At 32.6% G+C, this 101813-nt stretch carries 102 protein-coding genes, 3 pseudogenes and 2 other annotated features (1 of these 107 only partly in view); of the genes and pseudogenes, 24 read left to right on the top strand and 81 right to left on the bottom strand.

All coding sequences use genetic code 11. The features are described 5' to 3' along the window. The 19 genes from COJ46_RS03405 to COJ46_RS03495 form a co-directional block, all read right to left on the bottom strand. Positions 1–898 carry the 5' portion of an undecaprenyldiphospho-muramoylpentapeptide beta-N-acetylglucosaminyltransferase gene (locus tag COJ46_RS03405; RefSeq protein WP_097977743.1) on the bottom strand. It extends 167 nt beyond the left edge of the window, so 898 of the gene's 1065 nt are visible here — the first part of the coding sequence; its start codon is at positions 896–898; its stop codon lies beyond the left edge, outside the window. A gap of 367 nt (positions 899–1265) precedes the next feature. Further along, entirely contained in the window at positions 1266–2123 is an 858-nt protein-coding gene (locus COJ46_RS03410) for a hypothetical protein (RefSeq protein ID WP_097977745.1), read from the bottom strand. Positions 2124–2266: 143 nt separating this feature from the next. Further along, the gene (locus COJ46_RS03415) at positions 2267–2671 is read right to left on the bottom strand and encodes a MaoC/PaaZ C-terminal domain-containing protein (RefSeq protein WP_097977747.1); all 405 of its coding nucleotides are present in this window, start codon (positions 2669–2671) and stop codon (positions 2267–2269) included. Next, positions 2668–3117 (bottom strand): MaoC family dehydratase N-terminal domain-containing protein, encoded by a 450-nt coding sequence (locus tag COJ46_RS03420; protein ID WP_097977749.1) that lies wholly within the window; start codon positions 3115–3117, stop codon positions 2668–2670. The genes COJ46_RS03415 and COJ46_RS03420 overlap by 4 nt, the downstream gene beginning before the upstream one ends. Before the next feature lie 18 nt (positions 3118–3135). Next, the gene (gene fabG, locus COJ46_RS03425) at positions 3136–3894 is read right to left on the bottom strand and encodes a 3-oxoacyl-ACP reductase FabG (protein ID WP_097977751.1); all 759 of its coding nucleotides are present in this window, start codon (positions 3892–3894) and stop codon (positions 3136–3138) included. 18 nt (positions 3895–3912) lie between these two features. After that, complete coding sequence (locus COJ46_RS03430; protein ID WP_097977752.1) at positions 3913–5091, bottom strand: acyl-CoA dehydrogenase family protein; 1179 nt, start codon at positions 5089–5091, stop codon at positions 3913–3915. Positions 5092–5141: 50 nt separating this feature from the next. Further along, positions 5142–6122 (bottom strand): quinone oxidoreductase family protein, encoded by a 981-nt coding sequence (locus COJ46_RS03435; RefSeq protein WP_098565696.1) that lies wholly within the window; start codon positions 6120–6122, stop codon positions 5142–5144. Between the two features lie 21 nt (positions 6123–6143). Continuing rightward, a complete protein-coding gene (locus tag COJ46_RS03440) occupies positions 6144–6923 on the bottom strand; it encodes an enoyl-CoA hydratase/isomerase family protein (RefSeq protein ID WP_097977756.1) in 780 nt (259 codons plus the stop codon). Between the two features lie 24 nt (positions 6924–6947). Beyond that, positions 6948–8015, bottom strand: a complete 1068-nt coding sequence (locus tag COJ46_RS03445; RefSeq protein WP_097977758.1) for a phosphotransferase family protein — start codon at positions 8013–8015, stop codon at positions 6948–6950. Positions 8016–8046: 31 nt separating this feature from the next. Then, positions 8047–8448: an acyl-CoA thioesterase gene (locus COJ46_RS03450; RefSeq protein WP_097977759.1), complete on the bottom strand. Its 402-nt coding sequence runs from the start codon at positions 8446–8448 to the stop codon at positions 8047–8049. A gap of 79 nt (positions 8449–8527) precedes the next feature. Further along, positions 8528–9097, bottom strand: coding sequence for a TetR/AcrR family transcriptional regulator (locus tag COJ46_RS03455; RefSeq protein ID WP_097977761.1), 570 nt, complete (start codon positions 9095–9097; stop codon positions 8528–8530). 183 nt (positions 9098–9280) lie between these two features. Next, the gene (locus COJ46_RS03460; protein ID WP_097977763.1) at positions 9281–10903 is read right to left on the bottom strand and encodes a long-chain-fatty-acid--CoA ligase; all 1623 of its coding nucleotides are present in this window, start codon (positions 10901–10903) and stop codon (positions 9281–9283) included. Between the two features lie 60 nt (positions 10904–10963). Then, entirely contained in the window at positions 10964–11716 is a 753-nt protein-coding gene (locus COJ46_RS03465; protein WP_097977765.1) for an SDR family NAD(P)-dependent oxidoreductase, read from the bottom strand. A 35-nt stretch (positions 11717–11751) separates the two neighbouring features. Continuing rightward, positions 11752–12990, bottom strand: a complete 1239-nt coding sequence (locus COJ46_RS03470) for an acyl-CoA dehydrogenase family protein (protein WP_097977766.1) — start codon at positions 12988–12990, stop codon at positions 11752–11754. A gap of 62 nt (positions 12991–13052) precedes the next feature. Further along, a complete protein-coding gene (locus COJ46_RS03475; protein ID WP_097977768.1) occupies positions 13053–13802 on the bottom strand; it encodes a 2-phosphosulfolactate phosphatase in 750 nt (249 codons plus the stop codon). A gap of 36 nt (positions 13803–13838) precedes the next feature. Beyond that, on the bottom strand, positions 13839–14612 hold the full coding sequence (locus COJ46_RS03480) for an SDR family oxidoreductase (protein WP_097977770.1): 774 nt from the start codon (positions 14610–14612) through the stop codon (positions 13839–13841). Positions 14613–15126: 514 nt separating this feature from the next. After that, positions 15127–16392 (bottom strand): S1C family serine protease, encoded by a 1266-nt coding sequence (locus COJ46_RS03485; RefSeq protein WP_176522601.1) that lies wholly within the window; start codon positions 16390–16392, stop codon positions 15127–15129. Between the two features lie 327 nt (positions 16393–16719). Next, positions 16720–16956, bottom strand: coding sequence for a MerR family transcriptional regulator (locus tag COJ46_RS03490; protein WP_141437812.1), 237 nt, complete (start codon positions 16954–16956; stop codon positions 16720–16722). Positions 16957–17135: 179 nt separating this feature from the next. Next, positions 17136–17621 carry an Lrp/AsnC family transcriptional regulator gene (locus COJ46_RS03495; protein WP_097977775.1) on the bottom strand — a complete coding sequence of 162 codons (486 nt, stop codon included), beginning with the start codon at positions 17619–17621 and terminating at the stop codon, positions 17136–17138. Positions 17622–17851: 230 nt separating this feature from the next. On the opposite strand from COJ46_RS03495, the gene COJ46_RS03500 reads away from it, so the two are divergent. Further along, the gene (locus COJ46_RS03500; protein WP_097977777.1) at positions 17852–18775 is read left to right on the top strand and encodes a DMT family transporter; all 924 of its coding nucleotides are present in this window, start codon (positions 17852–17854) and stop codon (positions 18773–18775) included. A 53-nt stretch (positions 18776–18828) separates the two neighbouring features. On the opposite strand, the pseudogene COJ46_RS03505 reads toward COJ46_RS03500, so the two are convergent. Beyond that, positions 18829–19221 (bottom strand): annotated as a pseudogene (locus COJ46_RS03505) (HIT family protein). A 907-nt stretch (positions 19222–20128) separates the two neighbouring features. Between COJ46_RS03505 and COJ46_RS03515 the strand changes: the two are divergent. Next, positions 20129–20296 (top strand): DUF3934 domain-containing protein, encoded by a 168-nt coding sequence (locus tag COJ46_RS03515; protein ID WP_097977780.1) that lies wholly within the window; start codon positions 20129–20131, stop codon positions 20294–20296. A gap of 167 nt (positions 20297–20463) precedes the next feature. Here the strand turns inward: COJ46_RS03515 and COJ46_RS03520 are convergent, their stop codons facing one another. Both COJ46_RS03520 and COJ46_RS24345 read right to left on the bottom strand, forming a co-directional pair. Continuing rightward, positions 20464–20664 (bottom strand): cold-shock protein, encoded by a 201-nt coding sequence (locus COJ46_RS03520; RefSeq protein WP_069032402.1) that lies wholly within the window; start codon positions 20662–20664, stop codon positions 20464–20466. Positions 20665–20833: 169 nt separating this feature from the next. Further along, entirely contained in the window at positions 20834–21010 is a 177-nt protein-coding gene (locus tag COJ46_RS24345) for a hypothetical protein (RefSeq protein ID WP_176522602.1), read from the bottom strand. A 506-nt stretch (positions 21011–21516) separates the two neighbouring features. Between COJ46_RS24345 and COJ46_RS03525 the strand changes: the two genes are divergently transcribed. Further along, the gene (locus COJ46_RS03525) at positions 21517–23031 is read left to right on the top strand and encodes an MDR family MFS transporter (protein WP_097977782.1); all 1515 of its coding nucleotides are present in this window, start codon (positions 21517–21519) and stop codon (positions 23029–23031) included. A gap of 41 nt (positions 23032–23072) precedes the next feature. On the opposite strand, the gene COJ46_RS03530 is transcribed toward COJ46_RS03525, so the two are convergent. Both COJ46_RS03530 and COJ46_RS03535 read right to left on the bottom strand, forming a co-directional pair. Further along, entirely contained in the window at positions 23073–23738 is a 666-nt protein-coding gene (locus COJ46_RS03530; protein WP_097977784.1) for an HAD family hydrolase, read from the bottom strand. Positions 23739–23807: 69 nt separating this feature from the next. Then, complete coding sequence (locus COJ46_RS03535) at positions 23808–24350, bottom strand: GNAT family N-acetyltransferase (protein WP_097977786.1); 543 nt, start codon at positions 24348–24350, stop codon at positions 23808–23810. Between the two features lie 260 nt (positions 24351–24610). Here COJ46_RS03535 and COJ46_RS03540 point away from each other — a divergent pair, with 260 nt between their 5' ends. Next, complete coding sequence (locus COJ46_RS03540) at positions 24611–25816, top strand: cytochrome P450 (RefSeq protein WP_097977787.1); 1206 nt, start codon at positions 24611–24613, stop codon at positions 25814–25816. A 159-nt stretch (positions 25817–25975) separates the two neighbouring features. On the opposite strand, the gene COJ46_RS03545 is transcribed toward COJ46_RS03540, so the two are convergent. Beyond that, on the bottom strand, positions 25976–27397 hold the full coding sequence (locus COJ46_RS03545; protein WP_097977789.1) for an aminotransferase-like domain-containing protein: 1422 nt from the start codon (positions 27395–27397) through the stop codon (positions 25976–25978). 98 nt (positions 27398–27495) lie between these two features. Between COJ46_RS03545 and COJ46_RS03550 the strand changes: the two genes are divergently transcribed. Further along, positions 27496–28098, top strand: coding sequence for a LysE/ArgO family amino acid transporter (locus COJ46_RS03550; RefSeq protein ID WP_097977791.1), 603 nt, complete (start codon positions 27496–27498; stop codon positions 28096–28098). Between the two features lie 86 nt (positions 28099–28184). Here the strand turns inward: COJ46_RS03550 and COJ46_RS03555 are convergent, their stop codons facing one another. Next, the gene (locus tag COJ46_RS03555) at positions 28185–28370 is read right to left on the bottom strand and encodes a hypothetical protein (protein WP_097977793.1); all 186 of its coding nucleotides are present in this window, start codon (positions 28368–28370) and stop codon (positions 28185–28187) included. A gap of 169 nt (positions 28371–28539) precedes the next feature. Next, positions 28540–31620: an isoleucine--tRNA ligase gene (gene ileS, locus COJ46_RS03560; RefSeq protein ID WP_483294978.1), complete on the bottom strand. Its 3081-nt coding sequence runs from the start codon at positions 31618–31620 to the stop codon at positions 28540–28542. Positions 31621–31686: 66 nt separating this feature from the next. Next, positions 31687–31931, bottom strand: a binding site (T-box leader). Positions 31932–32296: 365 nt separating this feature from the next. Here ileS and corA point away from each other — a divergent pair. Next, positions 32297–33238, top strand: coding sequence for a magnesium/cobalt transporter CorA (gene corA, locus COJ46_RS03565; RefSeq protein WP_097977794.1), 942 nt, complete (start codon positions 32297–32299; stop codon positions 33236–33238). 111 nt (positions 33239–33349) lie between these two features. On the opposite strand, the gene COJ46_RS03570 is transcribed toward corA, so the two are convergent. The 4 genes from COJ46_RS03570 to COJ46_RS03585 form a co-directional block, all read right to left on the bottom strand. Continuing rightward, the gene (locus COJ46_RS03570) at positions 33350–33595 is read right to left on the bottom strand and encodes a DNA alkylation repair protein (protein ID WP_097977796.1); all 246 of its coding nucleotides are present in this window, start codon (positions 33593–33595) and stop codon (positions 33350–33352) included. Positions 33596–33657: 62 nt separating this feature from the next. Further along, the gene (locus tag COJ46_RS03575; RefSeq protein ID WP_097977798.1) at positions 33658–33852 is read right to left on the bottom strand and encodes an NETI motif-containing protein; all 195 of its coding nucleotides are present in this window, start codon (positions 33850–33852) and stop codon (positions 33658–33660) included. A 115-nt stretch (positions 33853–33967) separates the two neighbouring features. Continuing rightward, positions 33968–34690: a Bax inhibitor-1/YccA family protein gene (locus tag COJ46_RS03580; RefSeq protein ID WP_069032390.1), complete on the bottom strand. Its 723-nt coding sequence runs from the start codon at positions 34688–34690 to the stop codon at positions 33968–33970. 127 nt (positions 34691–34817) lie between these two features. Continuing rightward, the gene (locus tag COJ46_RS03585) at positions 34818–36203 is read right to left on the bottom strand and encodes a glycine--tRNA ligase (protein ID WP_097977799.1); all 1386 of its coding nucleotides are present in this window, start codon (positions 36201–36203) and stop codon (positions 34818–34820) included. 79 nt (positions 36204–36282) lie between these two features. Continuing rightward, positions 36283–36462 (bottom strand) — a binding site (T-box leader). Positions 36463–36673: 211 nt separating this feature from the next. Between COJ46_RS03585 and COJ46_RS03590 the strand changes: the two genes are divergently transcribed. Further along, positions 36674–37102 carry a hypothetical protein gene (locus COJ46_RS03590; RefSeq protein ID WP_097977801.1) on the top strand — a complete coding sequence of 143 codons (429 nt, stop codon included), beginning with the start codon at positions 36674–36676 and terminating at the stop codon, positions 37100–37102. 530 nt (positions 37103–37632) lie between these two features. Here COJ46_RS03590 and COJ46_RS03595 read toward each other — a convergent pair. From COJ46_RS03595 to COJ46_RS03645, 11 genes are all read right to left on the bottom strand, one after another. After that, positions 37633–38340 (bottom strand): ABC transporter ATP-binding protein, encoded by a 708-nt coding sequence (locus tag COJ46_RS03595; protein WP_069032386.1) that lies wholly within the window; start codon positions 38338–38340, stop codon positions 37633–37635. A gap of 18 nt (positions 38341–38358) precedes the next feature. Further along, positions 38359–39129, bottom strand: coding sequence for an ABC transporter ATP-binding protein (locus COJ46_RS03600; RefSeq protein ID WP_097977803.1), 771 nt, complete (start codon positions 39127–39129; stop codon positions 38359–38361). A 16-nt stretch (positions 39130–39145) separates the two neighbouring features. Then, on the bottom strand, positions 39146–40414 hold the full coding sequence (locus COJ46_RS03605; protein WP_097977804.1) for an ABC transporter permease subunit: 1269 nt from the start codon (positions 40412–40414) through the stop codon (positions 39146–39148). A gap of 9 nt (positions 40415–40423) precedes the next feature. Next, positions 40424–41407 (bottom strand): branched-chain amino acid ABC transporter permease, encoded by a 984-nt coding sequence (locus COJ46_RS03610; protein WP_097977806.1) that lies wholly within the window; start codon positions 41405–41407, stop codon positions 40424–40426. 141 nt (positions 41408–41548) lie between these two features. Beyond that, positions 41549–42730 carry a branched-chain amino acid ABC transporter substrate-binding protein gene (locus COJ46_RS03615; RefSeq protein ID WP_097977807.1) on the bottom strand — a complete coding sequence of 394 codons (1182 nt, stop codon included), beginning with the start codon at positions 42728–42730 and terminating at the stop codon, positions 41549–41551. Positions 42731–43049: 319 nt separating this feature from the next. Next, positions 43050–45482, bottom strand: a complete 2433-nt coding sequence (gene parC / locus COJ46_RS03620; RefSeq protein WP_097977809.1) for a DNA topoisomerase IV subunit A — start codon at positions 45480–45482, stop codon at positions 43050–43052. Then, positions 45482–47455, bottom strand: coding sequence for a DNA topoisomerase IV subunit B (gene parE / locus COJ46_RS03625; RefSeq protein WP_097977810.1), 1974 nt, complete (start codon positions 47453–47455; stop codon positions 45482–45484). Before parE ends, parC begins: the two co-directional genes overlap by 1 nt. Positions 47456–47996: 541 nt before the next feature. Continuing rightward, positions 47997–48407, bottom strand: coding sequence for a CoA-binding protein (locus COJ46_RS03630; protein ID WP_098565697.1), 411 nt, complete (start codon positions 48405–48407; stop codon positions 47997–47999). 245 nt (positions 48408–48652) lie between these two features. Continuing rightward, the gene (locus COJ46_RS03635) at positions 48653–49846 is read right to left on the bottom strand and encodes a S1C family serine protease (protein ID WP_097977814.1); all 1194 of its coding nucleotides are present in this window, start codon (positions 49844–49846) and stop codon (positions 48653–48655) included. Between the two features lie 81 nt (positions 49847–49927). After that, complete coding sequence (locus COJ46_RS03640) at positions 49928–51718, bottom strand: sensor histidine kinase (RefSeq protein WP_098565698.1); 1791 nt, start codon at positions 51716–51718, stop codon at positions 49928–49930. A 3-nt stretch (positions 51719–51721) separates the two neighbouring features. Further along, the gene (locus COJ46_RS03645; RefSeq protein WP_069032377.1) at positions 51722–52396 is read right to left on the bottom strand and encodes a response regulator transcription factor; all 675 of its coding nucleotides are present in this window, start codon (positions 52394–52396) and stop codon (positions 51722–51724) included. Between the two features lie 175 nt (positions 52397–52571). Between COJ46_RS03645 and plsY the strand changes: the two genes are divergently transcribed. Next, a complete protein-coding gene (plsY, locus tag COJ46_RS03650; RefSeq protein ID WP_098565699.1) occupies positions 52572–53174 on the top strand; it encodes a glycerol-3-phosphate 1-O-acyltransferase PlsY in 603 nt (200 codons plus the stop codon). Positions 53175–53267: 93 nt separating this feature from the next. Here the strand turns inward: plsY and COJ46_RS03655 are convergent, their stop codons facing one another. Continuing rightward, complete coding sequence (locus tag COJ46_RS03655) at positions 53268–53690, bottom strand: acyl-CoA thioesterase (protein WP_097977818.1); 423 nt, start codon at positions 53688–53690, stop codon at positions 53268–53270. A gap of 140 nt (positions 53691–53830) precedes the next feature. Between COJ46_RS03655 and COJ46_RS24350 the strand changes: the two genes are divergently transcribed. The 3 genes from COJ46_RS24350 (at position 53831) to COJ46_RS03665 (ending at position 56413) form a co-directional block, all read left to right on the top strand. Beyond that, complete coding sequence (locus COJ46_RS24350; RefSeq protein WP_176522604.1) at positions 53831–53992, top strand: hypothetical protein; 162 nt, start codon at positions 53831–53833, stop codon at positions 53990–53992. After that, positions 53973–54866, top strand: coding sequence for a prohibitin family protein (locus COJ46_RS03660; RefSeq protein WP_098565700.1), 894 nt, complete (start codon positions 53973–53975; stop codon positions 54864–54866). The genes COJ46_RS24350 and COJ46_RS03660 overlap by 20 nt, the downstream gene beginning before the upstream one ends. Before the next feature lie 260 nt (positions 54867–55126). Next, on the top strand, positions 55127–56413 hold the full coding sequence (locus tag COJ46_RS03665) for a glycosyl hydrolase family 18 protein (RefSeq protein ID WP_098565701.1): 1287 nt from the start codon (positions 55127–55129) through the stop codon (positions 56411–56413). A 53-nt stretch (positions 56414–56466) separates the two neighbouring features. Here the strand turns inward: COJ46_RS03665 and tlp are convergent, their stop codons facing one another. The 8 genes and pseudogenes from tlp to COJ46_RS03700 all read right to left on the bottom strand — a co-directional run. Then, entirely contained in the window at positions 56467–56700 is a 234-nt protein-coding gene (tlp, locus tag COJ46_RS03670) for a small acid-soluble spore protein Tlp (protein ID WP_069032372.1), read from the bottom strand. A 43-nt stretch (positions 56701–56743) separates the two neighbouring features. Continuing rightward, entirely contained in the window at positions 56744–56884 is a 141-nt protein-coding gene (locus COJ46_RS03675) for an acid-soluble spore protein N (protein ID WP_056476763.1), read from the bottom strand. 145 nt (positions 56885–57029) lie between these two features. Next, positions 57030–57167 (bottom strand): FbpB family small basic protein, encoded by a 138-nt coding sequence (locus tag COJ46_RS03680; protein WP_082459651.1) that lies wholly within the window; start codon positions 57165–57167, stop codon positions 57030–57032. Positions 57168–57239: 72 nt separating this feature from the next. Then, the gene (locus COJ46_RS03685; RefSeq protein WP_097977824.1) at positions 57240–57791 is read right to left on the bottom strand and encodes a TlpA family protein disulfide reductase; all 552 of its coding nucleotides are present in this window, start codon (positions 57789–57791) and stop codon (positions 57240–57242) included. 620 nt (positions 57792–58411) lie between these two features. After that, a complete protein-coding gene (acnA, locus tag COJ46_RS03690; protein WP_098565702.1) occupies positions 58412–61138 on the bottom strand; it encodes an aconitate hydratase AcnA in 2727 nt (908 codons plus the stop codon). A 433-nt stretch (positions 61139–61571) separates the two neighbouring features. Then, on the bottom strand, positions 61572–62612 hold the full coding sequence (locus COJ46_RS03695; RefSeq protein WP_098565703.1) for an acyltransferase family protein: 1041 nt from the start codon (positions 62610–62612) through the stop codon (positions 61572–61574). Between the two features lie 295 nt (positions 62613–62907). Continuing rightward, on the bottom strand, positions 62908–63120 hold the full coding sequence (locus tag COJ46_RS25325) for a peptidoglycan-binding domain-containing protein (RefSeq protein WP_483295508.1): 213 nt from the start codon (positions 63118–63120) through the stop codon (positions 62908–62910). Positions 63121–63126: 6 nt separating this feature from the next. After that, positions 63127–63516: pseudogene (locus COJ46_RS03700) on the bottom strand (M15 family metallopeptidase); the annotation flags it as partial. 436 nt (positions 63517–63952) lie between these two features. Between COJ46_RS03700 and sspO the strand changes: the two are divergent. From sspO to COJ46_RS03720, 3 genes are all read left to right on the top strand, one after another. Beyond that, positions 63953–64099 (top strand): small acid-soluble spore protein O, encoded by a 147-nt coding sequence (sspO, locus tag COJ46_RS03705; protein ID WP_097977831.1) that lies wholly within the window; start codon positions 63953–63955, stop codon positions 64097–64099. Between the two features lie 680 nt (positions 64100–64779). After that, positions 64780–64914 (top strand): small acid-soluble spore protein P, encoded by a 135-nt coding sequence (locus tag COJ46_RS03715; RefSeq protein ID WP_084006741.1) that lies wholly within the window; start codon positions 64780–64782, stop codon positions 64912–64914. A 34-nt stretch (positions 64915–64948) separates the two neighbouring features. After that, positions 64949–65107, top strand: coding sequence for a YfhD family protein (locus COJ46_RS03720; protein ID WP_286133610.1), 159 nt, complete (start codon positions 64949–64951; stop codon positions 65105–65107). A gap of 162 nt (positions 65108–65269) precedes the next feature. On the opposite strand, the gene COJ46_RS03725 is transcribed toward COJ46_RS03720, so the two are convergent. After that, positions 65270–65974 carry a DsbA family protein gene (locus tag COJ46_RS03725; RefSeq protein WP_097977836.1) on the bottom strand — a complete coding sequence of 235 codons (705 nt, stop codon included), beginning with the start codon at positions 65972–65974 and terminating at the stop codon, positions 65270–65272. Positions 65975–66364: 390 nt separating this feature from the next. Then, positions 66365–66916 (bottom strand): NADPH-dependent FMN reductase, encoded by a 552-nt coding sequence (locus COJ46_RS03730; protein WP_098565705.1) that lies wholly within the window; start codon positions 66914–66916, stop codon positions 66365–66367. Between the two features lie 920 nt (positions 66917–67836). Between COJ46_RS03730 and COJ46_RS03740 the strand changes: the two genes are divergently transcribed. Next, a complete protein-coding gene (locus COJ46_RS03740) occupies positions 67837–68220 on the top strand; it encodes a hypothetical protein (RefSeq protein ID WP_141437813.1) in 384 nt (127 codons plus the stop codon). Between the two features lie 164 nt (positions 68221–68384). On the opposite strand, the gene COJ46_RS24355 is transcribed toward COJ46_RS03740, so the two are convergent. Both COJ46_RS24355 and COJ46_RS03750 read right to left on the bottom strand, forming a co-directional pair. Beyond that, entirely contained in the window at positions 68385–68534 is a 150-nt protein-coding gene (locus COJ46_RS24355) for a hypothetical protein (protein WP_091021567.1), read from the bottom strand. Positions 68535–68761: 227 nt separating this feature from the next. Next, complete coding sequence (locus tag COJ46_RS03750; protein WP_098565707.1) at positions 68762–69232, bottom strand: hypothetical protein; 471 nt, start codon at positions 69230–69232, stop codon at positions 68762–68764. A gap of 186 nt (positions 69233–69418) precedes the next feature. Between COJ46_RS03750 and COJ46_RS03755 the strand changes: the two genes are divergently transcribed. Continuing rightward, a complete protein-coding gene (locus COJ46_RS03755; RefSeq protein ID WP_097977842.1) occupies positions 69419–69850 on the top strand; it encodes a DUF2621 family protein in 432 nt (143 codons plus the stop codon). A 29-nt stretch (positions 69851–69879) separates the two neighbouring features. Here COJ46_RS03755 and COJ46_RS03760 read toward each other — a convergent pair whose 3' ends face one another. Continuing rightward, positions 69880–70359 (bottom strand): CcdC family protein, encoded by a 480-nt coding sequence (locus tag COJ46_RS03760; protein ID WP_097977948.1) that lies wholly within the window; start codon positions 70357–70359, stop codon positions 69880–69882. A gap of 217 nt (positions 70360–70576) precedes the next feature. Continuing rightward, positions 70577–71284, bottom strand: a complete 708-nt coding sequence (locus COJ46_RS03765) for a cytochrome c biogenesis CcdA family protein (RefSeq protein WP_097977844.1) — start codon at positions 71282–71284, stop codon at positions 70577–70579. 613 nt (positions 71285–71897) lie between these two features. On the opposite strand from COJ46_RS03765, the gene COJ46_RS03770 reads away from it, so the two are divergent. Together COJ46_RS03770 and COJ46_RS03775 are read left to right on the top strand one after the other, a co-directional pair. Beyond that, positions 71898–72638, top strand: coding sequence for an AzlC family ABC transporter permease (locus tag COJ46_RS03770; RefSeq protein WP_097977846.1), 741 nt, complete (start codon positions 71898–71900; stop codon positions 72636–72638). After that, on the top strand, positions 72635–72940 hold the full coding sequence (locus COJ46_RS03775; RefSeq protein ID WP_097977847.1) for an AzlD domain-containing protein: 306 nt from the start codon (positions 72635–72637) through the stop codon (positions 72938–72940). The genes COJ46_RS03770 and COJ46_RS03775 overlap by 4 nt, the downstream gene beginning before the upstream one ends. Positions 72941–73026: 86 nt before the next feature. Here the strand turns inward: COJ46_RS03775 and COJ46_RS03780 are convergent, their stop codons facing one another. The 3 genes from COJ46_RS03780 to COJ46_RS03790 all read right to left on the bottom strand — a co-directional run bounded on the left by COJ46_RS03780 (position 73027) and on the right by COJ46_RS03790 (position 79155). Then, a complete protein-coding gene (locus tag COJ46_RS03780; protein ID WP_098565708.1) occupies positions 73027–74916 on the bottom strand; it encodes a S53 family peptidase in 1890 nt (629 codons plus the stop codon). 701 nt (positions 74917–75617) lie between these two features. Then, the gene (locus tag COJ46_RS03785) at positions 75618–77402 is read right to left on the bottom strand and encodes an ABC transporter ATP-binding protein (RefSeq protein WP_098565709.1); all 1785 of its coding nucleotides are present in this window, start codon (positions 77400–77402) and stop codon (positions 75618–75620) included. A 1-nt stretch (position 77403) separates the two neighbouring features. Further along, positions 77404–79155 carry an ABC transporter transmembrane domain-containing protein gene (locus COJ46_RS03790; protein ID WP_098565710.1) on the bottom strand — a complete coding sequence of 584 codons (1752 nt, stop codon included), beginning with the start codon at positions 79153–79155 and terminating at the stop codon, positions 77404–77406. A 245-nt stretch (positions 79156–79400) separates the two neighbouring features. Between COJ46_RS03790 and COJ46_RS24360 the strand changes: the two genes are divergently transcribed. Continuing rightward, on the top strand, positions 79401–79559 hold the full coding sequence (locus COJ46_RS24360; RefSeq protein WP_176522606.1) for a hypothetical protein: 159 nt from the start codon (positions 79401–79403) through the stop codon (positions 79557–79559). 137 nt (positions 79560–79696) lie between these two features. Here COJ46_RS24360 and COJ46_RS03795 read toward each other — a convergent pair whose 3' ends face one another. The 6 genes from COJ46_RS03795 to COJ46_RS03820 form a co-directional block, all read right to left on the bottom strand. After that, complete coding sequence (locus COJ46_RS03795) at positions 79697–81991, bottom strand: FIMAH domain-containing protein (protein ID WP_176522607.1); 2295 nt, start codon at positions 81989–81991, stop codon at positions 79697–79699. A gap of 921 nt (positions 81992–82912) precedes the next feature. After that, on the bottom strand, positions 82913–83125 hold the full coding sequence (locus COJ46_RS03800) for a YneF family protein (RefSeq protein WP_056476721.1): 213 nt from the start codon (positions 83123–83125) through the stop codon (positions 82913–82915). Between the two features lie 85 nt (positions 83126–83210). Then, positions 83211–83648, bottom strand: a complete 438-nt coding sequence (gene sirA, locus COJ46_RS03805) for a sporulation inhibitor of replication protein SirA (RefSeq protein ID WP_056476717.1) — start codon at positions 83646–83648, stop codon at positions 83211–83213. Positions 83649–83830: 182 nt separating this feature from the next. After that, positions 83831–85834: a transketolase gene (tkt, locus tag COJ46_RS03810; protein ID WP_097977896.1), complete on the bottom strand. Its 2004-nt coding sequence runs from the start codon at positions 85832–85834 to the stop codon at positions 83831–83833. A 186-nt stretch (positions 85835–86020) separates the two neighbouring features. Continuing rightward, complete coding sequence (locus tag COJ46_RS03815; protein ID WP_097977898.1) at positions 86021–86260, bottom strand: DUF896 domain-containing protein; 240 nt, start codon at positions 86258–86260, stop codon at positions 86021–86023. A 228-nt stretch (positions 86261–86488) separates the two neighbouring features. Further along, on the bottom strand, positions 86489–87145 hold the full coding sequence (locus COJ46_RS03820) for a YneB family resolvase-like protein (protein WP_097977899.1): 657 nt from the start codon (positions 87143–87145) through the stop codon (positions 86489–86491). A 140-nt stretch (positions 87146–87285) separates the two neighbouring features. Between COJ46_RS03820 and lexA the strand changes: the two genes are divergently transcribed. Both lexA and COJ46_RS03830 read left to right on the top strand, forming a co-directional pair. Beyond that, entirely contained in the window at positions 87286–87933 is a 648-nt protein-coding gene (gene lexA, locus COJ46_RS03825; RefSeq protein WP_097977901.1) for a transcriptional repressor LexA, read from the top strand. A gap of 107 nt (positions 87934–88040) precedes the next feature. Further along, entirely contained in the window at positions 88041–88667 is a 627-nt protein-coding gene (locus COJ46_RS03830; RefSeq protein ID WP_097977903.1) for a GyrI-like domain-containing protein, read from the top strand. A gap of 83 nt (positions 88668–88750) precedes the next feature. Here the strand turns inward: COJ46_RS03830 and COJ46_RS03835 are convergent, their stop codons facing one another. From COJ46_RS03835 to COJ46_RS24910, 3 genes are all read right to left on the bottom strand, one after another. Next, positions 88751–89191 carry a hypothetical protein gene (locus tag COJ46_RS03835; protein WP_097977905.1) on the bottom strand — a complete coding sequence of 147 codons (441 nt, stop codon included), beginning with the start codon at positions 89189–89191 and terminating at the stop codon, positions 88751–88753. 346 nt (positions 89192–89537) lie between these two features. Further along, positions 89538–89954, bottom strand: coding sequence for a GNAT family N-acetyltransferase (locus COJ46_RS03840; protein WP_286133613.1), 417 nt, complete (start codon positions 89952–89954; stop codon positions 89538–89540). A 133-nt stretch (positions 89955–90087) separates the two neighbouring features. Continuing rightward, the gene (locus tag COJ46_RS24910) at positions 90088–90729 is read right to left on the bottom strand and encodes a glucosaminidase domain-containing protein (RefSeq protein ID WP_097977907.1); all 642 of its coding nucleotides are present in this window, start codon (positions 90727–90729) and stop codon (positions 90088–90090) included. Positions 90730–90925: 196 nt separating this feature from the next. Between COJ46_RS24910 and COJ46_RS03850 the strand changes: the two genes are divergently transcribed. Further along, a complete protein-coding gene (locus COJ46_RS03850) occupies positions 90926–91261 on the top strand; it encodes a L,D-transpeptidase (protein ID WP_097977909.1) in 336 nt (111 codons plus the stop codon). A gap of 127 nt (positions 91262–91388) precedes the next feature. Here the strand turns inward: COJ46_RS03850 and COJ46_RS03855 are convergent, their stop codons facing one another. The 3 genes from COJ46_RS03855 to COJ46_RS03865 all read right to left on the bottom strand — a co-directional run bounded on the left by COJ46_RS03855 (position 91389) and on the right by COJ46_RS03865 (position 92625). Beyond that, complete coding sequence (locus COJ46_RS03855; RefSeq protein ID WP_097977910.1) at positions 91389–92000, bottom strand: sensor histidine kinase; 612 nt, start codon at positions 91998–92000, stop codon at positions 91389–91391. Between the two features lie 133 nt (positions 92001–92133). After that, the gene (locus COJ46_RS03860; protein ID WP_097977912.1) at positions 92134–92418 is read right to left on the bottom strand and encodes a PspC domain-containing protein; all 285 of its coding nucleotides are present in this window, start codon (positions 92416–92418) and stop codon (positions 92134–92136) included. Between the two features lie 27 nt (positions 92419–92445). Continuing rightward, positions 92446–92625, bottom strand: coding sequence for a hypothetical protein (locus COJ46_RS03865; RefSeq protein WP_097977914.1), 180 nt, complete (start codon positions 92623–92625; stop codon positions 92446–92448). A 199-nt stretch (positions 92626–92824) separates the two neighbouring features. On the opposite strand from COJ46_RS03865, the gene COJ46_RS03870 reads away from it, so the two are divergent. Continuing rightward, complete coding sequence (locus COJ46_RS03870; RefSeq protein ID WP_097977916.1) at positions 92825–93592, top strand: divergent polysaccharide deacetylase family protein; 768 nt, start codon at positions 92825–92827, stop codon at positions 93590–93592. 34 nt (positions 93593–93626) lie between these two features. Here the strand turns inward: COJ46_RS03870 and COJ46_RS03875 are convergent, their stop codons facing one another. The 8 genes and pseudogenes from COJ46_RS03875 to COJ46_RS03910 all read right to left on the bottom strand — a co-directional run bounded on the left by COJ46_RS03875 (position 93627) and on the right by COJ46_RS03910 (position 99437). Next, the gene (locus tag COJ46_RS03875; RefSeq protein ID WP_097977918.1) at positions 93627–94181 is read right to left on the bottom strand and encodes an AAA family ATPase; all 555 of its coding nucleotides are present in this window, start codon (positions 94179–94181) and stop codon (positions 93627–93629) included. 185 nt (positions 94182–94366) lie between these two features. Then, positions 94367–94738, bottom strand: a complete 372-nt coding sequence (locus COJ46_RS03880; RefSeq protein ID WP_097977920.1) for an iron chaperone — start codon at positions 94736–94738, stop codon at positions 94367–94369. 162 nt (positions 94739–94900) lie between these two features. Continuing rightward, the gene (locus COJ46_RS03885) at positions 94901–95176 is read right to left on the bottom strand and encodes a DUF4190 domain-containing protein (protein ID WP_286133614.1); all 276 of its coding nucleotides are present in this window, start codon (positions 95174–95176) and stop codon (positions 94901–94903) included. 503 nt (positions 95177–95679) lie between these two features. Continuing rightward, complete coding sequence (locus COJ46_RS03890) at positions 95680–95928, bottom strand: DUF5412 family protein (RefSeq protein WP_097977924.1); 249 nt, start codon at positions 95926–95928, stop codon at positions 95680–95682. A gap of 126 nt (positions 95929–96054) precedes the next feature. Next, positions 96055–96741: a Dph6-related ATP pyrophosphatase gene (locus tag COJ46_RS03895; RefSeq protein ID WP_097977926.1), complete on the bottom strand. Its 687-nt coding sequence runs from the start codon at positions 96739–96741 to the stop codon at positions 96055–96057. 183 nt (positions 96742–96924) lie between these two features. After that, a pseudogene (locus COJ46_RS03900) lies at positions 96925–98036 on the bottom strand (RNA-guided endonuclease TnpB family protein). Positions 98037–98065: 29 nt separating this feature from the next. Then, on the bottom strand, positions 98066–98446 hold the full coding sequence (gene tnpA / locus COJ46_RS03905; RefSeq protein ID WP_097977928.1) for an IS200/IS605 family transposase: 381 nt from the start codon (positions 98444–98446) through the stop codon (positions 98066–98068). Positions 98447–98909: 463 nt separating this feature from the next. Further along, the gene (locus tag COJ46_RS03910; protein WP_097977929.1) at positions 98910–99437 is read right to left on the bottom strand and encodes a dihydrofolate reductase family protein; all 528 of its coding nucleotides are present in this window, start codon (positions 99435–99437) and stop codon (positions 98910–98912) included. 270 nt (positions 99438–99707) lie between these two features. On the opposite strand from COJ46_RS03910, the gene COJ46_RS03915 reads away from it, so the two are divergent. Continuing rightward, complete coding sequence (locus tag COJ46_RS03915) at positions 99708–100595, top strand: DMT family transporter (RefSeq protein ID WP_098565711.1); 888 nt, start codon at positions 99708–99710, stop codon at positions 100593–100595. Positions 100596–100652: 57 nt separating this feature from the next. Here COJ46_RS03915 and COJ46_RS03920 read toward each other — a convergent pair whose 3' ends face one another. Continuing rightward, complete coding sequence (locus COJ46_RS03920) at positions 100653–101372, bottom strand: metallophosphoesterase family protein (RefSeq protein ID WP_097977933.1); 720 nt, start codon at positions 101370–101372, stop codon at positions 100653–100655. Positions 101373–101813: the final 441 nt, after the last annotated feature.

Genomic DNA, 101813 nt, shown 5'->3' on the forward strand with positions numbered 1-101813 from the left:
CTTTAAAAGAATTTGCATTTAATATTTGGTCTCCCCTACTTTGATTTTTCGTAAGTGGGATGATTAACATCGGTTTATGTAATGCTAAAAATTCAAATATTGCATTTGAGCCACCTCTAGTGATAATCATTTGAGATGCGGCCAGTACGTCTGCTAGTTCGTCATGAATATATTCAAATTGCTTATATCCTTGAATATTTTTTAAATTTTCATCAATATTTCCTTTACCACATAGATGGACAATCTGATACTTTTCCGTTAGATCCTGTAATGATTCTCTAACAGTTTCATTGATTTTCTTTGCACCTAAACTTCCACCCATAATTGTTAATATTGGTATATAACTTTTAAAATTAAGGAATTCTATGCCCTTTTGTCTTGAGCCATTTAATAATTCCTTTCTTATAGGTGAACCAATTACCGTTGTTTTATTTTTTGGAAAATAATTTTTTGCTTCTTCAAAAGAAGTGAAAATTTTTGTAGCAAATCGCTGGGAAATTTTATTCGCAAGTCCTGGTGTCATATCACTTTCATGTATAAAAATTGGAATTTTCAATGTGCTAGCGGCAATGATTACTGGTACAGAAACAAAGCCACCCTTTGAAAAAACTAAACTCGGCTTAATTTTTTTTAATGCTCTTCTTGCGTCAAGACAGCCTTTTATTACTCGAAACATATCAATAATATTTTCAAAATCTATATATCGTCTTAATTTTCCGCTTGAAATCCCGTAATAAGGTAATTCAATTTTATTTATTAGTTCCTTTTCAATTCCTTTTTTAGATCCAATATAATGGATATCCCAATCATTTTTATTTAATTCATTAATAATGGCGATATTTGGTGTTACATGCCCCGCAGAGCCACCACCTGTAAATACTATTGTTTTCTTAGACATATTAACTCCTATCTATTTTCTTATTCAAATCACAAATTTTCACAAAGCTTATACTGGGACCAAAATAGCCTACTAGAATAACCCACTATATTAACTCTCTATATATTCTCAATTTTATATCTTTATGTACCATCATAGCTCAAAAATACATAATTAGTTGTATTTTCTTGATAAATTCACCAAATCAGAGTGTATTTCCTCTAAAAAGCAAAAATGCATTACTTCACTTTTTAGAAGTAATGCATTTGCCCACTTGCAAATAAGTTTTTCACTAACACCATGTTGTTGAATTTCACTACTGATTTGGCTAAATGTATCGAATGGATAGCGACTTGGCTCCATAATCAATTAAATTGATCAAATGATCCTATCTTTTATCATTAGGATCAACTTCAAACCATTCTGACATCGATAAGTTGGTAGTAGAGTCCTCCCAATCATCAATTGATAAATCAGAAAAATCCGTTTCTAATAATTGTTCAGATGTCTTCTTTTCATTAGAGACGTTACCATGGTTGTTATGTTGGTGTTGTTCTTCATTATGATTTGTGAAATCAGATGTTAATTCCGAATAATTTTTTTCATTAAAACTCGTTAATCCAGTTGCTATGCCGCTCAATAGACTTTCGTCCATTGTACTTGCAGAATACTGGTTTATATTTTCTGTATTTTGATTATTATACTTTTTCCTATTAGCTACTCTAGAGTTATGTTGCTTTTCCTCGAAATGTTCATGTTCTTGTTGCTCTTGTTGTTGTTGATGGTGTTCATACTCATGATGTTCTTTCTGTTCATGATGTTCATGATGCTCTTTATGACCTTCATGCTTTGGTTCAAATATACTTGCTGAAAATTCCTCCACATTATGTATTAAATTTTCAGCCCAATTAGGATGATCAGGATGGTGTTCATGACCTTTGTGATGCTTTTGATGTCTGTTTTGCTCATGATGTTCATGATGCTCGTTTTGCTCGTCATGTCCATTATTATGATCTATATTGTGATGTGAGCTTGATTCAGTTTCACTGCTAATCATTGATAGTGTAGTTTTTAATTCTTTTTCTATATTAACAATTTGATGGTCAAAATTATGTAATTGCTTTTTAATTTCTTCCATATGAGATTCTATTTCATCTATTCTTTTGTTAACCTTATGCAAATTTTTTTGGTGTTCATTTTTTTTCAAATCAAATTGCTCTAATAATTTATCAAATGAAAGATCCATTTTTCTCACCTATTTCGTTTTTTAATATTATGTGTAAATCTACTGTATCCAAATCCTATTTAATGTAAAATTAACATTTATTGAAGTTGAAATTTGTAAAATACAAAAGGGACTCCTTTTAGAAGTCCCAATTAGAATCAGTATCATTCATATAATTTAAATAAAATTTTACCAGTTATAACAGTTACATCGTTCTGGTTCTTTGCGTTTACTTTAAAATGTAGGTTGTTTTCATCAATTTTATCAAGTGTTGAATTTAATGTGATGACATCATTTAGAAATACCATATTTTTAAATCTTATGGAGTAATTTTCAATAAATCCGACTTCTAAATAATCTGAAAAAAGCTTCGCTAAATTCCCCATTGTCCACATGCCATGTGCAATAATCCCAGGTAAACCAGCTTTCTTTGCTTCTTCATCAATTGTATGAATAGGATTGTAATCACCTGATGCTCCCGCGTATTTTATTAAATCAATTCGAGTTACTGGTTCAAGTATGACTGGTTTTAACGAGTCGCCAATATGTAAATCTAATAAAACCGTCATACCGTTAACACCTTCCTAACCTCTTCAGTTATAATAACAACTGATTTAGTAGTAAAAATAATATTGCCTGCTTGATCCTCTCCGTTATCTGACAGTACTAGAAAGCCCATAAATCCATGCCCACCGCGTTTTTCATAATAGTCCTTTATCTCTGTATAACAATTAATGGTTTCTCCAACTAAAAGTGGCCTTTTATATTCAAATGTTTGCTCACCATGAATTAGCCCAACATTAGGTAAGTTAAAATTCTCTATTTTTCCATACTCAAATACTCTAGGAAATGTTGTTGGAGCAATATTTTGTCCATATCTAGTTTGTTTTCCGAATTCTTCATCAACATAAATTGGATGTAAATCCCCAATTGCTTCAGCAAATTTTTTCACAGCACTACGTTCTACAGTATTTTTGACTGATTTAGAGCGTTTACCAATAAACGATTTAAACATTAAATTCACCTCATTTTTTTAAGCTTTAGGTCCACCTGCAACATATAAAACTTGCCCATTTACATAGGAAGACTTTTCATCGGCAAAGAATGCAACTGCATTTGCAATATCCTCTGGTTTACCTGTTCTTCCCGCTGGTATTTGGCTTAAGCTTGCTTCAACAAGTTGTTCAAACGTAATACCGATTCGATTTGCTGTTTCTTTCGTCATTTCAGTTTCAATAAACCCTGGCGCTACAGCATTAGAAGTGATTCCATATTTACCAAGTTCAATTGCAAGGGTTTTCGTTAGACCTTGTAAACCAGCCTTTGCAGTTGCATAGTTAGATTGGCCACGGTTCCCAAGTGCAGATGTTGAAGAAATATTAATGATTCTTCCATATTTTTGATTAACCATATAGGCTTGTGCAGCACGTACAACATTAAAGGAACCTTTCAAGTGAACATCCATAACAGTATCCCAATCTGAGTCTGTCATTTTAAATAATAAATTATCGCGAATAACACCTGCGTTATTGACTACAATATCTATTGAACCAAATGTATCATGTACCTCTTTCATAGCAGTTTCAACTTCATTGGCGTTAGTAACGTTTGCAACTTTAGTGTATATTTCATACTGCTTAAATTCTGAAGCAATTTGTGAAAGTGCTTCTTCATTCACATCAATAATGGCTACTTTTGCTCCTTCATTTGCAAATAATTCGACAATTCCCTTTCCAATTCCTCGACTACCACCTGTTACAAAGGCTACTCTACCTTCAAATCTTCCTGCCATATTCCTCTCTCCCATCTTTTAAACGTATTGTCCTAATTTAACATGTCCTTTTAGTAAATTACGTGAAATGATTAAGCGTTGAATTTCATCAGTACCGTCGTATATTCTCCATAATCTTGCTTCACGGTACCATCTTTCAATCGGAAGTTCTTTCGTATATCCGATTCCACCATGAATTTGAAGTACGCGGTCAACAACTCGATTTCCCATATTCGAACCATATAGTTTCGCCATTGATGCTAAATGTCTATTGTCTTCTCCTTGATCGAGTGTATATGCTGCATTTAACACGAGCCATTTGGCTGCTTCTATTTCAACAGCAGAATCCGCTATTTGCCACTGTATAGCTTGTCGTTCGGCAATTGGTTTTCCAAATGTTTCCCTTTCTTTTGAATAATCAATGGCCATTTGTAATAACCGTTCAGCTGCTCCAACTGCTGTGGCACCTACAATCCATCTTGCAAATCCGATCCATTCAAGACCTAAATTATAGCCACCATTTAATTCACCAAGAATATTTTCTTCAGGCACACGGACATTATCAAATACTAAACTAGCTGGTCCCCATTCGCCCATTGTATGGATAAATTCAGATTTCCAACCCATTTCTCGGTCGACTATAAAACAAGTTACACCATCTCTTCCACCAGTTTTTTGATGTCTTTCTTTATCCGTAATTGCAATGACCATTACAAAATCTGCTTCATTTCCGCCTGTAATAAATGTTTTCTCACCGTTTAATACCCAATCATTCCCATCTTTTACAGCGGTCATTTTAATGTTTTGAGTATCAGAGCCCGCATTAGGCTCCGTCATTGCAAAGCATGATTTTTTGTCACCATTTATTGTCGGAATAAGGTATTTCTTTTTCTGTTCTTCGTTACAATAAAATAAAATATTATCAGCATAACCACCAAATTTAAAAGGAACGAATGTTTTTGAAATTTCCATATAAATAATTGCTAACATCATTTGGCCTAAATCAGCACCGCCATATTCAGTAGGTGTATTAATTCCCCAGAAACCAGCTTTTTTGGCTTTTAATTGAAGTTCCTTTTCAATTTCGGGATCTAAGCTTGGTCTTCCTTCACGCTCATTTCTAAGTACTTCATTTTCTAAAGGGATTAATTCTTTTTCAACAAATTTTCGAATTGTTTTTTGAATCATTTTTTGTTCGTCAGTCAGGCGTAAATGCATTTAAATTTCCCCCGTTTCATCTGATCAAAGTTTTTCATATCAAAAATTCATTATTTTCTCGGCTCTAAAATCACTTTTCCAACAGTTTTTCTTGATTGCAAGATCGTATGGACATTTGATGCTTCACTTAATGGAAATACTTCTCCAATCGTGATCTTTAATTTCCCTTCAGCTAAATAAGTAAATAATTCTTCTAAGCTTTGTTTAATTAATGCCTTTTTTCTCAAAAGAGGTGGTAGGAAAAAACCAATTACTGATTGATTTTTTGCCATTAATGAAGATGGGTAAAATTTACTTTGCTGGCCACTTGCTACACCATAAATAACTAATCTTCCGAAATAAGCTAAACAATCTAACGTTTTATAAAAAACATCGCCACCTGCCATCTCTAAGGCAACATCTACACCATTTCCATTTGTAGCTTCAAGTACTTTTTGTTCCCAGCCTTCTTCTGTATAATTGATTAATACATCTGCGCCCATTTCTTTTGCTAGCTGTAATTTTTCGTCTGTACTTGCTGTTGCGATTACTTTGCCGGCTCCAAAAAGCTTCGCTAATTGTACTGCTAACGTACCTAGACCACCAGCTGCCGCATGAACTAAAACGGTTTCTCCTGGTTCTAACATACCCATCGTTTTTAAGATATGGTAAGCACTTAATCCTTGGACAGGTAATGCAGCGGCTATTTTAAAATCCATCTCGTTCGGTAAAGGTATAATTGACCGCTCATCTGTCAAAGCAAAGTCTGAGTATCCACCACATTCCAACATGGAAACAACTCGATCACCAATTTTTACTGAAGTAACCTCATCACCAATTTCCACTACGACTCCAGCAACTTCTGCACCAGGTACATACGGCAAAGTAGTTTTGACTACATATTGATTTTCCCTTCGCGCAGTATCAGCATAATTGACACCTGCTGCATGCACTTCAATTAATACTTCTTTCCCCTTTGGTACTGGTCTTTCAAGTTCGACCTTTTCTAATACCTCAGGACCACCAAATTGTTTAAATTGAATTGATTGCATTGTAAACTTCCTTTCAGTTTTTTATTTACTAGTAAAAATCGCTTTTCTTTTTTCTTTAAATGCAGCAACACCTTCTTGATGGTCTTCAGTTGCTACCATTAATGGCTGAGTAATTCTTTCAAGTTCTAGCATTTCATCTAAAGTTGATGTAAAAGATTGATTAATTAATTTTTTCATCATCCCATTTGCTTTCCCTGGACCTGCGGCTATAATATTTGCAAATTTTACTGTTTCTTCAACTAAGTTTTCAGGTGGTACGAGTGTGTTAATCATACCTAGTTGATACATTCTTTCAGCAGGAACTGGCTCTGCAGTAAAGAAAAACTGTTTTGCTAAATATGGACCGATTAACCTTGGTAGGAAATAAGAACCGCCTCCATCTGAGATTAATCCCACTTGCGAGAAGCTTAATGCAAATTTACTATCGTCTGTTGCGATGATTAAATCACATGCTAAAGCCAAGTTAAAACCAGCACCAGCTGCAAAACCATGTACTGAAGCAATTACAGGCTTTTCGATTTCACGAATCGTTTTAATAACAGTATTTAGGATTCCTATATGCTCATATACTGCATTTGGCGTGACGTTTCCCATCGTTTTAACATCTCCACCTGCTGAAAATGAACGACCTGCACCATTTAGTACAATTGCTTTTATTTCTGGATTCAGTTTTGCTTCATTAAGCGCTTCAGTAATACCATTTAACATTTCATAACTAAAAGAATTTAGACTTTCTGGTCTATTTAGCGTTAAAGTTAAAATCCGCTCTTTAACTTCTACTAATAAATGTTGATTACTCATTTATTTCACTCCTTTTATATGAATCTATTTAACTGCTAGATCATTAGCAATCCTAATCAGATTTTCTGCGAATTGATCAAACTTTGCAAAACGCTGATCACTTGTTTGACCTGCTTTAAATCGATAGAAAATTTGTTGAACAATTACTGCTAATTTAAAATAAGCGAAAGCCATGTAGTAATGAATGTTTGATAAATCTCTGCCACTTTTTTTTGCATATGCCTCAATAAATTGATTTCTTGTAATAAATCCCTCTTGAATCGTAACAGGTGGTTTACCTAATCCAAATTTTAATAAATCTGGATCATCATTTTGAATCCAATAGCATAAAGCGACACCTAAATCAGCTAATGGATCACCAATTGTTGCCATTTCCCAATCAAACAGTCCGATCATTTCTTTTAAATCGTGACTAAACATGGAATTATTTAATTTAAAATCATAATGAATAATTGATGAGTGATGATTTTTTGGTACATTATTGATTAACCAACTCATTAGTCGATCAACCTCGGCAATTTCACTAGTCTTTGCCCTGTTATAACGTCCAATCCAGCCATTAACCTGTCTTTCCATAAAATTCTCAGGTTTCGTTATTTCTAGGAGTTTTGTTTTTGTATAATCAATGGAGTGTAACTCAACCAACTTATTTACCATTACAGTAGATAATCTTTTACGATCTTCAATTGTTACGTTTAAATGTGGAGGAAATGATGAGTCAAATACTTCACCATTTTTTCTTTCCATAATGAAAAATGGACTACCTACAATTTCTTCATTTTCAGAATATAAAATGGGCTTAGGTGCAGCCGAAAAGTGTGGATGTATTTCTGATAAAATACGAAATTCTCTTTTCATATCGTGTGCTTTTGGAGCAACTGGGCCAAGTGGCGGCCGTCTTAACACAACTTCCCATTCCCCAATTTTTAGTAAATAGGTTAAATTTGAATGCCCTGCTGAGAACTGACGAATCGCTAATTCTCCATCTGGAAGATCATCAATATTTTTTGCTAAAAATTTATGTAAAACTTGAGGATTTAACTCTTCACCTTTGCGAACTTGAATCGTTTCTATTTCTACCTTTTCAGCCATGTTACCCCTCCTTAACTTTAGAAAATTCAGTTTATTTTACAACTAAATGCTTTTCTAGCTGTTCTCTAAATAACTCAGGAAGTACTTCACTACGCTGTTCTTTAAAATTAAAAAATACGATGATCGCATTACCTGTGGCAATCATCTGATTTGTCTCTTCACAACAAATTTCATGTTCTAGATGAAAGCTTTTGTTTCCTATTTTTGAAATATAGGTCGATACTGATAATTTTTGATTAAAGTGACCTTGATTCACAAAATCACATTTTGTAGACGCTAGAATAAATTTCCAATCATCTAGATTCATTGAATAGCCAAGCGATTGGAAGAATTTAATTCGCGCTTCTTCTAAATAAATAAAGTAACTAGTATTGTTAATATGACCTAATGCATCGGTTTCACAAAATCTGGGTGTAACGGTGAATTTTTCCATAAAACAACCTACCTTTATCAATTATTTCGTATTTAACAATACTAACTGGTCGGTATGTAAAGGAGAAGGAGACAATAGATTACTCCCCTACTTTAATCCCTTTTAAGATCAGTTCTTGGAATGACTTCGCTATTTCAAATGCATTTTTTTGTCCTTCTGCGTTATACCATTCATAACTCCAGTTCATAACACCCAAAATACCGAATGAAACAATTGGTACGTCTAAATCTGATCTTAAATCGCCATTTTTAATTCCTTCATTAAGAAGTTTCTCAATATTAAATCTGTATAAATCTCTTTTTGCTTTAATTTCTGTTAAACTTTCAGGATTTAAATGTCTCATTTCACGATAAAATACTTTTGCACTTGGACCTTGCTTTTTAATATCCATTAAGCTTAAATAAATGACTTCAAATAGCTTATCTGAAAAGCTTTTCTTTGTGTCATTAATAACTTCTTCCTGCTCATTTAATACTTCATCAATAAATTGAAGGTGAATTTCCATAAGAAGCTGTTCTTTGCTTGTATAATAGTAATAAAAAGTTCCTTTTGTCACTCCGATCGATTCGACGATATCTTGAATGGATGTACTCGTAAATCCTTTTTTATCAAATAGCTGTATAGAGTGTTCCTTTATTTTTTGTTTCATTAGATGTCCTCGCAATCTTAAAAATTCAATAGAATTATATCATAGTACAAGGAAGGTTTTATCATAATCTAATTTTTATATGTTGATAAATAAGTATGTGTGGTTGATTTCCACTGCAGGATGCTCACTTTTAAGCTTGGGTAGTTGCAGTATTAAAGAATATCAACAATACCCTATCTTCCATTATCCTTGATAGATAGAGCTATCTTCTTCTCTAATAGCTCTTCTTAATATTTTGCCAACATTGGTTTTAGGAAGTTCGTTTCGGAATTCGATTATTCGTGGAACTTTATATGTCGCTAAATGATTTTTGCAGTATTCCTTCATTTCTTCAATGGGAAGATGTTTATCTTTTTTAAGGACAATCACTGCTTTAACTGTTTCACCTCTATAGGAGTCGGGTACACCTATTACAACAGCCTCTTTAACGTAGGGATGCTCATAAATTACTTCTTCGATTTCACGAGGATACACGTTAAAGCCACTTGCTATAATCATATCCTTTTTTCGATCTAAAATTGAGACGTATCCATCTTCATCAACGCTCGCGATATCACCAGTATATAACCAACCATCTCTAATTGTATTTGCCGTTTCTTCTGGCAAATTCCAATAGCCTTTCATCACTTGAGGTCCTTTAATAATTAATTCACCAATTTCACCTACTGGAACTTCGTCTAATCCGCTAGCTATGTCAACGATTTTTGAATCAGTAGATGGATAAGGGATGCCCACGGTGCCAGGCTTTCTTGCTGCAAATGCAGGATTACTATGAGTAGTTGGGGATGCTTCAGATAATCCATAGCCTTCTAAAATAGTAGCACCTGTCTTTTTTTCAAATTGCTTCATGAGTTCTACTGGCATCGGTGCACTACCACTATTGCAAAGCTTAATTGCATCAATCCCATATTTTTCAGACTCAGGATGATTTATTAACGCAATATACATTGTAGGCACACCTGGAAATAGTGTAGGTTGTTCATTTTTTATCGTATTTAAAACTTCTTCAATTTCAAAACGTGGTAGGATGATCATTTCGTTTGCCATAAAAACACTTAAATTAATACAGACTGTCATTCCATAAACATGAAAAAACGGTATGATAGATAAGACCCGCTCACAACCTGGATCAAATGCGCCTTTAAAAAATTCACTTTGCTGCATTATATTTGCGTATAGATTTCGGTGGGTTAGCATTACTCCTTTAGAACGTCCAGTAGTACCACCTGTGTATTGAAGAATTGCAACATCTTCATGAGAATCAATCGAAACAGGTTTCAATTCTTGATTTCCACTTTGCAAAAAACTTCCAAATGATATTGCTTCTTCATCATTCTCTTCTGTACCAGTTAAATTTACTACTATAATTTTCCGTAAGTTCGTTTCTTCAATTAACGGTTTCACTTTTGGGTACAAACTATTTAATACAACAATCGTTTCAGTTCCTGAGTCATTTAAAACTTCCTTTAGTTCCCTTTCAACAGACATTGGATTTATTTGGGTTACAATACCACCTACAGTTAGAATTCCATAATATGAAATAACATATTGTGGACAATTTGGAAGCATGATTGCTATTCGGTCACCTTTTTGAATGCCATCTTTTTGTAAAGCAGAAGCAAATCTCTTTACTGCCGACTGTACTTCTTCATACGTATTTTTTTTACCATAAAATGATAGACAAGAATGATTAGGGTAGTTTTCGGCAACTTCGTTAAACATTTCTGGAATTGACTTTGTCGGAATTGATAGTTCTTTTGCAATATATTCAGGATAGTGAGCTAACCATACTTTATTTGTTGACATACATAACTCTCCATTTCTGATCATGAATATTGTTTTAAACAACTTTTCAAACCTAATAGATTAGAATATTAATCCTCCACCATCAACTGATAACGTTGCTCCAGTTACGAATGAGGCTTCATCAGATGCTAAAAATAGTGCAGCTGATGCGATTTCATCTGGAGTCCCTATTCTACCAAGAGCATTTGCACGGGATAAAATCGGCCACTTTCTTTCATCATTTTTCCATTCCTTTATAATATTTGTATCAATTATTCCTGGAGCAATGGCATTTACTCGAATATTATATTTTCCGTATTCTAATGCTGCATTTTGCGTTAATAAAACCACTCCTCCTTTAGAAGCATTGTAAGCACTTACATATTTCCTTCCTTTTAAGCCTAGTAAACTAGCTGTATTGATAATCACACCATTGCCTGATTTTTTCAACTCAGGAATTGCATATTTAATGCCTAAAAATACACTTTTTAGATTAATATCGATTACTTGGTCCCATTCCTCTTCTGCTAAGTCTACACTTCTTACTTCGGAGTTTCCTATTCCAGCATTGTTAAACAAAATATCAATTCTACCAAAATGTTCAACGGCTCTCTTCATCAAATTTTGAATGCTTTTGCTTTCGGCTACATTCGTTTTAACGAAAATAGCTTCTTGATTTTGTTCTTTTATTTCACCTAGCGTTTCTTCGCCAGTAACTTCATTTATGTCTGCTATAACAATTTTTGCTCCCTCTTTTGCGAAGCGGATAGCAGTAGCACGCCCGATTCCACTACCTCCGCCTGTAATAACTGCGACTTTATCTTTTAATCTCATATTGATCCTCTCTTAATCTTGTAATTTATTTTGAATTAACTTTTTATTGTAGAGAAGTTTTTTTCAGTAGCATGTTTTTTTAATTCTAATCTTGCTAACTGCGCTCGATGTACTTCATCTGGACCATCAGCTAATCTTAACGTTCTCGCATTTGCCCATTGAGCAGCTAACGTATAATCATCAGACACACCTGCAGCTCCAAAGGCTTGAATAGCGCGGTCAATTACTCGTAAAGCCATTGAAGGTGCGACGACTTTTATCATTGCAATTTCTGCTTTCGCCTCTTTATTACCAACAGTGTCCATCATATATGCGGCCTTTAAGGTTAGTAATCTAGCTTGCTCAATTTCGATTCTTGAATTAGCAATCCACTCTTGAATAACGCCTTGATTTGCAATTGGCTTACCAAATGCTGCTCGATTTTGAACACGCTTACACATTTCTTCGAGTGCCCGTTCGGCAGCACCAATTAATCTCATACAATGGTGGATGCGACCTGGACCAAGTCTACCTTGTGCAATCGCAAATCCTTTCCCTTCTCCCCATAAAATATTGCTTTCAGGAACTTTTACATTTGTAAACGTAATTTCTGCATGTCCATGTGGTGCATGATCATAACCGAATACTGGTAATACCCTTTCGATTTTTACACCTGGTGTATTTAACGGGACTAGAATCATAGATTGCTGTTCATACTTAGGTGCATCCGGGTTCGTTTTGCCCATAAATATTGCAATTTTACATCTAGGATCCCCCGCTCCTGATGACCACCATTTTCGACCATTGATAATATAATAATCACCTTCTTTTTTGATACTCGCTTCAATATTTGTGGCATCAGAAGAAGCGACCTCAGGCTCGGTCATTGAAAAGCAAGAGCGAATTTCACCGTTTAAAAGTGGTACTAACCATTTTTCCTTTTGCTCTTTCGTACCATATCTTTCTAAAACTTCCATATTTCCTGTATCTGGTGCACTACAATTAAATACTTCCGGTCCAATCATTGATCGCCCCATAATTTCGCATAATGGAGCGTATTCTAAATTCGTTAATCCCGCTCCTAGGTCACTTTCAGGTAAAAATAAATTCCATAATTCTGCTTGTTTTGCTTTTTGTTTTAATTCTTCCATAATCGGGGGTACATCACTCCACCGAGTTTCTTGAGCATTTAACTGTTGCTCATATATTCGCTCATTTGGATAAACATAAGTTTCCATAAATTTTGTTAATTTTAATTGAAGCTCCTTACTTTTTTGCGAATATAAAAAATCCATTCAATCATCCCTTTCACAACTAGTGTTTGCCTAACATATTACAGCGTTTAATAGAACAATATTTAAATAGTTTCCTTTGAAAAGTTGACATTAATAACGCTTTTACCATCTGCAAATATCGGTACAACATTAAAAATACTTTTACTAGAAACAAATTTTAATTCCTCTTCAAATCCATAGCGAAATAACATTTTACCAACATTCGATTCCGCTAAAATCTCATTACATTTTTCTTTCAAACCTAAGTAAAAATAATGGGCAGACTTAGCTGCATCGGATAAATCGAAAGGACATGATTCATTTACTAAGCAATCAATAAAATAACCTGCCCCATAAAAGTCTTCCATATTAAATTGTCCTGACGACCCCGAACATACTAAAATAACAGACTCATCTTTGTAGGATTGTCTTAAGTGATTTGCAACTGCATTTGCATTCAAAATCGATGCTGCGTACACTCTCTTTGCATTTTGGGAATTTTTTAACGCCACTGTTCCATTCGTTGTTGATAAAACGATTGACTGATCAGCAACAATTTTCTTTAATGTTAATGGATTAGGAGATAGAAAACCTTCAATTGTATTCCCTTCATATTCCCCTATTAATAGATATTCTTTGTCCAAATTTTTATTTGTGAAAAGTACTGCCTCTTGTCCATTCATAACAGGTATGACCTCTTTAGCACCAAAGGCTAATGCCGCTGTAATGGTTGAAGTAGCAAGCAATACATCAAAAACGACTACTATCTTTTCATCGTTTAGTTTTTGATCATCAATTTCTTCTTTTTTCATCAAAAGATGAAGTTTGCCCATTTACAAAACTCCTTTTTGATTATGATGTTTCAAACATTAAACGATCGATGTTCCACCATCAACAACTAGAATAGATCCAGTCACATAATTCGAAGCTGGCGCTGCTAAAAATAAAACCGCACCTTTTAACTCGTCTTCATTTCCAAATTTCTTAAGTGGTATTGATTCTAATATTTCATCTGTTCCGTGGGAAATAACATCTTTAGACATTTTTGTCGGGAAAAATCCAGGAGCTATTGCATTTACATAAATGCCACTTGGACCCCATTTCGCAGCTAAATCTTTTGTAAAACTGATCACTGCACCTTTACTTGCACTATAACCAACAGCATTCATTACGTTTGGATTCGTTCCCACTAAGCCAGCAATCGAAGCAATATTAATAATTTTTCCGGATTTTTGTGCTAACATGATTTTCCCTACTGCTTGAGACATTAAAAACGTCCCGGTTACATTAACATTCATTACTTTATTCCATGCCTCTAATGGCATCTCTTCAGCTGGTGCCCCCCAAGAAGCACCACTATTGTTTACTAAAATATCAATTCGGCCAAATTTTTCTTTCGTTTCGTCAACTACTCTTTGCACATCCTCTTTGTTTGTTACATCACACTTCAATGCGAAAGATTCTACACCTAAACTTTTCAGTTCTTCACTAATTTCCTGGCATGCTTCTACATTTCGAGAGCAAAGTACTACATTCGCACCTGCTTCAGCAAATCCTTTCGCGATTTGTTCACCTAGACCTCGCCCACCACCAGTTACAATTGCTACTTTACCAGTTAAATCAAATAACTCTTTTACGTGCATTTCAAATCCTCCTAAAATTAGTATTTATTTCATAAAGCCCCTATTTTTGCTCTAAACTTTCGCTTCATTTTAAACAAACGTTAGATACTAACCAGTCGGTATGTTTGTTAATTAAATAATACAAGAAAAATTCTGAATATTCAATATTAAATGTTGTTTAAATTTTTTATGTTACTTTTTATCCATATTCATATTTACTAGAATTTATATTTAAGATACATATTTTGAAATGACATTTTTTAAAACTACTATTTCTAGGTAAATCTAACAACAAAAAAACTTTTGAAATGTTTAAACTAATTAATTATTGACCATCCTTCATTTATACGGCTCCTTTTGTTTGTAGCTCTACAATTGGCTTGGGTAGGATTTTTTATCCCACTTATTAGTTCCAATTGCAACCTACGATCAGCAAAATGGAGCCGTTTTGTTCATTATGAAGCACTATTTCTAATAAATTTTTCATTATTTATGATGTTTACTTTGCTGGTTAAGGGCAGAATCATACTAAAGTTTAACCGGATTCATTATCGGTTGATGGTGGATTGGTTGTGGTATTTGATTTTGGATTGCTGTTATACGTGAACGTGTAAAGAAGAAGAATGAGGATTAGTAGACATGCGACAATATCTTGAATGAAAAAACTCGTTTTATGATTTGCCCAAAGTGTTTTGCTTGAACTCATTTTTTGTTTCGATTCATGAATATATCGTTTTACTTCTGGATGGTTCGGATAGATTTGTTGGACTGCTTCAAATTTTGACAGTGCATCTTTGTAATAGCCTGCCCAGTAGAAAGTTAACCCTTCTTTGAACAATTTATCAGTTTGGCTTTTAGTGTCATGTACTTCCGATTTATAGACAACTTTTTTCAATGTGTTTACAGGTACAGCAAAATGAAATCCTTGTACTTCTTGATCATTCACTGTATCTCCTCGGAAGGTGAGTAAGCCAATCAATTGTCCTTTGTTGTTGATGATCGGTCCTCCACTATTCCCATGAGTAGATGCTGCGTTGATTTGAAGGACCGGGCTACCTGCTAATGTAGTTTTTGAGATCGCTGAGATTTGCCCTTTATTCATCGTTGGGATAACATAACTATGCATGGATAGCAATTCTGAATCTGCCGCAGCTGGGTAGCCAATTACCCAAATATTGTCTTGATCTTGAATGGAATCACTGTTTCCAAGGGGGATCGTTGGATAGTTGGAGCCATCGATTTTTAAAAGGGCCACATCTTTTCCATGATCGGTAGGTTGTTGATACTTTTTGACGACTGCGCTAATAGGTTCATCTACAGTCGGTAAGTACACGTCGACGCCTTTTTGGAAGATTTCGTAACTAGTATACTGTTTCAAGTAAGCATCTGTGTATTTGTGCGTCCAATTATTTTCCGTTGCAACATCATCCACAAGAATTGAAAATGCCTCAGAAACTATATCATGATCGGACAATTGATGAGAATAAACGAGAACATGAGCGTTTGTCACAATATAGCCGTCCGAATTAATGATAGCGCCTGATCCAAAACCGTCCAGTTCAGTTTTATAATCCCATTTCTTCAACACACTCGTTACTCGTTTATCATCTAATGTAATCGTCCATTTCACAATCGCATAATCAACAATTCGAACAACCGCTGGCTTTGTCGTTTCAGCTAATTGTTGAGGTTTGAGTATGTAAGGGGCAGATGGTTTCGTTGAAGTGAGCACAAACGATGTAGCGATTAAGATCGCCAATACAATACAAAATGGAATGGTCACGAATGCCTTTTTTTTCATTCCAAACACCCTTTCATTTGTTTTGCTTACGATCATCTCCCATTAGGAGTACATACACTAAAGCAAAAAAATGACAAAACACCCTTACTCATATTTGCAGTATAAAATAAATTATTTATTTCCATTGGATTCATGCTAAAAATAAACTAAATTAGTATCTTTACTTTAATGCAATAGAAAAAGCCGCATTTATGCAGCTTATTCTATTTTACTATTGTATGGTCATTAAATATAAAAAAGATTTAATTATTGAAAATTTCTTCGCTAATCAATCATAACTTCTTCTTTTGTAAAAATACGTTTATTCAAATGTTATTGTTAAAAAAATTAAGGAATTGTTATTAAATCCACATTTATTAACCATTTATCGATTGCTGATTTAGGATCGTAAAACTCAGATCCTATTTTTATATGAGGAAGATCACTAGAATAACTACCGTCTCCATCATCTAACTCTGTTAGTTTTTGAATTTCTTCTTTACTTAAACCTAAATAATTAACTAATTCCGTCTCTTTTAATAGTTGATGCTCTACAGGACGACTCGTTGTAGTTTTTTTTCCCATTCCATTTGAAATCATCCAACTTCCAATTACGATACATACTCCTAAAAGAAAGATTGATATAGCTATAATATAATTTTTAATTTGTTCACCTCAGTTCATTTTATTCAACTTAGGCACACATTAACCTTTTTTATTAAATGATTCCGTATTGTAAACCAAAGGTCTAAGTTTTAAAAATATTATTCTTCTTTTTCACATAAAGGCAAAACAGTAGAATTCTTGATTTCTCTTAAAGCTAAACTTGTTTGAATTCTTGTAATTCCGAGTTGATTTAACTTCCGAATAAAGCTCTCTAATTCTTTTCGTTCTCTGTTCGCAACTTTTAATAGATAGTCATACTCGCCTGTTAATAAGTGACACTCTAAAACTTGAGGCATGGATTTTAATTGTTTCTCTAATACTTCTAATTTATCGGCTTGATGGATATTTGTATTGATAAAAATAAAACAAAGTAAGTCAAATCCTAGCTTTTCTTGATTTAAGATTGCAACTTGCCGATCGATGTATCCTTCATTTTCCAATCGTTTGACTCTCGCATGTGTAGCAGGTGGTGACAAATTCACATGTCGCGCTAGTTCTGTATTGCTTATTTGGCTTTCCTTTTGTAGCTTATCTAAAATTTTAACATCTACTTCATCTAACACTTTATTTCCTTGATATTCCACTAATATCTACTCCCTTTCAATTATTCGGAAAACAGTCTGAATCCAACAAATAAAACGAATTTTATTCTTTAAAACGATATATTTAATTAAGATTATTTCGTATTTATACCATTATACAAAATATTATACGGTAAAATACACAATTATGTTAAACTATTTAAAAAATAGTAAGAAATCACTGTGTAAAGTCTTTTTTAAACCTTAAGAACAGTGAACTAGGGGGTTTACATATGCCAATCTTATATATACTGTTGTTATTATTAACAAGTTTTTTATGGGGAGGAAATTTTGTCGTTGGAAAATCCCTTGTTGGTCATGCTTCTCCAATGACCTTGACGACTCTAAGATGGGGAATAGCAATTATCGTATTATTACCAATAGTATGGTGGAAAGAAAAAAAGATTTTACCACCACGTAAAGCTATTCTTCCATTAATCATGATGGGAGTAACAGGTGTTGTTCTTTTTAATCTTTTTCAATTTATGGCATTAGAAAAGACATCTGCAACGAATGTTGGGTTAATTTCGACCTTAAATACAATTTCCATTGCTTTATTTTCATCTTTATTTTTAAAAGAAAGACTGAACTTTTTACAAATATTTTCGATGATTATATCGTTCTTTGGCGTTATTCTTGTGCTTTCAAAAGGAGATATGAATCTACTATTCTCAATGAAATTAAATTTAGGAGATTTATGGATGGTCATTGCCGTATGCATATGGGGGATCTATTCGGTTTGTAGTAGATGGGCAACAAGGCATATATCACCTATTATGTCTACACTATACTCAGGGATATTGGGACTCGTTGTAATCCTCCCTTTTAATCTGACAGATTTTACGCTTGTAAAAATGAATGGCTCATTTATTTTTTCAATATTATATACTGGGATTATTTCAACAGTTTTATGTATGCTCTTTTGGAATATTGGTGTCCAAAAAATTGGCGCAACTTCAGCAGGTATTTTCCTAAACTTCAATCCAATTTTCACAGCCATTTTAGCGTTTTTCTTATTAAATGAAAAAATGACATGGATTCAAGGACTTGGGAGCATAATCGTTATACTAGGTAGTTTCTTGTTTACTTACTTTAAAACAAATAGAATGTCTAAAAGCAAACGGATTGTAAAGAAAGCAATGAAATCTCCAGCATAAAGTGTGATTAGCTGTAGGTTAGTTGATTTAACAACTATTAAAAAATCCTGTATCTAAGATTNNAATCTTAGATACAGGATTTTGATATTATCCTTTTGTTCCTCATAGTAAAATGGTTCTCCTTCAAACCTCGGTATGACGTGCATATGATAATGCGTCAAGTCGTTGAATTTTCCACCGTTTTGGCAAATAGTAATACCATCAGGTTGAAATAATTTTTTTAGTGCCTTTGAAATGGTCATAGATGCTATCATAATAGCATTTACTGTTTCAACATCTAACTCTTCGGTATCTATATAATGCTTTTTCGGAAGAATTAAAGTATGTCCCTCATTAAAAGGTTCGATATCCAAAATGCAACAAACATACTAATTTTCAAATACAATATTTACTGATTCAAGTTGGTTAGATAGTCTGCAACCTAAACATTCTGAGTTTAAAATCATAAGTATCTCCTTTGGTAATTATTAATAAATATTTTACCAAAAATATCCACTTACTTTATACTCCTTATTCAACTAAACTTCCATTTTATTCAATAAAAAAAGCCGCATATAAGCAGCTCGTGTTCTTCAACTATTGCTAGCATTAGTTGCATACTTGGTATAACTTTGAAAATAAATTCGATTAATGCTGAATTAGTATCAATAACAATTAAGATTGAGGCAACTTACGAATCGAATAATATTATCAATAGTATTACTAATACCATCCCAATAGGTAGCGAAATTAACAATTGCTTCCACTTTTCATAATTAAGAATAAATACTATTATGGATACTAATTCTAATATCCATTTAGAAACTTGTTCACTTATATTTAATGAATCTGGTAAATACATTGCAGTTATTAAAAAAAGGATAGTCCAAAATATTGAATATTTAATAATTCTTAAAACTAATTTATAATGCACGATCATCAATTCCTTATTTACTATTTTAAATGAATAATATCATATATCTTTCTATTAATTTTAATTTTAAAGTACTTTACTCGGAAATACTTTTATAAAAAATTGCAATTAAGCAGTTAGTGTTCATAAACTACTTTACCATATTTTGGAATATTTATATTTATTTTTTTGAATTTCTTATTCCACTAAAGCATGCTACTTAAAAACTATCAAACTAAAAAATTATAAGATTTAAAGAGACCTTATTCACCTCTATCATGGATCGCTAATGCAGATCATTTTATGGAACAGACATATGCTTTAGTTCAATAACAATAAAATTATATATAAATGTGCTCTTTTTTGAATATATTTATAGCTCAATTCTTTTTTAATAAGTTAATTGGAAATTACTAAAAAACTGTAAAGTAATTAGTGTATAATAGGTATGAGGTGTTTATATGAGTAAAGCTAAAGCTAAAGGCGGTACAGGTAGAGGTACAGATAAGAAGGGTTGGAATAGGTGGCAAGCTAGTGCAAAAAAAGCAAAGAATGCGAAGCCCTATGTTAGCAAAGGAACTAAAAATAAGGCCAATTCCAAAACAACTAATAATAATTCAAATGGCTAATTATATTCGATAATTATTAGTAACTTCATTTTATATGGTCTATAATACTTTAAACCATTTTCTTTACTAAGATATTCCCCTTATTCTTTATGGAATAAGGGTTTTTAAATTTAAAAGACATAAAAAGAGTCGGATTCTACTTTATAGATTCCGACTCTTTTTTTCAATTAAGCCTTTTTAACATTAGTTGCTTGTGGTCCGCGTTGACCTTGTTCTACTTCGAACGTAACGGCTTGACCTTCATCTAATGATTTAAATCCATCAGTTTGAATTGCTGAGAAATGTACGAATACATCATCACCATTTTCACGCTCAATAAATCCAAATCCTTTTTCTGCATTAAACCATTTTACTTTACCATGTTCCATTTTTGTAACCTCCCAGTGTGGCTTACACACAATGTAATAGCCTAATTTTAACAATTTAGTTATGAATTATCAAATTTCCATGAAAAAAATAAAATAACTGAGTAATTTGGCTGATTTAAAGTTGATTATTGTATAACTAACTCTTGCTATATTGATTAAGAGAGTATCCTTATTTCTTCTCTAAATTACTTATTCTTTTCTCTAATTCTTCTATTTTTTTATTTGAAATAAACAAATTATTTGCTGCAAATAATCTTACTTTTTTAATAAAAATAATCACGATATATACTACTACAATTAGAATGATCAATTGTAGTAACGTATTGAGTAAACTAAAATTATCCATTTGGCATACTCCTTTTCAACATAAGTACATTAAAATTGCTTGTTCAAAAGTGACATCCTTAAACACTTTTTCAAGTGGTGGAAACCAGTCTTGTGCATCCAAACAACTTGCCCACTGCTGTAACAAAAGTGTGTTAGAGATATTTCAATTTTTTTCCAGCATAACGAAATAAAACTCAGCCTTCACTATTATTTATATATATTTCAAACAACCACAAAGATGAGAGTTACTACCTAAAGGATTTTTAAACGAAGTAAAGAATAAATAAATGTAGAAGTAAATGATAATTGACATTTTTACTTGAAATTTGAATTTCCTCTTTAAATTTAGGTATAAAGAATAAAAGATTTAAAACGTTGACACGTAAATAAAAGATAAAATCATTATGCTTGGATTTTTCTAGAAAAGCTTCATTCCTATTAGTTTTAAACTATTACAAGTTCTTCTTTTTTTAAGTATTCAATGAATCAATTGAATAATATTGAAAGTGCATAAGGAGGAAAAGGATGAAAGAAAATAACAAGACTCTTATTTTAATAGGACTAATGATTGGAGTCATCTTCTCAGAGCTTGATGAGACAGTCGTTTCAACAGCTATGCCAACAATTATTAGGGATTTAGGAGGGTTAGCGCTTTACGGCTGGGTTGGTGGAGTTTACATGCTTTCGATGACCTCCTTTATGGCAATACTCGGTAAACTTGCGGATTTGTATGGTCGAAAAAAAATATATTTATTTAGTATGGCTTTATTTATGGCTGGCTCTATTATTAGTGGTACGGCTCATTCTATGGAAGTCCTTTTAATTGGTCGTGGAATTCAAGGTATTGGTGCTGGTGGGTTAATGCCACTTGCGATGGTCATTTTCGGAGACAGTTTCCCAGTTGAACAACGTGCAAAGCTACAAGGTATTTTCGGAGCTGTCATGTTTATACCTCAACTACTTGGACCGCTCATTGGAGGATATTTTGTACAGCATATATCATGGCACTGGATCTTCTTAGTAAATATTCCAGTAGGAGTTTTAGCTGCAATTTTATTAGCTTTAGGATTAAACGAATCGAAAGTAGACAAAAAAATCAATATCGACTGGTTTGGTGGGATTTTACTAGTTACCACGTTAATCAGTTATCTACTTACTCCTGTACTTCATCAAACAGAAGGATATGCATGGAGTGATCCTAAAATGATCGGTTTACTTTTTTTAGGAACTATTTTACTTGGATTATTTATATTTGTAGAGTCAAAAGCAAAAGAACCAATTATCCCATTGCACTTATTTAAAAATAGAAACTTTGTTGTCATTTCGGCTCTTGTATTTGTATTTGTTCTTGCGATCATGGGGTCACTTTCATCCTTTCCATTCTTCTCGCAAAATGTACTCGGTTTAACTCCTACTGAATCTGGTTATTTAAATTTACCAATTATGGTTGGTGCGATGGGTGCAAGTGTAGTTGCTGGTCGAGTAATGAATAAATTCTCATATCGAAATATTTACGGTGTTTCATTTATTATACCAATGATCGGTTTCTATTTACTTACAGGTATTACGGCTCACACTTCAATTATTACTTTCGTTATTTATTTCATTATTCTTGGACTTGGATTCGGTGCTCTGTTTAACAATGCATTAATTGTTCAAGAATCAGTTGAAAAGGAAAATGTAGGGATTGCACAATCTGCCGTTATGTTATTTCAATCCATTGGTATGACGATTGGCTTTAGTTTATTTGGTTCTCTATTAGCCTCTAAAATTACATCAGGGATGAAATCACTAGCTGGTAGTCTTACTGTGGATCAATTGCTACAATTAAAAAATGTACAAAATGGTATGATTCCCTCTAATCTTGATCAAAACCTACTTGAAAAAGTAAAAACAGTCTTTAGTCATGCATTCCAGGATTTATATTGGGTATCTTTCGTGCTTGCCATTTTAACATTTCTAATTTGTTGGGGTCTGAAAAAGGAAATTTTAATAAAGAAAGATGAAGCAAGTGAAGTAAAAGAAGTGAATTCTATTTAACAAAAAAACCATTCCATTTTTCGGGGAATGGTTTTCTTTTTTTAATCTATTAATTTGTTTGTTAAATGCTTAATTACATCTTCTAAAGATTTTTCTGCCATCGATGATAATCTTAAACTATGGTTCTCAAACTTTAAATGTGAGGTAACTTGATTCGGAACAATTACACAGTGTAACCCTGCTTTCGTTGCAGCAATTAGTCCATTCAACGAATCTTCAAATGCGACAGCCTCTGATGCTTGAACTCCAATTTCCTCAATTGCTTTTAAATATAGCTCCGGATCTGGTTTAACTTTCTTTACATCATCTTTCGTCTTAATTACTGAAAAGTATTCATAAATATTTAATTTTTTTAAGAAGCTTTCTACCCACTCTCTTGAGGAGCTAGAAGCCAAAGCTATTTGTAATCCAGCATTTTTTGCTGAGATTAAATAGTCCTCTACGTTTTCTCTTAGTGCCGGCTCGAGTAGCTTCTCATCAACTAGCCCTTTAGCCATTTGTTCGATCAGCTCTTTTTCAATTGGCTCTTTTAAATTTGAATTAATAAAATTGAATAAAATTTCATCACTTGTTCCGATAACTTCTGAAAACTTTTGAAGAGTTAATTCCACTTCATACCGTTGTAGTACTTCCTTATATGCTTCAAACCATACAGACTCAGTATCGACAATTAGACCATCAAAATCAAATATTACAGCTTTAATCATTCCATTTCTCCTTTTCCTTAATTAGATAATTTTACTATGTTATGGTTATTTCAGTTTAATATTGTTTTTTTATTTTTGCCAATCAGGTTTAATGAGAGAAAATACGTTTAAATCTTGAGACTGATTCCCTTGAACTAAATAGCCTCTCAGTAATCCTTCTTTTTGAAACCCTAACTTCTCAACTAAAGTAGATGAGGCTGTATTATCTGGAAAAATATTAGCTCCAATTCGATAGATTCCTAGTTTATTAAAGCAATAAGATGAGATTTCCTTAATCGCCTCGGACATAAATCCTTTTCTCCAATATTCAGGTAATAAATCATATCCAATTTCAGTTCTACTAGCGTGTAGGACTAAATTATTTAAACCAATTGTCCCGATTAATTTTTTTGATTCTTTTTCAACTATTCCCCACCGCATTCCTTGTTGATTTTTAAATCTAGTTTGAAAGGAATCTATCATTTTAACTGCTTGATCTTTTTCAGTAAAGGGGTCCATACCATAATATTTAATTACCTCTTCATTTGAAAAGATGGAAAAAATCGCATCAACATTTTTTTGTGTAATTTGCACTAAAGATAATCTTTCTGTTTCTAATATTGGAAAATCCATCATGTTACCCCTTTCTTATAGGTCGAATAATCTCTTAAACTCAGTTTGTTTACTTGAAGTACCTTATTTTACCATAAATCATGATTTAATTTTCTTAATTTTTATTTGATTTATTTCTTATTCATTTATACCTATTTCCTCATGAAAATCATTCTGTACAAAAGTATCCTTTTTTTGTGTTATCCAAAATTTGGGAATAATCCATTTTCATAGAAATAGAAATAAATAGACTCATTTCATTCATAAGGGAGAACAGTTGTATGAACAATCAATTAAAAGTGAATCCACTGCAATTTTACAAAGACCCATATTCGTATTTTAGTAACGCTAGACAAATCAGCCCTGTGCTTTATACGGAGCTATTTCAGAGAACTGGATGGCTAGTAACAGGCTATAGAGAAGCAGAAATCATGCTAAAAGACCCCCGTTTTATAAAAGAAGCAAACAAAGTCACTCCAACTGAACAAATACCTGAAAGTGTTATGCCTGCAATTGCAATAAATCGAAAAATGATGTTATTTCGAGATGCTCCTGATCATACAAGATTGAGAAATCTCGTGAACAAAGCCTTTTCTCCAAGAATGGTTGAAAATTTACGAACTTCGGTAAATGAAATTGCTGATTATTTGATAGCAAATATGAAGGGAAAATTTACCTACGAACTAATCCGTGATTTTTCATATTTACTACCTGTATTTGTCATAACTGATCTATTAGGTGTTCCGAAAGAAGATCGAGATTTATTTCGCAATTGGTCTGATGCATTTATTAAATTTATTGATTTTAATACGACTATGGAGGATTTAGAGTTAGTATCAAAGGATATTCTTGATGCTTCTAATTATTTCAGAAATCTTATATCTAAAAGAAGAATTGAACCTAAAGAGGATTTAATTAGTAATTTAATCGTAGCGGAGGAATCTGGTGATAAATTAAGTGAAGATGAAATGATCGCAAGTTGTCTTCTTTTATTAATAGCGGGTCATGAAACTACTGTTAATTTAATCACGAATGGATATTATTTATTATTAAAACATCCTGAGCAATTTGAGCTATTAAAAAATGATTTAACGTTAATTCCTTCAGCTATTGAAGAAATATTAAGATACGAATCACCCGTTATTTTTACATCTAGGTGGGCTAGAGAAGACTTTGAGTTTGCTGGAAATTCGATTAAAAAAGGCGATTACTTTATGGTTTCATTAGGTGGAGCCAATTACGATCCAACAGTCACAACTAATCCTGAAATATTTGATATCACTCGAAAAAATATAAAACATTTATCCTTTTCATCCGGCCCGCATTTCTGCTTAGGTGCCCCACTTGCTAGATTAGAAGGACAAATTGCAATTGAAAAACTGATTAGACATTTAGTGAATCCAGTTCTAATAGAGGAGCCAACTCGCCGTAAAAATGTTGCATTTCGAGGGTTTGAAAGCTTAAAGATTCAGGCAAGTATCCAGTGATGTTTCTAGCAAACTGTGTACTTTTGCAGACAGAAATTAAATTTTAATTTACTATGTTGTAGAACAATATATAACATAAAAAAGAGCATCGAAATCTCGGTGCTCTTTTTTACTGTGCAAAATCTTCATTAAAAGGTACAATTAAGGTTCTAAGTGAAATCACTGTTGGCTTATTTGTAGTAAAATATTTAATCCCTTTTTTAAATCTTCAAATGACGCGTAGGCATAAGAAAGACGAATATGGTGTAAATCTCTTGATTCGTAAATATAACCTGGATTGATTAATATATTTTCTTTAAGTAATTTTAAAAATAAAGTCTTATTTACAATTGGATTATGAAATCTAAGCCATATGTAGAAACCACCTTCAGGCTTTTTCCATGAAGCTATTTTTTTAAAGTCCTTTTCTAAAATTTCTTCTACGTATTTAGCTCTTCTTTGCAATTGTTCACGAAGGTTAACAAGATGCTTTTCGTATAAACCGTTTGCGATCCAGTGTGATACGATTTCTTGCGAAAAGGCACTTGAACCGTAATCTGTTTGCATTTTAATATCAGCTAGTCGTTCAATTACAGGCGAAGGTGCAACAACCCAACCAATTCTTAATCCTGGACTTAGTGTTTTGGATACACTCCCGATATATAGAACTTGTCCTGATGTGTCAAACGATTTTATAGCAGGAGAAGATGATTCAAAAAGTAATTCGTGATACACATCATCTTCAATAATCGGAATTTGTAGCTCTTTGCATGTATCAAATAGATTTTGCTTTTCTTCCAACGACCAATTATAGCCCGTTGGATTGTTTAGTGTTGGAACACAGTAGAATAAAGATTGCCTCTTTCCTTTATGTGCCCGTAAATTATCTTTTAATTGATGTTCTCTTGAAACTGAAGTCATTCGCATACCATTAGATTGAAAGGGATGTACTGAATTTAAATACGAAAATTGTTCTTGAAATAAAATGGATCCCTCTTCCAATAATCCAACTGCAATTAATTGAAGCGCTTGAAGTGCACCCGAAACAATTAAAATGTTCTCTGGTGCTGATTCAATACCGCGTTTTTTTAAATAATTACTTAAAATTCCTCGGAGCTTTTCACTTCCTTGCGGAGATGAATAGCCAATTGCTTTGGAATCAAGTGAAATCTTTCTTAACGAATCTTCTATTTGTTTAGTTGGTAATAATTCAGGTGATAATTCACCTGTTCCAAGACGTATGATATGATCCATTTGCTCATATTCATTTATGAGTTGAATCGTATGGTAGTTTGGTTTATGAATACTTGATTCAATATGTCTCTGCCAATTTGGTTGATTTTTGCTCAAAAGTACGTTCCACGAATTGTTAGCCACATATACCCCTGAACCCATTTTTGATTCAATCAATCCATCTGCCCTTAATTCATCAAGTGCAAGTTGTACGGTACTACGGTTCACATTAAATTGCGTTGCTAGTTGACGCTGTGTTGGAATCTTTGTCCCAACAGACCAATCACCTCGTTCAATTCGAGATTTTATCCAATCTACAATTTGCTCTTGAACAGTCAAATGAGAATCACGATTTGGTTTCCATTTCATCTAACTCCCCCTAAATTGGGTGGATATAATACCATCCAATTGGTTGTTTTCTTTTAGTTTTATCATAGTACGATAGTAATTGAAAGGGAGTTGATTTGATGGAAGCTATTATTCATGGTCTAGTCTTAGCATTCGGACTTATTTTACCTTTAGGGGTACAGAATGTATTTGTATTTTCACAAGGTGCCACACAGCCAAAACTAATTCGAGCGCTTCCTGCGACTTTTACTGCTGCTGTATGCGATACTTTTTTAATTCTATTAGCTGTTTTCGGACTTTCCACTATCGTTCTACAATTTGAATGGCTAAGAATTAGCCTGATGATTGCTGGTATTTTGTTTTTAATATACATGGGGTATGTTATTTGGAGATCTAAACCTGCAGCAAATGAATCAAACAGTGCATTACCTAGCCGACAGCAGATCATTTTTGCTTTATCAGTTTCCTTATTAAACCCTCATGCAATCTTAGATACAGTCGGTGTAATTGGAACAAGTGCATTAAAATATGTCGGAAAGGAACAAGTTTTCTTTACGATTGCATGTATTACAGTATCTTGGATTTGGTTTATTGGTTTAACGGTCGCAGGCTCAGTCATGAAGAAGGTAGACAGTACAGGAGGTTTAATGAACATATTCAACAAATTCTCCGCCTTGTTTATTTGGGGAACTAGCATTTATCTTTTAATTGGATTAACTTAATGTAGACTAGAGGATGATCGAATGTTGATCATCCTTTTTTCTGGTTCAACTTTAGCAAAAAGTAGTTGATAAACCGATTTTTAAGATTATCTTCTTTCAATAGGTTTAGCAAAAATAATTGATATTAAAAATCCAATAAATCCACCGGCAATAGAGCCAGCAAATGCTGAGTTAATTTCGCCATGAAATATGAATACTCTAACTAAAAAATACGATATGGCAAAAGAAACTGCGTAAATCAAATATACATAAATGCTCTTTTTAGAAATCATCTAATCCTCCTTAAATCATCCAGCACTAATTAATTAATTCAACAGCTATTTTAATAAACCTTTAAACTATTGAATTTAAAAAATAAGAGCCCTTGCCCACGTCAATTAAGAAGAAAAATGACAGACTAAAATTTTGTTATTAGTCTGTCATTTCACTTTAACTATTCAATTAATTAGAAGCAACTAATTCTATTTGGGACTGATAATCACCAACTTTAATTTCTTTTCCATTCACTTGATTTTTCACAACTAGTTTTCTCATTAATAAGTTTTCCTCAAGCATTCCTTTAAACTTTTCTATGATTTCAATAAATTCTGGATTAGCTGTTATTCCAATGTCTACGCGCATATTAATTGGTAGATCTAATTCTTTTCGGTATTCTTGAATAGACCTAATTAATTCTCTTACAGTACCTTCTTGGATAAGATCTTCTGTTAGTAATGTGTCGAGGGTCACTGTATATTCGCCATTCGTCGCTGATGCAAAACCTTCTCTTGCGCTTTTTTCAACTAAAATATCTTGTGCATCGACTTTAACAGTTTCTCCTGTTTCAATTAATACATTAACGTACCCACTCTCAATCACTCTTTTTGCTTCTTCATTTGTTAATACTTGAAGTGATTGATTGACTAAATTTGAAAGCTTTCCAAATTTTGCTCCTGATTTTTTAAAATCTAATTTTAATTTTAAGATTGAAAACTCATTTTCGTTGTTTACTTGTTGGAATTTTTTTACGTTTAACTCATCTAAAACAATTTCCTTATATAAATCCCAATTGATCTCTTCATTGTTACTAACTAAAGTTAAACTAGCTAGTGGCTGTTTGATCTTTAATGAATTTGCATTTCGGATGCTTCTTCCAAGTTCCACAACTTTTAGAACTGCATCCATTTCCTTTTCAAGCTGAACGTCGATTAATGTTTCATCGCAAACTGGGAAATCAGATAAATGGACGCTTTGTTTTGTTAAATTAAAATAAACATCTTCCGCTAAGAATGGCGTAAATGGTGCTAACAATTGACTTACTTTTGTTAATACTTCAAACAGTGTATAGTAAGCCGCGGCCTTCTCTTTATTCATTCCATTTGACCAAAATCGTTCTCTTGATCTTCTTACATACCAATTGCTTACTTCATCTACTAATTTAGCGATGTCTCTTGCAGCATTTGTAAATTGATAATCCTCTAAATTTTTGGTTACATTTTTGACTGTACTATGCAAACGTGAAATGATCCATTTATCCAACGTACTTGATTGATACTCATATTGTTCTGTTGTATTAAATCCATCTAAATTTGCATATAAACTGTAAAAACTATGAACATTGTCGATTGTATCGATGAGTTTCGATTTCGCCTCTTGAACGACTCTTTCAGAAAAACGCTTCGGATTCCAAGGCGCACTGTCTACCAATAAAGCCCATCTTAATGAATCAGCACCATATTTTTGAATTAATTCTACTGGATCTAGTGCATTCCCTTTACTTTTAGACATTTTTTGTCCATTTTCATCTAAAACATGGCCTAGAGATAATACTCGTTTATACGGTACTTTCCCGGTAAATAAAGTAGATACTGCAAGTAAACTATAGAACCAGCCTCTTGTTTGATCAATCCCTTCAATGACAACATCAGCCGGGAATTGTTTTGTAAATTTCTCTTTATTTTCAAAAGGATAATGATACTGGGCAAATGGCATCGAACCGCTATCGAACCAGACATCAATTACTTCAGGTGTTCTTTTCATATTCCTTTTACAATTTGGACAATTAAGAGTCACTTCATCAACAAAAGGTTTGTGCAGTTCAATTGAGCTGTCAATTTCTTCAACCGAATGGTTACATAATTCATTTATACTTTTTGGTGCTAATTGATGATTACATGAAACACATTCCCAAACATTTAATGGTGTGCCCCAATATCTTTTTCGGCTAATATTCCAATCTACCATTTGTTCTAAAAAATGACCGAATCGGCCGTATTTTATATGATCTGGATGCCAAGTTACTTCTTCATTATTTTTAATAAACTCATCCTTTAATGCGGTCGTTTTAATAAACCAACTTTCATTCGCATAATAGAGTAAAGGTGAATCACAACGCCAACAATGCGGATAGCTGTGTTCATATTTTTCTTTACTAAATAATAAATCGTTTTCGGCTAAATACCTCACTATATCTACATCACACTCTTTAACAAAACGACCTTGAAAATTAGGTACTTCATCAGTATATTGGCCCTTTTCATTCACTACATTTACAAAAGATAACCCATTTTCTTGCACAACCTTATAGTCATCTTCACCGTATGCAGGTGCGATATGAACAATTCCAGTACCACTACCTTCAGTTACAAAATCTGCTTTCACAACTTTATGTCCAACTTCAACTTTTACGAAATTAAATGGTGGTAAATAACTAATACCGATTAGATCTGCCCCGAGAAATTCAGATAAGATGACATAATCAGCTTTTAGCACTTTATCTACTAATGCCTTAGCAAGAATAAATACTTCCTCACCTTTTTTAGCACGAACATATTCCATAGTTGGATTTACAGCTAACGCTACATTAGCAGGAAGTGTCCACGGAGTTGTCGTCCATCCAAGGAAATAAACATTATCTTCATCTTGCAATTTAAACTTAACGGTTGCAGATAAATCCTTAACGTCTTTATATCCTTGCGCTACTTCATGTGAGCTTAGTGATGTTTGACAGCTAGGGCAATAAGGTGAAACACGGTGACCTTTTACTAGTAAACCTTTTTCATGAATTGTCCCTAGGATATTCCATACACTTTCGATATAAGAATTGTCCAGTGTTACATATGGATCATCCATATCCACCCAATAACCTAACTGCTCAGTAAAGTCTCGCCATTGTTTCTCGTAAGTAAAAACACTTTCTTTACATTTATCAAGAAAAGCTTTTACACCATAACGTTCAATTTCTGCCTTACCTGAAATGCCTAACATCTTTTCAACACCGAGTTCAACTGGTAAACCATGCGTATCCCATCCAGCTTTCCGAACAACTTGGAAACCAGCCATAGTTTTATATCTAGCTACCACATCTTTTATCGTACGACCTAAAGCGTGACCAACGTGTGGTAGTCCATTTGCAGTCGGGGGACCTTCATAAAAAACAAAAGATTGATTATGTTCTCTTTGTTCAACTGATTTAATAAAAGTATTTTCTTTAGACCAAAGTTCACTAATCCTTTTTTCACGATTTTGAACAGATTCTTTCATGTTTTCTTTTTTCATATGATATCGCCTCTCTTCTTTTTTTAAAGCACACAAAAACCCGCCCCTATAATAAGGGACGGGTTTAACCGCGATACCACCCTAATTCTATTGAAAACATTCCGCTCTTCAATAGCACTCAGTCACGTACAATCATACGCGTTCCTTTTAACGGTAGACACCCGTTCAAACCTACTTATGTTTTCAGTTTGACTTCTCGGAGAGGATCTTCATCTAAGTACTATTCACCGGATTTCAGCTTCCCCGGCTCTCTGTAGAACAGTAACGAAAATTACTTTTCTCGTCATTGAATTCATTTGTGTGCTTTAATTGTTATTTATTATATCCATCGACTACTAAAAAGTCAAAGTTTTCTTAAATTTATTTTTTACTTAATTTAAATTCCGTATTCCAATTGCAAAAGAAACTTCTAAATGTCAAAGTTAATGATCCTTTTGATCGTAAAATATCTTTTTATCACTTTTCACTATTTTCCGCCATTAAGGAAAGAAAAGCAGCTATTATTTCTCTACCTTATTCAATTCTAATCTAATTTTACAATTTTAAACGAATCAATCTTTTGTTAATCGTTAATACTTTCTCATAATTTTTTTAAAAACTAATGGAGAATATTGTGTTAAACTGATTTTGGAGAAAATTAAAGAGAAAAAGGGGTGCCGAAATGATCAAAACGATGGCTGTATACAAGGACGGAACCCATGCGTTTGATGTATCAATTGAAGAATTAAATACCGAACAAATTGATTGGGTTTGGGTCGATTTTGGTAAACCTGAAAAAGAAGAAATTGACTTATTGCGAACTCAATTCCAATTCGATGAAATAGCAATTAAGCATTGTGTAAGTTATAAAGAAAGACCGAAAATGGATTATTACGATGGCTATCGTTTTATCATTCTACAATCATTGCAGGAGAACATGGAACAAGCTGAAATCGATCTCTTTTTGTCCCACAAGTACATCGTTTCATTTTGCTGGGAGGAGTCAAATGCGATACAAATTGTGTGGAACAAACTAAAAGGATTAAAGAGTACAAAAGGAATAAAACCAGAACGAATCCTGTATCACATTTCTGATGAAATTGTTGATAAATTCTTTCCAATCGTCCAAAAAATTGAAGATGACATCGAAGAGATTGATGAATTAGGAACAAATTCCGATTTAAGCATGATCGATGGAATTAAAACACAATTAAGCAAATTATCAAAAGTAAGAAAAACAGTTAAACCAACAAAAGATTTAATTTATCGTATATTAAATTCAACCCACGTTGAAATTGACAAAGAAACGACAAAGAAATTGCGAATCGTCTACGATCATTTATTAAAACTATTAGATGACATTGCAGATAACAGGGAAATGGCAAATGACATTAGAGAAAGTTATATTTCAACAAACTCACACAAAATGAATAAAACGATGAAAATGTTAACATCGGTCTCGATTGTGTTCATGCCACTAACATTCATCGTCGGTGTATATGGAATGAATTTTGTTCACATCCCTGAGCTTCAATTAAAATATGGTTATTATTACTGTTGGGTGATCATGCTAATCATCGTGATTGGATTAGTAATGTGGTTCAAGAAAAAAGATTGGTTCTAAAAAATACTCATTATAATACGAAAAACTATCCAACAAAAATAAGATGATCTCTGTAGAGGTCATCTTATTTTTATTCTATTTATACCTTCGCACTTAGTTTTTTTTATTTTATTATTTCAATGAATCTGCTGTTTTTTCAAACATTACACTTTGATCAATTAAACCACAAGTTCCACATTGAACTAAATATTCTGGACCTTTATATGGAACAAAAAATGGATCTAGCCCACTTGAAACGTATTCTTCTGTTTCAACATCTCCGCTTTGAGCATTTAATTTAACTGCTTTTGGGTTTTGTTCGATTAAATAAAATCTACTTTTGTTTGTTTTACAGCGTGGACATGCTAATTTATGCATATTTTCACCTCATTTTATTCATATAAGGTTACTATTCCATTAAATTATTATATTTATTCATATTAATTCGTATTTAATTTGCCTTCAAATACAATCTTTCTTCCAGTCGGTTCAATTTCTACCTTTCCGTTAATCATTTGTTCTGAAAATATTGGTACTTCCATTCTTTTAACTGGTGTATAGCCTTCTCTTTCCATTCTCTCTAAGCAATCATTAATTGTTTCATTTTCAAAGACTTCAAATTTTTTCTTACTCATCTATTTCCCTACTTTCCACTATTGTAATTCTATCTAATCATAATTGAATTCAAATCAAACTATAGTAAAAAACCTTACTTTCATTTGAGAGTAAGGTCTGACTGACTAAAATTATTTAATCGCGAAGCCTCGATAGGAATCGAAGTGCTTCAATATAAACCCAAATGACTGTTACTAATAAACCAAAAGCACAATACCACTCGAACTCTTTTGGTGCACCTTGTCTAACACTTGTCGTAATTAGATCAAAATCCAAGAATAGATTTAATGAAGCAATAACAAGTATCGCTAAACTAACAAATATTCCGATTGGACCAGATTGATGGATATATGGAATTGGAACATGGAATAGTTGAAGGACCATCGTTAGTAAATAAAAGATAAACACTCCGATTGTTAATCCGAAAACAATTGATCTAAAACGGTGCGTTACTTTAACTAGTCCAGTAGCATAACAAATTAATGTTCCTGCTATAATTGCTATTGTTAAAAGAACCGCTTGTAGGACAATCATTCCATATGTTGCTTCGTAAACAGCTGAAATATTACCAATTAGAATCCCTTCAACTGCTGCATAAATTGGTGTAGTAATTGGCGCAATTCTAGGAGAAAAAGATGTTACTAACCCAATTATGAATGCAACGATTAAACATCCAATAAACACTTTAGAATTCAGTGTTCCAGTAGCCGTTAGATAAAATGAGTATCCTGCTGTTGCAATTAGTAAGATTAATGCGATAATTGTTTTACCAATTGTCCCACCGATCGTCATCGCTTTAGCAGCATGTCTTGATTTCGTTAATCGTTCAGAATTTAAGATAGGATTTGAACTCCTCATTTAAACTCCTCCTTTATTTTATACCTTTATTTTACCATTTTTAGTAAATTTCTTAAACTTTAAACAAGCTTTAGTAAAATATATGAAAAAAGATGTCCAAAAGGACACCTTATTTCAAAAAAATAAATTAAAATTTAATTTTATTTGCTAAAAATGATTGTAATTCACTTATTGCAACACGAGTTTGCTCCATAGTGTCACGGTCACGAACTGTTACTTTTCCGTCTTCAATTGATTCGAAGTCGTAAGTAATACAGAAAGGAGTACCGATTTCATCTTGACGTCTGTAACGTTTACCAATTGAACCAGTTTCATCAAAATCAACATTGAAATCTTCTGCTAAAGAAGCAAATACTTCTTGTGCATTTTCTGATAATTTTTTAGATAATGGTAAAATCGCTGCCTTATATGGTGCTAATGCAGGATGTAGACGCATTACTGTACGAGATGTACCATCTTCTAATGCCTCTTCTTCATAAGCATCAATTAAAAATGCTAATGTCACACGATCTGCACCTAATGATGGCTCGATACAATATGGAACGTATTTTTCATTTGTAATTGGATCATGATATGTGAAATCTTCTGTTGAATATTCCATATGTTGTTTTAAATCATAATCTGTACGAGACGCGATGCCCCATAATTCGCCCCAACCAAATGGGAATTTATATTCAAAGTCAGTTGTCGCGTTACTATAGTGTGATAATTCATCCGCACTATGTTCACGTAAACGAAGATTTTCTTCATTCATACCTAAAGCTAATAGCCATTTATTAGCAGTTTCTTTCCAATAAGAATACCACTCTAATTCTTCACCTGGTTTACAGAAGAATTCAAGCTCCATTTGTTCAAATTCACGAGTACGGAACGTGAAATTTCCTGGTGTAATTTCATTACGGAAGCTTTTACCAATTTGAGCAATACCAAATGGTACTTTCTTTCTCATTGTACGTTGAACATTTTTGAAGTTTACGAAAATACCTTGAGCTGTTTCTGGACGTAAGAAAATTTCATTCGTACTTGACTCAGTAACACCTTGGAATGTTTTAAACATTAGGTTAAATTGACGAATATCTGTAAAATCATGGCTACCACAATCAGGACAAGCAATTTTATGTTCCTCAATCAATTTAGCCATTTCTGAAAATGGAAGACCATCAACGATTATTTCCATTCCTTTTTCTTCAAGTGCATTTTCGATTAATTTATCAGCACGATGACGAGCTTTACAATTTTTGCAATCGATCATTGGATCATTAAAGTTACCAATATGACCTGAAGCTTCCCAAGTACGTGGATTCATTAAGATTGCAGCATCTAATCCAACATTATATGGACTTTGTTGAACAAACTTTTTCCACCAAGCTTTTTTCACATTATTTTTTAATTCAACACCTAGTGGACCATAATCCCACGTATTTGCTAAACCACCGTAAATTTCAGATCCTGGAAATACAAATCCTCTGTGTTTAGCATGACTTACTACGACATCCATTGTTTTTTCTGACATTTCATCTGCCTCCAATTTTCAATTGATTTTGAAAATGCAAGAATGAAATAAAAAAGCTCTCATCCTTAGGCATTTTCTGCCTAGGGACGAGAGCTGTATATGCACCCGCGGTTCCACCCTAGTTGACAATTAAAAAAATTGTCCACTTTAAGAATTAACTCAGGAATGCCTTTCGCTAAAGGTTTTGATTGAGCTCACACCATCCTCAATTCGCTAGTCAAAATAATCTTTAGGTACTTCTTTCCGTCAACGTTATATGTAATAAATAATATGTTGTTATTTTAACAAAGTGACAATGATTAAGTCAAATATTATTATGAACAAATTTGATAAAAAAATACCGTGAATTTTTTGAATATTTCAGGGGATACATCATGTAAAGATAAAACCTTTACAGTATGAGCATTAATTGGTATGATAGAAAAGTTGTTTTATTTATATACCAATACTATCAGAAGGGAGTGCTAGTTTTGAGTAGCAGCATTTTTTTAAAGAAAAAGAAACGTTCAGCAGTATTGCTTGATAAACATCATTCCATTCGTTTATTAAAGACAAACAAAAAGCGAATCGTGAACAAAAGAAACAATAAAATAAAAGGGTTCGAACAATTACTTGTTAAAGAATTAAACGAGGAAATGATTTCAACTTCAAACAGTACGGTAAATGAAATTTCTAAACATGTAAATACAGTAGTGATCGAAGGACTTCCAGTAACATTTCTTCTAAAGCTTGGAAAAGAGTTTTTCTCAGATTTAGAAGCAGTGAAGTACTATTATAATAGTAAACATGAAGATTTTTACAAGAATCGTAGTTTACTAGAGGAATCACTTCAATCTTCAATTAACAATGCGTCAAGTGAAGAACAATTAAAAGTTTCGGAATTTATTTCTAATAAATAATCATTATTAATGAGGGAATCCTTAAGGGGTTCCCTCTTTTATATTATTGGGAAAATATTAGTAAGGTACCGACCGATTGAACTGCAAATAAACCTTAAAGAGCAGCAAATAAGAAACTTAATAGTGCAAATAAACGTTGAAAACTTGCAAATGAATGGCGGACTGCAATAAAATCAGTGAATCTGCAAATAAAATTACCGATTCTGCAATTTTAATCACCAAATCTGCAAATAAAATAAAAAATTACCAATACCCGTAAAGGTATCTATACTGAATTATTAGCTCATCGTGGATACGATCGAATGTAAATCAAGCATATTTCTTCATAAACCCTAAAATACTAATTCAAATCTGCCATTTATCTTTATATAAGTCTGGAAATAGACTTAAAATGATCATTGCCTCCTAGATATCTACTCTTTATATTAATTTTCACACTCATTCACATCAAAAAAGAGATGTTCATATGTCAGTTGACCCGACTCATGATACATCCCTTTTTTTTTATCTATTTTTGATTTGCAGATTCATTAAGCTAAATAGGCTTTTTTCACTTCTTCATTATTCATTAATGTCTTTCCTTCACCAACCATTTGGATCTCACCAGTTTGAATTACATACCCGCGGTGAGCAATTTGTAATGCTTGGTAAGCGTTTTGTTCGACTAATAAGATTGTCATTCCTTGTTTATTTAATTGCTCAATGATTTCAAATATTTGTTCAACGATAATTGGAGCAAGACCCATAGATGGCTCATCTAGCATTAGCAAGGATGGTCCCATCATCAGTCCTCTACCAATCGCTAGCATTTGTTGTTCTCCTCCACTCATCGTACCACCTTTTTGGCTTAAACGCTCTTTCAGTCTTGGAAAATAATCAAATACCATTTCCATGCGAGCAGCGATTAGTTTTTTATCTTTAACTGAGAAAGCACCCATCTCTAAATTTTCTTTTACACTTAATTTAGAAAAAATTCTTCTTCCTTCTGGTACATGGGCGATTCCTTTTAAGGCAATTTCATGAGATTGTAGCTTTATTATTTCTTCACCTTTATAAATCAGCGTTCCAGATTTTGGTTTAACTTGGCCACAAATCGTTTTTAGAGTAGTAGATTTTCCAGCACCGTTACTTCCAATTAACGTTACAATTTCACCTTCATTTACTTCAATGTTAATATTTTTCAGTGCTTGAATACCACCGTAAAAAGAGTTAATATCTTTTAATTGTAATAGCGTCATTTTTTCGTACTCCTTTCACTATGCAGTAGTCACTGCACTTTTTCCTAAATATGCTTCAATTACTTTTTGATTATTTCGAATTTCAAGTGGTTTTCCTTCTGCAATTTTTTCGCCATGATCAAGTACAAATAGATACTCGGATATTTCCATAACAAGCTTCATATCATGCTCGATTAAGACGATTGTTAAGTTAAGGTCATCTCTCATTTGATAGATTAAATCAGTCAATTCTTTCGTTTCTTTCGGATTCATCCCCGCAGCTGGCTCATCTAAAAGTAAGATTCTTGGTTGAGATGCTAATGCACGAGCGATTTCAAGTCGTCTTTGTGCACCGTATGATAGACTCGATGCTTCCTCATTATAAAATTCAGCTAATCCGACGTATTCTAACCATTTATATGCTTCTTTCATTGCCGTTTTTTCTGCTTTTTTAAATTTAGGCAAATGGAATATTGTTGAAAAAACACCATACTTTAAATGCTGATGCATTCCTACCATGACATTTTCTAAAGCAGTCATACTATTAAATAGACGAATATTTTGGAATGTACGCGCGATCCCTTTTTTATTAACAGTATGTGGTTTTAACCCTATTAAACTCTCATTCCCTAACAAAATTTCTCCACTACTAGGAGTGTACACACCTGTAATCATATTAAAGAATGTTGTTTTTCCAGCTCCATTTGGTCCAATTACCGCTGTAATTGAGCCTTCTTTAATATCAATATTTACATTATTTACAGCTGTTAAACCGCCAAAGTTTTTCGTTAAATTCGTTGTTTTTAACATTTGATAGCCTCCTCTCTTAAAATGAAACTGTGCGTGTTTTTTCTTCGACTACAGTTTGATCTACGACGTCTTCTTTTGGAACAACCTTATTTTTGGCAGGCAATAATCCTTTTGGCCTGAAAATTGCTGCAAGTACTAAAATAAGTCCGAAAATCATACGTTGCATTTTAGAAGGCGATAGAGCTGGTGGTAAGTTAATAACTCCATCTAATGTTAATTGGTTTAAATAGTTTGTTACTTCTGTTAACACTTGTAGATTTAAGATTGTTACAAGTGCTGCTCCAAGGATAACACCTGGAACACTACCCATTCCGCCTAAAATAACCATTACTAAGATCGTAATCGATTCAAGTAATGTAAAGCTTGTTGGGTCAATAAACATTTGCTTTGCAGAGAAAACTACTCCCATCATTCCTGAGAAAGATGCACCGATTGCAAATGCAATTAATTTCGTACGTACTAAGTGAATACCTGATGCTTGTGCAGCGATTTCATTCTCACGTACCGCCTTCCAAGAACGTCCTAGCTTAGAATCTTGTAATCTAGTAACAGCTAAAATGACGATTGATAAAACAACTAACACGACATAATAAAATTGCCCAGAATTATCAATCTCTAATCCAAAAATAGTAGGAGCTGGAATCGAAGAAATACCTTGTGCTCCTCCAGTAATATTTATCGGTTTATCTAAGTTATTAAATACAATTCGAATAATTTCACCAAAGCCTAGTGTTACAATTGCTAAATAATCACCTTTTACACGTAGTACTGGAATACCTAATAATACACCTGCAATTGCAGCGATAATTCCACCTATTATGATAAATACCCAAAATGAGTTTCCTGAAAACGGAAGGAAATCAAAATGTAAGAAATTCGTAACTTGTTTAGTCGAAAAAATTGCATAAGTATATGAACCGATTGCAAAGAAGGCAACGAATCCTAAATCTAATAGGCCCGCTAAACCAACTACTACGTTTAATCCAAGTGCCATTGCAACATAGATTCCAACTAAAGTCGCTACACCCATATATGATTCAAATGCTGTACCTTGTGATGCAACATAAGGCATTATCACGGTTAAAACTAAGATTCCAATGCTCCATTTTAATTTGACTGGAAAATTAGTTTTATATAATAAGTAAAGTGAGAACAAGATTAATAGAAATGCCGTTACCGATTCTTGCAAAAAGTATAATCCTAATGATGTAACAACGATATAAGCTCCTAAGAACATACCTTGTAGTTTATTTGATTGTTTTAACCCATTTAATAAGCTCTTCATCTAATTCACCTACACTTTCTCAGCTACAGGTTTACCTAATAAACCTTCTGGCTTGAATATTAGAACTAGAATTAAAATTCCAAATGCAACAACATCTTTATATTCTGATGGGAAAATGCCATGAGTTAAAGTTGATAAATTTGTTGCTGCAAACACTTCGATTACACCGATTAATAAACCGCCAAACATTGCACCACGGATATTTCCGATTCCACCTAATACTGCAGCAGTAAATGCTTTTAGGCCTAAAATAAAACCGATATACGGATCAATAGTGCTGTACTGTAATGCAAATAGTACGCCAGTTGCACCACCTAATCCAGAACCTAAAAAGAATGTTAAAGAGATGACTTTATTAACGTTTACAGACATTAATGATGCAGTTTCACGATCCTGTGCAACTGCACGCATTGCTGTACCCCATTTTGTTTTATTGATGAAGTAATCTAATGAAATCATCATTACAACTGCAACGACTAAAATAATGATTGATGCTGATTTAATTTGTGCATTTCCAAATGAAGAAAGAATTGTGCTAGTTTTAATTTGGTGTTGTCCAGAAAATAGTGATGGGCCAGTAATAATGTAATTTCCTTCTTTTAATTCAGCAATAAAACGTACGATATCTTGTAGTAAAAATGAAATACCGATTGCTGTAATTAGTGTAATTAACTTTGGTGCTTTTCGTAATGGACGATACGCAACTCTTTCGATCCCCATTCCTAGGAAACCAGTTGCTAATGAAGCTATTATTAAAACAATTGCTAACACGATAATTGCAGGTAAACTACTTAATAAACCTAAACCAGTAAATGTAATTAATACTGCAGTACCAATAAACGCACCCACCATAAATATTTCACCATGTGCAAAATTGATTAGTTCCAATATCCCATAAACCATCGTGTAACCGAGTGCTACGATTGCATATACTGCTCCTAAAACAAGACCGTCTATTAGAACTTGAGGTAGTGTTTGGATTACTTCATTCATGTATAAGACCTCCTATAAATAATGTAGTTTATTTCCTATTAATTTCCAAAATTTTACAATTTTCTCATCTTATTGAGAGAAAAAGAGTATCACATTTTACAGGATACTCTTTTCTTTAAGACTGGTAGGGTTTGTTTCTAATTATGGTTTAGTAACTTCGCCTTCTTGAGTACCAGGGTATTTAGCTTCTTTAAACGTATAAATAAATACTTTCGCGTATTTGTTGTCCCCTTTATCGTCGAAGCCCACCTTCGTTACTACACCATCATAATCTTGGATTGCACGTACTGCTTTTTCAACTTGTTCACGAGTTGGCGTTTTTCCTTTATTATCATTGATCGCATTTTTTAATCCTTCTAATAAAACACCAGCAGAATCATATCCGTAAGATGAGAACGATTCAATGTTTTTATTAAATTTAGATTTATAAGCGTCAGCAAAAGCTTTACCTTTATCTGTTTTTAACGTATCACCAGCTACTGAAGTATAATAGAAGTTTTTAACAGCATCTCCAGCAATATCAACTAAACCTGAAGAGTCCATTCCATCTCCACCCATGAATGGGATGTTTAATCCTTTTTCACGAGCTTGTTTTAATAAAATTCCACCTTCAGCATAAAGTCCACCGAAGAATACTAAATCAGGCTTTTTCGCAATTGCATTGTTTAGTACTCCGTTAAAGTCTTTATCTCCGATTGAGATCCCTTCTTCACCTAAAATTTTAGCGCCTAATTTCTCTGCAGCAGCTTTGAATTCATTTGCTAAACCAGTTCCATAAGGTGTTTTATCTTGAATGATAAAAATATTTTTAGCTTTTAAAGTATTAACAGCGAAATTTGCACCTGCAGGACCCTGGAAGTCATCACGAGCACAAATTCGGTTAACTACTCCTAATCCACGATCAGTTACTTCATTTGCAGTATTTGAAGGAGATACCATTACGATATGGTCTTTCTCATACTTTACAGAAGAAGGAATTGCTACACCAGAGTTTAAGTGTCCAACAACACCAAGGATTTTATTGTCTGCAGCTAACTGCTCAGCATTTGCTACACCTTTTTTTGGATCCCCTTGGTCATCATAAGGCACAATCTTTAAATCAAAGCCTAATTTTTTGAAAGCTGCTTTTTGATCTTCTAATGCAAGCTGTGCTCCAAGTTTAATGGACTCACCTAAAATTGCATTATTACCAGATAATGGTGTATTTGTTGCAATTTTAATGACTTGGTTCCCATCCTTTGAACTATTACTACCACAGCCTGCTAAAATACCCGCAGTTAACGATACTGATGCTAAAATTGCAAACCCCTTCTTAAAAACCATATGTACGCCCCCTTAAAAACCTATTTTTTTGAAAATTTAAAATTCTTAAGAAAATAGTAAGCTATATTTTTTCGTTAGACAAGTTCTTTTGATTCAAAATATTTCGACAATTATGTCGATTCATTGTTATTTTAGGTAATTATTCCCATTAAAAAATCATTAAAAACCTTTTTTCCTTATTTCTGAAATATAAAATTAAAAGATTTTAATGTGTTTTACTAGGTTAAATCCTTAAAAAATATTTTCCTAGTATCATTTTACGTTTTTCGACAAATTCGACAAAAAAACCTATTCCAAAAAGCTTGGAATAGGCCAAATTTTAATTATTTTCTTCTTTTTTATATCGAATGATCGTCTTTATTTCACCAGAATCATCTGTATCCATAACAAATGATCCATTACTATATTGATCACTATTTCTTAAATCAGTTGGGTCAACTGTCTCAAATTGTCCAGATTTACTTAATAAAGCAAACATATCATTTTCATTTATTGCGTATACCCCAATTAGCAAATGAGGATTATTTTTTAAATCTCGTAGTACTTTAACACCTCGGGAACCTCTAGAACTTTGAGAGATTGTATCGAGTTTCATTTTTTTAATTGCCCCTCGATGTGTTGCACAGAATATTTCTTTCACTTCATTACTAATTGTGTCTGCAGAAACAACAAAATCATGATCCTTTAAGTTAATTCCTTTAACTCCACCAGCTCTTAAGCCTTGAATACTAATCTCTTCAACAGTAAATAACAATGTATATCCTGAACTTGTAGCCAATAACACTTGATCAGTTTCTGAAGTGACACCAGCAAAAATTAAGGAATCATCAGATTTAATTGACATACCGACAAGTGGTTTAGAATATCGTTGTACTTTTAATTGCTGTATACTTGTACGCTTTACAACACCATTTTTAGTGACAAATAAAATATAATCTTTATTTTCTTCAAAATTATTTACGACCGTAGCAGAAAGAATTGCTTCATCTCGTTCAATAGGAATAATATTAGCAACATGTTGCCCCATATCTTTCCATCTGATATCCTGCATTTCATGAATTGGTAAATATAAATAGTTACCTTTTGATGTAAATAAAATTAGAGTATCCGTCGTTGTACTTTCTATTTGATAAATTAAACGGTCGCCTTCTTTCATACCGTAATCTTTACCATTCGATGCTGAATATGATCTTGGACTAGTTCGTTTAACATATCCTTCACTTGTAACGGTGACAACGACGTCTTCTTGAGCAATTATATCTTCTCTAGAAATTTTAATTTCTTCAATTTCTTCTTGAATGGTTGAACGTCTGTCGTCTGCATATTTTAACTTAATTTTCTTTAAGTCTGTTTTGATCACTGACAATAATTTTGCTTCACTGTTTAAAATTGCTTCTAGCTGTTTAATCTTTTTATCTAACTCATCTGCTTCTTCTTGTAATGCAGTAATATCAGTATTTGTTAAACGATATAACTGTAACATAACAATCGCTTCAGCTTGTAGTTCAGTAAACTCAAATTGAGCGATTAACTTATCTTTTGCATCGCGTTTATCATTTGCAGAACGGATTGTTGTAATCACTTCATCTAAAATTGATAAAGCCTTCATTAAACCTTCTACAACATGTTGGCGAGCTTTCGCTTTTCTTAAATCAAAATTTGAACGATTTGTAATGACTTCTTTTTGATGTTCAATATAAGCATCAAGAATTGCCGGTAATGACATCTGTTTTGGTGTACGATTATAAATCGCAACCATATTGAAGTTATAAGGTATTTGAAGCTCAGTATTTTTATATAAATAATTTAAAATCGCTTCGTTATTTGCATCTTTTTTCAGTTCAATGACAATACGTAGTCCTGTACGATCTGTTTCATCGCGTACTTCCGTAATGCCATCTACTTTTCGATCAAGACGAACCTCGTCCATTTTCTTTACTAAATTCGCTTTATTCACTTCTGAAGGAATTTCTGTAATAATTAATGCCTGTTTTCCACCACGTAAATCCTCGGTATGAACTCGGCTTCGAATAATGATTTTTCCTTTTCCTGTTTCATAAGCTTTTTTAATACCATCTACCCCTTGAATAATCCCTCCAGTAGCAAAATCAGGACCGTGGATTACGGTCATTAATTCATCTACTGAACAGTTTTTATTTTCAATGCGCATAATCGTCGCATCGATTACTTCTCCAAGGTGGTGCGAAGGTATTTCAGTTGCATATCCAGCAGAGATTCCAGTACTACCGTTAACTAATAAATTTGGAAACATTGATGGTAAAACAACTGGCTCCATACTCGTATCGTCAAAGTTGGGCACAAAATCAACTGTTTCTTTATCAATATCTCTCAATAGTTCACTTGCTATTGCTGATAACCTAGCTTCCGTATAACGCATAGCTGCAGGCGGGTCTCCATCAATACTACCGTTATTTCCATGCATTTGAACTAATACATTTCTTAATTTCCAATCTTGACTTAGTCGTACCATTGCATCATAAACAGAAGTATCACCATGAGGATGGTAATTACCAATTACATTTCCGACTGTTTTAGCAGATTTACGGTAAGGCTTGTCTTGCGTGTTTCCTTCAACGTGCATTGAATATAAAATACGGCGTTGAACTGGCTTTAATCCGTCACGAGCATCAGGTAATGCTCGTTCTTGAATAATATACTTACTATATCGACCAAAGCGGTCACCTATTATATCTTCTAAAGGGATATTATATAATTTTTCCGATGATTGCATCAGACATCGCTCCCTTCTGACTCTACTTCAACTTGCTCATTGTTTAAAATTTTATCCTCTTCATCTAAATCAAATACTACATTCGATTCAATCCACTTACGTCTAGGTTCAACTTTATCACCCATTAATGTAGTTACACGACGATCCGCTCTTGCGGCATCATCAATTTTCACACGAATAAGTGTTCTCGTTTCTGGATCCATCGTTGTATCCCAAAGTTGGTCAGCATTCATCTCACCAAGTCCTTTATAACGCTGAATCATATACCCTTTACCAACTTTTTTGATTGCATCTTGTAGATCTACCTCTGACCAAGCGTATTCGATTACTTCTTTTTTTCCAGTACCCTTACTTACTTTGAATAAAGGAGGTAAGGCAATATAAACTTTACCAGCTTCTACTAGTGGCTTCATATAGCGGTAAAAGAATGTTAATAAAAGTACTTGAATATGCGCTCCATCTGTATCAGCATCGGTCATAATAACGATTTTGTCATAGTTAACATCATCAATATCAAAATCACTACCTACTCCTGCACCAATCGCATGAATAATCGTATTAATCTCTTCATTTTTCATTATGTCAGCTAGTTTTGCCTTCTCGGTATTGATAACTTTACCACGTAAAGGCAAGATTGCTTGGAAACGTCGATCACGGCCTTGTTTCGCACTTCCACCAGCTGAATCACCCTCAACTAGGTATAATTCATTTTTCTGTGGGTTACGTGACTGTGCAGGTGTGAGCTTACCGCTTAATGAAGTTTCTGAACGCTTTCTCTTTTTACCACTTCTTGCTTCCTCACGTGCTTTTCTTGCAGCTTCTCTAGCTTGATAAGCTTTTATAGATTTCTTTACTAATGAAGTTGCAATGTCTGGATTTTCTTCCAGAAAATAAGCTAATTGATCCGAAACTACTGAGTCAACAGCTGATCTTGCTTCACTAGTACCTAATTTACCTTTTGTTTGTCCTTCAAATTGAAGCAGTTCTTCAGGAATTCGTACAGAAACAATTGCAGCTAATCCCTCACGAATATCCGCTCCATCTAGATTTTTATCTTTTTCTTTTAAAAGACTTACTTTTCTTGCATATTCATTAAATGCTCTTGTTAAAGCGGTTTTTGCACCAACTTCGTGCGTACCACCATCTTTTGTACGAACATTATTTACGAAAGAAAGCATCGTTTCCGAATATCCATCATTAAATTGGAACGAAAATTCAACCTCAATTTTATTTTGTAATCCGTCAAAGAATACAACAGGATGTAATGCTTCTTTTTCTTCGTTTAAATACGATACAAATGCTTCGATACCGTTTTCATAATAAAACTCTTCAAACGCATCATGTCGTTCATCTTTAATTGTAATTTTTAAACCTTTTAATAAAAATGCTGACTCTCTAAGTCTTTCACATAAAGTATCAAAGTTAAAATTTGTCGTGCTAAAAATAGTTGGATCTGGTTTAAAATGGATCGTCGTACCAGTTCGTCTTGTCTTACCAATGATTTCTAATGAAGTTACTGCTTTACCTCCATCTTCAAAACGTTGCTTGTAAATTGTTCCTTCACGGTGAATTTCAACTGTTAACCATTCTGATAAAGCATTTACTACTGATGCACCAACACCATGTAGACCACCACTTGTTTTGTAGCCGCCTTGTCCAAATTTACCACCTGCGTGTAATACAGTTAAAATAATTTCTGGAGTTGGTTTTCCCATTTTGTGCATTCCAGTAGGCATCCCACGACCATGGTCTTTTACGCTTAAGCTATTATCTTTATGAATAACCACATCTATTTGAGTCCCGTGACCAGCTAATGCTTCATCTACAGAGTTATCTACGATTTCATAAACTAAATGGTGCAGACCTCTACTATCTGTGCTGCCAATATACATTCCAGGTCGTTTACGTACAGCTTCTAAACCTTCTAGTACCTGTATCGCATCTTCGTTATATGTTGTTTCATTCTTTGCCAACACCATTTCTCCTTTCTAACTAAACACTTACATAAGAACATTTGTTCCATTATATCATATTATAAATAAAATGTTTCTTCTAATCGTTCATGTTAATGGTTTTTTTCCTAACTTACAAGTCGAACATGAAAAAAAAAATCGGACAAGTTCATAAAGAGCTGGATTTTTGTATCAAGAAAATGCAGGTTTAAAGTTGAAAATTGATAAATTAACTTACAAATTCAATTTTAAAGTTAATGCAAACTGGCATTTTAATTGCTAATCTATTTTGATGTACATCAGTACAATTTCTCGATTACCCTAATGTTCTTATTCCCTACTCGATCTTCCGTTAAAAAAACTCACTGATTAACAGTGAGCCAGATTTAAAAATTTAAAAATTTAATTTACAGACTGATTGAAAGCGCTTGATTTTTGAAGCACGAAGGCAAGTTTTGACGCAAGTTACCGCTAAGCGGTAATGAGCACCGTAGCCAGGCAACACAACGAAGAAAACGAGCGTCTGGATGGCCAGTCTGAAACAGTGAGCTTTTTTAACGGCCTATCTTGTCATTGCATGCTCAACTTTAATACAACGATCCATAATGACTGTTTTACCATTTTCCTTTAACAATTGATATGCTTCTTCGTTTTCAATTCCAAGCTGTGCAAAGAAAACATCGCAATCAATTTTAAGAAACTCTTGTGCTACAGGTAATAGGTGTTCAGGTCTTCTAAATACATTTACAATATCAACTTTTTCATTTATTTCGGTTAAACTCGCTACTGCTTTTTCTCCTAATACCGTATCAACTGTTGGGTTTACTGGAATAATTTTATATCCAGCATCTTGCATTGCCTTGCTTACCATATAAGACGTTTTAGACGGGTCTTTTGATAATCCAACAACTGCAATTACTTTACTTGATTTTAAAATCTTGCCAATTTCTTCTCTTGATGGGTATCTACTCATTTGCTAATCACCCTTTCTTTCTGTATAAATAAGCGCTTCAAACTGTTAAAAACGCTCGCTTTCTTCGTTGCTTCGTCTTACTGCGGTGCTAATTACCTGTCTAGGTAACTCCGCTCCTCATCAGCCTTCGCGCCTCGAAAGACAAGCGTTTTCAATCAGTTTAAAAAATCAAATATATGTTACACTAAACTTTTCGCTTATTTATTATTCTTTTATCATATTTCCTAAGTCAATGGCCTGTCAAATCATTGACTAGAAGCTAATGTTAAAGTTGAATTAGTTAATTTACCATCACGGTAATAAGTAATTTTTAATTTATCTCCAACTTTTTTGTGTGAATATAGGTATTCTCTTACAGTAATTACGTCACTTACTGGTTTGTCATCAAGTGCAACGATAACGTCTAATTGTTTCATTCCAACTTTAGCAGCAGGAGTATTTGGATCAACATGTGTAACAACTGCACCTTTTGTCACTGAACCAGGTAATTTTAATGTTTCTTCGATATTAAATTGCGGTATTTCATCAAGTGATTTTAAGCCTACACCCATTACAGGTCGAGTCACTTCACCAAATTTTTCGATCTGATCTAAAGCTGGTTTTGCAATATTCATTGGGATCGCAAATCCAATTCCTTCAACAGCTTGTTCAGCAATTTTACTTGAATTAATCCCGATTACTTCACCTTTTGCGTTGATTAAAGCACCACCACTATTTCCTGGATTAATCGCAGCATCTGTTTGGATTACTTGAGTTTGGTAATCTGCAACGCCATCTCCATCGATATCCTGTGGTATTTCACGTGCTTTACTACTTACAATACCTTCAGTTACAGTACTTTCTAAAAATCCAAGTGGATTTCCAATAGCAATAGCAGTTTCACCTACGTTAATTTTTTCTGAATCACCTAATTTAGCGATATTCGTAACATATTTTGCATCAATTGCTACAACAGCTAAATCTAATAATTCATCTGTTCCAACAAGTTTAGCATCAATTAATTGACCATCTGCCATTTTTACTTTTAATTGCTTTGCACCAGCAACAACATGGTTATTTGTCGCTACTAAAGCTTTATTTCCTACTTTTTTATAAACTACACCTGAACCAGATCCAGCTTCTTGCGTTTCCATTGAAAATGGATTGGATGATTGATAGTTATTAACTCCTACTACAAATTTGCGAGCATTTTGGATCGTAGTTGTTAAATCTTCGCGTGATACATTAATAACTTGAGTTGGTACAGTATTCGTATCATTTGATAAGTTTGCATTTTTATTTGTTAAGTTAAAAATATCCGGGGATACGATTGAGATCGTTACAGCTCCAATGATCGCTCCAATAAAGCCTGTAACAAGTGGATACCCTCCACGTCTACTCCTCTTTTGTCTTTTATGATTATTTTCATCGTATAAATCTGTTTCATCATAATATCCCATAATTCATTCCTCCAATATGTAGGTATCTTTGATTGATATTAATTTAACCCACTCATGTGTATTTGCTGTGAACTTTTTGATTTAATTCAAATATTTTTTCAAATTAAAAATAAATTCAACTCCATCTTCCTTATTATGAACTTTTATAGTTGAATGATGTAAGTCAAGGATTGTTTTTACGATTGCTAAACCTAATCCTGTTCCACCATTTTGTCTATTTCTAGATTCATCAATTCGATAGAAGCGATCCCAAATTTTATCAATTTTATCAGCAGGGATTGGATTACCTTCATTAAAAATAGAAATATTTACATAATCCCCTTCATCTAATAAATTCATTTTTATGACACTACCTGGGTTTCCATAATGGATAGCATTTGAAAGGATATTAATGATCACTTGTTCTATTTTTCTTTTTTCACCTAATACGAGCGTATCCTCATCTAGATTAAAATTGAAATGACAATGAATACTACTATTTTCAAACATGCGAATAATCACATTTTCTATGCAATCCACAATTAAGAAAGGTTCACTTTTAAGTGTGTATGTTCCTGATTGAAGTTTGGAAAGTTCAAGCATATCGACAACTAACCCGTTCATCCGATCAACTTCTTCAAGGATTACATCTGCATAATAACCATTTTTTTCAATATTTAATCCATCTTTTAAACCTTCTGCATAACTTTGCACGATACTCAGTGGCGTTTTTAGCTCATGGGATACTCCACTTATAAACTCTTTTCTTATTTGTTCTAACTGCTTTTCTTTTTCAATATCCTTCATTAATTTAACATTTGCCTGCTGTAAATTTTCAATCGTACTAGCTAAATTCTCGGATAATGAATTAATTGATTTGGATAATTGTCCAATTTCATCATCGGATTGAATATCGATTTTCTCGTTAAAGTTTAACTTGGCTAATTGATCTGTTACCGAATTCATTTTCAATAATGGCTTCGTAATCAATTTCGAATAGTAAAAAGAAACAATCACAATCAACAATAAAGCAATAATAAAAGCGTAAATATAAAAATCTTTTAAAACGTACATTGCTTCATTTACTGGTTGTAGTGATGTAATCGCAAAAATAACTTCTTTTGAACCTTTATTAGTATTAATTGGGTAAATAAAAACTTTATTTTCTAATCCATTTGCTCGGTCTAAGTAGCGATAAATTAATGGGAAATCCTCCTCAGTATAGTTAGAAAAATCTTCATTAGTCTTTGTCCAATCAGTTATCGCACCCATTAATGAGTTCATTTGAGCAGAATATGTATATTGATTTGCAATTGGTAAATGTAAATTAACAACTTTCCCTTTAATTTCAATATTCACCATTTCCTGAAGACTATCTTTAGATGACAATTGAACCGTGTTAGACGGTTGATTTTCCTCTTGCCATACACCCATATTCGTTTTTATATAGAGTGGAATAAAATAATCATCTTGAACATAACCTCGGATTGTAATCCTTGAATTTTCTTTAATATTAAGACCTAAAATACTCTCTATTTGATCCGAATATAATAGATTATTTAAAGGTACATATACCTTTTTTCCTTCATTCGTAAGAACCGTTAAATCAAAATTATTCTCAGCTTTTAATACCCCTCTTTTATCTAAAACTGCTAAAGTTGTATTGTATTTGGAATATAGTTTGGATAATTCTTGTTGAAACTGATTGTTGTTAAATTTACCCGCTTTATACCCTTTAGCAAATTGTGTTAGTTCTTCTGTTACAATATTTACTTTCTTATTGGTATAAAAAGATTGCATAAAAATTGATTGACCAACAAATACAATTAATAAAAATATAACTAATAATAACGTTATGGATAAAAAAAGTTTACGGACTATACTATTTTTCATCTTCTACTCCTCAAACTTATAGCCTACTCTAATAACTGTTGCTATATGCTTTGCTTTGTCTCCCAATTTATGTCTAAGTTTCTTTATATGTGTATCAACTGTTCTACCATCCCCAAAATAATCAAAGCCCCAAATATTATTTAATAATTGATCTCTTGTTAATACGATGCCTTTATTATCAATTAAATAACATAATAATTCGAACTCTTTGTTCGTAAGTTGTAATAATTCATTATTAATTGAAGCTGTCCTTGACGAGGTATTGATTGTAATTCCACAAATCGTTTTCGATTCTTTATCGTCTTCTTTTAAATCAGCCGTTCTTCTAAGTACACTTTTTGCTTTTGCTACTAGAATTTTAGGACTAAATGGCTTTGTCACATATTCATCTGTTCCAATATCAAAACCAAGTAATTGATCTTCTTCTTCTGAACGAGCAGTAGTCATAATGATTGGTATACTTGATTGCTCTCTAATTAGCTTACAAACTTCCCATCCATCTAATTTCGGTAGCATTAAATCTAGAATAATTAAATCTACTTGATTTTCGTTAAATTTCTTTATGCCTTGTTCTCCATCTTCTGCTTCGATTACTGTAAACTGATCGTTTTCAAAATACTCTTTTACGATTTCTCTTAATCTTTTTTCATCTTCAATAATTAAAACTGTCGGGTTCATATTTTTTCCTTCCATTAAAATTGATAGATATAAGAACTTTTACCTAAAATAAAATGTCCTTTGTTTCCTCATTTGAATTAATATTCTAAAGCAACTATCTATATATTCGCTTAAAATTGTGATAAAATTATATGATACTGCACTAATTTATTATTGTTTGAAAAGGAGCTAGAAAATGAGTTTGGTCATTATTGTACTAGCCTATTTAATCGGATCTGTACCATTCGGTTTAGTAGTTGGAAAAATATTTTACGGAGTAGATATCCGTCAACACGGTAGTGGAAATCTTGGTGCGACAAATACATTCCGCACATTAGGTAAAAAAGCAGGTATTATAGTAACACTTGGAGATATTTTAAAAGGAACACTAGCAGCTTCATTACCTGTATTATTCCATTATCATGGGATTCACCCTTTAATTATCGGTCTAGTTGCTGTTATTGGTCATATGTATCCAATATTTGCCGGTTTTAGAGGTGGTAAAGCGGTAGCAACCTCTGCAGGAATCTTATTATATGCATCGCCACTACTTTTTGTCTGCTTAATTATTATCTTCGCAATTAGTTTAAAAACAACAAAATACGTTTCACTTTCGTCAATGTTAACAGCTTTTTTAGGTACAATTTTAGCTTTTATAATGGAATACACTGGACTAATTAAAGACAATGGGTACATAATAACTTATATTTTGATCGTACTATCAATCTTTGTCGTATATAAACATCGTCCAAATATAAAAAGAATTAAAGACAAAACAGAACCAAAAGTAAAATTTTAAAAGCAAGATTAGCTAAAGATTAGAGATTGAAGATTAATGTCTTCCCTCTCTAATCTTTTATTTATTCATGCTCTTTTTACTTCTTCGATCCCTTTAATCTTGCCCCATCGCCTTCTCATATGCTTCATACCAGTCAGGGAACATTTTCTTAAATTTAATCGGTCTAAATGTATCTTTATGAACAAGGACATGTGTTGAATTTCCTATGCAGCAAATATCGCCTTCTTCATTCATTATTTCATATTCATAAATCACTTTAAGTGGTGTAAGTGTTTTTATTTTTGTTTTTACTTTAGCTGTTTGTCCATATCGTAGACTTTTCTTGTATGAAACATTCAAATCGATCACTGGAGAAATGACACCCTGTGATTCCATTTCTGCATAATTAAAGCCCAAATCTTTTATTAATTGAGTACGTCCAATTTCAAACCACACTAAATAATTTGCATGGTACACAACACCCATTGCATCTGTTTCTGCATATCTTACTTCAACTAATTTTTCTGAAATAAACATAAAGTCACCTCTTATTCTTCTACAGAATACTTTACCAAAAAATTAATAATTGTTCTATTTTTTAACTTTCCCTAAATGTTATAATTTTCTTATAATAGTCTAATGATTTTCTAACATTAGAAATTAGGAGGTCGATCTTCTTGAAGGTTCTAGTGGGCTCAATCTTAATCATCCTACTTTTTTTATTCGGAGTATGGCTTCTTATTTCTCCAACATTTGAAAAAATTGGAGAGAAATCAGCTAAAGTAAAAAATATTTTAAAGGATAAGGAGGACAAAAATAATGGAAATTCGTCCAAATGAAAAAAGGAATTCGTTTTTCAATCCTAAACTAATTGGTGGGATTATCGCGGGTATTGCACTAATCTTAATCGCAACAATTCCAACATTATTTATTGAAAAAATAACACCTGGTTATGTAGGAGTTGTCTATTCACCAAATGGAGGAATACAGAAAAACACATTATCACAAGGTTGGAATTTCGTTGGATTATTCGATAAAGTTACCGAATATCCTGTCCGTCTTCGTACTGTAGAATATAAAGACGTTGCATTAGCTACTTCAGACGGTAAAAGAATTGAAATGGATTTATCATATACATATAAAATTGATCCTACTAAAGTAGTCTCCATGTTTAACGAGTTTGGACCTGTGTCGATCGAAGAAATTGAGGATACCTATTTAAAGAAACGGTTACAAGATGCAGCTCGAATTGCCGTATCAAAATACACAGTTTTACAATTATACGGTGAGAAATCAAGTAATGCCTCAGCTGATATTGAAACAATTTATAAAGACGATGTAAAAGTACTTGGTTTCTTTGTTGAAAATTTAACGCTAGGAACGCCAAAACCAGATGCAAAAACGCAGGATGCAATTGATGCACGTGTTCAAGCTGCCCAAGAAAATGATCGTAAAAAAATCGAACTAGAAACAGCTAAAATTGAAGCAGAAAAGAAAAAAGTAGAAGCTAAGGCTGATGCTGATTCACAACTAATCCGAGCACAAGGTCAAGCAAAAGCGAACCAAGTAATCCAACAAACGTTAACTAATGAATTAATTGAATACAAAAAAGCAGAGAAATGGGATGGAAAACTCCCAACTGTCTCAGGCAGTAACTCAAATATCATTCAATTCCCGCTTGATCCAAATAGCGATAAAGAATCAAAAAAATAAATATTTCTCCTAAAAACCTAGCTTTTAGCTAGGTTTCATTGCGTATACGAAAATCCTTAAAACTTGATTTTAGACTGATTGCAAGCGNNAGCAACGAAGAAAGCGAGCGTTTGGCGGGCAGTCAAAACTTAGCTTTTGGCTAGGTTTTTTATGTTCAAAATCAATTTCAATTTGCTTTTCCACCTAATCTCTTCTAATCCAAACTCTTTGGCATATATTTAATAGAGACGAATATCTACGTTTAATGAAAGGAGATAAACTTGATGCAAATTCATGTTGTAAAAAGTGGAGAAACAGTAATGAGTATTGCAGATTTTTATGGAGTTGAACGCCAAGCACTCATTAATTCAAATGCTCTTGTAGCTCCTTATAAAATAATAAAAGGTCAATCGCTTGTTGTACCAACTACAGGAAACGAATATTTTGTTCAACCCGGTGATAACTTATATGATTTAGCTTTAACGTATGGTGTAACATCAAGTCAAATCGCAACTTTAAGTGGAATTAGTCCATATGCTTCATTAAATGTCGGCCAAAAGCTACATCTTCCACCACGGAAAAAAAGAAATATCGAATCAATTGGCTATTTACAACCTACTTCAAACCCAATTAAACCAGCTCTTGAAGAATCGGCTCGAACAGAAAGTAAGTTTTTAACCTATTTAGCACATTTTAGCTTTGATGCAAAAAGAGATGGCACACTATCAGAACCGCCGCTTGGAAACATTCCTCAAATCGCAAAGGATAATCGCTGTATTTATATGATGGTTGTCTCTAATCTAGAAAATGGACAGTTTTCAACATCTCTAGCAACCGATATATTACAAAGTCCAGCAGTTCAAGATAAACTGATAAATACCATTATTAGTACTGCTAATAAATATGGATTTAGAGAAGTAAATATAGACTTTGAAGACGTTGCTTCAACTGATCGTGTAGCTTATATTAATTTTTTAAATAAAGTAAAATCAAGGCTACCTCAAGGATTCATATTGAGCGCTACTTTAATACCAAAAACAAGTTCACACCAAAAAGGTAGATTTTACGAAGCTCATGATTATGCTAATATAGGTAAAGTTGTCGACTTTGTTGTAATCATGACATATGATTGGGGCTGGCAAGGCGGTCCTCCTATGGCCGTATCACCGATTGATCAAGTTCGTAAAGTAATCAACTATGCGAAAACTGTCATTCCTGTACCAAAAATTGTAATGGGTCAAAATTTATATGGATTTGACTGGAAAGTTCCATTTAAACAAGGTACGATGGCTAAAGCATTAAGTGCAGAAGCTGCTACAAATTTAGCAATTCAAATGACAAACGAAATCCTTTTTGATAACAAAGCAAAAGCACCTCATTTCCGATATACAGAATCAAATGGTCAAAAACATGAAGTTTGGTTCGAAGATGCAAGATCAATTCAAGCCAAGTTTAACTTGATAAAAGAAGAGAATATACGAGGGATATCGTATTGGAAATTAGGATTACCTTTTATTCAAAATTGGGAGCTTCTTGAAGCTAATTTTAATGTAGTTAAAAGAGCATAAAGAAAAGCTAGGTATTTATGAGGCTAACTCAAAATACCTAGCTTATTTTTTAATCAGTCATTCGTATTATTAAATGCTTGTTCGTCTTTTAGTTCACTTTCTAATGCTGCTATAGCTTCCTCGCGACGTTGATTTTTAGCTAATGCATTTTGACGATCTTGTTCATTTCCGAATTTCATTGAAGCTTCTGCTTCGTTAATATTTTCCCTCGTATTGTTTATATTATCTTGAATTTTTCTTGCATTATCACTACGATCATCTGGCTTTGGTGTATTTGTATATTCCATCATAAATCACTCCAATTCAAAATTTGTTTTTGTGTTTTGGATTTTATCCGTTATCTACAATTGGTTGTTTGCCAGTAGGATCTTTATACTGCATTTGTTTACCCTTATTCCCACCAGCTGCTTTGTTTTGAGTACCTATATGATTTGGTACAAAATCTTTAGGATGTTTTTTTGGATTTCCCATTTTATCGCCCCCTAGCGATAGTATGAGTATTGTTGCTGTAAATATGTAAGAGGAAATTAAAAAATGACCAATTTTGACAACAAAAAAAAGAAGGAAATAATTCCTTCTCTTGTATAAACAAATTCGATTTTCGAAACTGTCTAATTTACTCCGCTTTAGCTTTTCTTTCTAAACGTTCCTCTAATCGATCATATATTTTATTCAAAGCTTCTTCATCATTTAATAGAGAATTTTTATTTTCAAGAATTAATTCTTGAAACGATTTATGTCTTTTCTTTCTCAAAACAATCACCTCTTCTTTTTATGTTAGTATTGCCAAAAAAAAGAGTTTTCTTACATTTTAGTAAATTTTTTCTTATTTTAAAAATGCATTTAATTGTTTTTCAGTTAATGGTCCAATTTGCTTAAAAACTACTTCTCCATTCGGATTAATAAAGTATGTAGTTGGTATTGAAATCACACCATATTTACGAAAATTATCACCGTTTTCATCAATTAAAATTCGATAACTCATACTATTTTTATTAACAAAGTTCTTGATAAAATTTAAATCCTTTTTCTCGCCAATATAATCCGCAACACCGATCATTTCAATATCCTTATGCTCTTGATGGAATTTCTCTAATGCTGGTATCTCATCTTGACATGGAGGGCACCAAGTAGCCCAGAAGTTTAAGATTACTTTCTTACCTTTGAATGAAGACAAATTAACCTTCTTTTCATCTAAAGTCATCAATTGTATATCAGGTGCCTGCTGTCCAACTTGAACACCTAATTTTTGAATTGAAGCAATATAAGCATCATTATTGTTACTGACTTTTTTCTCTTCTTCTTTTTTCTCATATAATTGAAAAATTGAATATCCTAGCGCTACTAAAAGAATCAGCAAAGGAATTACTTTTTTCATACAAATCACCCTTTTAATGAACTATCTCTATTTAACCATAATAAATACAAAAGTGGAACAAGCTCGTATTGTTCTTAAACAATATCTTTTTGGATTATTTTTTAACATACTATTTTCCATTCAAATTATCTTAATATTGATCCACTTTTTTAATATTTTTTACAAGAATGCCTCATTAATTCGTAAATTTTTTATCCATTTTGTACATTTGGGTGTATGGCAGTTCGTTTCTGTCTGTTACATTACGGATATTCGGATTTTAATTATGATTCTAGGGATTTAATTTTCGATTTTTGGTTTTTATTTGCGATTCTGGTTTTTATTTTTGATTCCATCTTTTTAATTGAGATTACTGATTTTTATTTACGATTCCATCTTATTAATTACGATTACTGGTTTTTATTTGTGATTCCATCTTTTTAATTGCGATTACTGATTTTTATTTGTGATTCCATCTTTTTAATTGCGATTTCTGGTTTTTATTTGCGATTCCATCTTATTAATTACGATTACTGGTTTTTATTTGCGATTCCATATTTTTATTTGCGATTCAACAGTCTCGCACCACCTACTCAAAACCAAAAAAAACACGGTCCAAAAGACCGTGTTTTCAACATAAATTAATGAGTTACTTTAGAGTTATTTAATTTGTCACGTAATACCATTTGTAAGATACCACCATGACGGTAGTAGTCGATTTCAACTTCACTGTCGAAACGAGCAACTACTTCAAATTCAGCAGTAGTGCCGTCTTCTTTTGTTGCAGTAACTTTTACAAGATCACGTGGTTTAACATTCTCATCTACATTAACAGCAAATACTTCTTTACCTGTTAATCCAAATGTTTCAGCATTTTCGCCATCTTTAAATTGAAGTGGTAAAACACCCATTAATACTAGGTTACTTCTGTGAATACGCTCGAAGCTTTCAGCAAGAACCGTTTTGATACCTAAAAGATTTGTTCCTTTAGCAGCCCAGTCACGAGAACTTCCCATACCGTAGTCATTTCCAGCTAAGATCATTAATCCAGTACCATCTTCTTTATAACGCATTGCTGCATCATAAATCGACATTACTTCGCCAGTTGGCCAGTAAGTAGTGTATCCACCTTCTGTACCAGGAGCGATTTGGTTACGGATACGGATATTAGCAAATGTACCACGCATCATTACATCGTGGTTACCACGACGAGAGCCGTATGAGTTAAAGTCTACAGGCTTAACACCTTTACTTTGTAAGTAAAGTCCTGCAGGAGTTGTTTTACCAATTGAACCAGCTGGTGAGATGTGGTCAGTTGTTACTGAATCACCGAATTTACCAACGATTTTCAAACCAGCTAATGGTTTAACTATGCCTGGCTCTTTTGATAATCCTTCAAAGAATGGAGGATTTGCGATATAAGTTGATTCGCTATCCCATTTGTATAAAGAATCATCAGTTGTTTGAATTTCGTTCCAACGTTTGTTATCTTCAAATACTCTTTCGTATTCTTTTTTGAATAATTCAGGAGTAACTGTAGATGCAACTACTTCTTGAACTTCTGCAGATGTTGGCCAAATATCTTTTAAGAATACATCGTTTCCATCTTTATCTTGACCGATTGGTTCAACAGAGAAGTCGATATTTACATTACCTGCTAACGCGTAAGCAACTACTAATGGTGGTGATGCTAAGTAGTTACCTTTAACTTGAGGATGAATACGTCCTTCAAAGTTACGGTTACCAGAAAGTACAGATGTTACTAACATATCATTATCAGCAACAGCTGCTTCCATTTCAGGAGCTAATGGACCTGAGTTACCGATACATGTAGTACAACCATAACCAACGATGTTAAATCCTAATTGATTTAAGAAAGGAATTAAGCCAGCTTCTTGTAAATATCCACTAACTACTTTAGATCCTGGAGCTAATGAAGTTTTTACATAAGCAGGTACTGTTAAACCTTTTTCAACAGCTTTTTTAGCTACTAAACCAGCACCTAACATAACGTATGGGTTTGAAGTATTTGTACAACTTGTGATTGCTGCGATTGCTACTGCACCAGTTTTAAAAGTTGTTTCAGTACCGTTTTCAAATTTAACGTTTACCTCTTTATTTAATGCTTCATCAGTTAAACCGAATCCTGCATTACCCATTGGAGCAGAAACTGCTGCTTGGAATGCTTTTTTCATTTCAGATAATGGGATTAAATCTTGTGGACGTTTTGGACCAGAAAGATTTGATTCAATTTCTGAAAGATTGATTTCTACTAAATCAGTAAATGTAGGATCTTCTAAGTCAGCTGTATAGAATAAATCATTAGCTTTGCAGTATGCTTCAACTAATTGAATTTGCTCTTCAGAACGACCTGTTAAACGTAAGTAGTTAAGTGCCTCAGCATCAACTGGGAAGAATCCACATGTTGCACCGTATTCAGGAGCCATGTTTGCAATTGTAGCACGGTCTGCTAAAGGCATGCTTTGTAAACCTGGTCCAAAGAACTCAACAAATTTATTTACTACACCTTTTTTACGTAAAACTTCAGTAACTTTTAACGCAACATCAGTTGCAGTTGTTCCACTTGGTAAAGCACCGACTAATTTAACACCGATAACTTCTGGAACTGGGAAATATGATGGTTGACCAAGCATTCCTGCTTCAGCTTCAATACCACCTACACCCCAACCTAATACACCAATACCATTAATCATAGTAGTATGTGAGTCAGTACCTACTAATGTATCAGGGAATGCAACAACTTCACCATCTTCATTTGCAATTGCATGTACTACATTTGCTAAGTATTCTAAGTTAACTTGGTGTACGATACCAGTTGCTGGTGGAACTGCACGATAGTTATTAAATGCTTTTTGAGCCCAGCTTAAGAATTGGTAACGCTCTTCGTTACGAGAAAATTCTAAATCCATATTGAAATCTAATGCATCCACTGAACCAGCTTTATCAACCATTACAGAGTGGTCAATTACTAGATCTACTGGAATTTCTGGATTAATTACTTCAGGGTCTCCACCCATATCTGCCATTGCCTTACGTAATGAAGCTAAGTCAACTACCGCTGGAACACCTGTGAAGTCTTGTAAAATAACACGAGAAGGTTTAAACGGAACATCTACATCTTGTAGCTCGCTTGTTCCCCATTTTGCTAAATTTTCAACATGATCTTTTGTAATTACTCTTCCATCTACTTGACGAAGAACTGATTCTAGTAACACTTTAATCGAATAAGGTAATTTACCGATTTTAGCTACTCCAGCTTCCTCAATTGCTTTTAAGCGATAATAATGATAAGTTTTATCGTTCGCAGTAAATGTCGAACGTGATTGGAAAACGTCATTTTTCCCCATGTTTTCTTCCCCCTATTAAGCAAAAAATGTCTGAATATATTTTATATCCAAACTTTTCAATACCTTTACAATAATATATTATTACAATGTATATCATAAGTAAATAAGAAGTAACTTATCATTTGTAATAAGTATTACTTATGACCTTTTAAAATCAAAGTTACTATAATAATCTTTTACCCAATTATATCAAAGTTTATATCAATATAATTAATTTAAGTTTTTAAAAATTTGTGTACTTGAATTGTTTTTTCAAAGGAATGAGACTGTAAAACGAGTGAATCAAATGCATTGAAAAGGATGCAAGGTATCTAACTGACTAACAAATAATAGCCCTGTATCTGAAAAGGACACAGGGCTTTATTTGATTAAAATTGTTTTTGACCATTTTTCTTTTAATTCGAAATTATTTTTTTAGTGCTTTCACTTTTTATCATGAGGCCTTTAGTTGACTGATTGTATTTTCTGTAACGACTGGCTTTCCTTTCCCATTTAGTAATATGTTTAAAATTGGGATCTTTTTAATGAAAAACGATAGTGAAATAGGGATTATTAATCCAATTGCAAAGTAGATGGACCAATGTATCGTTCCTACAACATAAAGTTTATCTATAAATTTCAATGTTGCGATAGCAAATCCAACATGGAAAATTAAAATTATTAATGATTCTCTACCTAAAAAAGTAAAAAACTTTGTCGGTAATTTCATTTTTGACAACAATTTTGCAAACGATAATGTTGCTATGCTTCCAGAAATGCCAGCTATATAAAATATAAAAAAGTTATTATAAATCCTATTGTTCATATCTGCATTATTGATATAAGTAGCAATTCCGAATATTATGAAAGATAAAATTGATACAATTCCAATTGGTTTTATTTTATTTAATAACTGATATTCCTTAAATTTATTCCCTAAATACATGAAAAAAAGAGCTACTAAAGCGATATCTAAACCCCATGGTAAAAAAACAAAACGACTTATACCATAGCCAATCAATCCAATAATTAAGTAAAAACCTATTTGGGTGTAAACGTTAAAATCACCAATTATTTTTTGCGAGTAACAATAGAGTAATTGAACACAAAATAAACAAACTAAAAACCATAACGGTACATTTAAGCTTAACCATCCATTAACTCCATTTCCATATAAAATGCCAACAAGAGGCTTATACCATATAAATTCAGTTCTTAAAGGGTCTGCAATTTTTAAAATTAACCAGTAAAAATAAGATAATATCCCTACTGAAAAATAAGGAACAAGTAAAGCATAAAATTTGTTGATCCATAATAGTCGCGTATTATTTAAGTACCTCTGACTACTAAAAAGATACCCTGATACCCCAAAAAACAATGGCATTCTAAAGTCTCTTAATATGTTATTTAACCAGATTGGAATAGCCGTATGTCCCATTACTACTAGAAATATAGTTATCCCCCTTGCGATGTCTATTTCGATAAATCTTTTCATCCATCCGTATCCTCCAGAAATGCTTCAAGCACCCATAATAAGTTTTTTGTCCAATAAACATCATATTGGAGGATGTGAATTTTTACAATCTTATATTTTTTATACTCCTTTCGTTAAAAACTGTCTTTTTCGTAACATATAAGCTATATGTAACGTAATCCAATTTGAATTGATTAGTCGCATATTAAAACAAACCCTGTACAATACTTATACAGGGTTTGACTAATTTTTATTTTTACAATTTGAAATTTCAAATGTTACATTACTAAAATTAATAATAAGATTTTACCTTTTCTTAGACAAATAATTTTGCCCAAGTTTTTGCGCCAACTTTTCCATCTACGGTCAGGCCATTTTTCTTTTGAAAATTCCTTACTGCCCGATCCGTAATTGGACCGAAAATACCGTCTTCGGTAATTCCTAATTCTTTTTGAACTAATTTAACACTATTTCCTTTTGAACCTGATTTTAAGATTGTTCCTGGATATGCAGGAGGTTTAGATGCCAATACTTTATCAGTACCATATCCTTTGTATTCAAATTGTAAATGGGGCTCATCTACAAAGCTACTCCAGTCCCCACCCCATGTGAAGCCAATGGATTTAGCATAATTAATAGCCGATTTAAATGGATCAGAATCGTATGAGTTCCACGCTTCTTTACCATTTACTATTGGAACAAAGTCTAATGCTTGACCTACAAGATGATATGACTTTCTAGTTTGGGACTTGCCATTATCAACTAGTTCTTCTTGACGTTCTCTTGTTCGAGTCGTTTCGTAAATTAAAACATTGATATTATTTTTTATACAATAATTGTACCATTTTAAAGCAGCCTGCTTTGTATTTGGAGCTAGCTTATTTATATTTGATAAATTTCTTTCGTGATAAGTTGGATTTGTCATTTATGAATTCTCCTTTTAAATAAATTTAAAAAGCCAACCTACTTAGGAAGACTTATCCCAGTAAATAACATCGCTTGCTTTCATACACTTCTAAATAAACATTAAATCGTACATATAAGCCAATATATTCACAAAGTTGAAATACGGTTTGAATAAACAGTCCAAAAGCTCTCGTTTTTTTTCTACTGGACAAGTCTTTATTCCTGTTAGTTTTTGAAACCATGTTAAATCCCGGAGAATTCCCTCAACTATAAACATAAAAAAACACCTAAGGTGCAGAGATTAAACAACTTAATAATGACACTCACATTATTTACCATTGAATTTTTAGAGTACTAAAAAAAAGATAGGAAAGAATATCGATTATAAAAGGCCGTTTTCAAACCAATTCATTAATAGTGTTGGCGAAAATGCCCTTATATAAGGAGGAATAATCATGTCTAGACGTAAAAATATTTCTGGTAGCGGAATGTCAGCTTCAATCGAGCAAGGGAAAGCTGCTGGTTTTAATGAAGAAACTGCACAAGAGCCACTTTCAGCTGATTATAAGTTAAACAATAAAAAGACAAAAAAAAGACAATAAAAAAATAGCAAGCAATTTGTAGGAATTGCTTGCTATTTTTTATGTTTTTTAATTATTACTCAAAATCATCTTTTCGCTTTCTTAAAATACCTTTGTTCAGCGTCGATTGAGGCATTAAATAAATAATATCTCCTGTTCTTTTCGTATCTCTATTAACATTACTTTTTCTTCGATTATAGTATAGGAAAAAATTAATCACATTTTTTTGTCTCTTATTATATTGAATTTTCTTGAACAAGAGATAGAGTACGATCACACCCGAATATATAAGACAAACTGCTAGTATTTGCATAATCAGTATCAGTCTCCTCTTTTATTTTGACTATTACTAGTATTGGTCAAATTACTTGTTTCATACATCAAAAGAGTCAGACAAACTAAAAAAATTAACTTTTACTCTATTAATTTCTTAGATTTAATTGTTGTTTGTCGTTTTTTATTATGAAAAATAATTTTCTCAACATTCAATTTTTACAATTAATATTAGCTGAATTAATTAGATGAATTAGATCATAAGAATACCTCCCTTTCATTAATTTATTTATATATATGGAAAATGGTTATTGAAAATTATTAGAAAAAAATGATTAAAACGCTTTCAATTATAAATTAGTAAATATTTCATTTTGGCATATTTTTTCGCTTACAACTAAAGCTATTTGTAAAGGAAGGTGACAAGAATGACAAACAAATCGTCAAAAAGAAATAGCCCAATTGACCATGAAAGTGGACAACCAAAACCATTAAGCGGTTCTCATAAAGTAAAGAACCAAAATCATACAAGACAGAAAAAACATAGTCACCACGATATGTAATTTAAATTAATTAGTTATAATGGAGGGGTTTAATTTGAAGAATAAGAAAAGTACTTACAATTCTAATTTTAATAAGAATGTAAAGCCTGACGGACTTGATGTCGAGTATTCAGCGGAATTAGCAGACCATGATGATATTGAGGCACAAGAACGTTCAGCTCAAGCAGATGCACGAGTAAAGAAAAAAATGTAATTCGTTTTATCTAAACAAATAAAGGTATGCGATTTTTTCGCATACCTTTCAGACTGTAACAAACGCTCGCTTTCTTCGTTGCTNNTTGCAATCAGTCTGAAAATCCAGTTTAAATTGTCCAACAAAAAAAGGTATACGGATACTTCCGCATACCTTTTTTAATTATTTGTTTATTTCAGCGTCAATTGCTGCTTTAATTGATTCTAAGCTAGGGTTGTCCACTGCTTTACCATTTACAAAGATTGTAGGTGTTCCGTTAACACCATAATGGTTAGCAATTGCAACATCGTTAACAACTTGTTTCATTGCATCATTTTTGTATAAATCTTTTTTAAATTGTTTTTCGTCTAAATTCGGAATAACAGATTTCGCAATGCTTGCTAATTTATCAGGTGTAGCCCAAGTTGTTGTTTCATCTTCTTGTTTTAAATAGATTTGCTCTTGAAACTTCCAAAATGAATCTTTATGAGTTTTATAAACTACTTCTGATGCAAGTGCAGCTAAATTTGAATCCTTCGAAATAAACGGATAGTTAATAAATGAAAAATTGATTAAACCATTATCAATATAATCGGCTTTTAGTTCTGGAAAAACTACTTTATTCCATTGAGCACAAATTGGACATTTATAATCACCAAATTCCACTACTTCCACTTTTGCATCTTTATTGCTAAATGTTGGTTGATCCTTTGTGTCAAACCCATCAACTTTTACTTGATTTACTCCAGCAATTGTTGGATATACTTCTTCAGTCTTTTTATCTTGCAATTTAGAAACTAAAAATAATGCTCCAACTAAAACAACTATTCCAACAAATACAGAAATAGCAAACGTTTGATTACTATTAGATTTTTTCTTTTTACTCATTAGTGCTATATTCCCCCTACAATTATGTATTGTACATTATTGTAACATAAACTCTATTAGCCTAACTATTCATAACCCTCGTAATTGAAAATAATTCTTAATAAAAAGATCATCCATATTCATAAAGTATCTTCTTAAGTACATAAGTAGTTTTATTATTGAAATCTCTTTTTAATTTAAACAAAAATAAAGAGCATTTCTCTTTACAAAGAAATGCTCTTATTTTAACATTTTAAATTTACCATTTGTTCAATTAAACTTTCATAACGCATGATTTAGTCAACAACAAATAGTCAAACTCTTTTTTGCTATTTGGCAGGATCGTGTTAAATGAGCATATCAGAGACTTTTTTTGCATCTGATATTCTTAACATAGTACCTTAATAAGGACTATTGTCTCAAGGTTTTTAATGCACCACTCCAAGCAATAACTTGATCAAGCATTGCATTTACATTATTAAGATGTAAATCAGCTGGTTTGAAGGTAGTATAGTTTTCGAAATCGGTAAATAAGGACAGTGTAGGGTGAACACGAACATCTGCAATCATTAGCTCTCCCATTATTCCTCGTAAATGTTCAGCTGCACGGGCACCGCCAGTTGAACCATAACTTACGATACCTGCTGCTTTGTTATTCCAAGCTTCACGAGCGAGATCAAGTGCATTTTTTAAAGCTCCAGTTATACTGTGATTATATTCTTGAGCGATAAATACGAATCCATCCAAGCTGTTAAGTTTTTCGTTCCAAGCTGCAATTCCTGGTTCAGTTCCATCAGTAGTTCCTAAAAAAGGTAATTGATAATCAGCTATATCTACAATTTCATAGTTTGCATCTCCACGTTTGTCGGCAATTCCTTTAACCCATTCTCCCACTTGGGGGCTAACTCGTCCCTGTCTTGTACTACCTAAAATAATACCCACATTTAATTTTTCATTTGTCATTGTTTTTTCCTCCTATTTAGCTTATTTATTTTTCCAAATTTTATGAACCAATTCCAATTCTCTTATATAAATCAATTAGCTAATCTTTTTCTTCATTTGAGATAAATGATAAATTTTGAGAAATGGTTGGAACGTGTTTGGGAAAAATCTCGTCAAATAATGCTCTTCCTTCTTCTTTCAGTACAACATTCGATTTGGGTTAGGCTGTATTTCCACAAGACCTTTCTTTTCTCGTGTAAGTAGATGTTCGCTTCATCGCTTGGCTTATATGTAGTTCGAACCAATTATGAAATCCTCAGTCCTTTATGTATACTCATAATTTTTTATATTCTTCGTTGGCTAATATTACCATAAATTAAAGATTTCTCTATCATATGTAAATATTCCTTTTTATTCGAAATCTTAAATGAATTCTCTGCTTTTTATATAAATAAAAAAAGCCACATTTGCAGCTCTTCTTGTTCAGCTTTCCTAAATATATAAATCCATCATTGTCCTTTTGTGCAATATGAAACCTGCCCCTGTTCAATTAATTTTTTTAACGGGTATTTTCTTTCAGTGTATTTTTATAAATCATATTAGCTATTACTTCAGTCGATACTTTACATCCAAGCGTCTACTATGAAGTAAATATTAACCTTCCATTCACAGTAGTGAAAGTTGGCTAACGCATACACGTAAGCTTCTTTTCGAGGTTTTTTTCCTAAGAATATGTTAAAAATTACTAGTCATGTGAAAGCTTGTTCCCCTTTATAATGAAAGATGATTTGGAAAATTGGAGGAGAATTATGTTTAAAATCATGCTATCAAGCTTTCAGCCGAGTAAGTACAATGAAGTGCTTCATTCGAAAAAACGAAGCATCATCGGTTACTATTTACTGGCATGTTTCTTGTTAAGTGCGGGGCTATTTGAGCTCTTGATGAATTTCGATATAGCATCGGATACGACATCGTTATGGACGGTATTAGAAAATGGATTCGGAGATCATGCTGAGCTATTTCTACTGATTGTCATCCCGTTCATTGTACTAATCATTCCGGTGATGATGCCAGTCTTGTTTTCACTTGTTTATAAGTATGCTGCACGAAAAAAGGACATTCATTTGTCGTATCGCCAGTGGTACAAATTATTTTTCGTTGGCGCGATCTCATTTACGTTCGTATCATTTATTGTAGAAATCATTGCCTTTTTGTTTGTGGACTTTTCATTGACATGGATTGAACGCGTTATGACCATTCTGTTTCTTACCTTTATGTACAAAGCCGGAAAAGCAGCTACAACAAAAAAAGAAACCGACAATTAAAAGAAAAATTTCTGTTGGAGTTTACTGGGGTACCCAAACAGCTAGTCTATTGATTCTTCCATTGAAATTTAGTCGGGAAATGGCTATGATGACGAATAATTGAAAAAAGTACTTCGAATAAAAAAACATAGGGAGATTTTAGTCTTCCTATGTTTTCATTCATATTATTTATCTGTTTGTTTTTGCTTATTTTTCAAATACTCCGCACGCATTTTTTCAAGTTGCTGCTTTTTATCAAATTTTGCAGGCGTCTGTTTTTCATGAAACTTTGACACAGCCATCTGACCTTTTGTATCCAATTGATATTTTCCCACTTTATTCACCTACTTTTCTATCTTTGAAAGAGAATCTATTCAACAAATATAATATACATTATTTTACTGAAGAAAATATTATTATAACGCTTAACCTTGCATATATCACTATAAACATTAAAAACTTAGTAAAATATTTCATCACCAAATGGTATTCATTTCATTGATCAATATTCTAAAAATGCAAATAGCCAAGTCTACAATTAAATAAACTTGGCTTTCATTTATTAGTTATTTTTATTGACTAAAATAATCAATTCTTCATCAAATATAATGTCGGAATTTAAAATTAACAGTTCTCTTATAAAGGCTTTGGGATTTTCGAGGGTTAAAATAATTGGTTGCACTGACTCGTTAATATGAATTAATAAAGTTATTATTTCTTTATTTTTTCCATAAACTTCGACTAGTTGCTTTATTTCTGTAATATCATTGACCTTAAGTTTAACTGTTAGAATGCCTTTATGAATAATAATTTCATCCTGGATTAATACAATATCACTTCTTATTAGGCGGAAAGCTGTAATGCTTAAAACAATTACGACTACAGCTATTTGTAGATAGGACTTTAAATCATTTCCGTTTCCTACAAGCATTGATATTAACTTGTACAGGATGACCAGGAATATTGAACTGGCAGCCATATAAAATAAAATACTTAGAAAAGTAAAGTGAGAAGAGAATTTAGTTTGTTTCACATTCTTTCGCCTCCTCTACGACTTTTTTCTTTATTTTTTCTACTATATGATTCAAATACTTAAAATGAAACTAGTACTTAAAAATAAATGGTCATTTTTTGACAAAAAACATATGTACTTGCTTGATACTTGTCATATTTTCTTACTATAATAGTGGTATGTTTACCTAATACAAGGAGGATACATATGTTTTCGTTCTTTTCTCAAATTATGATTGTCTTATGGACAATTTTCTTGTTAGGAATGATGTCAATCGGCGGATACTTTATGTTCAGAAAGTTTTTAAAAAGATTACCTAAAGAGGATGGGAAATCGATTTTAGATTGGCAGGAAGAATATTTACAACAAACAAGACATTTATGGTCAACTGAACAGAAAGAATTACTTGAAGAATTAGTAAAACCTGTACCATCTTTATTTAGAGATATAGCTCGAGATAAAATAGCAGGAAAAATTGGTGAGTTAGCTCTAATAGCTAACGCTCCGCAAATTACACAAGGTTTAATTATTGAAGGTTATATTAAAGCAACCCCTAAACGTGATCATGCATTTTTAGTTAAAACATTAAAGAAAAAAGAAATTGATTTTACTGATTATAAGCATTTACTTGCAAAATAAAAACGTGTACCGATTAGGTACACGTTTTTTCATGTAATAATTGTATTTGATGGAAGCTGTCTTCTCATTTTTTGATATGATTTGTACATTGCTAATCGCCAAGGAACAATCATTGAAAATGCTAATAAGAAGAACATACCACTTAATTGGCCTACATCGATTGAAGAACTTAAATATAACTTCATCACGATTCGAACTACTAATAAACCAAGTAAGATAAAGACAAATGCTTTTGATCTTTTTAAATAAATTTCATTATCTACAATTTCAAATTTAGATGTTTTAATTAAAAATAACGAAAAAAATACTCCCATACAAACAGCTTCTAATACTTCAGAACCTGTCAATCTAAACTCTGGTACTAAGTACATTAAAGCTCCACTACTCATAAAAAATGGAGGTAAAATTATTTTTTTAAGGTTTGTCGGCTTTTTAGCAGCTTTTAGTCTAACGAAAATTACTCCTAAAGCCATACAGGTTGCAAATACTGTGCTAAAAATTATACTCATATCTTTACTCATTTTTTTCACTACCTTTTTTCTCAATCTTAAAGAATAACAATTCTTATATGCATTGACTATTTTAAAAACTGATTACTACAGTTTTTGTGAATACAAAGCACTCTTTTTTTATCATATAAACTGATTATATAATACTGCTTCTACCACAACGATGCAAATCCAATAACTTCAAATCCTGCATTTTTTTACATTGGGAATATAATGTTTAAAACCCAGTAAATCCACCAAAAAATCTAGTAAAATAAATTGTTATTTTAGTCAACCAATCAAAATATAACATGATTCCCATAATGATCATGATATATCCACCAAAAACGACGATTTTATGTGAATACTTTTTAATCCAACCTAGTGATCCTAAATAAAACGACAATACAAAAAATGGAATAGAAAATCCGAGTGTATATGCTAACATATAAAATAGACTTGAACCTGGGTTACTTACTGCAAGTGCAAATACTGAAGTTAAGATTGGTCCAGTACAAGGTGTCCAACCTGCAGCAAATGCTAATCCAATCAAAGTAGAACCTAGAAATCCTGAGGGACGTTTTGAAAATTGAAACCTTCGATCATTCATTAAAAACTTCGGTTGAAAAATACCCGTTACGACTAATCCTAGAAATACAATTAAAATCGCACCAACTTGACGAATAAAATCTTGATAACGCATAAAAAAAGAACCAACTATGGAAGTGCTAAAACCTAAAACAATAAAAATGATTGTAAAACCTAGTAAAAAGAACAAAGTATGTAGTAAAGTTTTACTTTTATGTATTCTTTTTTCATTTTGTAGATCACTTAAAGATACCCCTGTAATATACGATAAAAACGCTGGATAAATCGGTAGACAACATGGAGAAATAAAGGAGAGAAATCCCGCTCCAAATGCAATACCAATATTTAAATCCCCCATTAACTTACATCCCTTCTCATCTTTACATTCTAGATAATATTATAACAGAATTGCTTTTTATTTAGTATTAAAAGTAGTTAATAGACCTCATCATACACATATTTTAAGAATCTTTAATTATTCATTACCAAAAAATTGAAGAAAAGTGATTAAATTGGAATATTTTCACTTAAATTTCGGCACACTTCTTAATAAACTAATTTATTATAAAGGTGGAAACATGTTTAAAAAAATATGGCCAAGTATTTTATTATTATTAATCCTTATCATTTATTACTGGAAAATATTACCTATAATTTATAAATTTCATGAATAAGTCAAAAATTTTTATGGTATTCCCAAAAACTCCTCTATTTAACTACAAATGCTTTAATCTCATTAATGCTCCCAACTATTAAACAAATTAAATTTTTAGTATTATAAAAACTTTCTTAATTTTATAGTATAATCATATGACAATCTTTGATGGCCAATCGTTCTCCAAACAACTATGAATACGGAAATATATAGAGTGTCTGAAAACATTTTATATAACTGCCATCTCAACTTTAGAACACTTTATTGTTCTTTCTTACTAAAGGTTACTTTAATTGAAGGGAGTTTATAACTTAATATGTCTACTGTTTTGCAACAATCAAAAACTACAGATCCTAAAGCGAATCGTAGTAAGGAAATGAAGGAAGGATTTTTAGCGTCTGTTCCTTTAATTATTGGCTATTTACCTGTTGCTTTTACATTCGGATTAATTGCAAAGCAAGCTGACATTGATGTGCTAAATACTCTTTCATTTAGTGTGCTAGTTTATGCAGGTGCTAGTCAGTTTATGGGTTTATCGATGTATTTGGCTGGTGTGAGTTTTTTTCAAATCTATATCGCTACATTTATTTTAAATTTTAGAAACTTTGTTATGAGTCTATCATTTAATCATCAATTTAAAACTCTACCATTTTGGCATAGAGTCTACTTATCGATCACACTAACTGATGAAAATTTTGCTGTAACTACTTTAGGTAAAAAAGGCAGCTCAGCGAGTTATTCGTCCATTTATCTGATTACATTACATACAATTGCTTATTGTACTTGGATAAGCGGTACTATTTTAGGAGTAGTTTTTTCAAAACTTATTCCAAAGATAATTAGCGAAAGCATGGGAATATCTTTATACGCTATGTTTATCGGGTTGTTAACCCCAGCCATACGTACAAATTGGAGAGCATGTTTAATCGTATTCGTGAGCATGCTTTTAAATTTCATCCTTTCATCTTTTTTAAGTCAAGGCTGGTCATTAATTTTGTCTTCCATCCTTGCTAGTTTACTTGCAATTGGTTTAATGAAAGGAGATCACAAAGAATGATTGTCTTTTTACTCGTTTTAGGTATGTGCTTAGTGACAATGATTCCCCGAATAATTCCTGTATTTATTGTTGATCGGATTCAATTTCCAAATTGGGTATCCTCCTGGTTAAAAGGTGTTCCATATGCAGCATTGGGTGCATTAATTTTCCCTGGAATATTAAGTGTTCAAAAGGGAAATATGAGCGTCGGCCTGATTGGTGGATTAGTAGCAATTATTTTATCATTACTTAGATTACATATCATTTTCGTTGTTTTTGGAGCAATCGGAACAGTTCTATTGATGAAGCTTTATTTTATTTAGTTATTTTTCTATATTCATAGGTTAGTTTCAACAATCAAATAACTACAAAAAAGTCGCAATAATATGCGACTTTTTCTTATTGAAATTTATTTTTCTGGAGTACTGAAATTATCGGCTAATTTTGCTACATCCGGTATTCCAAGTCCTGTAGCTTGGTTATAAAGCGTACCTGGTGTACCAGAATAGAATAGATTATCGTTTTCAGCACCTGATTTGTTTAATGGCTTGAAAGGCGATGAGCTTTGTTGTGCAAAGCGATAAATTTGAGGATTCCAGAAACCAACTTGAGTGTTATCTGCGCTATTAATTAACGCCGATAATCCATTCAGTTGAGGTGATACGAAACTAGTTCCACCAAATACAGCATACCCGGAATTTGTTCCTGGTTTACCTGGTTCACTTAAATAAACGTAATAGCCAGTGTATGGATCTGCAGCCATTGATAAATCTGGAAGGTTACGGCCTGTACCTTGTCCTGAAATAACAGTAGGTTGTTTGTATGTGACATTTGATAAATCTGGTGAAATAGTAAACTCATCGACTGCAGTAAAACTGTTAACCCCACTTACACCTTTTTGATAATCTGGAGTTTCAAAATAAGTACTGAAACCACCACCACCACCATTAACTAAGTTAGCATCTGGTAGTTTTCTAGCTTTGTAATAATCATGTAGATAATCCCAACCCCAAGCACGTTCTTCACCAACTTTGACATCGACACCTGTTGAATTAGAGTGGAATTGGAAAGGTAATGTTGTTCCACCTGCTACTGTGATGTACGGACTTGCTGCTGGGAAATCAGCTGTGAGTTTAAATACTTTATCTGCACCTCTAGTTTCGTCATAAGCACCTGCATCACCAGCTGCAGCAAACATCGAAATTCCTTGTGCTGCTGCCTGCATGAATAATTGATTAAATGTATCTTCATACTCAGGTGCTTCCATTTGTTGCTGTACGTAAGAATCAATACTTAATTCGCTTGATCCCCAACTTACTGAAATTTGTTTAGCTATATTATCATTAATTGCATTTGAAAATGCATCTACAAATCCAGTATCCGAATTAGGACCTACATACACGTTAATATTTGCATCAGGAGCAATAGCACCCGCTTGCTGAACATCTAAAGTAGTTTCTTCATAGCCATCCCATCCAGAACCGCCATCTACCTCATTTACTTTAATACGATTAGGCTTTGTTTGAATTCCTACATTATCCCAGAACTTATATGCATCGTCTTTATTAAATTCTGCTAATGTAACAATACCAATTGTTTGGCCTGCACCAGTTGCTCCCTTTTTGTAAAGTGGATTAACATTATAATGACTTTGTAAATCTTGCGGTGTTAAACTAAGTGGACCAGTTGGTACATCCTTTTTATCTATTATTGCTGGTTGTTTAACAGCTCTTGATTCTAAATTCGAATAATTATTTAAACCTAAAATACATAAAATATTATCTGAAATTACTTTTGGTAAAGTTGGGTTCTTTTTAGTAGCATGAATGCTTTTACCTTTAAAACTAGCATATTTTAAATTGACACTTAAGGCTTTATTTAATTGAGCAACAGTTCCTGTTGCTGTAATCGTTAAATTATTTGCATGAACATCAGTTTTAATACCATAAGATTGCAGATAAGACGTAACAGAATGGATATAAGCTGGATTTGGTGCATATTTAGCTTTGAATTCATCAACACTTAAATATTTTCGATAATGAGGAGAGTATGGTGTAACAGTTTCCTTTATATATCTTTCTAAATCATCTTTGTTTTGAAGTTTCAAAACAAAATCGATTGATAATGTAGTATTAGGATCCATGTCTCCAAAATAATTTGTTCCATCTTGCACAGCAGCCCCAGTACCTTGAGCTACTTCCTTATTTACTTGTGCGGCTACTTTAAATGTTGGTGCATTAACTAATAATAAAGAACTTGCCGCTGCTACAGTCATTAATGGTTTTTTCCAGTTTTTCAAAGCATATTCCTCCTTGTTGAGTATGTAAAACTCCTAAATTAAAAGACTAATATTTCAGAATAATAAATTTAATACCCCTTCATTTTCATATTAAATTTCAAAAATACTAAATTTATTCTCTGATATCGATTATAATTCTCGAAATAGTCTAAAAAAAGAAATATTATTCGATACAAAACGCTAAAAACCTTCAACTTCCGAACAATTACAACAAATTCCGTAAAATATTTAGTAATATTTTCCTTTTTTAAATAATACATAAAGAATCTTAATTAGAAAAAGTTAATTAGGTTTTTACTTATAATTATTCTATTTAACAAAAATTTAATTATTATAAAATAATAAATAATGAGCATATTAAGCGAATTTTAGTAAAAATCGGTACTTTAACACTAAAATTTCTTATTTCGCTCTACCTTCCTAATCTTCGAGACATACTATATTTGAACTATTATTAGAATTTCCCCCTATTCGTTTTTGGTACCATTCTACTATTTGTAAATAAACTAGTTTTATTATCAAATTAATAACTTATAATGTAGAATTTACTAGTATAATTTAACACTTAAAACTGTTTACTTCAGATTCGTTTATTTCCCCTCCACTTTATGAATATATTAATAATGAATTAATTTTTACTAATATCCTTCTGAATATAGTTCTATATAAAAAAAGCAGCTAGAAAATCTAGCTGCTTTTCATTACTCGGCCAATAATAAAGACCCTTTATTTTGTAATAAATACATATTATAGTACAATCCTTGTTTTGCAAGAAGCTGTTGATGGTTGCCTTCTTCTACGATTTTTCCTTTGTGCAATACATATATGCAATCAACATCTTGAATTGTTGATAAACGATGAGCAATGATAACAGTAGTTCTACCTTTTCTCATCTCTGTTAAAGCTTCTTGAATTGCTTCTTCTGTTTCACTATCAATATTTGCAGTTGCTTCATCTAATATAAGAATAGTAGGTTTAGCTGCGATCGTTCTTGCAAACGTGATTAATTGGCGCTGTCCACTTGATAAAGTTGAACCTCTTTCAACAACTGCCTCATCATACCCGTTTGGTAATTTTTCAATAAATTCATTCGCTCTAACTAATTCGGATGCTTCTTTAATTTCTCTATCAGTTATATTGTTATTATACATTGAGATATTTCCTTTTATATCACCAACAAATAAGTATGGATCTTGTAAAACTAATCCGATATTAGAACGTAATTCACTTTCTTCAAATGTTGATAGTTTTTGATCATCAATCTGAATTTCTCCGTCTTTCACATCGTAAAAACGTAATAATAGATTCATAATTGTTGACTTACCACTTCCTGTATGACCAACAAAGGCAACTGATTGACCAGGTTTAACTGAGAATGAAATATCATGAATGACATTGTGTACTCCGTCATATGCGAATGATACATTTTTAAAATCAATACTTCCTTCTTTTACTTTTGGTAAGTCAGTTCCAACTTTAGTAGGAGCTTTTTGCTCTTCATCCATTAAGTCAAATACTCTAGATGATGATACGACAGCTTGCTGTAATAAAGATAATTTCATCATCATTTGCGTAATCGGCTCAAAAAATCTTTCTAAATAACTTACAAATGCATAAACTGTACCAATCTCAACTGGATTACTAAAAGAAGTAATGCCAAAGAAGCTAAGAACAAACATTATACCAATTGTATAAATTAAATCTGTTGCCGGTCTTAAAAACAGAGAATCTAATCGTATTGTTTTTACACCTGCATTATAGTGAGACTTATTTACACCCTCAAATTCATTTTGTAATCTTTTTTGTTGGTTAAATGCTTGTATGATTGACATACCTTGTAAGTGCTCGTTTAATTTAGCATTTAAATTACTTAACTGTCCTCTAGTTTCCATAAAAAATGGAAAACTCTTTTTACGATACGTAAGTATAATAAAATAAACAATTACAACTAACCCTACACAAATCGTTGCTAATTTAGCGTCTAATGAGTACATCGCAATAATGATTCCAACTAAAAAGACAATTTGCTGGATAAACGTTGCCAGAACACTAACGTAAAAATCTTTTATAGCTTCAGTATCATTCGTAATTCTAGATACGATACTTCCAATCGGCGTTTTATCAAAAAACGAAAAAGCTAATGAATGTACATGCTCATAAACTTTCATTCTTATATCTTGAACAACTTTAAAAGCAATTTGTTGAAACATTAAAAGCTGTAAATAGGATAAAACAATTTTGCCGATTGTTATTGCAACATATATAGAAAATAACATTACGATTGTATCTTTTGGAAAATACCTTTTCATTAAATGATCATCTAGAAATCTTTTAACTAAAATTGGACCATACATTTCACATGCTGTTGCAAGGAATAAGAAAATAAATGCAAAAGTCAGTAAAACTTTATATTTTTTTAGAAATGAAAGAAGTCGTATTAAATCTTTTTTCTGCCTTTTAGCATCGATTTCAATCTCTTGATTCATATTATCTCCCTCCTTGCTCTACTAGTTCTTCTAGTTGTTGTCTTTCAAACATTTCTTTGTACCAACCATCAATTTGAACTAAATCTTCATGTTTACCTCGTTGTATAATTCTTCCTTCATCTAAAACGATGATTAAATCACTATGCATGACAGCACTCATACGATGAGAAGTAATAAATGTTGTTTTCCCACTTCTCTCATCCTTTAACGAGTGTAATATTTTTTCCTCTGTTTTTGCATCTACTGCGGATAAACAGTCGTCTAATATTAAAATATTAGGATTTTTAATTAAAGATCTAGCGATTGAAATTCTTTGTTTCTGTCCACCAGATAATGATACTCCTCTTTCTCCTACAATCGTGTCGTAGCCCAATGGGAATTCTAAAATATCCGCATGAATATTAGCAATCTCGGCAGCTTTATGTACTGTTTCGATTGAAGAATCAATTTGGCTAAACGCAATATTTTCCTTAACTGATGATGAAAATAAGAAATGTTCTTGCGGTACATAACCGATATGTGATCTAAGAGATAATAAAGTTGTATCTTTAATATCTAAATCGCCAACTGAAATACTCCCGTTAACTACTTCATATTCTCTCAATAAAAGTTTTAAAAGAGTTGTTTTTCCTTGACCAGTTTTACCAACTATTCCAATAGTTTGACCTTCTTGAACATTAAAATAAATATCCTTTAATTCAAAATTTGATTCTTTATTAAACTTAAATGAATCAATTGAATAAGTAATTTCACCCATCGGAATTTTTTCTAATGCATTTTTCTTATTTTTAATTTCAGGTTCAACACTTAATAAAGAACGGATTCGATCATAAGAAGCGCGACCTCTTTCGACAATATTGAATAACCATCCAATAGCAAGCATTGGCCAAATTAATATACCTAAATAAGTAACAAATGTAATTAATTGGCCTACAGTTATATCATCTGCAATAACTAATCTAGAACCATAAACAACCGCAATAATATAGCAAATCGAAACAACTAACATGATTGTTGGATCAAAAAGTGCATCAATTCTAGCAACTCTCATGTTGTATTTCACTACTAAATCTGCTTGATTTTTAAAAGCGGTAACATCTTCTTTTGTTTGCCCTAAACTTCTGATAACCTTTAAACCACTCATACTTTCTTGAACTTTATTATTTAATTCTGAAAATGATTCTTGCGCTAAATGAAAACGTTGATGTAATAATTTACCATAGTATTGAGTCAAAATGGCCATAACAGGTAATGGCAATAGACTAATAAGCGTTAACTTCCAGCTTATTGAAACTGCCATCATTATTAGTACCGATCCACCTAAAATAATAGAATCTACAAAAGTTAAGATCCCAGCCCCAGCTGTCTCGCGTACTGCTTGAACATCGTTTGTTGCGTGAGCCATTAAATCTCCTATTCTATTTTTTTGATAAAACGATGGAGACATTTTTGAAAAATGATTGTATAAATCATCTCTAAGCTGTCTGGCTAACTTTAAAGAAGAACCAAATATTAATCTCCTCCACCAATATCGAAATGCATAAAGAAGTAACCCATTAATAAAAATTAAACCTACCCAAAAAAGTAAGTTTTTACTATTAAGTGAGTTTTTCACCATTTCATCAATTACATAACCAATAACCTTCGGAGGTAGTAGCTCTAAAATTGCAACGATTACTAAAAGAGATATTCCCCATACATAGCTTCTTTTTTCTTGTTTAAAAAACCAAAACAAATCTTTAAAAACTGACATTCCTTCACCCCCGCAATACTATTAAACTTAATTTTACAATATTTAGAAAACTCAAAACACAGTGTTCATTATAACATAAAAATTAAATAGTTTTTAATAATCTGTTTATTTAGAATGGTTGTTAATTTTCGGTAATGCTAAAGACATGCGTCTCGATAAAGATGTGCTATATTGACAAAAAATAGAAATAACATGGCCAAAAAATTACTTCTTTATATAGTAAAATTTTAATATGGAGGTGAATTATGGAAAATAAAAACGAAAAAGAAACCTATTTTACGAACAAGCCCACAGGTACTTTACCAAAACGTCCTAAAGAAAATAGTTTATTACTAAACTTGAATAAGAAAATAAAGGTTGAAATTGATAAAATTAAAAAAACAATTAATGGCTGTTCTCTCTAGGTATCTAATTATGTTAATTTAACACACAAAAACCACTTTCCATTGTTTCAATATCCAATAGAAAGTGATTTAGTTTGTGATCACCCTTACCCGCTCATCCCAGGCACAGGTAGGCTATCCTGAACAGTCAATCTACCCTATTTCCAAACTTCAATCATCGCATCGGCGTTCGCTTTTAAATTATTATACGCTTTTGCGGAGACCTTTTTCGAAGCATTTTCATTATCTAGAAAACCTTTAAAATCATTAATATGTTTGACAACATTATCCGCAGAACCTTTTTTTTCAAATTGTTCTACTGAATTCAAATGTGCCTTCAATGCTTGCGCAGATCCTGCTTTGAAGGCTCCCGCATTATCGAAGCTATCGATAATAGAATTTAATCCTGTTGCATTAAAATTGCTCAGCAAAAGATTATTATCAGTAGCGCTTTGATTTGAGTCTGTTTCTGAAGTTGCCGTAAAGTTAATATTGGCTGGAGCCGTCATACCTATAGGAATTTTTACGTAAACAGGTACATCAACGGTTTTACCCGGTTCAACTGCTACAACATTGTGATCCAGTTGAACTGTCCAATCATCACCTGCAGAAGCGTTAACACGAATAAGATCCTTTGCTTCGCCGGTATTAGTAACATTAAAATGATAAACTGCCACTTTGCCTGATACAGCAGGTTGTATAGTACCAGCGCTTACATTTACCCCGCGTTTATAGGCACCTGAGCCCTCCGTATTACGAACGGCAACCTGGTAATGTAGCACACCGTCATTGCCTTTGTACTTCCCTAAAATGTAGAAATGAAGTTTATTGTATGGATCGATGTACTCACTGACAACATCGTCTTGGCTAATGGAACCATCGAATTTTCCGCCAACCAAACTAGCCCCATTCCCTGCATGGAATAAAGAATCCAGAGCTTGACGCGGGTCACCTTTTGTAACCGATACTGTTGTACCGTCAGGCTTTGTAAAGTCTTTCAGTCCTATATCTTCTGGATGTGAATCAACTGGCCAAATGAATGGAGCAGTCTCTGCATTTTTAGTTTTGGAAATCAATACACCTGAATCAGCAGCAAAGGAATCCGCACCAACTCGATCTACCACTTCAAGTGTGTAGTTATTGTACTTAGCGTTGTTTACGTTACCTACCATATCGTTACGCCAGTCCCCGCTTAGATAATTGGTTGGAGTTAAATCAGTCATACTGACGTTGATCCCATGGAGTCCGTTTCTGCCGAATTTACTACCAATTGGTACTTCGCGCGCGATAATATCCGCAAACACCGGACCAGACTCTTTTAATTGATCACGGTTGAGTTGTAGGACTTCATCATTTGATAGAAATCCTTGTTTCATCTTGTTTCGAAGCGTATGTGGTGCCGGCAAGGAAGAACCAAGCGTAGCCGGAATCATCCAACGAGTATGCGTTCCACCTGGACCATTAAAAGACCCACGACTCATCGTTTCCCAGTAACCGGAATAGGTTCGAGGTTCTAAAGCTGCATTATTATAATTATCGCCCAGCCCTTTAAGGTGACCAAATTCGTGAGCAAATGTGGACATGCCATCACTTTCACCTTGAATCGAAACACGAATCGATTTGCCATTTAATGTTGCACTCGAAGCAGCAGACCAAATAGATTTAGCTGCAAACCATGAAGTCCAAGGTACATAACGAGTTTTTGCCCAGTTTGACATGATCTCAAATCCAGTTAAATTCTTCGGTGGCCCAAATTCAGCAGGCACCGAGTTCTGATCCATAAACTTCATTTCTCCCAGTTCTTGCCAAACGGTTGATTCATCATAGCCAGCATGTACAATGAACGCAAAGTCATAGTTTTTTCCTGATGCGACTATGTCGGCTGTTGCAGCATTTATCCCATCCTGGAAGAGATTCCCAGTTTTATAATCTTTTGGCAGGGAACCAGGATTAAAACTGTCAAGCCCATACTGAAATTCGTATTTATCCAAACGGTAAGGTCCATAAGAATCAAGGGATACACCCCATTTTCCATATGAGTTCTCTTTCCAAAAACCATCGATTGTCTGATAATGATTAAGCTCACTTGGAACATTCAAGTAATTCGTCCAAAACTCCCCGAGTTTTTCGCGAGGAACGGCATCAACTTGTGGATTTCCGATAGGATCTTTCCCCTTAGGCAAGGTCAAGATAAAATCCTGACCTGGAAAATCGACCAAGATCAGAGCTCCTTTAAGGTTTGTTTCCGGTTGAATACTCTTATCAGTACTCCAATTTACACCAGGGACTGGTTTATAATCATTCCAGGTCATATCGTCTGGATTCACCCATGACTGAGGATCCACTGGTCCGGGCATTTTATCAAGCCCTGGTTCAGCAGCGAATGCGGAAGTTGAGTACATCGTAATCATTAAAGTGGTCGATAATGCAGCAATCTTATTTCTACGCTTCAAAATGATTCTCCTCTCTTATGTAAACAATAATTTATGTAGCTTTCGTTTTCGAATTTGCCCAGTGATTATGTAATGTCATCATTTTTTTCCTATATCGTCACCTTCTGATCAAGCTAAAAGCCTACTTGCATCCCCCTCTTTAAAGCTATAAAACACATCGTCATAAATCGGCAAAAACCCTGCCAAAATTCCTCCCCCTTCATGAATTCGATCTTTTAGATAAACCTAACATATTACTAAATAATAAAATCATTGATAGTTTACAAGAATGTATAAATATGATAAAACACTATAAAATATTTAATAGATTATTAACAATTCTAAGCTTTTAATAATAAGTATTTTGACAAATATTGGGACCACCATAAACTTTTTTATCGACTTTCCCCTTCATATAATTTGTTGATTTGGTAAAAATCGACTTATTAAACAATTTTATTTCGAAGTATTTGTCAACTGTTTACGGATTTTGGCACGTTCTGTATAAAAATATTTGTTCTAAAAAAACTTACCGATTTATTAGTAATTAAGGAATTTACACTTAAATAATTTCTTAACAAAGTATTGTATTGGAATGTTGTATTAAAAATTGCAAGATAAACAGAAATTTTTCAAATATAAAATTCAAGAAAAAAGATATAAAAAACACCAACTTTTCGCAAAAGTCGGTGTTTTTAAATTTTAACTTTTCTCTTTAGCTTCTTTTGGTAATCATAAAAATTTTTCTCTAAAAACATAAAAACCACTCGCCCATTGGTAAATTCCAACAGAATAAGTGGTTTCGATTAGTATAATGATTCATGATTTAAATAATTACAAATTCTTGATAAAGGATTCACTATAAAGAGCTGTTTCCTGAAAGAATATGTTTAATATTTATTTCAAAACAAGCTATAAAGCCTTATATTTTAAAAGGATTTATTATTTTGTTTGGTTGTTCATAGCCTTCATCATTTGGTTAATTTTCTTTTGTGAAGGTTTTTGTCCCATTTGAGCCATCATTACTTTTAACATTTGTTCATTAATTGGTGGATTTTTCTTTAGGTAGTTCATTGTATATTGACGAGCTATGAAAAATCCAATCGCTACACCTGCAATTAATGCTAAGATGCCGACTAGAAAGTATACCCACATTTTATTGCTTCCTCCTTAAAATCATCTAGAAACAATTTTACTAAAACTAACCAGTTTATACAAGAGCAAACTGCAATTTAATCGTTTAAATATACTTTTGATAGGCGATAGGTCTTAGCCAGCCAAATCGCTGATCCTTCACATCAATTGCAATGAATGTTGAACGAAATTTTCTTAATAGCTCAAAGAATATTGTTTCTGCCTCTAATGATCCTTCTGCATATAAAATTAGTTCGTGAGGATAAAGTTTTAGCTGAGCTTTTGCACCATCAACAAGTTCGAGAAGATACTCTCCAGTTTCCTCATAAAAGTAGATCTGTTGAGAATCAAATTTGCGAATAAATGTATGTAGCTCGAATAATGGTATTGGTTCTGTTATATATTCTAATTGTTTTTCGATTATTTTCCTTAGTTCAATAGATGAGTAATAATACTCATATACTAGTTGATATATTTTATGCTCTTTCCCATAAAATTCTATAGACAGTGGTTCTCGAATTAAAAAAATTTTATATTCCCTCATATCTTGTCCACTCCCAACAACTATCTGTAAGGAAAATTATATAAAATTCCATTCAAAATATTTGTCATTTTTAAGGAGTGAAAATCAACTAGTTTTGTCGAAAAATCTTTAATAAAGTATTATATTGAAAAAGGTTTAGGAAAAAGGAAAAGAATTTAAAATTCTTTCCCTATCTTTACCTTTTACTGTAGTACTTTTTTTGCTGCTGATACGACATGATCAACAGTAAATCCGAATTTCTCCATTAATAAGTTACCCGGAGCAGATGCACCAAATGTATCGATTGAGATAACTTCTCCATCGAAACCTACATATTTATGCCAGCCGAATGAAGAACCCATTTCTACTGCTACTCGTTTCGTAACTTCTCTTGGTAATACTGATTGTTTATACTCATCAGATTGCTTTTCAAATAAGTCCATTGAAGGCATTGAAACAACCGATGCAGAAATTCCTTCTGCCGCTAGTTTTTCTTGTGCTCCAACTGCTAATTGTACTTCACTACCTGCTGCAATTAATAAAACATCAATTTTATCTTGTTTCGCAGGAGAAATAACGTAAGCACCTTTAGAAACTTTATTATGAATATCAGTAGTAGTCCCCTCTAAAGTTGGTAAATCTTGACGAGACAATACCAACATTGTAGGTGCGTCTTTAGCTTCTACTGCCACTTTCCATGCTGCAGAGCTTTCATTTCCGTCAGCTGGACGAATTACATTCAGATTAGGCATTGATCTGAATGCTGCTAGTTGCTCAACTGGTTCATGAGTAGGTCCGTCTTCACCAACTGCGATACTATCATGTGTAAACACATAAGTAACTGGTAAATTCATTAAAGCTGCTAAACGAATTGCTGGTTTTAAGTAATCAGAGAAAACAAAGAATGTCGCGCCAAACGCATGAACGCCGCCATGTAGAGCCATACCATTTAAAGCTGCACCCATTGCAAATTCACGTACACCGAACCAAATATTACGTCCATCATAGCTTTCTCTTGTAAAGTCACCTTTACCATTCATATACGTTTTGTTAGATCCAGCTAAGTCAGCAGATCCACCAAAGAAACTAGGTAATACGTTTGCAATAGCGTTTATTGCTTCACCTGAAGATGAACGAGTCGCAATTTTTTTACCAACTTCATATTTAGGTAATGCTGTTTCTAAATCTACAGTAATATTACCTTCAATCGCATTCTTCAATTGAGCTGCTAATTCAGGATACTTTTCTTCATATTTTGCAAATGTAGCATCCCATTCTGCTTCTTTCTTTGCACCAGCTTCAACGATTACTTTATTAAAATGTGCATACACTTCTTCTGGAACGTGGAATGCATTTTCAAACCCCCAAGCATACGCTTGTTTCGTTAAAATCGTTTCCTCTTTTCCTAATGGCTCACCATGAGATTTTGATTTACCAGATTTATTCGGAGAACCGTAACCGATTGTTGTTTTCACTTCGATTAAAGTTGGTTTTGATAATTCTTCTTGAGCTTTTTGAATCGCTGCAGTAATTTCATCTAAGTTATTACCATCTTCTACTCGAATAACTTGCCATCCATAAGCTTTAAAGCGGTCTTCTACACTTTCAGAAAATGAACGATTTAATTCGCCGTCTAATGAAATATCATTTGAATCATAAAGAACTACTAAGCGCCCTAATTGTAAATGTCCCGCTAATGAAGCTGCCTCTGCAGAAACACCTTCCATTAAATCTCCATCACCACAAATTGAGTATGTAAAGTGGTCTACTACATTTAAATCTTCTTTATTATATGTACCAGCTAAATGACGCTCTGCTAGAGCCATCCCAACAGCCATCGCAATTCCTTGTCCTAGTGGACCTGTTGTAGCTTCAACACCGTGTGTATGTCCAAATTCAGGATGTCCTGGAGTTTTGCTTCCCCATTGACGGAAGTTTTTAATATCTTCAATTGACACTTCGTAGCCTGATAAATGTAACATGCTATATAGTAACATTGAACCATGGCCTGCTGATAACACAAATCGGTCTCTGTTAAACCATTTTGAATTTTTGGGGTTATGATTCATAAATTTTGCAAACAATGCATATGCCATCGGTGCAGCACCCATTGGCATTCCTGGGTGACCAGAATTAGATTTTTCGATTGCATCAATTGATAATGTACGAATCGTATTAATTGCTAATTGTTCAATATTATTAGACATAAATTTCGCTCCTTTAGCTTATTCATAGATATTATCATATAATTTACCATGATTTATTACAATAACTAACACTAAGTTTTGACATTTTTAACAAATTCTTTCCAAGAATTAGAAAAAAGCAGAATATTCTTCTGCTTTTTCTGTTATTTTTAACAAAATATGAAATTTTATATTGTAAAATTTTTTTTAATGTAAGTTTTTTTTACGCTTTGCTTTTTCATATTTTAACTTTGCTGGTGTAATATCATTCCCTTTTTCATCAACAATTTTAATTGAAGTTAATTCATCGACCATACGGGAACGGAAGTCTGCTAAATATTCTTTTCTTAATTGATCTTGTTCAACTTTCTCTTCAGGACTTAACCCTACTTCTTTTGACTTTTTTGATAATTCATTTATTCTATCTAAAGATTTTTTAGTAACCATTCGTAACCTCTCCTTTATTTGTATCTATCTATACATTGTTAGTTCCATCACTTTGATAACCAGACGAATAATTATATGTTCTTTCTTTGCGAAAAAGTCTGACGACGTCGAGCTGTTTTACCATTGGTGTAAAGAGCATCGCGCTTTGCAGGTGTGCAACGAAGAAAGGCGATCGTTAGTCAGAGTCTGATATTCTATTCAATGTATCTCATCTTACAATAAATTGCATTAGCTTTCAATATTGGAGATTTCTTTCATATGTTCATTATACCTTCTATTGACAGTTGCCTTTGAAACGTTATATCCAAATCCTTTTAAGGTTGCAGCTATTTCTTCAAATGTTAGATCGTTTTGACGTAATCTTACAATTTCGGAAATCGGTAATTCCAACTTATCTCTACCACCGGCGTTTAAACTACCTTCTAAGTTTTTTTGAGGCTTATACCCGTTTTCAACTGCCTTTTTCATACCTCTTTTTATTTTCATATTATGAATTTTCCGTTGATATTCCTCTACAATACTTAAAATTTCTAAAACCATTTCATCACTTTCACTTAATTGAAATTGTCCATTTTGAGAAGATGTAAATAATCTTATTCCTTCCCTTTTTAAAAAATGTAATAAAGCAATTCTTGCATGACCTCTTCCTAATCTTGTTTCATCTTGAATTAACAAAGCATCAACTTGATGCTCTTTTATCATTTGGAATAGTTGGAATAGCCCTTCTCTTTCTACTTCATATCCACTAGCCTGTTCGCCTATTGTTTCTAGAATACACATTCCCATCCGCTCACCTAATTCGGTTAGTTCACTTATTTGTCTATGTAATGATGTTTCTTGAGAATCCTTTGCTGTACTTACTCTCGCGTAAATTATTGCATTCATTAACTGTTCCCTCCATACGAACACGAAAACTACTTTAATAAAAAATAGAACTAACGTTTGTATATCTTATCCTATCATGATATAATGAAAAAAATAAAGAGGAACGTATTATCTACTTTATAGGCAAGGGGGAAATTCGAATGAACAAACTATCGAAAAGGCAAGCAGAAATTTTAGCTTATATTAAAGACGAAGTAAAAATTAAAGGTTATCCACCTTCAGTTCGAGAGATTGCGGAGGCTGTTGGTTTAGCTTCAAGCTCTACAGTACATGGTCATTTAGAGAGACTAGAACAAAAAGGCTATATTCGAAGAGACCCTACGAAACCGCGTGCAATCGAGATTCTTGGCGAAACAGCAACGGTTGTAAATGAAGTACAAGCATCATACAGTGAAATCTATAACGATATTATTAACATTCCAGTAATCGGTAAAGTAACTGCAGGTATTCCAATTACTGCAGTCGAAAACGTAGAAGAATATTTCCCTTTACCGACATCTGTCGCTCCATCTAACGAACAAGTTTTTATGCTTCGAGTAGAAGGAGATAGTATGATCAATGCGGGTATTTTGAATGGCGATCTTGTAATCGTTAAAAAACAATTTACTGCTGAAAATGGCGAAATTGTTGTTGCCATGACCGAAGATAGTGAAGCTACTGTAAAGCGCTTTTATAAAGAAAGCGACCATTTTAGACTTCAACCTGAAAATGATGCCCTGTTTCCTATTTTATTAAAACAAGTATCAATTTTAGGGAAAGTAATAGGAGTTTACCGTACATATCATTAAAACCTTTTAAGAGCAATGACATCTTTATGTGATTGCTTTTTGTTTTTTAACAAGCATAGTCATAACACAATAAACCAAACTAACTTATTATTTAGGGAGTTTTTCTAGTGAGTAAACTTGAGTGGAGAAAAAGTTCACAAGAAATTTATTTACCAAAAAGTAAGCCTAGTAAAATTAATATACCAACCTTTAAATATATAACGATTGAAGGCAAAGGCAATCCAAATAATGAATTTTTTAAAGAAAATGTCGAAGCGCTTTATTCTTTAGCATATGCCATTAAAATGTTACCCAAAAAAGGCATTGTTCCAGAAGGATACTTTGATTACACAGTCTTCCCTCTTGAAGGTGTTTGGGATTTAGATGAAGAAGGTCGAAAACTAGACTACTTAAATAAAGAACATCTTCTATATAAATTAATGATAAGACAACCCGACTTTGTTACAGAAGATTTAACATACATCATTTTAGATCAACTTAAACAAAAAAAGAAAAATCCACTGCTAGCAAACGTAAAACTCGAATCGATTACTGAAGGCTTATGTGTTCAAACCATGCACACCGGAAGCTATGATGACGAGCCAAGAACTTTTAAACTAATGGAAGAATTCTGTATGGAGAATAATCTACAAAGAGTTCAAAAAACACATAAAGAGATTTATATTTCTGATGCAAGAAAAACTCAACCTGAAAAATTGAAAACTGTTTTAAGATTTCAAGTGCAAGAACTATAACAAATTAAAAGAGCTTGGATATTCCAAGCTCTAGTCTTACTATTAGTTAACTGGAACAAATCACTTTTAAATAAATTACTTTATTATTCACTATAACTCTCAAAATTCTTCTCTAAATCATCTCTAAACGCAATTGCCAAATAATTATCAATTATATTTCTAGTAATAGGTGATTGAAATACTTGACTTTTATATGCGCCACCATCATATTCAATTATATCAATCTTATTTTCAACCTGTTCATTTTGCACTTCATCAAAATATTTAATACTAACTACTACCCCAACATCATCAATCGTAATTAATAACTCTCTTTGATTTAATAAGACCTCAATAACACCATCTTTATCAATCATAATATCAAACTCACCATTCGAAACTTCAATTTCCTTTTTTAAAGACTCCTTTAAATCAACAAAATATGATTCGAATTTCTCACACATCTTACTGTATGCCATATTTTCTGTAACAGTTTCTTTATATATTGCTTTTGTTTTTAAGATGAATTCCCTTTTAAAATCCATATTTCCACTCCTTGTAGTGATATAATTGGAGCATTTATATATTATTACTATTCATCAAGTACTGAAAAATAGAATAACAGGAAGAATGTATTTAAAATTTTTTTATACTAATTAGCCTAAAGTAACAAATCGATCATTCCATCAGGACTTTTTACACACTTTTTTTCGTAATTATTGAGAATAATAGTAAACTTTTTCGATAGGATTATTTCGAACTAAGTTTGAGAAACTGTAGAGAGTAAATTTATATAGAATTGAAGATGGGTATTTGGAAGTGGCTAATGATAATTGGGGTAATAAAAATATTTTTATTCCTCTTCAAAAAATAAATGACCAAAAATATCGTTTAATCTATTAATTTAACATAAATAATTTCAGGATCTCCTTCATCCAAATTATCGATAAATCCACTTTCAATATATCCTAGAGATTGAAATACGTTTTGCATTTGGATATTTGATTTGTTGGTAGAGGAAAATAATTTCTTTTCTGATAAAACTTCAACATATTTCATGAGATTTTTTGCTATACCAAGCCTCCTCGTTTTTGGTGAAACAATTATTAAATCAATAAATAAATGGCCAAAGAAAAAATTATGATAAATCATAAAACCTACTATCCTCTTATTCATTTCACAAACAATGCATCGATTTTCTTCAATTGATCGTTTAATTTGATCTTCCCTAATTCGGCTTTCAATAATTTGAGAATCTAGAATTACGATTGATTCACAATCATTCATTTCCGCATTTCTAATTTCCACTTTCGTTCTCCTTTTCTTAAATGGTTAATATTTACTTTTCTATAAAATTCTTTCAAACCCTCTTATGTAGTAGGTTAAAATAAAAAACCTCTATTTAAAATCATACAGGTCATTTTATAAATGATTAAATACCTTATAGATTTGTTGGATTGAAAAGTTTGCCCCATGTTTTTACTCCAACAATTCCATCAACTACTAAATCATTTTTTCTTTGAAACTCTTTAACCGCTTTTTCGGTTAAAATCCCGAAAATCCCATCCACTTTGACGCCTATTTTTTCTTGAATTTTCTTTACTTGCACTCCCCTTGATCCTTTTTTTAAGATTCCCTTATAAGGATGTAATTCAATTTCAATAATCCTTTTATATAATCCATTTTTAATATTTGCATTTTTAACCGAGATGAGTACATCTGCATAATTTTGAGCTACTGCCCATCCTGCCGCAGCAATCGCATTAAATTGCTCATTAGCAGTTTTGTATGTTCTAACTTTACTGTACCTCGGATTATTTAAAATAAAATCAACATAGCCCTGAACTGGATCATTATATTTTATATAATACCCTCCTTCATTTTTAGGTCTAGCTGTTCCTCTGCTACTAAGAGATAAGCCTGGATACCATGTTTGCCCTGCGATATTGTTATTTTTCTTAAAATTTTTAGACGTAAAATGTGCTGTTTCTACTTGCCATTGAGTATAAATTACTTCGGGTAACCAGCCAATTTTCTTTGAAACTTCTTGGGCATATTGAAAATATTTTATTGTATTAGACACTATAGACTAATCCTCTCCTTAAAGTGCTTGTCCTATAGATTATTCAGTTGCTCCAATCTTGGTACTAAGGAAATAGTAGAAAAGTAATGGAAACTTACTATTTTTTCTATCTACATTTCATATTTCTATTACTCCTCTTGTATTTAACAACTATTAAACTTTCTTCATAATATGGTTAAAAACTGGAGCTGATAAAATGACTAATTGGATCTACATTTCTACATCAAACCGCCAACTAAAACTTTTCGATGGCAACAATCTGCTTAAAACTTACCCAATCGGTGTTGGAAAAATGCTTACACCTACTCCTACAGGAACCTATACAATTATAAATAAAGATCCAAATCCTGGTGGACCTTTTGGTGTACTATGGATGGGACTATCTGCTCCACATTACGGAATTCATGGAACTGATAATCCATCAACTATTGGTCACTTTGTTTCACATGGTTGTATTCGAATGTATAATAAGGATGTTCTTGAGTTATCCTCAATGGTTTCAATTGGTACAGGTGTTGTTATTCATCAATAAATCTAAAACCCACGAGATGGATTTTCATAGATTAATAGGTACTACTATATAAATAAATTAACATTGCCATAATGCTGCCTTATGGCTTGAATATTAGAACTAAGAAGTAAATTTAAAAACCCTTACTTTACTGTAAGGGTTTTGGAAAATGAATTGAAAATTCAATGGTTCCATCTATTAATTTCACATCATGTTTTAACTGATGACGTGTTAAAATCGATTTCACAATTGCTAGACCTAAGCCTGTACCTGTAAAATGTTTATTTCGGGAAGCCTCCATAACATAAAAAGGTTCCCAGATTTGCATTATTTGAGTAGAATTTTTAAGATTTGTTTCATTATTAATCATGAATACAATTTCCTCATTCTCCTCGTAAATCTTAATATTTATTCCCGGATTTTTTGTATATTTAATTGCATTACTAATTAAATTATTAAATACTTTCTCAAATTGGTCACGATCTACTTCAATATTTAGTTGATTAATACTAATATATTCTTTTGTTAAAATGATATTATTTTGATTCAATTCGATTTCAAAGTTCTCCAAACTAGTTTCAAAAAGCTGAATTAAGTCAAATTTTTCTATATGTAATATTTCACGTTCAATTCTTGATAACTCTAATAATTTATCGATTAATCGGTTTATTTGATCAGTTTGTTTAATAATCGTATCAACATAAGTTCCATCATCTATTCCATCTTTTATGCCTGCAGAATAAGCTTTGATTAAAGCCAATGGAGTTTTAAGTTAATGAGATATATCTGAAATGAATGTTTTTAAATTTGCATTCCGTTGATTTAAATCATAAAAATGACCTTTTAATTAAGGTCATTTTAGTTTTTGGTCATCCTTATTTGTTTGAGTTAGTTCATAAAAATCCTAAATTTGATAAAATGACTATTACGATTACAGTAAATACAAAAGCAAGGATCACAGTTTTAAACCTACTCTTTTTTCTTACATTTTCAACATAATAAAAATCATCATTTCCCATCAGCGCTCCCAAAACTAGATAGACTAGAAGTGATACTGGCAAAAATAAGAATACCAATCTTACAAGAATTGATGGGATTAATAAAGCTTCTGCAATTCCTCCACATACACCTAAAAATACATAATCTGTATTCGATTTATATAACCTATTTCTATTCATTTTATCTTCCTCTTTTTGTTTGTGAGTCTATCGGTCCACGTTGAACTTATTTATCAATTTCTTCACATTCTCATTTGGACTCCAGCAATTAAACTTATAGGTCGTCATTGTTTCAAATCCCAATCTACTACAATAATATTTCATACCTTTTACTTGTTTCTTTGTTATAAAATGCTGGCAGGTTGCGCAGCAATGAAAATCTTTCATAATACCTCCTAAGATGAAACCAAAACTTTAACTTAATCACATTCGCCAACAGAATTAAAGTTCCTTTTTTAAAATCATAAAAATCACATTTCCTTTTTGTATTTAAACATTTTAGTTTCTTTTCAATTTTTACGGTTATTTTCTTTATAATCACAGAAAATAGAAGAGCATAGTAATTAATGGAAAAGGAGATTTACCGATGAAGCTTTGGATTACTTCTATTTTCTCTATATTAGTAGCTCTATCTACTACCTGCTCTTCAGTATTTGCTGAGCCTAATCATAAGCTTGCTATAGTGATTGATGATTTTGGTAATAACATGAAAGGAACGGACCAAATGCTTTCACTACCAATCCCATTAACCGTTGCAGTGATGCCTTTTTTACCTACTACTAAAAAGGATGCAACTGTCGCTCACTCTAAAGGCTATGAAGTAATAGTTCATCTACCAATGGAACCAAGGAAAGGGAAAGCAAGTTGGTTAGGTCCAAATCCGATTAAGACCAACTTAAGTGATGACGAAATTCGAAGAAGAGTTCTAGCCGCAATTGATGACGTCCCATACGCAATAGGAATAAATAATCATATGGGTTCAAAAGCAACTTCCGATGAGAGAGTAATGCGCATTGTCTTAACTGCGTGTAAAGAAAGGGGCCTATTTTTTTTCGATAGTAAAACGAATTATCGGAGCGTAGTTACTAAAATTGCAGATGAGATAGGCGTGCCGGTCATAGAAAACAAGTTATTTTTCGATGATTTATACACCTATAAACATATAGAAAAACAAACTCGATTATTATTAGAAAAAGTAAGAGTCGAACCAACTATGATTGCGATTGGACATGTAGGAGAACCAGGCGAAATTACCTCAAATGTAATAAAGGAATACATACCTAAAATTAAAGAAGAAGCTAAATTTGTATTTTTATCAGAATTAGTAGAAAACCTACCAATCCCATTACATTAAAAACTTACTGCGATAAACAAAAAATTAGGAACCGCTATTTTGCGATTCCTATATTTTTTGATCTATGTTGTTCTTTAAAATAATCTTCAACCTCATTTATATTATTAACGACCAATATTTTATCATTGAAATCTTTATACTTTTTAAAGAATGTTGGTCTCCCCACCTCTTCAAAATACTTATTCCATTTAAACATTTTGAAGAATATTTTAAGTGTCGGTTTATAATTTGACTTCTCTAATTTAAGTTTTTGTAAGAAATATCTTTTAATGATTCGGTAGGTTCTAACAGAATAGCTCGTATCTAAAAAAATAATCAACTCTGCATTTTGAAAACTATTACTAACCCATTCTTCATTATGAACACCTTCAATTATCCATGTATTCGAACGAATGAGTGTATCTAAATAGCATTCTCTTTCTTGCTCGGAACGCCTGATATCTTTATGACCCTTTTGCCTTTTCCATACAACATTATCTAACTCATAATAAGGAATATTTAGCTTTTTGGACATCTGCCTAGCTAATGTCGTCTTTCCACTCCCAACTGAACCAATGATATGTATTTTCTTTGGTAGGCTATTTTTCACTTAAATCACCACTTATCTTAAAACATTGATTCTATATTATTCGATTTAGTCCTTAAAATGACCTTGTTATTATTTAAATCTTTATGTATAAAAAATAGGAGCTGTTCTAATCAGCTCCTATTATTAGTTAATCGTTCTGCTATTAAATTTAATCTTTACCAACTTAGTTTATGAATAAGTAACTATTATTTACGCCAAAAAGATGTATATTCTGCTTTATCTTGAATATTGAACTCAATCATTTTCTCAAGTAATTCATATTTAACCGGGACTTTCCAAGGAATACGAAACAAACCTTTTGTAGCACTATAGCCAGCATTTGCAATTTCATCGGCAAATTGAACAATACCTTTTTCTTCAGGTGATACACTCATATGTTGCTTCGCGGTCGAAATGCCAATGATGAATGTGCCATGATTGGAAAACATCGGCGTATTCCACTTAATTTGTGGCTCTAGGCTAGGAAATTTATTCGAAATCCAATTCAAAATTTCAGCCGTTCGCTCACGGTGGTCTGGATGATCAATACTTGCTAAATATTCTGCAAAAACTTCCATGTCCGTACCTCCTCAATCAAAAATTATGTAGATATGTAGGACTTTAATTTAAACTATATACATTTAAATCTAAACAGTCAAAGTCGCTTTAATGTTTAATCATAATTAAAAACTATTTCTCTACTTTTTTCATTCGAAAACCTTTGTTTTATTATGTTCTCATTAAAAAGTCATATTATCATTCATTGAAACAAAAGTAATAATTCCTAAAACTAAAATGATAATTAAAATTGTCTGTATGCTTATTCCAACAATACTGCAAACCCTTCCGGAAATTGCTAAACCTTTCCCTTTTTCATTCGTGCGATTAATTTCGGCAATACTTTTTCGAGAAATAAATAAACCTATTATACCAAGTATAAAGCCAATATAAGGAATGATGATTGATAAAACGCCTAAAGTTAATGAAGATATTGATTTACTATTTGTTGTTACCACTACTATTTCCCCCGTGAATTTAAAATAAAATTCTAATTCTAATTAAATAGATAATTACCATCCTATTATTTATAATTTTATTATAATATTACACTAACAACTTCTTTTTGTAATTTGGGTTAATTTCGACGTTTCTTTATAAAAAGTATTAATAAATTTTAATATAAAAATAAAATAGAAACCTGAGGTATTGTTTTATAAGGAATCATGACGAATTGGAATCAATTTAAAAAGTGAAATTTTTTTTTAAAAAATCATGAAGGAAATATTTGGATTAAGTCGATATTCTGGAGAAAAGCAGAATAGACTTACGAAGATTACTTTACAGATGTAACTCAAAACAAGAACCATTTAAAGAGTATACAATAAAAAAGGATCGAAATAATTTCCATCCTTAAATGTTTATTTCTTTTTCTCTCAAATAATTTTCATAAGCTCCAATTGAACCTTATCAGATTTCGGTTCAATTGGAGCTACTTTTGATAGTCTTTTGCTTAGATCGTTTAAAAGATATATTCCTCTAAACATGCCCCTCCACTTGTTACATATGCTTTTAAAGTATAATTTCCGTTTGGAGATTTTTCTTCTGTAAGATAATCTCCTTTTGGTAATCTATTCATATCAAAAAATGCCCAATATACCCCATACACGATAATCACCAAAAATAATACGCTTACAGAAAATAGTATTTTAATTGATAATCTTCTTCTTTTCTCCCAACTTTTTTTATTTTCTAATATTTTGATAGACAAATTACAAACTCCTTTTTAGAACCCTATTTTCTGAAACTGAAATTATGATTAATATTGCTTTAATTTGATCTATTAAAACTTTAAGCACTATTATTTTCTACTAATCATTCTTAATTTCTAATTCTACTATGCAAGCTCTAAAGGCAAATAAGCATATTCCCCGTCCCTAATAATCTCACTCTTTTTAACTAAAATCGGAAAATTAAAAATCGGTCCATCTATCACGGTTGTATGAAACTCACCACTTTCTCCGCATGGATCAATACCTCGAGTTTCAAGCTCCTTTACATATTCGTGTGTTAACGTTCGTCCTAAATCTTCTTCCCTCATTCCTAACGTTAAGTTGACTGTTACAACAATTGTTCGAAAACCTTTATTTATAAACTCATCGACAGCTTCACGATGATTCATTTCCCATAATGGCATACCAAGCTTTAATCCAACATTTTTTGTAACTTTATCATGCCAACAATCTTGAGTAGGCATATCAATGTCACCCGTTACTAATACATCTGCTCCTTGATTTTTTGCATTTTCTAATAGTTGTGTAAATACTTTTTCATATTCCTGCCAACTTGCCACCCCTGTATAAACAGGTAAACCGATTGATTCAGCTTGAGCGCGTATTATTTCGGGAGGCATTCCATGGGATCTAGAACGTTTCCCTTCTTCCTCTAGCATAACGATTAATCCAACCGCTTCACCTACTTTCATAGCTTTATATACAGCTAGTACACTATCCTTCCCTCCACTAAAAGAAGTTATAAATTTACGTCCAATAGCATTATTTTTCCAGTTTACAGTTTCTACCATTCAACTTACTCCCTTATCCTAATGAATTTTTCACTATATTTATATGAAGTACAATTTTGTGAACTACCCACCACTTAGTTAACCTTCGGGTCTACTTGAAGTGGGGGCTTCTCGACTTATTGTTGCTTTTACTAGCCAACGAAAACTGACCGAGCTAACCCTCTTGTTCCAAGAGTTTTTCTTCTATGCTAATACTAATAGGTGAATGCCTTCATTTTTGATATTGATTGCTGAATTGTAGTCACGATCTGTTGCATAACCGCATGAACAATTGTAGGTGCGTTCGGATAGTTTCATCTGTTTTTCTGAACCACAACAAGAACACTTCTTAGTAGAAGGAAACCACTTATCAATTTTCAAAAGCTGTTTTCCTTGTTCTTTTAGTTTGTACGCTAAGAAAGCAGTGAACATACCCCAACCATTGTCGTGAACGCTTTTACCAAAGTGCAGGGCCTGGGACATTCCTTTCATGTTCAAGTCCTCAATCACGACAGCATCAAAGTTAGAAGCTAATTCTTTTGACTTATTGTGAAGGAAATTTTTGCGTTGGTTCGCTACTTTCTCATGAAACTTAGCCACTACTAGGCGTTGCTTATTCCAACGCGCAGAACCTTTTTTACGCTTAGACAGAATGCGTTGTGCTTTTGCTAATTTTTCTGACATAACACGATAGTAGCGAGGTTAATTGGCTTTCTCATTCTCGCTACTCACATATAATTCAGCCATCGCAAAGTCTAATCCAATAACGGTTTTCACTTCTTTTTGTACAATTTCTTTTTCGTATTCAGTCAAAATAGAAACATAGTATTTACCCGTAGATGTCATGGAGATCGTGCATGACTTGATTAGGTGGTCTTGTGGAATTGTTCGATGTTGTCTGATTCGTACCATTTTTAGCTTTGGTAGTTTGATATGGCGAGCAAATAACATGATGTTTCCATTTACAAGATTGGTCGTATATGAATTTCTACCCTTTTTGTTCTTGAATGTAGGAAAGCCATTTTGACCAGTAAAGAAATTCTTATAAGAAGTTTGCAATTTAGTTGTGTGTTTGCCAAGGCTAATGAATCAACTTCTTTTAACCACTCAAATTCTGCTTTATATTTTGCAGGTGTTGGAAACTTTTGTTTCTTTAATTGTTCCTGATCCTCTTTGTATTTCTCGTATGTTTCTTTTCGTTCTGCCAACATTTTATTATATACGAATCTCACACAACCGAAAGTTTTTCGCATAAGAAATGCTTGTTCTTCTGTTGGGTATAAACGAAACTTATATGCTTTATTTTGCTTTGCCATATCATTTCACCTCACTTTTGACCTTGATTTTAAATGTATTTCTTAATGGTATCTATTGGAGCACCGCCTGTTGTTAGCAGACAGAAACTTCTTGACCAAAACATTTCTTTCCATAATTTTTTTCTGATCTGCGGGAAGTCTCTCTTTAACAATCGAGAACTTGCACTCTTATAAGCATTGATGAACTTTGACAGTTCAGAGTTAGGATGCCCTTTGAATAAGATGTGGATATGATCTTTATCGTGATTCCATTCCACCAAAGAGATATTGTATTTACTTCCGATTTCAACAAACATCTCTTTTGCAAATTTAGATATTTCACTATCAAATACTTGTCTACGATATTTCACAACCAGTACAAGATGATAATACATCGAGAATACTGAATGGTTATTACTATCTAATTTCATGGTAACATCAGCCCTTTATCTTATCTAAGACTGATTAGTCTAAAACCTTTGGCTAAAGCCAACCGAAATTCATCTCCCACCTACTCATTGGGCAATCGCCCTTCATATTCCTTGAAGATGGGAGACTTCTTTCGGAAATCTGTTAAAAAATTAATTTAATACTTATCTTAATATTCGACAAAATATTTAGCCTCCCTTGTTATATATTCAATCAATTGTTACAAAAATAAGAAGACCGACAAAAATCGGTCTTTTCATAGAATTAGCCAATTTATATCTAGTAGAATATAAGTTAAACTTCTCCCCTGCTATACCTAGCCAATAATTTATATCATTTTTAAACACTAAATTAAGCAAATAAAAAGATCTGCTACTGCAGACCATTTATAAAGGAATATCTAAATTTTATTTGTATGTTTATATAACCAACAATCTACTCTACTAAATAGGAAAATTCATAAGATTATCTCCTAACATAATGAAGCATAGCAAGTTGACCTAATTTTTCTACTTTCGTTAAAGTGTATTTTTGGGTAATGTCATCACCCGTGTAAAGAGAGACTCCTTTCCCCAAAACGATTGGAGCGATCGCTAGTTGAAATTCATCAATTAAATTTTCTTTAAAAAATTCTCTAGCTAGGTTTCCTCCACCAACAAACCATATATCTTTACCAGGTTGTTGCTTTAAACCCATTATAAAAGTTTTAATATCTTCATCTATAAAAGTAGCATATTCATCTGATCCAGTTGCAGATTTTGAAAACACGTAGTTTTTATATGCAATATAAGGATACTCCATATCAAATCCACGAACGACATCATATGTTGCTTTACCCATTACTACAGTGTCAATTCTTTCTAAAAGTGTATAATAGCCAGAGTCTCCTTCTACTTCTGTTGTTTCTAGCCATTCTAACGTTCCATCATTATTAGCTATATATCCATCAATAGACGTACCAATGTATAAGATAATTTTACGTTGTTTTTCCATATTAAATCTCCTCATTATTTTTGATGTTTGTTTTGTTCATTAACTATTCATTAATCTAGTATAATTGAATGTAACAATAATATGCTTTTGAAATAGGGGGAATCGAAATGCCTTTATCTTCTTTTAATTTATATATTTGGAAACCATTTTCAACTTCACCGCCACCACCGTTTACTCCTGCTGTTCAAGCAACACTAAGTGAGCTTATATTAAAAACAGATTAAGAATCTGCGAAATATAAGCTGTTTCGTAGATTCGAAGGAGTAGACGATGCAATCTAAAATTCAATTCCTACTATCAATGGCGATCTTTGGTACGATTGGCGTATTTATAAGATACATTGATTTAGATTCGAGTGAAATAGCTTTATTGCGTGGTTTAATTGGTAGTTTATTTTTAATAACATACATGCTTATCGGTAAGAAAAAAATATCATGGGCATCAGTAAAAAATAATGCTTATATTTTGTTACTTTCTAGTATTACATTGGGTGGAAATTGGATTTTCCTTTTCCAAGCTTATAAATATACGACTGTTTCAAACGCGGCACTAAGTTATTATTTTGCACCAGTCTTTGTCCTAATTTTATCTCCATTCGTACTAAAAGAAAAATTATCAACTAAGAAATTAATTTGCATTGTCATATCCATATTCGGTATGTTATTAGTTGTTGCTAGTGGTGGGTTAAGCACGGCTAGATTAGAAGATTTTATTGGGATTGGTTATGGATTATTAGCTGCTGTGTTTTACGCTTCTCTAATGCTACTCAATAAGTTTATTAAAAACATGGGTGGCTTAGAAATTACACTTATCCAGCTTGGAACAGCATCATCACTTCTCATTCCATATGTATTCATTACTGAAGGATTCGGGCTTTTGGAAATGTCAGTTTCTTCAATTCCATTTATAATAATCTTAGGGATGGTACACACGGGCATTGGGTTCTTATTATTCTTTTCAGGTATGCAGAAATTAAACGGGCAAAGTATAGCAGCATTAAGTTATGTTGATCCAATCACCTCTTTATTAATTTCAACTGTTTTCTTACAAGAGAAAATGACAATTGTTCAAATGATTGGTGGGGTCTTGCTATTAAGTTCAACATTTGTCAGTGAAAACCATTCATTGAAATGTCAAAACCATTTTAAAAAAAAATAGCTAAATAATATAATAAACAGTGGGAAGTTAGGATTTCCCACTGTTTTTAATTTTAGGTTATGAATTTCTGTATTTACCGAACATTATTTCGTCATGATATTTATCTAGATCCGGTAATTTTAACTCTTCGGCAATCATAAGTTCAGCTTCTCTATCATATTCCACCCTTACAAATTGGATTGAATTCGTTGAATAAGAACCATCAAGAATCGCATATGACGCTGAAGTTAAATCAAGGGAATTTCCAACACTTCCAACATTGCATAAAATTCCGTTTTTGAAAGTTTCCAAAAAGGTAGTATGTATATCTCCATAAAAGATGATATCAGGAGTCTTATCGTTTTTGTTTGAATTTGTTATTTCACTATTATCAAACATACTTAACCGTTTTTGAATTGGATGAAATGGTAAAATCCTCTCAAATTCACTCCTTGGTGAAGCATGAAAAAACCTGATTAATTGTCCATTTAATTCAAGGTCAATATGAAATGGTAAAGAAGCTAGAAATTGATAGTCTTCTTCTGTTAATCTGTCTCTAAACCATTGAATAAAATCATTTTCTGCAGGTGACTGAATAAATACATCCCAATTGCCACGGACTACTTTTTCGCAATTTTTTTGAACGAGCTCTATACACGCTGAGCCTTGAGGCCCTTTACCAATTAGATCACCTAAGCAAAAAATCCTCTCAATTTCTCTAGAGCGAATGTCTTTCAAAACTGCTTCTAACGCAGTTTTATTTCCGTGTATATCTGAAATAATTGCTATTTTTGTCATGATGCTTCCTCCTGTTCTCAAACATTTGCATTTTACATCAAAGACCCATTCTAACTATACCTTATAAACTAGCAAACATTTATTTGGATTGAAATTGTTAAAGTGATCTTCTCATATTTGTTAACCATTAAAATATTCAATTTAAAAGAATATTAATCCTGCCTTATAATGTTACCATAAAAGAAAAAAGGAGCTAATTTTTAGCACCTCAGAGTGTTGAAATATAAAATCGTCAATAGGGAAAACGGACTTTAAGTGAACATTTATAATGATAAAATTAGCATTTTTGTTGATCTTTTAATGGTTTTAAATGTTAAAATGTTTTAGCAATTTCATAATTGATTGATCTACAATCTGATTAATATACCACAGTTAGATTACGACTAAGTAAAGGCTACTTGATTAGGTTTTATCGAAGACATTTTTTGATGAATAAGTTGA

The sequence above is a fragment of the Bacillus sp. AFS077874 genome (assembly GCF_002566505.1).
Taxonomy (GTDB): domain Bacteria; phylum Bacillota; class Bacilli; order Bacillales; family Bacillaceae_G; genus Gottfriedia.

Bases quoted from the DNA above. Each gene is read 5' to 3' on its own strand.
- COJ46_RS03685 (WP_097977824.1), bottom strand. From the start codon at position 57,791: ATGAAAAAAGTAATTCCTTTGCTGATTCTTTTAGTAGCGCTAGGATAT.
- fabG (WP_097977751.1), bottom strand. From the start codon at position 3,894: ATGGCAGGAAGATTTGAAGGTAGAGTAGCCTTTGTAACAGGTGGTAGT.
- COJ46_RS03475 (WP_097977768.1), bottom strand. From the start codon at position 13,802: ATGGGCAAACTTCATCTTTTGATGAAAAAAGAAGAAATTGATGATCAA.
- COJ46_RS03635 (WP_097977814.1), bottom strand. From the start codon at position 49,846: ATGGGATATTATGATGAAACAGATTTATACGATGAAAATAATCATAAA.
- COJ46_RS03465 (WP_097977765.1), bottom strand. From the start codon at position 11,716: ATGAGATTAAAAGATAAAGTCGCAGTTATTACAGGCGGAGGTAGTGGA.
- COJ46_RS03880 (WP_097977920.1), bottom strand. From the start codon at position 94,738: ATGGAAGTTTTTGCAGAATATTTAGCAAGTATTGATCATCCAGACCAC.
- COJ46_RS03920 (WP_097977933.1), bottom strand. From the start codon at position 101,372: ATGACAAAAATAGCAATTATTTCAGATATACACGGAAATAAAACTGCG.
- COJ46_RS03915 (WP_098565711.1), top strand. From the start codon at position 99,708: ATGCAATCTAAAATTCAATTCCTACTATCAATGGCGATCTTTGGTACG.
- COJ46_RS03555 (WP_097977793.1), bottom strand. From the start codon at position 28,370: ATGATTTCTAAAAAGAGCATTTATGTATATTTGATTTACGCAGTTTCT.
- COJ46_RS03630 (WP_098565697.1), bottom strand. From the start codon at position 48,407: ATGAGTAGATACCCATCAAGAGAAGAAATTGGCAAGATTTTAAAATCA.
- COJ46_RS03655 (WP_097977818.1), bottom strand. From the start codon at position 53,690: ATGTTTATTTCAGAAAAATTAGTTGAAGTAAGATATGCAGAAACAGAT.
- COJ46_RS03545 (WP_097977789.1), bottom strand. From the start codon at position 27,397: ATGAAATGGAAACCAAATCGTGATTCTCATTTGACTGTTCAAGAGCAA.
- COJ46_RS03540 (WP_097977787.1), top strand. From the start codon at position 24,611: ATGAACAATCAATTAAAAGTGAATCCACTGCAATTTTACAAAGACCCA.
- COJ46_RS03765 (WP_097977844.1), bottom strand. From the start codon at position 71,284: ATGGGGGATTTAAATATTGGTATTGCATTTGGAGCGGGATTTCTCTCC.
- COJ46_RS03605 (WP_097977804.1), bottom strand. From the start codon at position 40,414: ATGAAGAGCTTATTAAATGGGTTAAAACAATCAAATAAACTACAAGGT.
- COJ46_RS03730 (WP_098565705.1), bottom strand. From the start codon at position 66,916: ATGACAAATGAAAAATTAAATGTGGGTATTATTTTAGGTAGTACAAGA.
- COJ46_RS03760 (WP_097977948.1), bottom strand. From the start codon at position 70,359: ATGAGTATAATTTTTAGCACAGTATTTGCAACCTGTATGGCTTTAGGA.
- COJ46_RS03580 (WP_069032390.1), bottom strand. From the start codon at position 34,690: ATGAGGAGTTCAAATCCTATCTTAAATTCTGAACGATTAACGAAATCA.
- COJ46_RS03675 (WP_056476763.1), bottom strand. From the start codon at position 56,884: ATGGGAAATCCAAAAAAACATCCTAAAGATTTTGTACCAAATCATATA.
- COJ46_RS03435 (WP_098565696.1), bottom strand. From the start codon at position 6,122: ATGCAATCAATTCAATTTAAACAATTTGGTGGTCCTGAGGTATTAGAA.
- tlp (WP_069032372.1), bottom strand. From the start codon at position 56,700: ATGGAATATACAAATACACCAAAGCCAGATGATCGTAGTGATAATGCA.
- COJ46_RS03575 (WP_097977798.1), bottom strand. From the start codon at position 33,852: ATGAGTAAGAAAAAATTTGAAGTCTTTGAAAATGAAACAATTAATGAT.
- COJ46_RS03800 (WP_056476721.1), bottom strand. From the start codon at position 83,125: ATGTGGGTATACTTTCTAGTCGGCATCTTAGCATTAATTGCAGGTGTA.
- COJ46_RS03615 (WP_097977807.1), bottom strand. From the start codon at position 42,730: ATGGTTTTTAAGAAGGGGTTTGCAATTTTAGCATCAGTATCGTTAACT.
- COJ46_RS03740 (WP_141437813.1), top strand. From the start codon at position 67,837: ATGAATTTCGATATAGCATCGGATACGACATCGTTATGGACGGTATTA.
- COJ46_RS03530 (WP_097977784.1), bottom strand. From the start codon at position 23,738: ATGATTAAAGCTGTAATATTTGATTTTGATGGTCTAATTGTCGATACT.
- COJ46_RS24360 (WP_176522606.1), top strand. From the start codon at position 79,401: ATGGAAAATAAAAACGAAAAAGAAACCTATTTTACGAACAAGCCCACA.
- COJ46_RS03820 (WP_097977899.1), bottom strand. From the start codon at position 87,145: ATGAATGCAATAATTTACGCGAGAGTAAGTACAGCAAAGGATTCTCAA.
- COJ46_RS03815 (WP_097977898.1), bottom strand. From the start codon at position 86,260: ATGGTTACTAAAAAATCTTTAGATAGAATAAATGAATTATCAAAAAAG.
- COJ46_RS03860 (WP_097977912.1), bottom strand. From the start codon at position 92,418: ATGAATAGAAATAGGTTATATAAATCGAATACAGATTATGTATTTTTA.
- COJ46_RS03490 (WP_141437812.1), bottom strand. From the start codon at position 16,956: ATGGGAAAAAAAACTACAACGAGTCGTCCTGTAGAGCATCAACTATTA.
- COJ46_RS03550 (WP_097977791.1), top strand. From the start codon at position 27,496: ATGGAAGCTATTATTCATGGTCTAGTCTTAGCATTCGGACTTATTTTA.
- COJ46_RS03460 (WP_097977763.1), bottom strand. From the start codon at position 10,903: ATGTCAACAAATAAAGTATGGTTAGCTCACTATCCTGAATATATTGCA.
- COJ46_RS03660 (WP_098565700.1), top strand. From the start codon at position 53,973: ATGGAAATTCGTCCAAATGAAAAAAGGAATTCGTTTTTCAATCCTAAA.
- COJ46_RS03835 (WP_097977905.1), bottom strand. From the start codon at position 89,191: ATGGATTTTAAAAGGGAATTCATCTTAAAAACAAAAGCAATATATAAA.
- COJ46_RS03470 (WP_097977766.1), bottom strand. From the start codon at position 12,990: ATGGATTTTTTATATTCGCAAAAAAGTAAGGAGCTTCAATTAAAATTA.
- COJ46_RS03525 (WP_097977782.1), top strand. From the start codon at position 21,517: ATGAAAGAAAATAACAAGACTCTTATTTTAATAGGACTAATGATTGGA.
- COJ46_RS03770 (WP_097977846.1), top strand. From the start codon at position 71,898: ATGTCTACTGTTTTGCAACAATCAAAAACTACAGATCCTAAAGCGAAT.
- COJ46_RS03515 (WP_097977780.1), top strand. From the start codon at position 20,129: ATGAGTAAAGCTAAAGCTAAAGGCGGTACAGGTAGAGGTACAGATAAG.
- COJ46_RS03595 (WP_069032386.1), bottom strand. From the start codon at position 38,340: ATGACGCTATTACAATTAAAAGATATTAACTCTTTTTACGGTGGTATT.
- COJ46_RS03455 (WP_097977761.1), bottom strand. From the start codon at position 9,097: ATGAAACAAAAAATAAAGGAACACTCTATACAGCTATTTGATAAAAAA.
- COJ46_RS03535 (WP_097977786.1), bottom strand. From the start codon at position 24,350: ATGGATTTTCCAATATTAGAAACAGAAAGATTATCTTTAGTGCAAATT.
- COJ46_RS03870 (WP_097977916.1), top strand. From the start codon at position 92,825: ATGAAGCTTTGGATTACTTCTATTTTCTCTATATTAGTAGCTCTATCT.
- COJ46_RS03695 (WP_098565703.1), bottom strand. From the start codon at position 62,612: ATGAAAAGATTTATCGAAATAGACATCGCAAGGGGGATAACTATATTT.
- COJ46_RS03725 (WP_097977836.1), bottom strand. From the start codon at position 65,974: ATGAGTAAAAAGAAAAAATCTAATAGTAATCAAACGTTTGCTATTTCT.
- tkt (WP_097977896.1), bottom strand. From the start codon at position 85,834: ATGTCTAATAATATTGAACAATTAGCAATTAATACGATTCGTACATTA.
- ileS (WP_483294978.1), bottom strand. From the start codon at position 31,620: ATGAAAGAATCTGTTCAAAATCGTGAAAAAAGGATTAGTGAACTTTGG.
- COJ46_RS03865 (WP_097977914.1), bottom strand. From the start codon at position 92,625: ATGAAAGATTTTCATTGCTGCGCAACCTGCCAGCATTTTATAACAAAG.
- COJ46_RS03910 (WP_097977929.1), bottom strand. From the start codon at position 99,437: ATGGAAAAACAACGTAAAATTATCTTATACATTGGTACGTCTATTGAT.
- lexA (WP_097977901.1), top strand. From the start codon at position 87,286: ATGAACAAACTATCGAAAAGGCAAGCAGAAATTTTAGCTTATATTAAA.
- COJ46_RS03430 (WP_097977752.1), bottom strand. From the start codon at position 5,091: ATGCATTTACGCCTGACTGACGAACAAAAAATGATTCAAAAAACAATT.
- COJ46_RS03520 (WP_069032402.1), bottom strand. From the start codon at position 20,664: ATGGAACATGGTAAAGTAAAATGGTTTAATGCAGAAAAAGGATTTGGA.
- acnA (WP_098565702.1), bottom strand. From the start codon at position 61,138: ATGGGGAAAAATGACGTTTTCCAATCACGTTCGACATTTACTGCGAAC.
- COJ46_RS03785 (WP_098565709.1), bottom strand. From the start codon at position 77,402: ATGAATCAAGAGATTGAAATCGATGCTAAAAGGCAGAAAAAAGATTTA.
- sirA (WP_056476717.1), bottom strand. From the start codon at position 83,648: ATGAGGGAATATAAAATTTTTTTAATTCGAGAACCACTGTCTATAGAA.
- sspO (WP_097977831.1), top strand. From the start codon at position 63,953: ATGTCTAGACGTAAAAATATTTCTGGTAGCGGAATGTCAGCTTCAATC.
- COJ46_RS03450 (WP_097977759.1), bottom strand. From the start codon at position 8,448: ATGGAAAAATTCACCGTTACACCCAGATTTTGTGAAACCGATGCATTA.
- COJ46_RS03790 (WP_098565710.1), bottom strand. From the start codon at position 79,155: ATGTCAGTTTTTAAAGATTTGTTTTGGTTTTTTAAACAAGAAAAAAGA.
- COJ46_RS03645 (WP_069032377.1), bottom strand. From the start codon at position 52,396: ATGAACCCGACAGTTTTAATTATTGAAGATGAAAAAAGATTAAGAGAA.
- COJ46_RS03850 (WP_097977909.1), top strand. From the start codon at position 90,926: ATGACTAATTGGATCTACATTTCTACATCAAACCGCCAACTAAAACTT.
- COJ46_RS03445 (WP_097977758.1), bottom strand. From the start codon at position 8,015: ATGGCTGAAAAGGTAGAAATAGAAACGATTCAAGTTCGCAAAGGTGAA.
- COJ46_RS03585 (WP_097977799.1), bottom strand. From the start codon at position 36,203: ATGTCAGAAAAAACAATGGATGTCGTAGTAAGTCATGCTAAACACAGA.
- plsY (WP_098565699.1), top strand. From the start codon at position 52,572: ATGAGTTTGGTCATTATTGTACTAGCCTATTTAATCGGATCTGTACCA.
- COJ46_RS03640 (WP_098565698.1), bottom strand. From the start codon at position 51,718: ATGAAAAATAGTATAGTCCGTAAACTTTTTTTATCCATAACGTTATTA.
- COJ46_RS03570 (WP_097977796.1), bottom strand. From the start codon at position 33,595: ATGCATAAATTAGCATGTCCACGCTGTAAAACAAACAAAAGTAGATTT.
- parC (WP_097977809.1), bottom strand. From the start codon at position 45,482: ATGCAATCATCGGAAAAATTATATAATATCCCTTTAGAAGATATAATA.
- COJ46_RS03415 (WP_097977747.1), bottom strand. From the start codon at position 2,671: ATGACGGTTTTATTAGATTTACATATTGGCGACTCGTTAAAACCAGTC.
- COJ46_RS03420 (WP_097977749.1), bottom strand. From the start codon at position 3,117: ATGTTTAAATCGTTTATTGGTAAACGCTCTAAATCAGTCAAAAATACT.
- COJ46_RS03500 (WP_097977777.1), top strand. From the start codon at position 17,852: ATGCCAATCTTATATATACTGTTGTTATTATTAACAAGTTTTTTATGG.
- COJ46_RS03410 (WP_097977745.1), bottom strand. From the start codon at position 2,123: ATGGATCTTTCATTTGATAAATTATTAGAGCAATTTGATTTGAAAAAA.
- COJ46_RS24345 (WP_176522602.1), bottom strand. From the start codon at position 21,010: ATGGATAATTTTAGTTTACTCAATACGTTACTACAATTGATCATTCTA.
- COJ46_RS03485 (WP_176522601.1), bottom strand. From the start codon at position 16,392: ATGAAAAAAAAGGCATTCGTGACCATTCCATTTTGTATTGTATTGGCG.
- corA (WP_097977794.1), top strand. From the start codon at position 32,297: ATGATCAAAACGATGGCTGTATACAAGGACGGAACCCATGCGTTTGAT.
- COJ46_RS03480 (WP_097977770.1), bottom strand. From the start codon at position 14,612: ATGCACGTAAAAGAGTTATTTGATTTAACTGGTAAAGTAGCAATTGTA.
- COJ46_RS03755 (WP_097977842.1), top strand. From the start codon at position 69,419: ATGTTTTCGTTCTTTTCTCAAATTATGATTGTCTTATGGACAATTTTC.
- COJ46_RS03610 (WP_097977806.1), bottom strand. From the start codon at position 41,407: ATGAATGAAGTAATCCAAACACTACCTCAAGTTCTAATAGACGGTCTT.
- tnpA (WP_097977928.1), bottom strand. From the start codon at position 98,446: ATGAAATTAGATAGTAATAACCATTCAGTATTCTCGATGTATTATCAT.
- COJ46_RS03600 (WP_097977803.1), bottom strand. From the start codon at position 39,129: ATGTTAAAAACAACGAATTTAACGAAAAACTTTGGCGGTTTAACAGCT.
- COJ46_RS03775 (WP_097977847.1), top strand. From the start codon at position 72,635: ATGATTGTCTTTTTACTCGTTTTAGGTATGTGCTTAGTGACAATGATT.
- COJ46_RS03440 (WP_097977756.1), bottom strand. From the start codon at position 6,923: ATGAGTAATCAACATTTATTAGTAGAAGTTAAAGAGCGGATTTTAACT.
- COJ46_RS03715 (WP_084006741.1), top strand. From the start codon at position 64,780: ATGACAAACAAATCGTCAAAAAGAAATAGCCCAATTGACCATGAAAGT.
- COJ46_RS03895 (WP_097977926.1), bottom strand. From the start codon at position 96,741: ATGGTAGAAACTGTAAACTGGAAAAATAATGCTATTGGACGTAAATTT.